Raw genomic sequence first — 115,343 nt, 5'->3', positions numbered from 1 at the left:
TTCATCTTCTCAATTTTTGTAATCGCTGCTGTATTAAGCACCCAACGGGCTTTTTTACGAACAACTTTTGGCACACTATTTTTCATTGAAACAAGTTGATCATATAATTCAACATCTTCTGCTGTCGGTTTATATTCTACTGCTTTTTTAGCTAGTGCCCCTGGATTGACATTATCAGTTTCGTCGCCATGAACCATATAACGGACTTCTTTACGAACATAAGCTTTCTTTAATTCATCCATGACAATTTGTTCAATTGGTAAACCTGATTGTTTTAATAATTTTTTCGTTACAGTTGCTAATGCATCAAATTCTGTAGGTTCAAGGTATACTTCATCGAATTCAATGTCTGTTTCAGGGATTGGATTTGAACCTGTACGTTCTTTCTTATGACCTTGCGCTGTAGCCTTCTTAACTAGAATTGGATATTTCATATTACCAGTTGTTTTTACACCTTGGCCAAGTCGACGCAAGAAGTTTTCTTCTTGAGCATAAGTAATAATTTCACTAGCAATGACTTCTGGAACTGTAACTGAGCCATTACCTGCTTCGATACCTAATGCACGTGCTTCCATTTCTGAAATATTACCAACAACAAAGTTAGCAAAAGCTGAACGTATTTCTTTTTCCTTCGCTTTATTTGATTTTGCATTACGAGTAGATAATGCCGATTTAATAGCTGCCATTGCTGCTTGACGTTGTTCCGGACTTACACCTGCATTCCCTTCTGGGTTTCCAGATCTTCCTTCTCCACCTTCTCCAGATCCGGATGAGCCCTCATCTCCAGAAGAACCATCTTCATCACCTTCACCAGAACCATCATCTTCAAGGTTAGCTAAAGCATCAGCAACTTCTTGTAATTGCTTGTTAATTTCATCGATTTCTTCTTGAATTGCTGGTAAGTCTTCAGCACGTAATTCAGGATTCTCAACCTGTGTACGTAATTCCACTAATCTTTCATTGCTTCGTTTTTGTAATGCTAATAATAATTGTTTGTTCATTTTACTTTTCCCCCAAGATTTGATTTATTTGTTTAATCATTTTCATTCGTTGTTCTATTTCTTTACCAATCTCTTTACTGCGAACTAAAGATACCTCCGTATCATCATAAGCAGGTATTGAAACAACCGATATTTCATAAAGTTCTACTTCTTTAATGGTCCTTAATGCTGGTTCAACACTGTAATCCCAATTCTCTTCTGTTATCCAAAATCCAAATGAGCACTGGTTAATATCTCCCCTAGACATACTTTCAGCTAAATCTCGACCAACAGATGTATTAGGTAATTCAATTTCGAATTTAAGTCCTTTTTCATCCTCTTCTAGTCTCAATGTGCCGCTTTTTGTTCTACCCAGGACATTATCCCAATTGTGATTGAATAACGCTCTAATATCACTATTCTCAGAAAGAGAACGAGCAAATGCACCAGGTTCAATAACTTCATCAAACCAGCCACCAATAGTTGTCTTTGAATTAAATACGGCTGCATAACCAGTTATCTTGGAAGGTTGTTCTTCCGTAGCATCCCTGGTACTTAATTTGGTGATGTCAAATGTCCGTGTTTCCTTTGTCTTTGCCATTTCCATCACCTCCCTTCAGTGAATCATCTGTAGCTTGTTTCTCACCAATTTTTGATAAGTCGTTTGAAATATAAATCGCTTGTGACTCAGGTGTATTTTGCATAGGGAATCCAAGCATATCCGCAACATTATCTGGTGAAGTAATACCAGTTCGAACAATATTGTAAGCAATGTTTGTTTTCATGCTATAAGTAACAAAATCAAGGATATTTATCTTGAATTTAATACGTTTATCCGAATTTTTCCCGAAAAAAAGAAGACTCAAATGGTCTTCAAAGTTTTTCATTATCGGTCTAACTGCCTTGTTATGCAAATACATCATTGCTTGCTCAAGGTCTTCCTTAATCAAGGCCGTATATGTGTCCACATTTACGCCTAAAAACTTACCTAAATCCTTTTTGTATACATTTAGATATGCTAAGGTCTTTTCATCGTCTAGCGGGCTTTTAAGCGTCTCTATTGAATATCCTTTTCCGAGTGGAATCATTTTAACTGACCTTGCATCATCGATGGATTCCAGTTGGTCTAAAATCTTTTTAATTAATTTGGACTGTGTACCGTTCTGTGGATTAATATGCGCATCTAACTTAAGTAAAAATGCTAGTAATCCACCTTTTTTATACTTGTCAGTTAAAGTTTTCTCGGCTGACATAACACCTTCGAGTGTATCTTTACCCAGATCAAGAATACCTTTTCCTTTTAGATGATCAGCACCAATATTTTTCACATGACGAATCATGAATGATGGAATTTCTTCTCCGTTTACTTTAAAATGTTCTATCAATTTATCATCCAATTCTGTATAAACATTAGATGCTAAATGTAATCGATCACCATCCAACACTGGGAAGACCTCACCTTGAAGCAAATAAGTATTAGTCATTAATTTAATGAACTCAGACTGTGTAAGATAATTGTTTGGATTTTTTAAAACTTTAAGAGCTGAATCATTTTTAATTTCCTTACCGTCTTTGTCTTCCACAATAATCTCAGCCAACATCATCTGATTACTTATATCTTGTAGCAATTCATAAACATCACTAGATTCCAAGATATGATCATCACCTGCATATCTACCACCATAACGAACAACGTTATTGAAAATATCTTCAAACAAACCGCGCTTTTCAGCCTGTCTAATTAAAAAATTTGAAAACCTATCCCTTAAACCCAATTTCTCACCGCCTTTCAATTAACGAACGTTAAAAGGATCCTAAACAAGTTTTCGTTCGCATTTTAACTCCATTTTTTCTTTGGCCAAAATTTTATAGTTCGTATTTATCTATAAATATCATCTAAATATTCATCGTACTCTTCATCTGGAATAGTATCTTCCATCATATTCAATGTTTCTTTATGACCAATCAACATGGCCACAAACCCATCTATATGCTCCGGTGATTTACGTTTAGATGGTGTTTTTAAATTATTAATGTTTGTAATTATTTTCGCATTACTTGCACAAAAAATAAGTAAAGGATTATCTGTTTTAATTCGATCCTGAAGTAATAATATTTCAAAGTCATCAAACGGTTCATTCATATGAGTTGGATACTGTGGAACTTCTACACATTGAATCCCTAGCATTTCCCACTTTTCAACGAGTTTTTCAGCAAGTGCTGGGTCATAGTTTATTTGACGTAAATCAAATTTCTCGAATACCCATTCCACATACTGATTTACCATTTCTTCATCAACTGTTTTTCCAGGACAAATTGTCACAAATTCTTTTTCAGCTAACGCCCGATAAGGAACATTTCTCTGCTGCTCTTTATCTTCAATTCCAAACTCCGGAATAAAGTACATTTGCTTAACGATTAATATCGTATTTCCTTCATCATCGTATGTTGGAATATTTATTGATACACAAGTTAAATCCGTGCGTCTTGATAAGTCCACACCGACAACACAAGTTAATCCTTCAATATCACCTAAATAGTCCACAAGCATTTTATCCAGTTGGTCTTTATCGAAATATGTTTCGGCATAATTAACGAATACATCCAAATGCTTTGATAAGAATTCCGCCTTATTAAAGCTATTGTTTTGAGCTTCTTTAAATGCATTCTCAAGAAACTCCATGTTAACCGATACATCCATATTTGGATTAACCATTCGCCAAACGTCACGGTCTGTCCAATCAAACTTTTTGTTCGGCTCATAGATCATCATGAACCAGGAATCATCTTTATCATCCTTCAAAACTTCTTTTGCATAGGTATAAATTTGGGTTCCAAGTGAACCTGTATTCTTTCCTGCTGTGGAAGTGATGATGTTGAGTGGTTCTTCTTGAGCAATTTGTGCTGAACGTAAGTTATCGTATTGTTCACGGTCCATTTGAGCATGAACTTCATCAAAATAATTAATATATGGGTTTTTACCTTCGTTCCCAGCGTTATCTTTTGTAAGAACCTTAATTACATTTGCATATTTAATATCATCTTCCACAAATGTATATTTAATTGACTTAATCGTATCCTCTTTACCTTTGTAGATACGTGTATCTGGACGTAAATCAGGACTATTTTCAATCGTTAAAGCAATTGGCCCTGCTGCATTTTGACATTGTTCAAAAGTATTAGCGGAAATATAACAATCAGCACCTTTTACACCTTCTCCGTACATCGCATAAATGACTGGTGAACCGCCCATAATTGTTTTTCCGTTTTTCTTTGGAACCTGCAAATAAGCCGTACGAATTACTCGCACCGCTTTACCATCTTCATTATATTTTTGCCATCCATAAATGTTAGCAAAGTAAAACTTTTGCCAGGACTCTAAAATTAATGGCTGCCCTGCCCATTTTCCTTTTGCATGTTTTAAGAATGTTTCAGTGAAATAAATCATTGCATTTGCTTTTTCAACATCAAACCAAATATCTTTTCGCTTCTTCCATTTCTTATATCGTTTGATTGCTAATTTAATAGAATCAGGATATAAGTGTGGGGCTGCATCTACTTCCGAAACGAATATATCAGCATAATTTGTTTCAAAATCAATCATCTGTTTAACCTCTGCCTAAATTGCAATAATTTGTTGTTATCAGTAGGCTCGGTGGATTCTTTCTCCGCTTTTCCTTTTTCGAGAAGAACCCCACTTTTTTTAAGTAATTCTTTGTTCTTTCCGTCCAGTCCTAATTGCCCCAAATACTTCGCTTTTTGTTTGGACCAAACTTCTACTTGCTGAGCTAACGGATGCTTTGATTCCTTCACATCACCATTTACATTCTTTGTTTTTTGGACTGTTGGAAAGTTTGAATTCTTCCACAATCCATATTTGACGCTGTATATCTCAACTGCATCAAGATAAACTTCAATCAATGGATCAAGCGCTGGCGAATAAGTTCCGGCTTCAACCAAAACATTCATAATACGCTGCGCTTCTAATTCTTTTTTCTTTTCAGCTTCAATTACGACCTTCGATTTTCTGGCCATTCCTTAAATCACCACCTAAAAAAACGAATTTTTTTCAAAAAACCATTTTGAGGTGCGCGTTTGCACCCCCACTCCCTATCCCCCCATAAGGCCAGCTTTTCTTTTTTTGATAGGGGGGCTTAAAGTTTCCAGTCGAACTTTTTCTTTTCCTGGTATTTTTCATTTGTTTCTCTTTCTACAATTGGATGACACTTAGAACAAAGTGTATCGATATTATCTGGATCTAATCTTAATGAAGGATTGATTTTAATTGGAACAACATGATGATGATGTGCTTGCTTACCAAACACGAACCTTCCACACCGTTGACACAATCCTTTGTCCCTTTGATAACAGAATGACTTTAAATCTTGCCAGGCTTTTGTACGATAGAATGATCTGTTCTTTGAATACACAACTGTCTTCTTCTGTTTACGTTTATGATTGAGACAGTATCGTCCTTTATCAATTAATGTCTTGCAGCCTTGCTCAGCACAGTACTTCATGATAGTAACTTAATAATGTCTTCTTTCTTTTTAACATCCGCTGGAATCTCAACGTTAATCGATGTAGCATGATCACGTAATTCTTTTACTGTCATATCATCTAATTCAATTACTTTAACATCAATCACTTTATCGTCAGCAAACTTAGCAATCATACTCTTTGGATTTTTAGTTACTTCGAATCCTGGTTCTTCACCAGTTGGAACAAATAGACTTCGCTTTTCTTTGTTATCCCAATACTCTGTACCTGATATTGTTTTTCTAATTTCAGTAATCATTTCCCCCACACCACCTATATAATTTTACATGATAAAAGAGCAACCGTGCACCAGTTGCCCTTTCGTCAAAATCTTATGTTATTACTATAATCGATATTTTCAAGAGTTAACATTCATAAAACTGGGTGTCAGTAAAGTGCAAGTTCTTCAGCGAACTTTATTCTCCTTATTATTTCAGCATGTTTCTTATAAATATAACTAGAACTGTAATTCATATCCTCGGCTATTTCTTCTAATGTCATTCCGTCCACATACTTCATTTTTAATAACTTATTTTCTAATCCTTTGAACTTACTAATCAATTTCAATAAATCACACATTGCATTCATCTTATGAGCTAACTCATATTCGATTGCTTCTATACGCTCTTCTACCTTTGCACCTTCAGATTCAGCAGTTAAACGCACTTCTCGCAAATCACCACTGACCCAGCGTTTTAATTCAGCTTTTGTTTTATCTAAGTTGTAATCTAAGTAATCAATATCTTCTTCTAATTTCTGATAGTCTTTCAGCCAGTCAAACAAATGATGATTCACCTACTTTCTATTAAAAACAACAAATCTCTTAAAACACGTTTATTTTCCTTTCTAAGACGTTTTAATGCTTGTACATCTATTTGTATTCAGAAAGAAATAAAACTTCAAATCACTACGATTCTGACATTCATTTCTATGTCGAAACTCGTCGAACACATTGGATTCTCCTAATGAGTTAAGCCTGGTTCACCTTTTGTCACTAAATCCAGTAATTCATTCAGATTGATACCTGTTTGCACTTCTATTGCAGTTTGATATAAAGCGAATATTGCTGTATTAAAAGCATTGTCGTCCACATCTAAAGCAGCCATAATTAATACAATCAATTTCGCTAAATCCTCTGAATCATATTGAGTGCCAACGAATTGTTTTACAGCTTCTATAAATTTTGTTCCTTCTTCCGTTAATTCACTATCATTCGTAATTGCTTCAAAGTCCTTATCAAATTTGTTAGACATTCGTTAATCTCCCTTTCGATTTATATGTGATATCCTGAGCCGAAGCCCAGGACAAATATTTATTCAGCAACGCTTTCTTCATCAACAATTTTTAATTGACCAGGTGCAACATCAGTTGTTCCATCAGGATTAACGTTATACTCGACACCTTCATGTTGTTCTTCGTAAAACTCATCAATCGACATTTGCGAAGGTTCTAGAGTAATAGAAACATTTTCACCAGCGAATGGATAAAGTTTATTAATTTTATCTTTCGTATCGCCTTTTACATTGAATTTAAGAACTGTTTTCTTGCTATCACGTTGAATAGAAACAAATTCAGCACCAATTGCTTCAACATCGCTTTTCTCCACAGTTAGATAGACAATTGTACCTGGCATTTTTAATAGATCATCAGCATGTGGAAGTTCATCACTTAATACATGAAACATTAAAACTTCCTTTTTATCGTCCTTTTGCATTTTCTTGAATAATACGTTCAAATTTACTTTTGTCATGGTTCTGGCTCCTTTTATATTAGATTGATATTACAACTAAAGTTTCTCTGTTATTTCTGTACGTTTCTGACCTTAGAAAGCTCCTGTTTTCAAGTAATGTTTTGCATGGTAATAAAGGACATGATATATCCAATTGCCAACAAACTTTTTATCTAAAAAGACAATTTCAAAGTCATATTTCACTTTAAAAGTATTGAGCCTACCGAGTAATGCTTTCGGGTTATATCTTGATTTATAATCACCTGTAAGTATTTTTTCATAACCACGTTGGTCCTCCACAATTAAAGTAAATGGAATGTCCTTGGAACGGATCAATTCATTTTCAAATCTTGTTTGTGTATCTTTTTGTAGGTTACTTGTAATTTCATCTATACTCGACTTTCTTTCTATCCGACGATCTAAATAGATATCACGAGGTATTCCAATCTCTTCATTTTTTGGAATCATACAGCCGTAATCACCCGTATCTAATTTTTGAACTTTTACTGGTATATCTTTTTGATGTAAGTAATCACGAATATGTTGGTTTTGTTGTTCTCTTGTATCAATCACGATTGTGAGTGTTTTAAGTATTTTATCTATTTCTTTATCCGTGTAATGGAAACGAATCATTTTGATTCCTCCAGTAACTCTGGGTTTTCGTATATGTTTCCGACTACTTCATGATTCGGGTAATCGTATTTCAATTTCCATAGTTCAGGTCCTTCTTTTAAAGCGAAGCAACCATTCTCAAAATCAACTTCCATTTGCCATCGGGTATCTCCTCGGACTGTAGTGACCTTCAAAATATCCCCTTCATAAATCTCCTTGCCATTCTTGTCTTTTAGACCTGTATATTGCTGTGGATCTAAACACGTCAACCAATTATCATCTTCATTATTTAATATCCACCAATTGATGCCATCTTTTGATATACACTCGCTATAAACCCAATCCGTTCCATCCCAAGCACGGAATTTTATCTCTCTCATTTTCATGCCCCTCTCTTCGCATATAAAACCGCACGTTCATATATCTTTCTTGCCATTGCATTTGATTCATCATTTTCAAATGATCGATAATCCTCATACATGTCTGTCCATCCGTTCTTTGCAAGAATGATTGTCCAGTCATAAAACATTTGTAATGAATCCTCATCAGCAAGCAGCCATTCATTTAATTTTTGATTATGCTGCCATCCGCAAAACTGATGAAAAGTCTTCATGATCGTAATCTTTTCATTACTCGCATCGTCCCAAGATTTAAACCACTCATAAATAGCTTGATAGTTTTGTTCAGCAGCCTTCATAACTTCCGTTGGAATTAAATTTTGTTTTTTTATCGCAACTTGATTATCTTTTTCATCAAGATAGATATTTGCACCTGATTTCCATATTTGGCTCAGGATCATTAATACTTGCATGGAAGTAATCTCACTCCCCATCTTCCAACTTTTCCTTCTCGAACTTTTCTTCTTCTTTTATCGTAAATACCTACATTAAATTTCTTTAATTGATTTCCGAATTTCAATCGAGTTAATGATTCTATTTTGTAAAAGCTGCAATACTTTAAATATCTTTTATATAAATCATCAGTTAATTCGAAACTATTAATATCTCGTTCGATATTTTCTGCTATGAATTTTCCCAACAGGTCCACCACCTTTACTAAACTTGTTACTAAAATGACTGTTTTTTAACTAAAAAAACACCAAAAATTACTCTTTTTTTCATTTAGTAACCCATCTTGAGCCTTACAGCACCAAGGGATTAACCTATATGGTGTTACTTTTGTTACCTAAAAAGTTCAAAGGGACTCCTAATAGAATACTTATATATATATTTATTTTTTGTTTATAGTATTTTTTAATAACAAAAGTAACAAAAAGAATATAAAAAGTACCTTGACCCCTTATGTACCAAGGGTTTCAGGACATTTTAAATGGGTTACTTTTAGTAACACTTTTGCTATTTTCATCGAAATTCAGTAACTTTTGCTGCTTAAAAGTATTTTTTCGGTCGGTTAAAGTAACACCTTTGATGTAATACTTGTTTTTACTGCCACGTTCTCTTTTGAATCCTTGGGATTCTAAAATTCGGTAAAAGGCTCTATTTTTTAATTGATGTTCACCATTTCTAAAACACCAATTCGCATAAACTTCATATAATTCTTTCGCTTCAATTTGGACATCTTCTCTTTTAAAACAACATTCGAACATGAATGGGCCGAGAATATCCATTTCTTCTTTATAATCACCTGTTGCCTTCATAACAATTGCTGGATCGTTTAGTCCCGACTTCTGCCACTTCAAGCAACCCTCAATCGCCCAATTTAGGATTCCTGGCATTTCCAAACTTATTTTTTCTGGTAATTTCTTATCACGTTTCTCTTTTGGTAGTTGTAGGTTAAATGGAACTAAACGGATACGTCTCCAAATCCCTTCATCGACACCTTTGATTACCGGCTTATGGTTTGTAGTAAAGAAAACCTTGAACTCAGGTATGAACTCAAAATATTCTTGTCTAAGGAAACGGGCCAACACTGGTTCTCCACCCGTTATTTGTTTTACAAAAGCTTCTGAGAGTTGTTCACCCTCTTCACTTTCAATTGCAGATACAAAGCGAGCTCCCACTAACCTAGCGATATCGTTATTGGCTCCTGTTTCTTTTTTCTTAATGAAAGTATCTGATTTTGCTTGTTTACCGTATTCCCCCATCAGGTCCTTGATTGTGTTAATAAAGGTCGATTTTCCGTTGGAACCTCCACCAATTAGGAAGACCATTATTTGCTCCGTAATTTCTCCTGTTAGTGAGTAACCAATTAACCGCTGCATGTATTCAGTTAGTTCCTTATCACCTTGGAAAATTTGATCTAAAAAATTAAGCCATTCAGGACACTTTGCATTTTCATCAAAAGCAATATTAGTAATTTTAGTTAAACCAAGTTCCCGATCATGTTGCTGCAGCTTCCCTGTTTTTAAATCAACAATGCCATTTTCAACATTGAACAAGTATTTATACTTATCAAAGTCCTCACGCTCACCTGGAACCAATGGCATAAGATCCTTAATGCTATTCATACGAATATTTCTCCGTTCACACATTCGAGCCCATTTTGTTTCTAATTCATCTTCTGATTTATAAAGACTTCTAAGTACTTTTGCTGTAATTCTTTCAATCTCTTTTTTCGTGTCCAACTTCCAGCGTTTACCGTCCCATATGTACCAGCCAATATCGCTAACATATTTGATTACATGGCCATATTCATATGCGATACGTTCAGCGTTTCCTAATTCAGTTAAACGGAATTTCTTTTTTGGCTTGTCCTCCACAACTTCAACCGCATCTTCATTCATGAAATCAAAAGAAAATTCTTCGAATTGCTGTTTGTTATCTAAAATAGTTGTGGAAGTAGATGAAATGGCTGTTGCTATCGTTCTTTCACCGTATGTTTCATTTGTATCGCTAAAATGAATAACGTCCCATTTATCACGTATAAGGCTTGACTCACGGAACATTGAGTCCATTCGAATTGCTGATTTCCCTGTCCAAAATGCTAAATGATTACATAGAGAAAGGTCACTTGCTGAATGATCATCATTTATTAAGCTGCCATTGTATAACGAGCGAATTTCATCACCATTCTTACTTCTAAACATTCTTTCCCATAGAGCATCATTTGAAATTTTGATTTCGTCTTTTTCAAATTCCGCTAGATTCACACGTCCCTGAATGTCGCTATCGTCAAAATATTTTTCGAATACCTCAGCTAGTTCATCCGTGCGCTCATATACATCATTAGAATTTTCACGGTTTCCAGTGAAGGTAAAGAAACGGCCGTATGAGTAAATTTCCAAACCATGCTTTGTATTTTTCCGTCCAGTACCTAACACAGATTGTGGAAGACCACCTCTAATAATGATGTGAATCCCATTTCCTGATGGCGAAAATTCTGTATAGCTATCTAATGTATCAATAATTTCCGTTGCAAAAACATTTGTTTTTCCGTCCGTGACACACTTATCAATATCGATTCCGATGTAATTGTCTTGCCTACTAAATACAAATCCTATTCCATCATAGTCACCTTCTAAATAGAATTTGACTGCTGTTGCAAACGTGGACCATGTACGTCTGTTATTTGCTTGCGCCATTTCTCCATCTACTTGATACGGTACTTTTGTTGGTTTGCCGTTTCTTTTTTCCTTACGCCATAATATCCATTGCGGAAGGGCCTTTAACTCAGTAGGAATTTCATTAAAATTGTATGGATTTTCTTTCATTGCACCCTCCGTTTATTTTTTATTCTTGTAAATAATCATCAATATCTGCACCTAATGAATTACAAGCTCTTCCGAGCGCTTCACGAAGCTTTTGATTTTCATTAACCAATTGAATAATGTCAGTGTCATCTAAAATTCCGGCTGATTTGTATAAATAAAGTTTTGAAACTCCCAAGCAACTCGATATTTTTGAAAGAGTTTCTGCTGATGGATTTCTTCTTCCCATTTCAACATGTGATAAATACGGTTGTGAAACATCAGTTATCTCTGCAACTTGCATCAAAGTTAATCCTTTGGATTTCCGTAAATTTTTAATTTCTTCACCAATATTTTCATTTTGCAATTTATTAATCTCTGAATATCTATACATTTCATTAATGATTTTCAATCTACGTGGACTCGGTTTTGTTTCGTCACGTTCCCACTTTGAGACAATTGATTTGTTAGCACCATCAATTTTTTCTCCGAACTCTTCTAAAGTAAGCCCTAAAGATAAACGGATTTCCTTTATTTCTTTTCCAGTCAGATCCATATTTTCACCTCATTCACTGTTTTTGAGTATAAAAAAGAGAAGTCGACAAAACCGACCTCTCTATTTAGTTATTTAGAATGGTAAATCATCATCGCCAATAGTAATTGGTTCACCTGTTTGCATTGGGGGATTCACCTTTGAAGTACTATAACTTGATACTTTAGGGAATACACGCCCATCATCTTTTTTATCGTGTGTAATATAGACATTTAAGTGTTTATTGAAAACATCTTTCGCCATTTGTGCAGGACCTTGCGGATTATAATTTTCAGGCATACCACAAGCTAATAAGAATGACTTAGCAATCCCCCTAGCTGTTGGATGCTCAAATGTAAATGTTGTATATTGGACCTTTTGACCTTGATGATCTTGCGGGACATCCGAACGAATTTCAAAATCCACTGTTAATTTGGCTTTTTTATTTTGCGTTAAACCCTCGACAGCATTTAATACAACCACTTCATAATTTCCTACTTCAATTAATGAAAATCCTTTTACTTCTTCTACTTCATCCATTTTGAAAAATGACATTATAATCTCTCCCTTGTATTCGTTATATTTAATTTTTGGATGGTGCTATTAATTCTTCTTGTATGCAACCGAGACGCGTATCTAAATGGTTCTTAGCAAACACGCTTTGATTGCCTTCTAACATAAATCCTCTTGTTCCATCAGCCTTTTTAACTAATTGACCGACAACATGAACGATTCCCATAATGTGATTAACAATCTTATCTCGAATGTCAGGAATGAATTGGTTATACTGTTGACCATCATCATGAGTGATGTTTCTTGTTGTCTCCCAAGCTGTGAAAATAACATTTGCATCTAATGAATTAAATGTTTCTACTAGCTTCAAAAGATGATTATCTAGCAAGCCATAGTCCTTTAATTCCGGCATACCACTTTTAGTCTTTTCAGCTTTTTTTAGTAGCCATAACTTTTGATAATGCGTTAGATTATCGATAAAGATGTTATCGTATTTACTGATGTTGGCTTTTGCGTGTGCGTAGAACTTTAGGATGCTATCATGTGGATTTTCACCATCAATTTTGGCTACGTCTACATTTTCATAACCGGATAACACTTGGCTTGTCCCATCGATATCCAGGACTAATGTTTTACCTGGCAATAATCCAGCAACCGTTGTTTTTCCGTTACCTGGCTTTGAATAGATAATGATTTTTGCTTTTTTACTTTTTGTAATTTGAGAACCATTTGTGATTTCCAATTAATTCACTCCTTCACCATATTTTTCAGAACAAAAATTGAAGCTTCAATGTCCTGGATCTTAATCTCAGTATCTTGAATATTTTGTTCAACGATTGGTTTCTTTTCTATTAACCTTTCTAAATTCCGTTTATAATCATTTAGCCTTTTTTGCTCCACGTCTAAAGTTTTTTCTAATTCTTCAATAGCGGCATTCATTCTACTCACCCGCAACTTTCTTTATGGAATGAGACTCTATATATTGTTTGATGCAATCTGTTTCATCGTGTATGTAATCACCATCAATATCCCGGTACTCTTCACCAAAATAGATTTCTTTCCCACAACTTTTACAATCACTCATAACATCACTTACAACTGAATCATGACAATTTCCAAGTACCATTGAGTTTTCTACTATTGGGTATCCCTCCAATTTTTTCTTCCATTCTTTCTAGAGTATAGAGAGAGTAATAGACAACATTTTCACTTATAAATGCCACTTCATATGGAACTTCTTCTGATTCACGACTCGCTATGATTGGTTTAATCCTGTTTTCACCTAAAATTGCTTCGAATGCTTCATTACTAAGGCGTACTTCATTACCACGAATACTAATGATTCCATCTTCATTTCTACCTTCTCGTATAGCTTGTACAGCTTTAGCAACTGATTTAATATCCATTACTGCCATTCCTCCCCTACAGCTTTTAATGCAGCTTTGCAAATAGCTAAAGGAGCCGATCTTTCATATCCCTGATATTTATCTTTTAGATGTCCACTTGGGAAATGTTCAGTTATAATCACATTTGTCATTCTGTCTTCAATAAATATTTCCACTGATTTAAATGAATCTTGTAATTTATCAACAACTAACCATGCATCTTCCATATTCATACTAAATTTAGGTAATTCACGATGAACCATACCTATTGGCTTAGAAACCCACATTGATTTAAGGATTGATGTTTCAGGTGGTTTAATCCATCCCATAACCTTTTCCGCGACTAATTCATCTATTGGTTTGTCGTTCATTTTTTAGCCTCCTTCTTCAATTCTGCTAACGCATGGAAACAATTATTTCCTGTGTAACGAGCGATACTTAATGCTTCATGTGGTGTATATCCCTCTTCCTCTACTAAGTGAGCAAGACCAGTAACAATTAGCTGTATGCCAAAACTTTTATCTGTTATATCAGCAACTAATTTAGGCGTGATTTCATTAGCCATTTATATCTTTCTCCTAATCTATAAATTTGGAATTATACGAGTTACACCAGTAGTCCGATGGACCAAATGCAATTCCTTATTTACTTTCTTAAAAATCAACCAATCATGTGGATTTAAATTATGTGATTGAATATGAATCTTTTCACGTTTGTTCGGCTTTTTACCGTTCTTCAAGATATAGTCTCTCCTTTACACGAAATCAATTCATGCTATAATAACTGTGAATATTTTTACTTAGATCACCTGTTGGCGCAGGTGGTTTTTTAATGTCCTTTTACCCCTGAAAAATGATGTTTGCTTCATCGGTTTATAATCAGGATTAATTTTTAGAAATGCTTTGTTTTTCTTTCCATTCACTGTGGATTGTCCCATCTCAAATTTCATTGCAATTTCTGCTGTGGTATACCCCTCACCGATGTGCAGAATGATTGACTTTTCTTTTTCTTCCAGCACACTCGTTACTTCTTCAAACTCAATGGATGATATTACTTCTTCTTCCACATCAATTGGAGACACTGCGTAGAATTCGTTTACTGTTTCCTCATCTCGATGTAAATCAATCGAATGAAAATTAATTTGGTTCCTTTCCTCATGACTAACTTTTCTACTTATCTTAAAAGGCATTCCTTTCATGTGAATTTCATCGCTCATTGCCCATTTCATACCTTTCATGACATATGCATTGAATGTTTTCACTCTCTCTGCATCATATTTCACGCAGCACTGCCATAAATGCATACGACCTACTTGAATTAAATCGTCCAACTCCATATTGTTCATTTCTGCAATTTGTGTAGCTCTTGCCATACTTCCAAACCTTTGTTTAATCGCCGCTATCACTAAATGTTGTTTCTCTTCAAACAACTCTTCAGGTGTCATTTTCTTTTACCATCCTTTCTTTAATTATTGAGCTTGATAGCATTGAACTTCGTATTCTTCTGTCAAATATTGTTTTAAATTCTGTTCAAGTACAACATCGCAATCAAACACAAAGTAAGTTTCATCTTTCATAATTTCATTACCATAAAAATCTTCAATTGGATGATCAGGTTCCTTAATGGATTCCTTTTCATCAATGTCTTCCACAAATATTGCATCGATATTGCTCACACTAATGTGGAAGGGAACCTTCGTAGCCGCACCTTCATATTCAATCCCCGATAAAAAACCAAAGCTATTTTTAAATGTTTTAAATTGCTCTACCGTAAAACTTGCTGTTCTACCTGATTTAAAAACTAAAGTTACTTCTTTCATTTAACTCAACTCCCTTTATTAATCTTGATACTTTTTACGACCAGTAATTACATTCGCAAGACCATCTTGATAAGGTACATTTCTTTCTTTTAATCTTCGAGATGCTTCGTTCCTTACTGCCGTCAACAGTTCTGAATGTTGTATCTCGTTTACATTGCATTCACGCATGCTATTTACCACTGCATATTGAACGGCTTCTTCAAAAGCTTGCTTTAAATTTGTAAATACATCGTTTCCATCCTTCAATTAACTCACCTCCTTCATTTTCTTTTCCATTTCAACCCACTCTTGCGGAAATACAATCTTTCCATCGAGTGCATGAACTACAGTAAAATCATCTTCATCGCAAATTCGAACTTCTGGAAAAATTCGTTTTTGTAAAATTACGTAGTTCCAAGTTTCTTGTGCATTCGCAAGATTAACCGCTGGACAAAATTCTCCGTCTTTTTCAATAAAGCAATAACCTTTGAACAATTAACTCACCTCCCTTCGATTTGACACCTTACGGTTCATTTCCCTTAACTGACACTTTGCTTCTAATTCAGTAATAAGTAATAGCGCGGGACTATGTCTCATTTCAGCGCATCTTTTTACAACTTCTGATGCTTTCATTAATTTACTTGCGGATAGTACTCCGTTCATGCGGATTTTCCCCCTTCTTGTTCAACATATGGGTACTTTTCATGGAAAAAGGAAACTGGTACTTTCCCACGTTCAATCCAGTATCCTCTTTCTTTTAATTCATCATTCATGGCTTTAATTCTTATTTGAGCGGTTCTTATACAACCAAGTCCCAGCATTGATTTAACTTCCTTTGAATTATAGAAAAGTTTTTTGTCCATCGTTTAACACCTCCGTTTTAGTACCTTTAAACGGTACTTTGTTTCAAAAAAAATTCATCATCATAAATACCATCATCCACTTGTGGTAATCGAATCATATCTGACGGTATGCCGTATACTAAAGATGCTTTTTTTAACACAGTACCAGGAATAGCAGTAACTCCTCGTTCATAATTACTAAGTGTTTTTGCAGTAACACCAATCTTTTCGGCTGCTGGCTCTTGCTTAAATCCAGCATTAACTCTTGCGGCAGCTAAGGTAATTTGAAACATCTTTTTCAACTCCTTTCGACAAGTTCTGAATTTAATTTACTACCGTTTTACCGAATTGTCAACGGTAATTACACAAAAAAATTCCTTTTAAAAGTAGTTTTACCATTTACAACACTACCGATTTTCGGTATCATAGTATTAGAAAGTGAGGTGAGCAAAGGAATATGAACGCTAATACTTTAAAAATAATTTTTTCAAATAACTTAAAAAAATATTTAAGTCGCAATGGAATTTCTCAAACCGATCTGGCTAACGAACTGAATATACCAGAAACTACTTTTTCTAATTGGATGCAAGCAAAAACTTATCCTAGACCAGATAAAATTCAGATGTTGGCAGATTACTTCAAAGTCACTCGATCTGACTTAACGGAAGAGGAGCAAAGTTACGAATCAGAATGTCCAACAAGTGTTAGAATCCCTGTGTTAGGTGCAATAGCTTGTGGTGTTCCTATACTAGCAGAACATAATTACGAAGAATACAGATGTGAAGCAACAGATCATCTTCCAGGTGGGAATTTAGTTTATCTTAAAGCTAAAGGTAATTCAATGGAACCGACAATACCTGACGGTGCCTATGTAATGGTCCGTGAGCAACCAGATGTAGAATCTGGTGAAATAGCTGCTGTTCTTGTAAACGGAGATACAGAAGCCACTTTAAAAAGGATTAAAAAGCAAGGAGATATAATTATGCTTATGCCAGATAACCCAACGCACAATCCAATGATTATAGATGAAAATAACCCAGCTAAGATAATCGGCAAAGCAATCAGATTTACTCAAGATTTGTAATTCTTTTGCGCAAGAGAATTAAACAGAAGGAGCAGCTAATCTATATACGTTTGCTGCTCTTAACTATATATAAAAGGAGTAACCTTAATGCCTGTTTATAAAGATAAAGAAAGAAAAACCTGGTATTTTAAAGTTAGATATAAAGATATGTACGGTAGAAATAAACAAAAATTAAAAAGAGGTTTTAAAAAACGCGGAGATGCTATTCTGGCTGAAGCTGAATTTGTTGCAAGTATTAAAGATGCATTCACAGATGAAGTGACCTTTGATGAAGTATTTGAACATAATATCAATTTCAAAACTTATAAGCCTAAGACTATTCGTCGTCGTACTAACGAGTATAATCTACATATCAAACCACGTTTTGGTCACATTAAAGTTAAAGATATTAGTACCCAACAAGTTCTAGATTTCCAAAAGTATTTAAGTAGTTCATTAAGTTCTCCTGAAAGCGCAAGAACAGTCTATAGCAATTTCAAAGTATTAATGAATCATGCTAAAAGATTCTATAACCTTCGGTATGATCCGACATTGCAAGTACCAACTATGCCTAGAGGTAAAAAACGAATTGATTTTATTAAAAGAGAAGAGTTTGATAAACGCGTACAAAAATTTAATATGCATTACTATAAAGAGTTAACGATCCTCATGTTTTATACAGGATTACGTGTAGGAGAAGCACTTGCTTTAAAGTGGAGTAATATTGAATTAGCTGAACATCAAATTAACGTTAATAAATCTTGGAGTTTAAATGAGAGAGTTTTAACATCAGTAAAAACAGCTGCAAGTGAAGCAATTGTTCCAATCCCCAAATTATTAGTAGGAATGTTAGGTGAGATAAAAAAAGAATCCGCAGAAAAAACATACGGATTCGATGAAAATCATTTTGTATTTGGTGGTATTACTCCATATCACTATAACCACTATCATAAAAAGTATAAGGAAGTGTTCCCAGAATTACGTATCCATTCATTACGTCACAGTTATGCAGCATATCTTATAAATAAAGGTGTAGATATTTATCTCGTTAAAGAATTAATGCGTCACGAAAATATCAAAGAAACTGCTGATACTTATGGACATTTGTATATTGAACGGAAACAAAAAGCTATGAGCGTATTCGACGACTAATCGGTATCATATCGGTATCATAAAAATAACGATTTGCAATTAGCCGTTGATACACTTATAATCTCTTTATCCTATAGAACCTTCCATCTCAAACTTGATTAGGCGGTTCATTTCAACTGCGTATTCCATTGGAAGTTCGCGAGTGAATGGTTCAATGAAGCCCATTACGATCATTTCTGTAGCTTCTTGCTCAGAAATACCACGGCTCATTAGGTAGAATAATTGTTCTTCTGATACTTTAGATACTTTCGCTTCGTGCTCAAGTGAAACGTAATCGTTTTTGATTTCGTTGTAAGGAATTGTATCAGATGTAGATTGGTTATCCATGATTAACGTGTCACACTCGATGTTAGAGCGAGAGTTTTTCGCTTTTGGTCCGAAGTGTACGATACCACGGTAAGTTACTTTACCACCATGCTTCGCAATCGATTTAGAAACGATTGTTGAAGACGTGTTTGGTGCTAAGTGAATCATTTTCGCACCAGCATCTTGGTGTTGGCCTTTACCAGCAATCGCGATAGATAATGTTAAACCACGAGCGCCTTCGCCTTTTAAGATAACTGCTGGGTATTTCATCGTTAATTTAGATCCGATGTTACCGTCAATCCATTCCATCGTTGCGTTTTCTTCACAAACCGCACGTTTTGTAACTAGGTTGTATACGTTGTTCGCCCAGTTTTGGATTGTTGTATAACGGCAATAAGCATCTTTTTTAATGATGATTTCTACTACCGCACTGTGAAGTGAGTTAGTAGTGTAAACAGGTGCTGTACAACCTTCTACGTAGTGTACGTGTGCGCCTTCGTCTACAATGATAAGCGTACGTTCGAATTGTCCCATATTTTCAGAGTTAATACGGAAATACGCTTGAAGTGGTGTATCAACTTTAACACCTTTTGGAACGTAGATGAATGATCCACCAGACCAAACTGCAGAGTTTAATGCAGAGAATTTGTTGTCTGTTGGTGGGATTACTTTTCCGAAATGTTCACGGAAAATATCTTCGTTCTCTTTTAATGCGCTATCTGTATCTTTGAAGACGATTCCTAGAGCTTCTAGGTCTTCTTTCATGTTGTGGTATACAACTTCAGATTCGTACTGTGCAGATACACCAGCTAAATATTTTTGCTCAGCTTCTGGAATACCTAATTTATCAAATGTTGCTTTAATTTCATCAGGTACTTCATCCCAAGACTTCTCAGATTTCTCAGATGGTTTTACGTAGTACGTAATTTCATCGAAATCTAAGTCGTTTAAGTCGCCGCCCCATTGTGGCATTGGCATTTCGTAGAACTTATCCAGTGATTTTAAACGGAAGTCTAACATCCACTGTGGTTCTTCTTTCATACGTGAAATTTCTTCAACGATTTCTTTTGTTAAACCGCGTCCAGCACGGAAAATCGAAACGTCTTTGTCTTTGAAACCATATTTATAATCGCCGATATCTGGCAGTTGCTTCGCCATGTTGGTGTGTCCCTCCTTAGATAACCTCGTTTTTAGGAACCTTTAACATTACTTATCTTCGTTTAAGCCCTTTTCTAACGCTTTCCACGCTAATGTTGCACATTTAATACGTGCAGGGAACTTGCATACGCCTTGTAATGCTTCAATATCTCCTAAATCGATGCTGTCATCGTACTCTTTTCCTAGCATCATGTCAGAGAAAATTTTCGAAAGCTGAAGTGCTTCTTCAATTTTCTTACCTTTTACTGCTTGTGTCATCATTGAAGCTGAAGACATTGAGATTGAACATCCTTCGCCTTCAAACTTCGCCTCTTGCACAATACCTTCTTCTACTTTCATCGTAAGTTGAATACGATCGCCGCAAGTTGGATTGTTCAAGTTAACGGTAACACTATCTTCTAATACGCCATGGTTACGAGGATTTTTATAATGATCCATAATAACTTGACGATATAACGTATCTAAATTATTAAATGACATTTGTGAAATACTCCTTTGTCTTGATTAGCGAGTCAACAAATGTATCAATTTCTTCTTTTGTATTATATAAATAGAAGCTCGCACGTGCTGTTGAAGAAGCTTTTAGCCACTTCATAAGCGGTTGTGCACAGTGATGTCCTGCGCGAACTGCAATGCCTTCTACATCTAATACAGTCGCTACATCGTGAGGATGTACGTCTTCAATATTAAATGTAACAAGACCAGCGCGATGCTTTGGACCATAAATTATAACGCCATCTACTTCTGATAGTCTTTCTAAAGCGTATTGCGCTAATTCATGCTCATGCTTTTCAATATTATCAAGACCGATTTCTTCTAGGAAATCAATTGCCGCACCAAGTCCGATTGCATTACCGATAATCGGTGTACCTGCTTCAAACTTCCACGGAAGCTCTTTCCAAGTAGATTCTTGTAAATCTACGAAATCAATCATTTCACCACCAAATTCAATTGGCTCCATATTGTTTAGCAATTCTTTTTTACCATATAATACGCCGATACCTGTAGGGCCACACATCTTATGAGCAGATAATGCGTAGAAATCACAGTTTAAATCTTGTACATCTACTTTCATGTGAGGTGTACTTTGTGCACCGTCAACGACCATAATTGCGCCATTTTCGTGTGCAATTGCTCCGATTTCTTTTACAGGGTTAATCGTTCCAAGTACGTTAGAAACATACATGATAGAAACGATTTTTGTATTCGGTGTAATTGTTTGACGAGCATCTTCTATTGAAATTGTCCCATCTGGTTGAAGCGGAAGATATTTTAAAGTTGCACCAGTTTTCTTCGCAACTTGTTGCCACGGAATGATATTACTATGGTGCTCCATGTAAGAAATAACGATTTCATCGCCCTCTTTTACATTTTCAAGACCATAGCTAGCCGCTACTGTATTTAATGCAGTTGTCGTTCCGCGCGTGAAAATAATCTCTTCCATTGATTTCGCATTGATAAACTTGCGAACTTTCTCACGTGCACCTTCATACGCGTCGGTAGCTTTCGTACCGAGCGTATGAACACCGCGATGCACGTTAGAATTATATTCTTTATAGTAACGTTCTAACGTTTCAATGACTTGAATTGGTTTTTGAGAAGTTGCTGCACTATCGAAATAAACAAGTTGTTTGCCGTTCACTTTTTGATCAAGAATTGGAAACTGTTTGCGTATTTCATGAATATTCATTAGCGAACTTTCCTTTCAATTACCTCAACAAGCTGTGCCTTTACTCCTTCAATTGGAAGCTCATTAACTACAGGTGCTAAGAATCCATGGATGACTAAACGTTCTGCTTCGCGTTTTGGAATACCACGGCTCATCAAGTAGTATAGTTGGACTGGATCTACGCGACCTACTGAAGCTGCGTGACCTGCCATTACATCATCTTCGTCGATTAAAAGAATTGGGTTTGCATCACCGCGAGCTTTTTCATCTAACATAAGAACGCGAGAAGATTGTTGTGCATTTGATTTAGATGCACCGTGTTCAATCTTACCAATTCCGTTAAAGATAGATGTTGCACTATCTTTTTGTACACCGTGTTTTAAAATCCAACCTTCAGAATGTTTACCGAAGTGAACAACTTTAGTTGTAAAGTTTTGTGTTTGGTTGCCACGGCCAATTGTTACTGTTTTCGTATCAGCATATGAACCGTCGCCCATTAAGTTCGTAACGTTCTCTGAAATTGTGTTTCCGTCATTCATAAGGCCTAGAGCCCAATCAATACGGCCGTCGCGTCCTACAACGCCGCGGCGGTTAACGTAAGTTGTTACGTCTTTTGCTAATAGATCAACTGCACCGAATTTCACTTGTGCGCCTTGTTCCACGATTACTTCTGCTACGATATTTGCAATACCTTTAGCATTTTCATTTGCAACATAGTTTTCTACATAAGTTGCAGTACTGTTCGCATCAGCTACGAATAGTACGTGGTTATATACGTTAGCTTCTTCGCCGTCTACTAAGAATACAGCTTGAAGTGGAGTTTCAAGAACAACGTTTTTCGGAACATATACGAATGCACCACCGTTGATTAATGCAGCATGAAGTGCAGTTAGACGATGCTCGTCTACTTTCACGCCGTCTTTCATTAAGTACTTTTGTACTAGTTCAGCATGCTCAGTTGCTGCTGTTACGATGTCTGTAAAAATAACACCTTTTTCTTTTGCTTCGTCTGCTAAAGAAACGAATGCAGTTGTACCAGTGCGTTGTACTAATACGCTGTTATTTTCATCGATTAAGTTTTTCACTGCTTCTGGAAGTTCAGTTAAAGAACTTACAGGCTCTTGCTTAGCAGCGTCGCCTTTTCCGATAAAGTCCCATTTGTCAATTTTCGTTTTATCAGGCGTTGGCATTGGAAGTTCAGTTGCTTGTGCAAGAGCTTGTAAGCGGAACTCAGTCAACCAAGCAGCTTCGTTTACTTCGCTTGCGCGTTGACGGATTGTTTCTTGATCGAAAGGTAATGTACCGATTGTCATGTTTATGCTCCTCTCTTACGCTTCTTGCTCTGTTGTTTCGTCTTCAATACCTAATTCTTTTTTAATCCAGTCGTAACCTTCAGCTTCTAGACGTTGTGCAAGCTCAGGGCCACCAGATTTAACGATACGACCGTTCATCATAACGTGAACGAAGTCTGGAGTGATGTAGTTTAATAAACGTTGATAATGCGTAATCATTAGGCAACCGAACTCTTCGCCGCGCATTTCGTTAATACCTTTAGATACAACTTTTAATGCATCGATATCAAGACCTGAGTCGATTTCATCTAAGATTGCGATTTTTGGCTCAATCATCATTAATTGAAGGATTTCATTACGTTTTTTCTCTCCACCAGAGAAACCTTCGTTTAAGTAACGTTGTGCCATTTCTGGATCCATTTCTAGGAATTCCATGTTTTTATCTAATGTACGGATAAATTTCATAAGAGAAATTTCATCGCCTTCTTCACGACGTGCGTTAATTGCAGAACGTAAGAAGTCAGCGTTTGTTACTCCGCTAATTTCACTTGGATATTGCATTGCTAGGAATAGACCTGCTTGTGCGCGCTCGTCTACTTCCATTTCTAATACATCTTCACCGTCGATGATGATGCTACCTTCTGTTACTTCATACTTTGGGTGACCCATAATTGCAGAAGATAAAGTTGATTTACCTGTTCCGTTAGGTCCCATAATTGCGTGGATTTCTCCACCTTTTACTTCAAGGTTTACACCCTTTAAAATTTCTTTGCCATCAATTGATACGTGTAAGTCTTTAACCGTTAATGTAGAACCAGCCATCTCAATACCTCCATTAATCCTATATATACATTTTAAAAATTCCTAAAACGTTCATATTCTCATTTTATTCTCATTCTAATTTTATATCAAATAAAATGATATCGCAAACGACGAAAAAAAGTAACCGTTTTTTCACAAATGTATATAAGTATTTCCTTCACATCTTTCTATGATACACCTTTCTTCTTATTTATATAAAGAAAAAAGGACTGATAATTTTCCAGCCCTTTCCTTATATTTATTCACTTACCGGAAGTACAGCACCTTTATATTCTTTATTAATAAAATCTTGAATTTCTTTTGAATGTAGCACTTCTACTAGCTCTTTAATTTCTTTTTTCTTCTCATCACCTTTACGAACTGCAATGATGTTTGCATACGGAGAGTCCGCTCCTTCAATCGCAATTGCATCCTTTGTTGGATTTAATTTTGCATCAATTGCATAGTTTGAATTAATAAATAAAGCATCACCTTCATTATTTTCATACAGCTTTGGTGACAATCCAGGCTCTACATCTGTTTTAAACTTTAAGTTTTTCGGATTTTCGACTACATCTTTTACTGTTGCCTTAACAACATCTACTCCGTCTTTTAATTTAATAACGCCGCCTTTTTGTAACAGTGCTAGCATACGGCCACGCTCCGCTACGTTATTACTCATAATCACTGTCCCGCCATCTGGTAAGTCTTTTAAGCTTTTATACTTCTTAGAATAAATACCCATCGGCTCTAAATGGATTTTTCCTGCGTTTACAATTTTATATCCCTTTTCTTGAATTTCTTTATCTAAGTACGGAATATGCTGGAAGTAGTTCGCATCAATTTCTTTATCCGCTAACGCTTTATTTGGCAGTACATAATCCTGAAACTTTTTAATCTCTAACTTAATGCCTTTTTTCTCTAATATCGGCTGTGCCTTTTCTAAAATAACAGCGTGCGGCACGTTAGAAGCTCCCACAACAAGCTTATTCTCTTCCTTCCCTCCGCAAGCAGCTAATGTAAATACAGATAATGCTGTAACAACTGACAATAGAATCTTTTTCATATGACGTCCCCTTCTCCCTATAGTTATGTAGTAAAAAAGGACCGGCATACACCAGCCCTTTTTCAGCAATTATTCTTTTACAGGAACAACTGCACCTTTATATTCTTTAGTAATAAAGTCTTCAATTTCTTTAGAATGTAATACTTCTACAAGCTCTTTAATCGCTTTTTTATCTTTATCACCTTTACGAACCACTAGTACGTTTGCGTATGGAGAATCATCGCCTTCAATTGCAATTGCATCTTTTTCTGGGTTTAATTTCGCATCAATTGCATAGTTCGAGTTAATTAAAACAGCGTCGCCTTCTTTATTGTTATACACTTGTGGCAACAAACCAGGCTCAATATCCGTTTTGAATTTTAAGTGTTTCGGATTATCTGCAATATCTTTTGGAGTTGCACTAACTGGATCTACTCCGTCTTTAATTTTTAAAATGCCTTCTTTTTGTAAAATTGCTAAACCACGTCCATGGTCAGTAACGGAATTACTCATAATAATTGTCGCCCCGTCTGGAAGTTCTTTTAAACTCTTATATTTTTGAGAATATACACCAATTGGTTCAATATGAATTTTCCCTGCTATTTCAAAATCATATTTTTTATCTTTAATTTCTTTTTCTAAATATGGAATGTGCTGGAAATAGTTTGCATCTAATTCCTTATCCGCTAACGATTTATTTGGCAACACGTAATCTTGGAATTTTTTCACTTCTAATTCAATTCCTTTTTTCTCAAGTAACGGTTTTGCTTTTTCTAAAATTTCAGCATGCGGTACGTTAGAAGCACCAACAACAAGTTTCTTTTCATCTTTATCTTTCCCGCCACAAGCAGCTAACCCAAAAATTGAAGTTGAAATAAGTGCCGTAAGTAATAATTTTTTCATTTAAAATATCCTCCCGTTTTTATTATCGTTTATCTATTCGAGTCGTTAAACTATCACCAATCCACTGGATTAAAAATACAACTAGTAATACACAAATTGTCGCAACGATTGTTACATCGTTATTCCCTCTCTGGAATCCTTCTAAGTAAGCAAGTGTTCCAAGGCCACCAGCACCAACAACTCCCGCCATTGCTGTATAGCCTACTAAAGCAATTGTCGTAACCGTAATACCAGATACTAATGCTGGTAATGATTCTGGAATTAACACTTTCAAAATAATTGTGCTTGTTTTTGCTCCCATTGCTTTTGAAGCTTCAATTACACCTTTATCAATTTCGCGAAGTGCAATTTCGACCATTCTCGCGTAGAATGGTGCGGCTCCAATAATTAAAGCCGGCAGAGCTGCACTTGCTCCAAGAATTGTTCCAAGAAGAATCTTTGTAAATGGGATTAATAAAATAATTAAAATGATGAACGGTATAGAGCGGAATATATTTACGAATGCTCCAATCACCGTATTAATTGATTTGTTTTCCCATAAATTATCTTTTGCTGTCATGAAGAGTAACAATCCTAAAATTAGTCCTAAAACAAATGTCGCAAGGGCTGCGATTGCCGTCATATATAACGTTTCACCAGTTGCTTCTAACATTTGATTCCAATCAACATTTGCGAGTAACTTATCCATGTGCAATCACCTCCAGCTCTACTTGATCTTGATGAATTCCTTCTATTGCTTGCTGGATCGCTGTTTCCTCACCATTTAAATGAACAACTAAACTACCGTAAGAACCGTTATTCGTTTGTGCAATATTTCCTTGCAAAATGCTAACTTCTATATCACTGCGTTGCATTAATCGTTGAAGCACTGGTCTTTCTACAGCCTCACCGATAAACTGCAAACGAATTACTTTTCCATCTGGATATTTTTCAATTAAATTTTCAATTGTTTCATTTGTATCTTCAGAATCTGTTAACTGCTGTACAAATCGTTTCGTAATATCTTGCTTCGGATTACGGAATACATCAAGTACTGGACCTGTTTCTACAATCTTTCCTCTCTCCATTACCGCCACTCGGTTACAAATCTTTCGAATCACGTGCATTTCATGTGTAATGAGTACAATTGTTAAACCAAGACGCTTATTAATGTCTAATAGTAAATCTAAAATTTGATCTGTCGTTTCCGGATCAAGAGCTGACGTTGCTTCATCACATAAAAGCACTTGTGGATTGTTAGCTAATGCTCTTGCAATCCCGACGCGTTGCTTTTGTCCTCCACTCAGCTGAGATGGGTACGCGTCTCCTCTTCCTTCTAATCCAACAAGATGAATTAATTCATCAACACGTTTTCTTCTCTTCGCTTTATCAACACCTGCAATTTCAAGTGGAAACTCAATATTTTCACGTACAGTTCGTGACCAAAGTAAGTTGAAGTGTTGAAAAATCATTCCGATTTCTTGTCTTGCCTTACGAAGTTCACTTCCTGTAATTGCTGATATAACACGATTCGCAATTGTAATTTGGCCAGAAGTCGGTTTCTCTAACTGATTAAACAATCTGATTAACGAACTTTTTCCAGCGCCGCTATATCCAATAACACCAAATATTTCGCCTTTTTCTATTTTTAAATTGGCGTTATCTACAGCAGTGACATCACCGCTTTTCGCCTTATATATTTTCTTTACGTTCTCTAATAGAATCATGATGTTCACCCCTTTTTTGTTTGGATCGACTCCGCAATTTTTTATTTTTAATGCGTGTAGTCCAATGTTATCATTACTTTTATTATTTGAATGTCCTCCACATTCAAACAATAAAAAAACCTTTCTGCTTTAGAGAAGCAGAAAGGTTTATATGCGTATATAACAACATTATCCCTCTCTCTCATCTCTCAAAGCATTCGCTTTGCAGGAATTGGCACCATTTCAACATAAGTTGACGGTTGCCGGGCTTCACAGGGCACAGTCCCTCCACCTCTCTTGATAAGAGAAATCAGATTCAATTTTCGTCTGAATTTTCGTCTGATTTGAAATTTATGAAATTGTCTATATTTTATGACTTGAATTGTATCAATATACACTCACCATGTCAACAGAAATTTTCGCAAAAAATGAAACTTCAGAATTTTAAGCACCTACTGACATCGGTTTACATATATGAAACATCGATTCCACTAATAACATCGTTCGGTACGTTCCTGAATATTGTACACGTCCATCGTTCATTAACATTTGCAATCGTACATTTCCATTCACCAATTGTTCTATATCCTTTTCATCTAAGCAAATGATTTGTTCCGTTCCTCTTTCCTCATGTACCAGCTCTATATAATCTCTTGAAATTTGTAACGAACAACTTTCATCTCCAAAGCGAAAATTAACAGTTTTTTCTTCTTGTCTTAAAAGCGGTTCTAAATGATATTGACCATTAGCGTAATTTACAAATGATTGAAGCAAAGAATATAATCTCACCCTAAATCACATCCTTCATATCACTTTCTATTACATACCATTCCCTCTCACTAAAGAGCAATCCTGTTATTTTCGCTCGACAAATACTGTATCCACCCTGCATCTCGACATATTTCCCAAGAAATATGTCGAGGCGGCAAAAATTTTGCCGCCTACTTTAATTCCGTATATAAATATTCAACCGAATGAAATGCGTATATCTTCTTCATCAGTGTCCCATTTTCAAAAACAAGTAAACAAGGTACACTTTCAATCCCATACTCTTTCGCTAAATACGGAGCATAATTTAAATCTAACATCCCAATTTTGAGGCCTTCAATTGTCATCTCAACAACTGTTAACATCTTTTTTGCTAATTGGCATGTTCCACACATTGGAGTATATACATATAATACTGTTTTTTCTTCGTTCTCTATTAGGGCTGTAGCTTCGGCTCCTGTCCAATCAATCACTTCTATCATTCCTTACCGTAAATATTCTGTATAAACGTCAATGTCGGCTCCCCATAATACATTTGCTAAGTGTGTAGATGGCGCAGTTGCCACTTCTCGGTACGAGCGATCAATATAGATATGCTCGGCTTGCGGAAATTCTTTTCGAAATTGTTTCCTTAACTTTTCTCCAGCATCATCAGCATCCACTAGCACATACACTTCCTTATCAAAAAACTGATCAACGAGCTCATCCATTTTCGACAAACCAATTGTACCATTTGTACAAACAATTTCCACCGGTTCACGAATAATAGATTCAATCTTTCTTCTATCTGATGTACCTTCTACAATAATGACTTTTTCTACATAAATCATATGTCATCACCCGATCACCATATACTATATAACCTTGAACTTAGTATATAGTATATTCGTTATTTTCATGTTGTTTCCTGTTTATTTTTGCAAAAGAAAAGCGGAAGCGGCTCGTTTAGAACAGGAGGGCATTGGAACTCCTGAACTAGAGGCGCCTTTTGCCTCAAGTGAAGGAGTGAAATGACCGACTGTTCTAGCCGCTGGAGCTAGACAACGAAAAGCGGAACCGACTGTTTAGCCCTGTTGGCTAAGGTTCTTTCGTACAGAAGACGCTTTTTGTCTTCTCGTACGGAAGGTTCTTAGACATGAAGGGCTAGGAGGTGGAGCTGGACAATGAAAAGCGCAAGCGGCTCGTTTAGATTGTGAAGACTTATGAAACCTTACCACAAAACAGTTTTTCTCATAATAGCTTATTTATTTACATATAACTTGAATTTCATTATTTCACACAAAATAAAAAAGGACAGCACAAAGGCTGTCCTTTAGTCGACTACAATTAGTCTTGGTTTGTCATTTCTGCATATTTTTCTGCAGTTAATAACTTCTCAACTTGGCTTGCATCAGAAAGTTCAACTTTAACCATCCATGCACCCTCGTATGGAGATTCGTTAACAAGTTCTGGTTGGTCACTTAATTCTTCGTTTACTGCTACAACTTTACCGCTTACAGGTGCGTATAACTCAGAAACTGTTTTAACAGATTCTACGCTTCCGAATGGCTCGTCAGCTTCGATTGTTGCACCTACTTCAGGAAGTTCAACGAATACGATATCGCCTAGCTCACCTTGTGCAAAGTGAGTGATACCGATAACAACTTCATTACCTTCAGTTTTTACCCATTCGTGTTCTTCAGAGTAACGTAAATTATTTGGAATGCTCATGACTGTACCTCCAGTGAATGTATTAATTATGTAAAAATACCTTATTGGTACTTTTTCCACACACTTTCAAACTGCTCTTCGTTAAAACCAAGTGTTACATTCGTTCCATCTGTTACAATTGGACGTTTAATCAACATGCCATCAGATGCTAAAAGCTCATACATTTCGTCTTCGCTTGCATCTTTCAACTTATCTTTTAGACCAAGTTCACGGTAACGTATTCCACTTGTATTAAAGAATTTTTTTAATGGTAATTCACTTTTTTCATGTAAATTACGTAAATCTTCTTTTGATGGTGGATTTTCAACAATATGAATCATCTCATATGCTACATCGTTTGCCTCAAACCATTTCTTTGCCTTTTGACATGTGCCACACTTTGGATATGAATAAAATGTTACTGTCATAAATTCACCTACTTTTTTACTAACCTTTACCTTTACCTTTACCTTTATCATATAGAAAACGTTTTGTTATTTCAAACCATTATTCGCTAAACTTTTACTTATTTCGTGATAATTTTTAATAATCCTGCGAATTTTTCTTATTTTTCCGCCATTTGTTAAGAAAAAATAAATATATAAATTTTTTAGATTCTGCACCAAACATATATCTTAAACAAGCGTTTGATTAATTCTCCATTTTTCTTTCTTAACCTTTGAACTACAGGAGTTTCTTCCTACCGAACATACAGCTTAAACAAACGTTTGATTAAAAAATAAGAAGCCTCGTTTACAGGCTCCCTCATCATCTATTCAAATAATCTGCGATGGTTTGAAATACGACGATATACATATTATGAATACTTTCTTCTGTATTTCCACCATTAGATAAACCAATTGCCCATTGTTGCCCTTCACCACTTCCGATATTTGCAAAGCCTTGCGTATACATAGCATTTACATCTTTTCGTGCACTGTTATACTCTATTCCTTTTGTAATAAAAATTGAATATGATTTATCTTGTAAACCGATAAAAAACACTGGTTTCTTTAGCGATGAAAATACATTTTTATACTGCTCTGTTGAGGCTTCTTGAAAGTGATCTTTCATTATTAGAAAACCATCCACTTCCTTAGATTTCTTTTCCAGTTCCTCTAACTTCATTTCTTCAAACTTTACATTCCTAAACGTATCTTTCGGCTTTTCTCCAACAACTCCAATTACGAGTGCTCTTCCGTTATATTCTAATTTCTCTCCTGCTTTATCCTTTGCACACCCAGCACCTACTAGGCATATCAATATAAAAAATAAGAAATACGATAAACGCTTCATTTAGCACCCTCTCCTTCTTTTTAGTCAAGTGACAAAAACGTAAGGTTAATTCAAGAAAATGTAAGTAAAATCGATAGCCCAATTCACGTTTCTATATTATAATCAATTGAATTTACTTACATTACTAAACATAGGAGATCAACATGAAGAAATTTAAACTTTCATCTTTTCTTCCGTTAAGTTATATACTTCTACTCGTGCTCGTAAGTCCCCTTTACGACGTATTAAATAAATCGACTGTTCACGCAGTAGACGTTACAACTGTAGTAGATGATTGGATTCCATTTGTAAAAGCATTTATTATTCCTTATTTACTTTGGTTTCCATACTTATACGGCGCACTTATTTATTACTGCTTTGCTGACCGAAAGCAATATTATGTCACTTTAAGTAGTGTTATTTTTGGAAAGCTTGCTTGTTTTTCTATTTATTATTTTTGGCAAACAACTGTACCGCGTCCGACTGTCGTTGGAACAGATGTATTTTCTGAACTAGTTCGCTATATTTATAGTATCGATCAACCTGTAAACTGTTTCCCTAGCATTCACGTTCTTACTACATTCGTAATTATGTTAGCTGCCTTTAAGCGTAGAGAACAGCATGCTTTTGAATATTACATCCTTACTTTCTTCGGTACACTTATTATTTTATCAACGCTATTTACGAAGCAGCATGCCTTTGTAGATGCCGTTTCTGGAATGACGCTTGCAAGCATACTTTACTTCGGCGTTCAGCTCTTATTGGCCAAAGAACCGATAAGAGTTCCAGTAAAACAAAATCATAGAATGTAGCATGACAAAAAAGCAGACTGTGGCTTCTCAGTCTGCTTTTATCTATTAGTAAGGAGATTTTCAACTTAATATTGCGGTACAGTCATATCACCAGAGTGAATACGACCTGCTTTTTTAAGAGCAATGTAAAGTATATAAGAAACAGCTACTGGAATGACGATATAAGTAATTACCATCGCCGGGAGAACTTCCCATCCTTGGCTGGAAATTAAATTAATTGGTGCGATAAGAGAACTTAATCCAAGACCTGCAATTTCCTTTCCTGCTTCCAGTTGGAAAATTAATGCGGATACTGGACCGACTATAGCACTGGCAACGACAGTTGGGACGAGAATCATTGGATTTTTAGTGATATTTGGTAACTGTACTTTCGGAGTACAAAGTGCTTGAGCTAATATGCCACCTAAATTATTTTCTTTCGCTGAGATGACAGAGAATCCGATAAACTGAGCGACGCATCCGGCAAGAGCAGCACCACCTGCAACACCGTCTAAGCTAAGTGCAATTGCTAACGCAGCTGATGAAGCTGGAGAGATAAGTAATAGTCCCCAAACGACTGCAATGACGATAGAAGCGATGAATGGGCTACCAGCTGAGCTATCTTTAATAAACGCTCCAACTGTATTTAAAACAGGAGTAATATTATGAGATAACCAAATACCAACTAAACCAGAACCTAATATGGCCGCAAATGGAACGAGCATCATATCTAACGCAGTTTTTCCACTTAAACGTTTACCAATATATACAGCTAAAGTTGCTGTTAATAATGCACCGATTGGCTCACCTGTTTTAATAATTAGACCAGCTTCAGTAATTGAAATGGATCCGGCACCAATTGCTCCGGCTACCATCGCTGAGAAGATTACAAGACCGTTTGCACCGAGCATAAAAGCAATTCCGGCACCAATTGCCGGTGCCATTAGTGATTTTGCAACAACTCCGATTGTAATAAGTAATGGTATATCAACAATTCTTCCTATATTTTCGATCAGTAAACCAATTCCGAGGGATACGAAAATACCTTGTGCGATTCCAGCAGATGCTTTAAATACACGAGACATTATATATTCCTTCATTTGTTTCACCTTCTTCTATAAGTTAGTAACCAATTGTTTTCATATAATCACGTAAAATATCGTTTGATTTTGCGAATCGAGATTCTTCATCCTCTGTTAAATTGAGTTCTACAACTTCTCTTATACCGTCTCTAGTAATAATAGCTGGTACTCCTGTACAAATATCATATTCACCATACTCACCATCTAAAATGGCTGATACAGCAATGACACGGTGATCATCATTAAAGATTGAACTCGCAATATATGCTAGAGAATTTCCAATTCCGTAATAAGTAGTTCCTTTACGTTTATAAATTTCCCAACCAGCTTTTGCAGTCTTCTCAACAATTTCATCTAAATCTATTTCACCAAATCGTTCTTTTTGTTCTTCTAAAATTTGCAGAATTGGCTTTCCACCAACAGTTACATGAGACCAAGCAACCATTTGAGAATCACCATGTTCTCCTAATGAATACCCATGAATACTACGAGGGTCTACATGTAGCATTTCAGATAAAATTGTTCTTAAGCGAGAAGAATCTAGTGATGTACCAGTACCGATTACGCGATTTCTAGGTAATCCAGATAATTTCCACACTTCATATGTAATAATATCAACTGGGTTCGATGCAAGTAAGAAAATACCATCAAATCCACTTTCCATTACGCCGCCAACAACACTTTCCATAATCTTCGCACTCGCTCCTAAAGTATCTAAGCGACTTTGCCCTGGTTTTGGTGCTGGCCCTGCTGTAATAATAACAATGTCCATATCTTTGCAGTCTTCATAGCTTCCTGCATATACTTTTGTTCTTGTATTTGTAAAGTTAATGCAATGTGATAAATCCATTGCTTCCCCAACTGCACGTTCATGATTTATATCAATTAATAATAGCTCTTCACAAATCCCTTGATTTACAATGGAATACGCACAACTTGATCCAACTAATCCAGTACCGATAATTGCAATTTTTCTTGTATGTCTTTTCATAGCAATCTCTCCTAATTGATCATATAATCTATTTCTTTTGCTCTTTACACTCCTAATTATAAAGGTTCTCACGATAGAAACCATGGATACTTTGTGAAATATTGAGCAAATCGTTTGTCCTTTTTGTGAATTGTTATATTCCATTTTCGTCATATTTGTTACAGCTGGAAAAATATTTATTATGTATTTATTGACATATAAAAAAGAAGACGAGCGAATAAATTCGCTCGTCTTCTTTTTCCTGTTATTCCGCACTTAATTGACTTTTTAATTGCTGCACAATCATCGGATTCGCAGGTGCTGCCGGTTTGTAATAACTTTTTTGCTTTGCGTACTCATACATATTACGTTGGCGCATTTCATCTTGATTACGAATTTGAATTAACGTTTGGTGTAACTGTTCATTATCAGACTGAGCAATATAATTTGCATAACTTGTTAAACTTGCATTTAATCCTGCTAAATAATCATTTACCATATCTTTTTCATTCATGTTCCGCTTCCTCCTATCCTAGGAAAGTCATTAATTGCTGTTTCGTATTTCGTGCATCTTGCGCATCCTTTTGTAACATTTGTTTCAATTGTGGATCTGTACACGTCTGTGCATACTGCTCCAACTTGTTAATAATTGTTGCGTGTCCACCAATTAAATGACGTAAGTTTTCTACTTCAAGCTCTGTTAAATTTTGCATGGAATACTCCTACCTTTCTTCTTTCATTCTCCTTTAGTATTCTGTTCTTTTTAAATCGTATTCATGAAAAAGCTTTCTTACATTTCAAATCAATCACATCTATTTATAAATACAAAAAAATGTTATAATTACAGAAAAATACAAATATTCAAAAGCTAACCTTATAATAACAGTATAATCCTCAAACAAACCATGGTAGGAAGGTGTGCTCATGCAAAAATATGTTAAAGTTATCTTCTTTATCATTTACGCAATCCTCTATGTAAAACTGTTGATTGATATATTAAATTTAAAGCCGTTATTCACTTCTATAGCTTTACATATGTTATTTCTCATTTGCTTTCTATTTATAGCACTTAACAATTATAAAAATCGTAACACTACATTTTTCCTATTGTTTATTAGTGCAACTCTATTAGTAAGTATTAGCTTCATTAAAAGTATTCTTATATAAAGGAGCAATAAACATGAAAACACATGACTTCCTTACAGAAATCCAGAAGGGCTCTGAGCCTAGTCCCTATCAAGACCCCATCGTATTCAGTTTCGTTTGCTTTTTCTTAGCGATATATACATTTTTCAAACCTGCAAAATAATATCATTTCATAAGAAAAAGCCTACCATTCTTTTCGAATCATATGCACAAAAAAACCTTAGAATCACTTCTAAGGTTTTTGTTTGCTTTGCTTCTTATTCACGTAATCCTTTAATAAACGTTTCCAACAATACATGTAAACTCGTATCTAAATCTAGCGGCAAACCAAATCCCCCTTGCTGTTCAATCGACGCAAATCCATGACAAATACTTCTGAATCCGCGTGTCGCATGAAGTGCATTCTCTCCTTCTAAGCCATACTGTTGTAATACTTGAAGACAAAGCTTTACAATTCCGTCACCTGCTTTTCTTACTTCTTCATCTCGTAAAAAAGTTGCTTCATATAGTCCAGGATGTTTTCGGACAAATGCTACATACGCTTCTCCTAATGCATGAATTGCTTCGTCCGTATATTTACCCTCAGTAGCTTCTTCTAGTCTGTTATGCAGCTGTTTGATTCCGTAAATACCAAGATTTTTCCGTACATCTTGTAACCCTTTTACATGATTATATAGTGAGGGCGAACGTATCCCTAACCTTTGCGCTAATGAAGCTAACGTTACTTCTTGTATTCCATTTGTATCTGCAATTTCTGCCGCTGTTTCTACAATTTTTTGTAATGTAAGTCCGATTCTCGGTGACATAAATTACCCCTCTTTCTTACTTTCTATATTCCGCTTAGCTTCCTTAATAGCAAGTTTTATGACAGTGTCTGGATTCTTTATCATTTTCCCATGTCCTGCCGCAAGTAAGGAAGGCTCATATTCGCTTAACTTCTCTGCACTTTGTAATGATATTTCTTTGCTCCACGTTGCCATCGCAGGAAACGGAAACCAAAATTTCATTTGTCCCGAAACAGCCATACCTCCTCTTGTTTGGAATGCATCCCCAACAATAAGAGCTTTATTCCGTACATCAAGAAACGACATGGATCCTGGTGTATGTCCCGGTGTCATAATTGCAAGAAGCGATCCAACTCGGTCGCCATCTTCTAATAAAACATCAGGTACCGTTTTTACTTTTTTAGGTACACCGCCTTTTATCGGTATATTCGGTTCATCCTTTTGTAACGTCGTATCTCCTTCTAACAGCTTTGCGTCCCGCTTAGAAATATAGACTGGAACATGAGGAAGTACTTCCTTTAATGCATCTAATGCACCGATGTGATCATCATGCGCATGTGTTAATACAATTTTAGTAATTGGTTTTCCTATTTTCTCAGCCGCCTGTAAAATACCTTTTGCGCTATATGGCAAAGCCGCATCAATTAAAGTTAAACCATCTTCTTCCTCTACAAAGTAACAATTTACAGGAAACGCTCTTGGCAAAAATGACAATTGATATAACGTTTTTTCATGTATCATCCTCATAGTCCCATCTCCCTTTTCACGAAAATTAATGCCATTAGTTTTATTATACTAATAGCATTAGTTTTATACCACTAAAAAATTTCTTTTTTTCAAAAAAAAGAACAGTAGCCGTATAAACGACTACTGTTCTTTAAAGATATTAAACTGTATAACGCTCATCTTCTAAAATTTTCGCAGCGATTTCACGTTTCTTCGGAATTACGTTAAGTGGTGTGTGGCGAGTTAATTTACGTAATGATGATAACATCATGCGCAGCATGTCGCCATTTTCAACTGCGATAAGTGTTTCTTTCGCATCTGCTTCGATTTCGTTGAATGCTTCTTGGCAGAATACTTCAGTGTATAACACTTTTTGTTTATTCTTTTCAAGACCAGTTGTTTTAATTGCTTTTTCTGTACGAAGAACAGCTGACTCCATTGCGTATAGGTTGCTTACGATGTCAGCGATATTCACAAGAATTTCTTGCTCTTTATCTAATGCTTTACCGTATTTTTGAGCCGCTAATCCAGCTACCATTAAGCCGATTTTCTTCGCATTAGTTACTAAATACTTTTGAAGTGCTAATGGCTCATCGCCTACTTCTTCTGGCATCATCATCATTAACTCTTCTTGTAATTTTTGTGCTTTTTGAAGAAGTGGTAATTCACCTTTCATCGCTTTACGTAAGAACGTACCTGGTACAATTAGGCGGTTAATTTCGTTCGTTCCTTCGAAAATACGGTTAATACGAGAATCACGGTACATTCTTTCAATCTCGTATTCTGCCATAAATCCGTAACCACCGTGAATTTGAACACCTTCATCTACTGTATAGTCTAATACTTCAGAACCAAATACTTTGTTTAAAGAGCACTCGATTGCATATTCAGCGATAGAAGCTGCTACTGCTTTACCATCTTTTACTTCTTCTTCAGATAATGTGCTCATGCGGCTTTCGAATAAACCTACTGTACGATATACAGAGCTTTCAGCTGCATATGTTTTTGCTGCCATATTCGCAAGTTTCTCTTGAATTAATGGGAAGCGAGCGATTTGTTGTTTGAACTGTTGACGTTGGTTTGCATATTGTGCTGAAATTTCTACTGCACGTTTCGCAGATCCAACTGTACCAACACCTAATTTATAACGACCGATATTTAAAATGTTGAATGCGATAATATGACCTTTACCGATTTCGCCAAGTAAGTTTTCTTTCGGTACTAACGCATCTTCTAAAATTAACGTACGAGTTGAAGAACATTTAATACCCATTTTCTTTTCTTCTGGGCTTGTAGATACGCCAGCGTAGTCTTTCTCTACGATAAATGCTGAGAAGTGCTCGCCATCTATTTTTGCATATACAACGAATACGTCAGCGAATGCAGAGTTTGTAATCCACTGTTTTTCACCGTTTAATACATAATGTGTACCTTCTGCATTTAAACGTGCAGTTGTTTTTGCGCCTAATGCGTCAGATCCTGAACCTGGCTCTGTTAATGCGTATGCAGCTAATTTTTCACCAGTTGCAAGTAATGGTAAATACTTTTTCTTTTGCTCTTCGTTACCGAATAATACGATTGGTAAAGATCCGATACCTACGTGAGCACCGTGAGTAATTGCAAAACCACCAGCGCGAGAGAATTTCTCTGCGATTAACGCTGAGCTTACTTTATCAAGACCAATTCCGCCGTACTCTTCTGGTACGTCAGCGCCTAATAAACCAAGTTCTCCAGCTTCTTTTAAAAGACGAACTGAACGATCAAACTCATGTTGCTCTAAATATTCAAGCTCTGGAAGAACTTCATTTACGATAAAGTCCTCTGTCGTTTTAGCAATCATTTTATGCTCAGATGAAAAATCTTCTGGCGTAAACACTTGATCAATCGTAATCTCATCTACTAAAAAGCTACCGCCTTTAACCGCATTTCCTACTGTTTTTTCCATGAAAATTTCCTCCTTCATATTTTCATGAGCCGCTTCTCTCTTTTTGAAAGAAGCTGGCTCTCCCTTTTGTTTTTATAAACCTTTGTTGCTTCCATTTTTTTTATAATCCAGTTCCAGCGGCTAGAATGTTCGGTGGCTTCGCTTCTTCCTACGAGGCAAAGAGCGCCTCTACGTCTGAAGCTCCATCCCCCTCACATTCTGAACAAGCCGCTTCCACTTTTTTTCATAATCCAGTTCCAGTGGCTAAAACAGTCGGTCGTTTCACCCCTTCCTGTGAGGCAAAAAGCGCCTCTTCGTCAAGGCTTCCAACGCCCTCCTGTTCTAAACGAGCCACCTGCACTTTTTAAAGTAATTCAAATACTCCCGCTGCTCCCATTCCGCCGCCGATACACATTGTTACGATACCAAATTGTTCGTTGCGGCGTTTCATTTCGTGAATAAGAGATAGTGTTAGTTTTGCTCCTGTACAGCCAAGTGGATGTCCAAGTGCGATTGCACCACCGTTTACGTTTACTTTTTCTTCATCTAAACCAAGTTCACGAATAACTTGAATGGATTGAGAAGCAAATGCTTCATTTAGTTCGAATAAGCCAATATCAGATAACTCTAAGCCAGCTAGTTTTAACGCTTTTGGAATTGCAGCGATTGGGCCGATTCCCATTACTTCTGGTGGTACGCCAGCTACTGCAAATGAACGGAATTTCGCAAGTGGCTTCATGCCATCGCTCACTGCTTTTTCGCGATCCATTAATAATACAGATGCTGCACCATCACTCATTTGTGAAGAGTTACCAGCCGTTACAGAACCGCGAACGTTAAATGCTGGACGTAATTTTCCTAAAATGTCTAGTGTCGTCTCTGCTCTTACACCTTCGTCTTGTGCGAAAGTGATTGTTTCTTCTTGAAGTTTATTGTTTGATCCAACCGAGCGTAACGTCACATCTACAGGTACTGTTTCATCAGCAAAGTTTCCTGCAGCTAATGCTTTCGCAGCACGTTGATGACTTCTTACTGCAAATGCATCTTGCTCTTCACGAGAAATTCCATATTTCACAGCAACTTGCTCTGCTGTATGTCCCATACCCATATAATATTCTGGAGCCGCTTCTACAAGGCGACTATTCGGACGAACAACGTGTCCCATCATTGGAACTAAACTCATTGATTCTGCTCCGCCTGATAATACAGCTTCAGAGTGACCAAGCATAATACGCTCAGCTCCGTAAGCGATACTTTGTAAACCTGAAGAACAGTAACGGTTAATCGTAATAGCTGGAACATCGTAAGAAAGTCCTGCTAATCCGCCGATATTACGAGCCATATTTAAACCTTGCTCTGCTTCTGGCATCGCACAACCGAAAATTAAATCATCGATTGGTCCTTCATAATTCGCACGCTTTAACGTTTCCTTTACTACTAACGCCCCTAGATCGTCAGGACGAACTGTTTTTAATGAACCCCTCTTTGCTTTTCCAATTGGTGTTCTTGCTCCCGCAACAATGACAGCTTCTCTCATGAACGATATCTCCCCTCGTTATTAGTTACGTAATGGCTTTCCTTTTACAAGCATGTGCTGCATTCTTGCTTGTGATTTCATCTCACTTACTAAGCTAATAAATGCTTCACGTTCTACATCTAATAAATATTGCTCATCAACCTCTGTTCCGTACGGCACTTTTCCGCCCGCAATGACATATGCAAGTTTCTTAGCAATGTGAAGATCGTACTCTGAAATGTAACCAGATAAATGCATTGCTTCCGCACCAAGTGCAAGAGTTGCATATCCTGTTTCCCCAACAACTGGTATCTTTTTACGGATCGGCGCTTTATAACCAGCTTCATATAAAGCAAGTGCTTTCTGTTTCGCATCGTATAGTAAGTGATCACCATTCACACTAATACCATCTTTATCACCTAAGAAGTTATGAGAAACTGCTTCTTGTCCTGAAGTTGAAACTTTCGCCATTGCGACTGTTTCGAACACTTTATTTGCAACTTTTTGCAGATCAAACTCTACACCGTTTGCCATTTTGTTTAAGTGTTTAATGTATAGCTCTTTATTACCGCCTCCGCCAGGGATTAAGCCAACACCAACTTCTACTAAGCCCATATACGTTTCACTAGAAGCTTGAATGCTCGCTGCTGGTAAGCAAACTTCTGTACCTCCGCCAAGCGTCATACCATATGGTGCTGCTACAACTGGCTTAGAAGAGTACTTAATTTTCGTCATTGCATCTTGGAAGTTTTTCACAACCCACTCAATTTCAAAGTAGTTGTCGTCTTGTGCTTCCATTAAGATCATTGCTAGGTTCGCACCAACGCAGAAGTTCTTCGATTGGTTACCGATAACAAGACCTTTATAATTCTTTTCTACTTCATCAACAGCGTAGTTAATCATTTGCGTAATATCCATACCGATTGCATTGCTCTTCGAATGGAACTCTAAGCAAAGGATGCCGTCGCCTAAATCAATTAAGCTCGCTCCGCTATTTTTCTTTAATACACCATTTTTTGCTTTTAATTGCTTAAGAGAAATTGCTTTTTTATTACGCTCGATTAGCTTATATTCGCCATTATCGTAATAGTAGCTATCGCCGTTATCATGTTTATAGAAAGTAGTGAAACCTTTCTCTAACATTTCTTTCACCCAAGTAGGAACAACTACGCCGTTTTCTTCCATCTTTTGAACAGATTTTTCAACGCCGATTGCATCCCACACTTCAAATGGCCCTTGCTCCCAGCCGAAGCCCCACTTCATCGCTTGGTCAATTGCAACGATATCGTCAGCAATTTCTTTATGAAGTTTTGCAGAGTATAAAAGAGTTGGTGTAATGATGTTCCATAATAACTCTCCTGCACGGTCTTTCGCGTATACAAGCGCTTTCAATTTATTCGCTAATCCTTTTTCTTGTTTACTTAACTCTACGGATGCAGCTTTTAATTTTTTACGCGCTTCGTATTCCATCGTTTCAGGATTTAATTCTAAAATTTCTTTTCCTTGTTTTAAGAAGAAGCCTTGCCCCGTTTTACTTCCAAGCCATTTTTTCTCAAGCATGTCATGCATGAAAGCTGGTACTTTAAATACATCACGCTCTTCTTCTTGCACATTTTCATATACGTTATTTGCAACGTGTACGAATGTATCTAAACCGACAACATCTAATGTGCGGAACGTTGCGCTCTTCGGACGACCAATAAGTGGGCCTGTTACAGAATCAACTTCCCCAATGCTATAGCCGCGTTTTACCATCTCTTGAAGAGTAACAAGTAAACCATACGTACCGATGCGGTTTCCAATAAAGTTTGGTGTATCTTTTGCGATAACAACGCCTTTTCCAAGAACGTCTTCGCCAAATAGTTTCATGAAGCTTAATACTTGTGGATCTGTTTCTTTCGTCGGTATTACCTCTAGAAGTTTTAAATATCGTGGTGGGTTAAAAAAGTGTGTGCCTAAGAAGTGTTTCTGGAAGTCGTCTGAACGACCTTCTGCCATTTTTTCAACTGAAATGCCTGACGTATTCGAGCTTACAATTGAGCCCGGTTTACGAACAGCGTCTACTTTTTCAAATAATTTCTTTTTAATATCTAAGTTTTCAACTACTACTTCAATAATCCAATCTACATCAGCTAGACGCTCAAGATCATCTTCTAAGTTACCTGCTTCAATCAGTGCTAGATTTCCTTTCACTGTCAGAGGAGCTGGTTTTTGCTTTAATAGTTTTTGCACAGCCGTATTACTAAAACGATTTCTCACACTTTTATGTTCTAATGTAAGTCCCTTCGCTTCTTCTTCTTTTGTAAGCGCAGGTGGTACAATATCAAGCAATAATGTCGGAATACCAATATTAGCTAAGTGTGCCGCAATTCCCGAACCCATTACGCCTGAACCTAGAACAGCAGCCTTTTTAATTTGGAACATCCAATTCTCCCCCTATTCTTGAATGAATGCTCATTCAATTTTTCGACATAAGTCGCAATCAATGAGTGAGCCTCTACTAATAAATATATGATACTGTTTAAATTTTCGCAATATATTTATTGATAAAATTTTCTGAAATAAATATTTTTCTTTCATTTGGCCATGCTATATATGTATTTTCTTCACTAAAATACACTTTCCCTTTTTATAATCTGACGAAACTGGAGGAATATATATGGCAAAACTTAAGAAGAACCCTTCAAAGGCTGGAATTAGTGCAGCTAGTGTAACTGGAAATGCAGGTCCGCATAACCACGGCGTGGAAAAAGGACGTCAAGGTAATAACCAACAATATAAAAAGCATAATATGGGCGAAAAATAACGCTATATTTTTGGGCAGAGAACGTGGCATAATGATTAATGGCTGCTTTTTCTGCCCAATTTATTTGTAACAAATGAGGGAATTATAATGAAACGAACAATAGTTATGATTGTAATGATTGCTACACTATTTACAGGGATGATTTTCTTCTCTTATGCACAAAGACAACAAGCTGTAAGAGCTGATCAACCCAACATTACTGGGCAATACGGAGTTACAATCGATGCAGACACAGGTGAAATTTTGTATGGGAAACGTGAAGACGAACGCTCTTATCCGGCTAGTATAGCCAAAATGATGACAACCCTTCTTTTACTAGAGAATGTAAAAGAAGATGAAGAAATTACAGTTACAGAAAACGCAATTAAAACAGAAAGTCAAAGCAAGAAAATTAAACTTCGTGCTGGAGAAAAATTAAAGCGTGATGAGGCATTAAAACTTATGCTTATCATTAGTGCAGATCCAATAGCTGAATCCATCGCAGAACATATTGCAGGATCAAAAAATGAATTTGTAAAAATGATGAATGCTAGAGCGAAGGAACTTGGTACAAAGCATGCGACTTTCAAAAACGCAAGTGGTGCTGATGCACTTGGAAATAAAGTATCGCCATATGACATTGCTATTATTACGAAAGAAGCATTAAAGTATCCAGTTGTTTTAGAATATATGAATTCAACGCGTACAACTCTACATACTTCAGAACGCTCTCCAAACATCGCAAACTACGGACGAGAAGAACTATATGACGATCCATATGCGATTGGAAGTAAAAGCGGTCTATCAGCACTTGGCAAATATACAGTCGTAACAGTGGATGAAAAAGACGGTAAACGTGTCATTAATGTTGTATTATCTTCTACCCGCAAGCAACTGTATCCTGATACGAAGAAAATGGCACATTATGCATTTCAGCAATTAAAATAACCAAGGAGTATTTTCTCCTTGGTTATTTTTTAACCATACCTTTTAATACGAACGCAACGTTTGCTGGACGCTCTGCTAGACGACGCATGAAATATCCATACCAGTCGTTTCCATAAGGTACGTAAACACGCATTTTGTAGCCTTCTTTTACTAGCTCAAGTTGACGCTCATTACGAATACCATATAACATTTGGAATTCAAATTGATCCCTTGGAATGTTGTGTTCTTCAGCAAGTTTTTTTGTATATTCAATAATCGCTTCGTCATGTGAAGCAATTGCAGTATAATTTCCATTTAATAAGTGCATTTTAATAATTTTTTTATAATTGTCATCTACATCTTTCTTGTCTGGGAACGCCACTTCTTCAGGTTCTTTATAAGCACCTTTTACAAGACGTAAATTCGGATTATAAGCATTTAAATCTTCAATATCTTTTTCTGTACGATATAGGTAAGCTTGAATAACAGTACCAATATTATCGTATTCAGATTTTAATTGTTTAAAGATATCAATTGTTTTACCACAGCGTGTATAGTCTTCCATATCAATGGTAACGAACACACCATTTTCTTTCGCCGCTTCTAAAATACGGCGCATATTGTTCATTACGATTTCATCAGAGATATCTAATCCCATAGAAGTCATCTTTAAAGAAAGCTGCGAATCAAGACCTTCTCTTCCAATTGCACGGATCGCTTCAATCGATTGGTTAGCCATTTCATTTGCTTCCGCTTCATTATCAACGAATTCCCCTAAATAATCGATTGTTACACAAAGTCCTTGCTTGTTCAATTGTTTAATAGCTGCTGTCGCTAATTCAATTGTCTCCCCTGCGACAAAGCGACCTGCACCAAAGCGTAAACCGTACTTTTTAGCCAGTTTTGTTAGCGCTTTATTTTTTGACAAGAAAAGAAACGAATTTCGCATTAATTGTTCCATGTAATTCACCCCTATGACTGTAATTTATCTGTTTTTTACCCCTCTTCAAAATTATATCATTATTTAAAATTATTGGATACAAATAATTATTTAGATAATTTATAAAATACTATAAAAACATTTAAAACCCTATATTTTCGCTTATAAATATAACTGAAATATTTTTCGACATTTAGAAAAGTGGAGTTTAATAGGCATAAAATAGGCATGTCGAAAATATTCGACATGCCTATAAAACCCTTTATATTCCATGTAAATTATATAAGGATATTAATACAGAAAACTTACGATTATATTTCCCTCAAGTTTTTTTATTGCTCATTTCGCTTCTCTTCATTCAGCCTTTTAATATCTGTAATTAACTGCACCATCTCTTCTTTCGCATCTGGATAAGTTTCATTCCAATGCTTTACTAAAGCTGGCATCGTCTTAGCTATGTAAGAATACAGTGCCCACTTCTGTACCTGTTCTTTTCTCTCTTCATTGCTCTCTCCAAGTAACAGCTCAGTGTATTTCTCCAGTAAACCATCAAACTGCTCGTTAAACTTTTCACTCATTTTATTTACCCCCTATATGAAAAAAGCAGCGAAAATCGCTGCTTTTCTTTATAATTTTGATCGAACAGAGTTTAATTTTTTCTCCATTGTGCTTACTTTATCACGACGATCATCAATACGAATAGTTGTTGCAACACGCTGTGCACCTTTCGTATATGGAACTTCATGCATTTGTTGAATTACTTCTAGAATGACAGGAAGATCTCCTTCAATAATTGTATTCATCGGTGTTAATTGATACTTCACGCGATCCGCATTTTTCTCTAGCACCTTTTGTACTTCTGCTACATATTCACTAACACTTGGATTACCTGTTCCTACTGGAATAATCGATACATCAACAATTGCCATAGTAGTCTTCCTCCTATAATCGTTTCTTATATATCCATTGTCTATTTTACCGAAATCCTCATCATTTTACTAATATGTTACTCTTCCACTTTAAACTGCTCGACTAATCTTTCTAAATCTCTCATATGTTCTGTCAAACTTTCCATCGTGTGAGCTACCTTTTCTAAATGATTCACCTGTGATTCCGTTGCAGCATGTACCTCTTCAGAAACAGCTGCACTTTCTTGACTCGTACCAGCAATTGTATGCATTACCGCTGTAATTTCCCCTTGCTCGTAACCTATGTTATGTACCTCTTCTACAATTTTTTCAACTGAAGTACTAATCGTATTTACAACTGACATAATTGTGCGGAACTCCATTTCCGCCTCTGTCGTCACTTTATTTTGTACATCTGCAATGTCTTTCAATTTACTTACAACTTCTACAACCCTTTTTACTTCTAATTGTACATCACCAATCATCGTTGTGATTTCTCCGGTTGCCTCTTTTGATTGTTCCGCTAATTTCCGAACCTCTTCAGCAACAACCGCAAATCCCTTACCTTGCTCACCTGCACGGGCAGCTTCAATCGATGCATTTAAAGCAAGTAAATTTGTTTGATCCGAAATGCCTTTTATAAGCTCAACAACATTTTGAATCGATCCAACTCTTTGTTCTAACTTATCCGATGCTTCTTCTGTATGAACAACAATCGAAGATGATTGTCCCCTCGTACGGATTAAATTCCTCATTGTATTTAATCCTTGCTTAGATGCCTCTTCCGCTTTGCCAGCTACTCCTTTTATTTCACCAACGGAGCTATTCATTTGTTCCACTGACTCCGCCATATTCTCGAGCTGAGCTGAAACTTCATCCACACCATTCGCAAGAGTAGAGGCTCCTCCACTCACATCATCCATTGCTCCTGAAACTTCTCTACTAGCCGCTACTGTTTCATTCGTTAAGTAATGTAAACTATTCGTTGATTGTTGCACCGTTGATACGCTGTTTTTAATTTTACTTACCATTTCATTCATTTGTTCAACCATATCATTAAAGTGCTTAGTCAACTCTCCAACTTCATCTTTACTTGTCACTTTCATTCGCAACGTTAAATCGCCTTCTGCTACTTTTTGCACGTGATTCTTTAATAGTTGCAGTGGTCTTGCTAATCTTCTTGAGAACAAGTAGGAAGCTACGATTCCAACTAATAAACTAATACATGCCATTATAATAACTGTATTTCTCGTACTATTTAATAGCCCATCGATTGTTTCTTTCGGATAAAAGATTCCTATCGTCCATTTCATCGTATCAAATGATTGACTGTAAACAACTACATCTTCACCTTTTATTGTACTGACCGCATATTTTGTTACCTCTTTATTTAAGCTCTTTATAAGCGGCTCTTTAGAAACATCTTTCCCTATCTTTTCTGGATAAACAAGAGCCATATTTTTATCATTTATAATAAACATTTCTCCGTCATTATTGTATTGAATATTGTGAAGCAACTTCTGAATCGTCCCAAGCGATACATCCATCGCAACAACGCCTAATACAGATCCATCTTGAGCTGTAATTGCTTTAGAAACACCTACACTTAACTTTCCTGTTGCAATTTCATAAGAAGGTTGTCCCCAGTGGACCTTTTTTACATCAGCCTCTGAATCTTTATACCATGGTCTTGTCGTTGGATCGTATCCTTCTGGCACTTGCCCACCTTCAGCAAGATTGGCACTTAATGTTTTTTTATCTTTCGTACCAATATATAAATCTAAAATACCAGGATGATTCTTTTTATACTCTGCAAACTCTTTCGTTAAAAACGCTTCCTCTTCTGGAGTAACCCCACCTTGAAGTATATTACGAATCATCTCACTGTTCGCGTAATACCCCATATCTTCATCCGTTCTTTGAACAAATGTCGTAAGTTGCTCTGTCACAAGATCCATCGCATTTTGAGAATACTCGTCTAAGGAACGCACTTCCTTTTCTTTCTGTAATTGATACACAGCTGTACCCAATATTACGAACATCATAGAAATAAGTACTGAAAACACTACCGCAATTTTTAAACGTAAACTTCTTAACATCTTCCCCCCAGCATCCCCTTCGCATTAAATTAAAATCTTATTAATCATTATATTAAGTATAATAGATAAAATTAAAAAATTGAAATTAATTCTCACCTTAATACAATTAGAAAACGGACTACCACTTGTGCAAAAACAAATAGTTCATTATCCTTAAAATATAATCTCATTCGTTCGGAGGGAACTATGTTACAAAAATTCGGTTTCTCACAATATGAAAGCCAAGCTTATGAAGTTGTCGTATCAAGCAATGAACCATTAGATGCTACAACGATTGTGAAGCATTCAGGTGTTCCAAAAGCAAAAATATATGAAGTGCTAGCACGCCTAATCGATAAAGGAATGGTAATGGATTCTGTTTCAGAAAAGAAAAAACTGTATACAGCATTACCACTAAAGCTAGCAATTGAAAAATTAACGACAGAATTCCAATCAAATATTAAAGAACTGGAAACAAATATATCAAAAAAATCATTTACAGATGACCGTGTGTGGAGCTTAAAAATGCAATCTTCTATTCGAGTTCAAAGTAAGGAACTCATTGAAAGTGCAAAAGAATCAATCCGTATTTCAGCTTGGAATGATACTCTTTTAGAATATCTTCCTTTACTAGAACAAAAAGCAAAACAAGGTGTTCAAATTGAATCCCTTATTGTTGGAGAAGTAGAAACAGACTTAGAAAACATGCATTTTCTAATCCCAGCTGAAGAACCTAATGCATTAGAGCGCTACTTGCTACTCATCGTTGACGATCGTGAAATTTTATTTGCTGGCGTAGAACAAGAGTCATGGCAAGCAATGAAAACAATGTCACAACCATTCGTAAAGTTCTTTACAGAATTTTTCTATCATGACGTTGCACTTGCAAAGATTACCCAGAAACACCATGACCTCTTTATGGAAGATGAGGAAATTAAGAGTTTGTTAATGAAATTAAGATACTAATTAAATAATAAAAAGGAGTCTAGTTTTTCACTTAGACTCCTTTTCGTTTTGTTCCTTTATCTCCATCAACAGCTCAATGATTTTCTCATTTTGCTCTACTTGTTTCTCTGAATTTTTATAGATGAAACGAACCCATCTAAGTGCAAGAATAATAAGAAACAAAGGGAGCATTGAAATTAGAAGACCAATAATTGAAAAATTCGTATACATATACATCACCTCGCTACATACAAATTCTCCACCTTTCTACTAAAACCTGCAATTTTTTACAAATAAAAAAAGAACCTATCAAACGATAGATTCTTCTTTCACGAACTGAGTAGAGCGTCCTCTCGTAATCGAGAAAATCGCGCAAAGCAGTGCTAATACAATAAAGCCACCGCCTACCCAAGCATTATATATAACAGATGATTTTTCGATAACAACTCCGCCTACTGTTGAACCAAGTGCAATTCCTAAGTGAAGGGCAGAGTTATTTAAACTTTGCTGAATACCAGCTGATTCTGGTGCAATTTCAATTAAATAGTTTTGTTGCGCTGGTGAAATCGCCCAGCTCAGCATACTCCAAAGTCCCATCATAATGATGAAGAGTGGGAATGAGAATGTCATTAATGGCAGTATGAAGATTGCACACGCAAATACGATAATGATGGAAATAATACTTTTCTTCGATCCCCATTTATCAGCAAGCCAGCCACCGAATCCGCCACCAATTACTGCTGCGATTCCGAAAATAAAGTAAAACACACTAATCCAGTTTGCTTCAACATACATGACATCTTTTAAAAACGGTGTTAAATATGCATACAATGTTAAATGCCCTGTTAAAAACAAAAATGATGTTAACTGTGCACTTACAATTTTTTTATCTTTTAAAGTAGCAAGTTGTTCTTTTATTGATAATACCGATGTCGGTGGTACTTTCGTTAAGAATAATGAAATACAAGCAATTGCCATAACTGTTAATACCGCAATTAATACAAATGGTGCACGCCATCCGTATGCATTTCCGAGCACAAGACCGAGCGGTACTCCAAGTACGAGTGATCCGCTAATTCCCATGAAAATGATTCCAATTGCACGCGCACGAAAATGCGGTTCTACAACACTAGAAGCAAGTGTTACCGATAGTGCAATAATTAATGAACCACTCGCCGCACAAATAACCCTTGAGAACATTAGCATTCCGTAATTCACACTAAATGCCGAAATAATATTTCCGATTAAGAAAATCGATAATGCTCCAACATACAATGTTTTTCTTTCAAACTTCCCTGTCAAAGCTAATAAAACTGGACCTGACAAAGCAAATACTACCGAAAATATTGTTATAAGCTGACCAGCTGCGCTAATAGATACTCCTAAATCATTGGCAACTAAATCGAGCGTTCCTCCTATAATTAGCTCAACCGTTCCGACTACAAAAGCCGCGATAGCTAAAATATAAACACGAAAATTCAAGTCTTTCCCCACGCTTTCTATTTTGGTTACTACGACTATAGTAACCAAAATAGAAAATGGAAGCAAGTACAATTTTTTTACAGTAAAAAAGGTAGGCGTATAATACGCCTACCTTTTCATCATTCTGTTTCTTTCTTCTTATTTAAATACCAATACACCGGAAGTCCCGTAAATACAATTCCAATCGATAAGAAACAACTTACTGGATCGTTAATAATCGCACTACCAATTACAAAAAACGAACCTAAAATCGCTACGATTGGTACGATTGGGAATAACGGTACACTATATGCACGCTCTTTATTCTTATTACGTTTTCTTAAAATGAAGACACCAATAAACGTCATTACATAGAAAATATAAATAATGAATACGGAAATCTCAGATAGCTTATTTGGATCACTAATAATCATTAAAATAATTCCTAAAATGATTTCAACAGTAATCGCATTTGCTGGTGTTTTAAATCTCGGACTTTCCTTTGCAATAAACTTAGAAAATGGAAGTTGTCCACGCTCTGCCATAGACATTGGGATACGTGGGAACGTTAAAATCTTTCCATTTAAACAGCCGAAAATAGAAACGATAATACCGATACTAATAATTTTTCCGCCATATTCTCCAAGTAACATGCCTGCAGCTGTCGCTGTTGCATTTTCTCCAAGGTCTACAATTTTCGCTGCTGGTAATACATTTAATAATGCCAAGTTAATTAATACGTAAGCAGCCGTTACGATTAAAATCCCTACTGTCATTGCTTTCGGTAATAACTTTGTTGGATTCTTCATTTCTCCACCAATCGAAGCAAGTAAAATCCAGCCGTCATAAGCAAATAACGTTGCTAAAATTGCCATACCGATACTTTGATTTTCCGATATCGGCACAACTACGTTAAAAATATCGCTATTCCCTTTCCAGAAACCTAGCACAACAATTAACACAATCGGAATCATCTTCCCAATTGTCGTGATTGTTTGAACGATACCTCCGTATTTTGTTCCCATACTATTTACAACGCCAAGGAACACAACCGTTCCAATTGCGATTGGTAAATTCCACACTTTATCTAAATAGAAAAAATTAATCACTAAAGAACTAAAGTATAAACCTAATGTTCCGATAATAGCAGGTCCATAAACAATTGTTTGCATCCAACCTGATAAATATCCCCAAAAACTTCCGTAAATCTCCTCTAAATACGTATACAACCCACCATTTTTCGGGATTTGCGCTCCAATTTCAGCTACTGTTAAACCACTTGCTAGCGTCAACAGACCACCAATTACCCAAGCAAAAATGGCCATATTAGAACTCCCCGAGTAATCTAATACGCTCCCTGGTTTCATAAACACACCAGATCCAATAATCGTTCCTACTACGATAGAAAGTGCTACTGTTAAACCAATTTTGTTCTTCTCATCATGATGCATGCTGCGTATCCTCCTTCCAATCCTAGTGTGATGCAAAAATGAAATAAAAAAACACTCCTCCCTAAAAAAGGGACGAGTGTTGTATTCGTGGTTCCACCCTTGTTTCAATTCGTAAAGTAACACACTTCACCAATTTCTCAAGTCTAAATAACGGTTTTTGCCGGCAAGCAATTACTAGATGCTCGTTCACTGCTGCAGTTCAGAGGTGGTAATCTATTTTTCCATATTAGGAAGCTCACAGCCAAAGGCTTCCCTCTCTGAGAATCGTAAAAAATTGATCGTGTCCTCATCATCACTTCTTGATGTCGAATTTTGTAGTTATTGTTCATTATATTGAATTGTTAGAAAAAATCAATATATTTTTTATATAACATAGGAAATATTTATCTTCTTATATTATAACAGAAGCTGTAATATTTCTCTAATTCCCTCGTATCTTTGGAGCAGTGTAGCTGTAAAAATTATATCAGCGATTTTTCAAATATATCGATTTACCAACAAAAAACGCCAACAATAAAAGGAGGTCTTTCAAAAGAAAGCCCCCACACGAAAGATACGACTTCATTCAATTATTTCTCATCTTTTTTCATAAAAAACTTATGGTGCGGTAAATCAACATTCAATGCCTCTAATTGTTTCTTTTCATTGTCTAAAATCGCTTTTGCTTTTGTTTTTGTTGCTTCATCTAATCCTGCAAAGATGTCTTCATGCTTCTCTTTCTCTGGAAGTTTCACACCTAATTTTGTTAATTCTTCTTTTGCTTGCTCATGCGTTAATTTTCCAGATTTCTTTTGCTCTAAAATTGACTTTGCTTTTGCTTTTGCCTGTTCATCTAAGTTAGCAAACATGTCTCCATGTTTACCTTTCTCCGGCATTTTCACGCCTAGCTTTGTTAATTCCTCTTTTGCTTGCTCATGCGTTAATTTTCCAGATTTCTTTTGCTCTAAAATCGACTTCGCTTTCTCTTTCGCCTGCTCATCTAAGTTAGCAAACATGTCTCCACGCTTACCTTTCTCCGGCATTTTTACGCCTAACTTTGTTAATTCCTCTTTTGCTTGTTCACGTGTTAGTTTTCCGGATTTCTCTTGCTCTAAAATTGACTTCGCTTTTTCTTTCGCCTGTTCATCTAATCCTGCAAACATGTCTTTACGCTTCTCTTTCTCCGGAAGCTTTACACCTAGTTCCTGTAACTGTTTCTTTGTATCGTCCATAATCGTTTTTACTTTTTGTTTTGTAGCGTCATCTAAATCTTTTTTCACTGTTTTTGTCGCTTGCTCAGCTGTTGGAGTATTTGTTGCCGCGAATGCCGGAACACCGACTCCTCCAATGATTCCGAATGATAAAGCACCTGCAATCGCTAAATAACCAACTGTTTTCTTCTTCATAGGAAATTTCCTCCTTCATATTTCTAAAGCATGTACACTTTCGTATACAACGCCAATAGTAATATTGGTTTCTTAAAATTTCCTTAACGATTCAAATAAAAAACACCGCTCGTAATGAGCGGTGTTTCTCTATGCTTTTTGTAATTGTAACTCTTCACGTTCCATTATTTTTCTTAATACAATTGTTTGTGTCATTGTAAATAAGTTACCTGTTATCCAGTACAACACAAGTCCTGATGGCGCCGCAAACCCCATAAATAGAATCATTGCTGGCATCATAATTTGCTGCATCTTTAGCATCTGTACTTGTTCTCCAGGTGTAATATTCGATTGGAAAACTTTCATCTGAATAAATGTCGTTAACGCTGCAATAATCGGTAATATATGATATGGATCTGCATGTCCTAGGTTCACCCATAAAAACGAAGATGTGCGAATCTCTTCCGTTCTGCTAATCGCATAATACAAAGCAGAGAAAATCGGCATTTGTATAAAAATTGGCCAGCAACCAGCAAGTGGATTCCAACCGCCTGATTTCATTAGTTCTGACATTTCTTTTTGATACTGCTTTTGTTTTTCAAGGTCTTTGCTTACATCACCGTATTTTTTCTTTAGCTTCTGCAATTCAGGTTGCATTTTCTTCATTTTCGCTTGGCTGCGATATTGCGAAACAGCTAATGGAATCATGGCTGAACGAATAACGAGCGTCATAATAATGATAGCAACCCCGAAGCTAGCTCCCGGTATATGATGAGCAACAAATTGAATCATATACGAGATTGGATATACGAAATAATGGTTCCATATTCCCGTACTATGTGAATCAATTGTGCCTGCATTACTGCAGCCGGATAAAACAAAAACAAGTACTACTGATAAACTAATGAGCGCAGCTCGGTATGATTTTAACATGTTCATTCCTCCAATGTTTCGTAATTATTTAGCGAAACATTGGTGTATACGGACCAACCTCATCATTCTCTTCACTTGATTCTTGTCTGCGTACGGAACGAATCATTCCATATTTATAAAAAATTGAAAATAGCGGTACATTTCCCGCACTATCTTCACATGTATCAACTAACGCAAAAGCTCTTTGTCTACCGCTTGATGCTTGTTGACGCACAAAGCGAGAAACATTAGCAAGGAAGAAAACTTCTAATAAGCAAAGTGCTGTCGTTACAAACGATATATATAGAATTGCATCCTGCAATAAAAATTCCATCGCTTCACATCCTTAATAAGGTCATTTTAGCACATCGGGCAAATATTCTCTATTTCCTTTTATTTTCAAAAAAAGTATTTTGCATATTTTCTCAAGAAAACAATAATTAAGAAACGTTGTATTCGCTTTCTTTAGCATATTCACACACATCAATGAATAGGCTTGATTTATTAGAAATTTATAAAATTTTTGCATTATAATAAAACTATTGCCAGTTTTTGAAAAAACCTTTATTCTCTTCTTGTAATCAAAAATGAATATGGAGATGAAACATACTATGGGTCAACTAGGAGACGCCGATTACGTTCCCGACACCGCCTTTTTATCCTTCCCAGCAGCTAAAACATTTCACTTAGAATTTATGATACAGTTGGTTGTTATTTTTATAGCTTCTATTTTGTATGCAATTTCTATGAATATGTTTTTTATCCCGCATAATATGATTAGCGGTGGATTCGCTGGTGTAGGGATGATTATCGGTTATTTAATGCACTACAATATCGGTGCACTTATCTTTTTACTAAACATTCCTCTTCTTATTTTAAGTCACTTTTACTTAGGAAAGAAGACAACCTTTTTAACAGCGTACTTTGTAGCTGTGTCATCGTTAGCGATGAACATTATCCCGGTACACCAAGTTTCAGACGATATTTTACTTTCTTCTGTATTCGGTGGTGTTATCTGCGGAGCAGCTTCAGGAATTATATTCCGATTTGCTTCTTCAACAGGTGGTTTTGATGTTGTCGGATTGATTGTAGCGAAATATCGAGATGTTTCAATTGGAGCAATCATATTTGTATTCAACTTAATCTTACTTGTAGCAGCAGGTTTTATTTTCGGATGGGATATTACACTTTATACGTTAATTAGTCGATTTGTAGTCAGCAAAGTTATCGACGCTGTGCATACGAAACATATTAAATTAACGATAATGACTATTACAGAAAAAGGCGAGGAAATAAAAAGCGCACTACTACATCACGGCATACGCGGGGTGACAATGGTAGACGCTGTCGGCGGCTATACAAACCATAAGAAAAAAATGATTTACACTGTCGTGACTCGCTATGAGTTAGGCGAAATGAAACGTATTATCCGTCAAGTGGATAACAAAGCATTTATGAACATTACTGAAACAGTTGAAATTGTCGGCCGTTTCAAACGCATATAAAACAGGTTAATAAATTAAAGGGCATAACATATTAGTCATATATAATATGTTATGCCCTTTGTTATTCAACTAACGTACCTTTTAGCATAATAAAATCACTAAGTTTATTACTACAAATCGGAGGATAGCATTCCATATACAATACTATCTGTCCATTCCTCTTTATTCCAAAAATCTTGTATGAAATGGGCTTCCTTTCTCATGCCTATTCGTTCACACAATTTTTGTGAAGCTGTATTACGTGCATCAAGATTAGCCTGTATACGATGTACATTACATTCATTAAATAATTTCAATACCAAACTACTTACTGCTTCTGTTGCCAAACCTCTCCCAGCTACTTCCTTTGCAAAACTATAACCAATCTCAACAGTGTCTTTCATATTTGTGTACCATACGGATAAATCACCAACTACTTTAGTTTTGTATATAACTGCCAAACTTAATATTGTTTCTTTAGTAAGTACATTATTTGCTAGCTTCTTATTAAATCTTTTCTGCATGTCTTCATGAGTCCACTTATTATGTAATAGGAACTTACATGTATCATCACTATTATAAATAGCAAATACATCCTGTAAATCAGTACTCTTAAAAGGTCTAATTATTAATCTTTCTGTTGTGAACTCCAAGTTAGCTCTCCTCCCTTACATTCATGCTATAAAACATTTTTTATAGTATTTAAGCCTCATTCTTAGATCTCACCTTGATTACATATTTCATCATAATAAATTAAAATCCTTCTTCCACTAAACTGCACCGTTAATGGTATTTCCTTACGCTTTTTATTTTTTACACTTATTACAAAATCAGATAATTCTATTATTATGTCCCTAAATGTGTTATAATGAAAGCAGACTCACAAAAAAAAGAGTATATAGACTTGGAAGTTTCTCTTATTTTACAAGCAAAAAGAAACGAGCAGTCGGGTATATTTCAGACACCATACACGTAACGGTTTAAACAACCGATCATCTTAGTTACTCTTCAATGATCTTTTTATAAAAAGATACGTACAATTAAAACTCACTTCAATATACTATACCTACCTTTTTGACTTCCAAATCATCGTATTACATAGGGAGATGAACATATGAATCAATATATACGATATACAATAGCTGTCCTGTTTGCTATTATCGGCGGAACAATCTGCTTCTGGACAAACACTCAGCTTGGAGAGAATATCATCTTTAATGGAATCGAAACGCTTGTAAGCGCTTCAATTTTAGGCGGATACATTTACTTCCTCTTCAATCCAGAAGAAAATGCTCAAAAAACAATGTTATTAACAATGATCGGAATCGTTGGTGGATGTATTTCCTACTCAATGACAAACTATACATTACCACTTCAATTAAGCTCAGCTTTCTTCCACGGTCTATGGACTTGGTTCATTGCATTCTGCCTAGCAGACGTATTCAACCTATTACAAGACACTGAAGAAGATAGCGGTCGTCAAATTGAAAGTAACTCTTAAGCTGGAAGATACTCTTCCAGCTTTTTTATGTTGGTTTGCATACCCCGCATCACGATAAAAAGAAGTTGCCCTCACGGCAACTTCTTTCTCACATACCCCATCCAGTACCAACCGGATTATATCAGCGATTCTCCATATATATCGGCGATTTCTCCACTTATATCAGCGATTTTTTCATTATATCGACCGTTCGACACAGGCTATCGACTTACCGGCAATTTTCGGCAACCTATTTATGCTCTATACCCTGCCACTACAATAAAAAGAAGCTACCCAACGGCAACTTCTTTTCCACATACCCCACTTCGTATTCACTAAAATATATCAACGATTTTTCAAATATATCGATCATTTCTCCACTTATATCAACGATTTTTTCATTATATCAACGGTTCAACACAAGATATCGATTTAACGACAACCTTCGACACTCGAAACGCACAACATACCCTATCCCCCAAGCAACTTACTGCCGAACTCTACGATTAAAAAGATAATTAATAGGATCGCGAGTATCTTTAATGCTACATATGCCACTTTAAAAACAACATAAATGAGCAAGACTATCAAAATAATTGATAAAATTTCCATATTTACTTCCTCCAAGCTTTGCTCTTCTTATCTCATTTTACTCGCCCCGGACTATTTATGGAACGGCATAAGATGACATAGAAAAAAGAGGATACCTCACCCATCGTAAGATACCCTCACCTTCAACTGCTCAAACCATTCTCTTTCTAATTGTAAATATCCCATCTCACTCTTCTCGGCGCTCTTTAATTCTTTATCAGCTTTCTTCATATAAGTATGGGAAGCTTCTAGATCATTCTCTAAATATTTGATAATTCCTTGTGTACGATAATATCCGTTTAAGTCCATTTTTGTAATAGCCTTTGCATGTTCCTTTGCTTCTTGCAAAGAAAGACTATCCATCTGATAAAGGGCTTTATATAAAAGATACCAACTATGAAAACTGCTAACGAAAAACTTATTTTCTTTCGTTACAGGTAGTTGAACAATTCTTTCTATATACGGTATCGCTCTTTCCATTCCCTCTTGATCTGCACGAGCAAAAAAGACAAGCATAAGTCTACTCATTATCTCTCTTATCCCTTTATTGTCTTTTATTTTCTCCTCACTCAATTCTACTAATCTTTCATCCCAATCTTTCGGTCTTTTATAACTAAATAACTCACTCGATATTTGAATCTCATATAAATGATTTCTAGCTCTTTCATCATCTTTAATTAAAATAAGAAATTGCATCCCATCACTCATAAGCGTTCCTTTTATCGGCACAATTGTAACCGCAAAGATTGCAAAATGGAAAAAGGAAAAATATAAAAGATATTGATAATAACTCACCATGTATATGTAACCGGAAGTAATACCAAACAGTAAACTCGTAATTGGTCCACCTAAAGTGAGCCACGCCCATTTTTTCGAAAGATTCGGTGTCTCTATAGAAGGTGGTACTAGTGTTGCAACGCCTCCAAAGTAAGCCCATAATTTATTTGCTCGAATGCGTAATTTTCCCTTTTCTTTTTGAATAGTAATGGGTCCTACTGTCATAAATTTAAATGTTAAACCACCTATTACACCAAATACTACATGTCCTAGCTCATGAATGGCTAACACTAATAATGAAATTCCAACTATTGCCCATAGGTTCAAAATTACTTCTAATTTCCCAGTTCGGATTACTCCGTATAAAATGGACAGCATTAACGCCACTGTCATTGAACCAGCTGGCCTTCTTAAAATATCCACCTTTTTCTCCCCTTAATAAATCATTTTCCTTTGCATTTCGTACATGAACTTCCCAAGATGCAATATCCAAATAAATGAGATTAAGCCAATTAATACAAAATCGATATTACTAGCAGCTGTATATATAACGGCAGCCCACCATACATATGCCAATATTGTATTCTTAAATTCATATGCTTTATATCCAGCCTCATGCACAATGTGCTTTAATCCTTCATCTGCGTTTTTCGTCCACATTTTCATAGATTCCATATACGTTACACCTTGTTCAGGATATAGCTTATTATAACGATTTTTTGTTATGAGTCCGATAATTACTACAGTAGTTAAACAAACAATAGAAGCTACTAAATTCCACACCGCAAATGAAACATTTGTATCCTGCAACAGTGCACGTCTACATGTAATAACTGCATATACAAACCATGCCTGCGTCACTATATCACCTACACGTAAATATATACTTATAATGCCTAATTTTCTGCCTTGTACGCTCTCTTCTTCATCGCGTGCCTCTGCTAACATACGTGTATTCTTCCAAGTATAGTACATCATTAAAATTCCAAAAATAGTACATATACCTATAAATGTATTGGATGATAATTTTCTCGGTTCATCCGAGAGTAAATTTAAAGCTATATAAGACGTTAAAAATCCTCCTATCATACTTAATGCTATTTTCCCCACAGAATCAAATTGTTTTTTTCTCTTACTCTTCATCGTCCTCTTCCCCCTCTACTAACGTAAATATTTCCTCCACCGGTACATTGAAAATTTGTGCGATTTTTAACGACAATACGATAGATGGTGCATAATCCCCACGCTCAATTAAACTAATCGTTTGCCGTGATGATCCAATCGCTTTCCCTAAATCCCCTTGTGATAAACGATGCTTTGCTCGCAATTCCCTCACTCGATTTTGAAGCTTCATGTCTTCCCTCTTTTTCATTTATTTAATTACAATTGTAAATAATATCCTTATATTTGTCAATTATAATTGTCATTACGACTATAATAATTGACAAAATACTTATTTCTTATCCTGTATCAAATTCCTATAAAGAATGTAAAATGTGCATTAAACATAGTCTTAAAAATAAAATAAAAAAGGCAGTGCTTTTGCACTGCCTTCCTAAATTCTGACATAGAATGGATTTCATATTAACTTGCGTTTTGTAGTAATACTCGTTTTAACTGCTTACGGAAACGAATACCCAACGTAACCGCTACAATCACAATAACTCCAAAAATGATTTTACCGATATGATCTTCTAGCACTCCAAAGATATCATGTAAGTTTCCACCTAACCAGTAACCACCGATTAAGAAGAATGATACCCAAAATAGAGCGCCTGAATAAATTGTAATGGCAAAACGACGGAATGGTAAATTAATAATTCCTGCAAAGTATCCTGTGAAATGACGTACACCAGGAATAAAGAAACCAATAAAAATTAGGAAGTACCCATACTTATCAAACCACATTCTCGTTAAGTCAATTTTTCTTTGTGTTAAAAATACGTATTTCCCATACTTTTGAATGAAAGGCATACCTAATTTATTTCCTAAAAAGTATTGAATCGTCATTCCTACACTTGTCCCAATAAAGGATAGAATAATTAAAATCGGTAAACTTAAATCACCCTTATGTGCTAAAAATCCCGCATATGCTAATGTTGGCTCTCCCGGAAACGGAAGTGCAATATATTCTAACAGCAAGCCGACAAGTACAACATAATACCCGTATTGCTGAAATAATTCATGAATCCATTCCATGTCATCTCTCCTTTCAATCACGTACAACTTCTTACTATTATTGTATAAAAAAATTGTCGAAATAACTATCACAATAGCTTACATTTTTATTACATTTTTGTAAGGGTCACACTAATGATTTTCGTTCTTTATTAAATAGTAAAAATTATTTTCCAAGTCGAAATAGCGAAAAGACGCATTAATAACATGCAGATTTTATCCATTTTTTAGCACTAAAAAAGCTTTCTTATTTTGTTCTCAATAAAAAACCATCACAAACTCATGCTAACTTCATATTAGCTTCATATACGTATTGTAAGATTATATCGGAATTTGTTGAAAAATTTAACCAATATATGACTAAGCATTAATTTGAATAAATATAAGTCGTTTTTCGAAATTGAAAAAAGGGTGAATACGAAATGGAAGCATATAAAATGCACGATTTTATTAATACAAATGTTGAATCTCATCAAAATGAAACCGTTTTTAATTTACAAATATGTGAAACAAGTGAATTTGACGTAAGTTTAACAAAATCTACAACACTATCTTTTATCGTTTCAAAAAAGAATATTAAAATTGTCACGAAAAAATGGATTAATTCAAATCAAGAAAGCATGATTGGCAAAAGCTACATCATTCCAACAAAAGCTTTTCACTATTTCTTACCAATCATTTCTGAAAATGAAGATGAGCTAAATATTCAAGTTCAAAGTTTTGGACTACGTGGTGAGCTTTTATTAAATGAAAGATTACTTATTGATAACAACAAACACAACAGCAAAATCACTACATTCTTTGAAACATTAGATGAAAATGTAAATAAAGCATTACGAGGATTACAACTTCATTGTATGTAAGACTATTACGATAGTAAAAGGAGAATAACAATGAAAAAATTATTATTAAGCGCACTATTATCATTAGGATTTTTAACTCTTCCATTCGCTAGTGCAGAGGCAGCTACAACGAAAGATCAATTAATCGTAGACACTCAGTTAAATAAAATGGATTATTATCAGGATGGAAAATTTATAAAAAGTTTTACTGTCGCTACTGGAAAAGCTGCAACACCTACACCTAAAGGCACTTTTCAAATCGTAAATAAAATTAAAAACCGCCCTTATTATACAGGAAAAATTAAAGGCGGCGATCCACGTAATCCACTTGGTGACCGTTGGCTCGGATTAAATATGGCAGGAACTTACGGAACAACTTATGCGATTCACGGAACTAACAATAATCAAGCAATCGGCAAATGGACAACACTTGGTTGTATTCGTATGTATAACAATGATATACACTGGTTATTTGAGCGCGTTCAGCAGCAAGCTACTGTCACTGTAAAATAGCCTAAAAACAAGACTTATGTGTAGCCAAGAATTTTATGTCTTGGCTTATTTTATTTATTCATTTACAGTAGCAAAACAACTGTATTTACATATATAATAGGAATAGATTTGATTAGCTAATATCTAAACATTGATAAACGTAGATATTAAAATTATACAGTTATAATATTTTATAAATTTTATAATACATACTATAATAGAACTACTGTAATTCTGAATTATTCAGTAACACTAAACTATTCCCCTTGCTACCTTCATGATTATTTTATAGCGGGGGCTTATTATATGTATAAACAATCTGAGTCACTCGAAAAATGATGAATTCGAATATTGCAGTAAAAAGCGTTATTTAGGAGGTGTTACTATGACGCATATACTGGTGATTGAAGACAACCCAGATATACAAGAACTGATTCGTGAATTTCTAATGGCACAAAACTTTACCGTTGATGTAGTTGGTGCCGGAACAGAAGGTATTCTTCTTTTCCAAAAAAATTCATACGATCTTGTCCTCCTCGATGTAATGTTACCAGATATAGATGGCTATAGTATTTGTAAAATTATGCGAGGACAATCTGATGTACCAATCATTATGTTAACAGGCTTACATAATGAAGAAAGTGAAATTAAAGGATTTGAGTTAGGTATTGATGACTATATTACGAAACCGTTCCATTACACTGTATTTATTAAGCGTGTAGAGGCTGTATTAAGAAGGGCAGCAACGAAGGAAGCAGAAGCTGCAACTATACTACAATTCCATGAATTGATGTTAAACTCTACAGCATATGCAGCTTATGTTCATGGTAATCAAATTGAATTGACAACAAAAGAATTTGAAATTATTTATACTTTACTGCAAAATCGAGGAAAAGTATTATCAAGAAGTGATTTGTTGAATAAGGTATGGGGCTATGAACATTATGGTGATGTAAGAGTTATAGATACACATATTAAAAACTTAAGAAAAAAATTAGGAATTCCTTATATTAAAACGGTGAAAGGCATTGGCTACAAAATCGAATCGTAGCAAAGACAACATCACCAAAAATATTTTCATCAAAACCTTATTATTTTGTATTCTTTTATCACTTTGTCTTTATCAAATTATTTACTTTCTAGCTTCAAACTACGATAAAGAACGTTTTGCGAAAGAAAATGGAACGCCGACTACAGAACAGGCCGATTCAGATAAGCAAAACGACGGAAGTAAAACGAAGCAAAATAAAGCTGTGTCAAAGGGGAGTATTTCTAATTTCCAATCTTCTATTATAGATTATAAATCTCTTTCTACAGCTATCAATCACCTTTTGCAGCCTAGCCAAACTGCAAAGGCAAAAGAACATACACAAAATCTTTCGGGGAAAAATAGCACTTCTAATCCGCCTACAGAAGCAGAAAAGAAAGCCGCTAATAATGATGCCTTACATACACAAAATGCAGCAAGTAAAACAAATGATACAAATGATAATCCAAAGTTAGCAGATGCGTTGCAGCAATTAGCTCCACATATTGGCGCGACAATGCTTGCATTATCACTACTCGGATCATTAATTTATACAAAACTAATTGCCAAACCTTTTCAATATATGAGTGATGCTTTAAAAGATATTATGAATCTTGATTTCTCCGATAAAAAGCTACTTAACAAAAATGCAGATCAAACAGATTTTAATTTGCAAGTAGCCGCTTCGCAAGTACCAAATATTGTAAAGAATTTACATGCAAGCAATCAAGATTTAAGAAACGAGCTCAAGAAGGAACAACAATTAGAACAATCTCGTAAAGAATTTATGTCTATGGTGTCCCATGAATTAAAAACACCAATCGCAGCCGTCATGGGACAACTAGATGGCATGATTCACGGAATTGGAGCTTATAAAGATAGAGATAAGTATTTGAAACGTTCCTACGAGATGATGCAAGACATTAACATATTAACGGAAAAAATGTCGGAATTATCCAAAATACAAAACCCTCAATTTAAACCGAATTTAGAAGTCATTTCTTTATCTAATATTATTGAGGATGTTATGAAGAAAGTAGATTACTTTGTATCTGTAAAACAATTAAATGTACAATCTAATATTAAACACGACGTACAAATTTTAGCTGATCCTAAATTTATTCAAACTGCTATTTTTAACATTATTTCAAATGCAATTCATTATACAATTGACCATCAGCACGTATATATAAAGCTTTATGAAAAACCAAATGGTTACGCATTAGAAGTATTAAATACAGGTTCACAAATTGATGAAGATAAACTTGCTCATTTATTTGAGCCTTTCTATCGCGCAAATCCTGATAAACACGGGTTAGTACAAGGTAGTGGTCTTGGATTATATATCGTGAAACAAATATTAGATAAACATCAGTTTCCTTACGGGATACAAAACACAGCTCAAGGTGTAAAATGCTCCATTGTATTCCCAAAAGCAATGTAACATTCACTATAATTACATACCCCAAACTCATACTTCATGTGTGAGTGGCGGAATTTTGTAGAGTGTCTTACTCTGTTTCGTTCGCCCGTTATCCTTATTTGGATAGCGGGCGTTTTTTATTACTTAAAAGGAGGATTTTTTATGGAAAAGTTTAAATATTCATTGCTCGTTTTATTCGGTGCTTGCAGCTACGGCATACTTTCAACTATTTTCAAACTCGGATTCATAAATGGATTTTCAGCACATCAACTCCTAGGGGGACAATATGTCTTCGGATGGATTGGACTATTTCTACTCGTTCTTTTCTTTTCACATCATAAAGTAACAAAAAAACAATTTTTTTCATTACTAACCGTCGGAACAACAATGAGTATGACTGGGATTTTTTACGCTATTTCTGTAGAAGAACTACCCGCATCTATCGCTGTCGTCCTACTCTTTCAGTTCACTTGGATTGGTGTCATTATCGAAGCCATTGCAAATCGAACATTTCCAAGCCACGATAAGATCATATCTATCCTTATTTTATTTGCTGGTACATTGTTTGCAGGTGGTGTATTTGAAGGCCTCGGACAAAGTTTTTCTACGAAAGGGATTATCTTTGGGCTATTAGCTGCTGTCTCTTTTTCATTCTATGTTTTTGCAAGCGGGCGCGTCGCTACGGATGTTCCGCCTTATACGAAAAGCTTTCTTATGACAACAAGTGCTACTCTTATCGTATGCCTATTCTTTCCGCCAACCTTTTTAACAGACGGTGCTTTGCAAGCTGGCCTATGGAAATATACTTTCTTCCTCGGCTTGTTCGGTGTTGTCGTACCTGTCATTTGTTTTTCAATCGGTGTACCAAAGGTTGGAACAGGGCTTAGTACGATATTAGGTGCAGCTGAATTACCAACTGCTATTATTGCTTCAATTACACTTGTACATGAAGTCGTAACGTTCATGCAGTGGATTGGAATTATTTTTATATTGGTTGGGATCTTCACTCCTCAGCTGCTTACGGCTAGGAAAGAAAGGAAACACAATCGCGTGCACAGCGCTTGAAAAAATACAGAATTTATATAAAAGATATAACTGCAATTAAAATAAGTAAATTTATCTGGAGGTATAAATGACTATTTTAAGCATCGTATTTTTTGCTATTATGTGTATCTTCTTCCTAATAAGATATATGAAAGAAAAGAAATTTTACGATTTACTTCTCGTTCCCGTTTGTATATATGCAGGAGCAGTGAAAACTCCTTTCGTAGAGTACTTAAACTTTAATACTACATTTAAAATAACGTATGATATTGCAGCTATTATTCTTGTAATCCTTGCTGTACTTTTCTTTTTGAAAGATAAGAAAGAGAATCATACTGCATAACAAAAGACCTTTCATTTACTTGAAAGGTCTTTTTCTCTATCTCATTTTACCGCTCCATACAGCTTCTCTATCTCATGCTCAATTTGTTTTACATCGATTCGCTCAAATAATGGCTGTACGCTATCAATTCTACTTGGCAACGTATTTTGCGGTTCCCAATTTCGGTTCACAATCGACAATGTGTTTCGAACTCTTTCACTTGAAAATGGTAAAAATGGTTCAAGGAGATGGGCAAAATTAGCGATAAGATACACACAGTTATAAATCGTTTCTTCACATGAAACTGGATCATCTTCTCTTTGTTTCCAAGGCTGCTTTTCATCAAAATATTTATTTGCAAAACGTACTGTATCAAATATTGTTTCTAGCGCCACCTTAAATTTAGTTTGCTCAATCGCCTCTCCTACACGCTTATATAATCCTTCTACTTTATCTTTCAGCTCTACCTCAATACTTCCCTTCGTCACGATACCACCATAATATTTTTCGATAAACTTTAATGTCCGGTTCACAAAGTTCCCGTATGCACCTAATAATTCACTATTATGACTGTAAATAAATTCCCGCCATGAAAAATCAGTATCGCGATTTTCTGGTGCGTTGACGGTTAAAAAGTAACGAATAGAATCTGGATCATAGCGTTCTAATATGTCAGGCACCCATACTGCCCAGTTTTTACTTGTAGATAATTTTCTTTTTTCAACTGTTAAATATTCATTCGAAACGATATGACGCGGGATTGCTTCCTCCCCTATTCCAAGTAATACCGCTGGCCAAATGACGGAATGAAACGGAATATTATCCTTTCCGTGCACATAATATGTTTTCGCTTCGCTATCCCAAAACTCTTGATCATCTTTCCCTGTTTCTTCAGCCCAATGTTTACTCGCTGAATAATAGCCTGTCACTGCTTCAATCCATACGTAAATTTTCTTATCTTCATACCCTTCTACTGGAATTGGTACCCCAATTGGTAAATCACGTGATACGGCCCTATCTATTAATCCTTCCTTTACATATCTCTCTGTTAGTTGAATCGCATTGTCGCGCCATGTCCCTGTTTGTTTGGCAATTTCTACAGCTCTTTTAATTTGCTGCTGAAATGTATGCAATGCAAAATAGAAATGCTCTGTTTCCTCTACAGATGGCGTACTACCACATAACTTACATTTCTTTTCTAACAAATCGAGAGGATCTAAAATAGCAGAACAAGCATCGCATTGATCTCCTCTTGCTGCTTCATGGCAATGTGGACATATTCCTTCTACATAACGATCCGGTAAAAACTGTGTACACGTTTCACAATACGCTTGTTCCACTGTTTTTTTATAAATATGTCCTTCTTCTAATAAACGTAAAAAAACATTTTGAACCGTTTCATGATGGTGCTCACTATCTGTACGTGTATAACAATCATAAGTAAAACCAAGGCTACGAAAACATCGCTGGAACTCTTCATGATACTTATCAGCAATTTCTTTCGCTGTCACACCTTCTTGTTTTGCTCTAATTGCAATCGGTGTTCCATTACAATCACTCCCTGAAACATACAGCACATTCTCACCTTTTGCCCTGTAATAACGCGCTAAAATATCTCCAGGTAACAAACTCGCAATATGGCCAAGGTGTAACGAACCATTTGCATACGGCCAAGCGCCTCCAATAAAAATACTCATCTTACATTCCTCCTTTTAAATATAAAAAGCCCCGCCCTTATCTTAAAAAAGATAAGGGCGGGGCTGTATAAACAGTCGCGGTACCACCTTATTTCGCTAATTACTCACATAATTAGCCTTAACAAGTACGGAGCAATATGCTCTTATACTGTGGTTTTGATAACGAGTACCAACTCTCGTCGCCGCCTACTATTATCATTTGATAAGTTCAGGACGAAGCTCAAAGGCCATTGTTCAAATGAATATTCTTGCTTCTTCTCAGCTACCGAAGCTCTCTGGAAAGAATGTGTTCATCCTACTTTTCCTTTTCAACGCTTTTACGTATAAAAAGTATTGTACGACTTAATCACGGAAAAATCAAACTTTTATCCAGAAAGAAAAGGAAATCCCATCCCCCTGCCGAATAACTATACGTTCACAAAAGGAGTGATAACATTGAATCAAAAACAACTAAGCACTATAAATGAAAAAAGCTGGAATGCAGCTGCTTATGAAGCTTGGACGAATCGCCACGGGGCACCAGCTGATTATGCGAAAAAAATCATGAAAGATCCCACGCGCGAAGTAGCACATTATTTACCTTACATAAAATCCCCAAAAGGAAAATGTATTATTAATTTACTCGGCTCAAAAGGAAATAAAGCTGTCGCACTCGCCCTTTTAGGCTCTGACGTAACAGTTGTTGATATTTCAGCAAGTAATGCAAAATATGCAAATGAACTTGCTGATGCCGCAGGCGTCTCTATTCATTACATCGTTTCTGATGTACTAGATGTAAATCTCTCCAAATCATTTGATATCGTATTACTGGAACTTGGTGTACTTCATTACTTTCTAGATTTAAAACCACTTTTCACAACAATCTCTCAACTACTAAAGCCCGGTGGAATACTTATCCTTCGCAATTACCATCCAATATACACAAAGCTATTAGGAGTAGACCATCCATCATTTCGAGCAAGTGGAAATTATTTCGATGAAGAATTAATTGAAGATGATGTTGCTTATAGCATCCTTCTTACAGAAGCACAGAAAGAATCGCTACCTAAAACAACCATCCGTCGCTGGACGTTAGGAGAAATCATTACAACACTCGCGGAAGAACATTTTAAAATTGAAAAACTAGTTGAAGAACACGGACCTCATCAAAGATGGCTCTTCCCTTCTACTGCACCGGAAAGAATCGAAGAACGTATCCCTGGTCTATATACAATAATTGCGACAGCATGCAAAAAAGGATCCCTTCACGGATAGGATCCTTTTTGCATGCTCACGCATATAAGTTGAGGTTGGAGATTACCATAATTCTGTAGAATAGGACACAAGATATTTCAACATTTCGTCTCTGACTTACGTCGTCAAAAAGGGGTATGACCAACATAACGAAGAGTAATGTTTTAGTTGATACTGATAATCGTTATCAACTAATTAGAAGTATACATGATGTCATTTCAAATTTCAATAGCATTTCTAATATTTATTTATGAATTTTATGATATGCAAATGTATACATTTTAAGAACTTTTTCTAATATCAATCTGACTCCTTCCATTATCTGCTATAATTTTCATTGAACAGATTAATAACTTCATAATAATGTTTTTATTAATTTCGTTTTAAATATCTATAAATCATAATAAACAGTTTAAACGAGGGTAGGGGTAACGATGAAATATGTTAGTATTCGAAAAAAACTACTGTTCACACTCTTAAGCATTTCTTCTTTATTTAGCATTGCTCTTATTGTTATTCTTTCATTCGCCATGAATCAAGCAAGTGAAATCGAAACGTTAAAAAATGATGTATCAAAAAGAGCGACGATTTTAAAAGAACGTGGCGATTGGTTCCAAGCACAAGTTGCTGGTTTACAAGAATATTTACTATCACATGATCAAAAAGGATTAGATAAGTTCAACCGAGAAGGGAAAAAATTAGCTGATACTAGAGAGAAAGTAACAAGTGACAAGAAGCTCCCAGAAGGAATGAAAGAAGCTATTTTAATGGGGGGAAAATGGCGTAGCGTCATAGATAATGAGGTACTACCTCTTGCTCGTGAAGGAAAATGGGACGAAGCATCCAAAATTGCTTTAGCACAAACAGATTATGTAAATGATCTTTTAGGTCGTTTTAATAAATATACAAATGAAGAGAATGAGAAACGTGACGCATTAATTGCTGACGTCGAGTCTTCTTCATCACTTATTCAATATATTATTTTCTTCTCACTCATTACATGTACATTAACGTCTATTTTATTAGCATGGTGGTTCTCTGGTAAACTCGTTAAACCAATTCGACAAATTGATGAGAAGTTAAAAGAATTAGCTTCTCAAGATGGAGATTTAACGGCTAGATTACACGTAACAAGTAAAGATGAAATAGGTGACATTGCAAATTCCTTTAATCAAATGCTCACTAACTTACAGCTTATAATAAAACAAGTTCAACAAACATCAACAAGTGTAAAAGAAGCTTCCGAAAATGTATTTATCGAAACGACTGCTTCTATGGAAAATACCGCAAGGACCCAAGAAACTATGAATGCTCTTGAACACAATATTCGTTCACAAGTTTCTAGCATTGAAGAAAGTTCAACTGCAATGGATGACATGGCAACGAGTGTTCAGCGTATCGCTGAGTCCGCCTCTTCTGTTACTAGTTTAGCTGTTACAACTTCAGAAAAAGCAGATGATGGGAATAAAGTCATTGAGAAATCTATTACACAAATGCACACAATTAACGAAGCTGTTAACGCTACATCACAAGTAGTTGAGCGACTCATTACACATACAAATCATATCGATACTGCACTTCAATCTATTTCGAATATCGCCGAGCAAACAAATTTACTCGCTTTAAATGCTTCTATTGAAGCAGCTCGTGCTGGTGAACATGGCAAAGGATTCGCTGTTGTTGCTGATGAAGTTCGAAAACTTGCTGAACAATCTCAACTAGCCGCAACTGACATTAACCATTTACTGCATCAAATTCAAGCCGATACTAAAATAGCAAATGACATGATGACACAAGGTCAAGCAGAAGCTTCTGAAGGAATTACTGTTATTCGTACTGCCGGATCTTCATTCTCAGAAATTGTTAACCACATTAACAAAGTCTCTACGCAAATGCAAGAAATGTCTGCAACTGCTGAAGAGATGGCTGCAAGCTCTGAAGAAATGAACGCAGCTTTAAATAATATCGCCTCTATTTCAAATGAAGTTGCTGCAGAAACATTACAAACAGCACATTCAGCTGGTGATCAAGTAAACAAAATGAGTATCGTGGCTAACAAATCATCTGAAATGAAAACAATCGTACAAGAACTTGAAGTTCTCGTCTCTCATTTCAAAACAAACGCTTAAAGTGAACCTTTCGCTTGTAATGACACAAGCCCAAAGGTATAGGAAAGAATATTTTACAGTCTCTCTTTTTTCAATTTAAAATATCTCTTTCTATCTCTCATTCCGTCTGCTATAATTCCTAAAGGAAATAAGAAAGCTTTATTCCAACTGGAGTAAAGCTTTCTTTCAATTTTTTACATTTATTAATTCTAATACTAAGATTTCACAAAGGAGGCTTTTAATCATATGAATTTTGTAAGTATCAGAAAAAAACTTATGTTCATGATGGGAACGATTTGCGCTTTATTTGGCATCGCCTTAGCTTTTATTTTATTTTTTGCTATTGACCAATCTCGTAAAGCTGAAACATTACAAAAAGAAATTTCTCCACTGGCAACAGAATTGAAAGAACGTGGAGACGCTTATCAAGTACAGCTATCTGCTTTAAGGGGTTATTTACTACAACATGATCAAGTCGAATTAGACAAGTTTAATGAGATGAGTAAACGTCTTGAGGATTCAAAAGATAAACTTCTTTCTAATCCAAATCTTTCTTCGTCCGTAAAAAGTACAATGGAATTAGGGTCTACTTGGAGAAAGTTCGTTGAAGAAAAAGTATTCACTCTTGCAAAAGAACAAAAATGGGAAGAAGCTTTACAAGTAGCTTCTTCAGAAAACGGAACGGTCTATAAAGTAATTGGTGACTTCACAAAGTACAGTAATGAACAAGCTAAATTACGTGAACAATCTATTGAACAAATTGATCAATCTTCACTAGGAATTGAATATGCAGTCTTTCTATCACTTGTTATTTGTATTGTCGTTGCAATTATTCTTGCATGGTGGTTCTCTGGTAAACTGGTGAAACCAATTCAACAAATTGACACGAAACTAAAAGAATTGGCCTCTCAAGAAGGTGACTTAACGGCACGTCTACAAGTAAATAGCAACGATGAAATAGGTGCTATCGCAACATCATTTAATAAAATGTTAGAAAACCTACAACATATCATTAATCGTGTTCAAAAAACATCAGTGGAAGTGCAAACCGCTTCTGAAAATATGCTAGAAAAAACAAATACATCACGTGAGGCGACATTAAGAGTCCAAAGCTCGATGTCCAACTTAAATGCAAGTATTCAATCACAAACTTCTAGTATGGAAGAAAGTTCAACTGCAATGGATGATATGGCAGTAAGTGTTCAGCGCATCGCTGAATCTGCTTCATCTGTAGCGGAACTTGCTGTTGCCACATCTGAACATGCTAGCGATGGAAGTACGGTTATCCAAAAATCTGTTTCACAAATGACAACAATACACGAAGCTGTAAATGCTACGTCAGAAGTGGTTGAACGTCTAATCACTCATACGAAATATATTGATACTGCTGTACAATCTATTTCTAATATTGCTGAGCAAACAAACTTACTTGCTTTAAATGCTTCTATTGAGGCTGCTCGTGCTGGCGAGCAAGGAAAAGGATTTGCTGTCGTAGCTGACGAAGTTCGAAAACTTGCTGAACAATCTAAAACAGCTGCAACAGACATTAATCAATTACTACATCAAATTCAAAATGATACAGAAACTGCTAGCTCTATGATGTCTCAAGGCCGTTCTGAAGCATTTGAAGGTATCAATGTTATTCGTGAAGCTGGTACTTCTTTCACAACAATTGTGGAACAAGTAAATAAAGTATCTACTCAAATGCAAGATATATCAGCAACTGCTGAAGAAATGGCTGCAAGTGCTGAAGAAATGAATGCTTCACTTAATAACATCGCTTCTATCTCTACTGAAGTATCCAGCGAAACTGCCGCAACGGCACAATCTGCTGAACAGAAAGTTATCGTTATGAATGAAATGACAGTAACTGCTAGAAAAATGAAACAAACAGTTGAAGAGTTAGATCAGCTCGTATCTCATTTTAAAACAGAATAGATGTTCAAAAAATATCCCTCTTGCGAAGAGGGATATTTTTTCGAGCTCATTTCCTGCACATTATGCTCATTTCCGTTATAATGAGAATCGATATCATTAAAGTGTAGGAGGGGCTGCTTATGTCACAAGAAGCATTTGAAAATAAATTACTTGCCAATTTAGAAGCTGTTATTGACCCTGAACTAGGTGTTGATATCGTTAATCTTGGATTAGTTTATGATGTTACAGCAGATGAAAATAATAATGCTGTCATTACGATGACTATGACTTCTATCGGTTGTCCAATGGCTGGGCAAATCGTATCAGACGTTAAAAAAGTATTATCAACAAACGTACCTGAAGTTAATGAAATAGAAGTAAATGTCGTTTGGAATCCACCGTGGTCGAAAGAACGTATGTCACGTATGGCGAAAATCGCATTAGGTATTCGCGACTAAATAAAGTGGAAATTTCATCATTTGCGGATAGCGGGATAAAGAAAAGACCTGACTAGGATTTTTACTGAAAGATAAGAAAAGTGAACTTTGAGGTTTGAATTAGCAATAAAGGTATGTTGTTAAACAATTGTAGGGAATAAAAAGAGGAGTGGGGGTGGTCATCACCCTGTCAAGTAGACAGAAATAAAAAGAGTATTATGCCACGGCCTTTTCCCGATATTCTATCGGGGAAAGGCCGTGAAGTTTTTCTTGGAATCTTTCTGTATTATAAAACTGAATATATTCTTGAATTGCTCGGTAGGCCATTTCATATGTTTTTGGGCACACTAAATACAACTTCTCTGTTTTTAAATGTGAGAAGAATGATTCGATACACGCATTATCAAAACAGTTTCCACGTCTAGAATGACTACCGACAAATCCTAATTTCTCTAACTGTTTTGCGTAGGATTTAGATGTATATTGAAACCCTTGATCTGAATGGAAAAGGGGCTTAGTAGTTAATGACTTCCCTTCTAATTGACGTAATGTAGTTAAAACCAAATCTAAATCATTTCTTGAAGATAGCTTCCAGGCAACAATTTCATTGTTGTATAAATCTAACACAGCTGACAAATAGGCAAATTGTTCTCCGATTCGTACATAAGTAATATCTGTTACGAATTTTTGATTTTGCTTTTCAGCTTGAAACTCTCGATTCAAATGATTTTTAAATACCACAGATGTTTTTCTTCCATAAAACGGACGTTTTTTTCGAATGATAGATTGAATACCCAGCTCTCTCATAAGACGACGAACACGTTTATGATTCATTACCATTCCTTCTCGAGCCAAAGCACGAGTCATACGTTTATACCCATAGTAAGGATGCTGACGATGAATAGATAAAATATGTTCTTTATGCCACATATCCCTTTTCTGACGTAAACGCTGCACGTTATGATATTTCCGCCATTTATAGTAGCCAGCCTTAGAAACTTCCGCGATTTGAAGCAACCATCGGAGTGGATAGGCTTGGCGTAATGAATCGATAAGAGAAAATCGTTCTTTCTTTAGGACCATTCCTTCCCGTGTAGATTTGGATTGCGCTTTTTTAAATACTCAACCTGTGCCTTCAAATAAGCATTTTCTTCTTCTAGACTATTAAAATTCTTTCGATTCCAGACACCACGTTGATCATCAAAGGACTCCCCTTGTTGCGCACGTTTTACCCACTCAATAATCTGGGCATCGCTCTTCACACCGAGTTGTTCACGAATTTCTCGCAATGATTTTCTCTCTTCTAATCGAAGACGAACTGCTTCTCGCTTTAGTTCTTCTGTATATTTTTGAAATGATTGTCCTTTTCTTGCCATAAAAAAATCCCCTCCAGATAAAACAGTATTGAGTCCATCATATCAGATGGACTCTTTTTTTACTGTCTACCTATAGGGGATAATACCAGGGAATCCACTCCTTTTATCACGACAATTTGTGGTTTAAATTCAGTTTTTATCCCTCATACGTCTCAAATAACTTTTTCAAATACTCCTGTTTTCCTTCTGCTATGTACTGCTCAGCTTCTATCAAACGAGTCGCTAATTCATTCTTTGTTAGACGCATATATTGTCTATAAACATTCTTTAAACTTCTGTCAAGTTTTAATTGCCCAAACTCATGAAAGGAATATTTTTTATTTTTACGATAAGGAAGATGCTTTTCCAGCTCTTTTTGCTTTTTCTTATAACTCTTACTTTTTTCTTTATAATATGCATAGAGTTCTTCATGATTTCTAATGGTGTTAAAATGAATCCCTTTGCCTTGTTCATCAAGTTCTTTTGTCTTTTTAGATACATTGTGTAAGGTAACTTCTTTGCCCTCCGTAAGGAGGACATCTATTGCTTTTTTACCTAGTTTAAAGGAGTTAACCCTTCGTTTTTCATAATCGTTCTCTAAACCGCTTTTATGTCTTTTTAATGATAAGTTTTGGCTCATTCTCCTTATCTCTCCTATACTCCTCAATTAATGCTATTTCTTTCAATTCAACTTTCGCATCGTGTATCGTTTTTTTAAATTTTGTTACTTCCAATTTGAACCCTTTTTCTTGGTGATACTCCATTGATTTTTGTGCCCATTCTAAATAAGAAATTAACTCGTGCTTTTGTTCTGGTTCAGGTATTTTAGTACCACATCCTACACATGCAAACTTTATTGGACAAATCTTATTAGTGACACATGTACCCCCAACAGTTTTACTAAAAGGTCCACTAATTTCTCTCTGACGTTTAAAAATTTCTTGTAGCTCTTTTGGGTTTCTTAATACTTCCTTCATAATGTCAATTTTAGTAGTCATAGAAGTATGAAAGTCGAACACCAAACCTGTTACTTGGCTTTGGGTAGGTTGAGAATAATATCCTGTAACTGATACATCCTTTTGGTTAAGAATCATTGCTACGACATCAATCGGGAGTTCCTCTGCCTGTACCGCATGTGTCGCAAAACTGTGGCGTAATAAGTGTGGTTTCAGCTTTACTAATTTCTTGTCTTGTGTCTCATAAACCAATCCGAAACAGATGAAGTTTAAAACACATGCAAAAGTTATATGTCCAAAATGCTTACCGTAAAACTGAAATAAATAGGGTTGGTCTGGGCGCGATACACCCGTACTTTTACGATATCTAAATTCCACAGTTGGAAGTGAACCTTTATAATGTACATCTCTAAGGTAAAAACCAATTTCCTTTATTAAATCAAAAGTATCTTTGACGACATAAAAGATTGCAGGCTCATCTCTTCCTTTCGGAATAGCTCTAAACATGTACGCTGTTATCTCTTGATTTGTTTCTGAATCGATGACAATTCCCTGATCTAAACACCCTGTGCCAAAATGAATTTGCACCATTTCCCCTAACCTTGAACCTGAAGACGTAAATATATCTAGTGCTGTCGCACCGAATAGAGCTGTAATGTACAATACCTCAATGTTCATTAAAATGCCATCGGCATGATTCTGGTTTTCAGATACAAAAATACCTTGTGATAGAATGCCTTTGTGATTAGAATAGAAAGGCGTAGTAAGACCCTCAGAACCTAGTTCGCTATATCCGTACATCTCAAGTATTTTCAATTTTCTTTTTATTTTCTCTTCGCTTAAAGATTGATGCCAAATTCCGATTAATTGATGTTCCAAAATGGGTAAAAACCAAAAACCTTCAGTTTCTTCTACTGGTTTACCAGTTTCATCATCTAATACTTCTGCTTTTAAAAACTCGACGAAGTATTCATTGTTTTTATCTGAATAAGTCAATTTTTGTGCTTTTGCATTACCAATGGTTACTGAAGAATAATTGTCACTATGATGAAGTACGAAAGACGGTTTATCCCATAATCGAAAGGAAAAAAGCTCCTTTGATACATCTCCACGTTCTCCGTTTTCAATATAAGAAAATTCAAAAGGAAGAGGATAACCGTGATCTTTTACTAATTTCACAACCTCAAGGTATTTCTGTCGCAAACGCCTAACTTGATTCAAACGGAATCCACCTTCAGCACGAATTTTTAAAAAGTCTTTCGAAATTGCGTCTGTTTCGGACTTCCGTTTATTCTTTGCATTTTCAATTGCAGATTTTGTAACTTTAAAATCCCTGGGCTCCAAGTATGTTTGAGGGAATAAAAAAGGGGCAAACACTTCTTGTTGCTCCTTTTTTAATTTAGTCTCGTACCATTTTTGTACATGTTTGACTTCACTTTTATAGAACCTAAAGAATTCACTTCTCTTATGATCTGAATGGGCGGGGAGAATCTCCCCGCGTAAATAATTGGACAGATGTATATCCACATCAAAATCATTAACACTCGCTAGTTTTAGTTCTTGAAAGAGGTTCTTGAGACCGATACTTACTGCTATATTTACCCCGTAAATAGTCATGGGGTCTAAATTTTCATTGGACATTACCATCAAACCTAATGCTAAGTGGTTTGTAAAAGGGTGATTACAACAGTTGCTTTTGAAGTAACGCAAATGCTCGGGATTAACCTTATCCCAAAAGTAGCCTCGTTTATCTTGATAGGCAAGAATGTTGTCATCAACCTTGCCTTTTAATTCTTGATACCATAGTTTACTTTCTAATTTATTAATCACATTCCCACATCCTTAGATTAATGGATTAACTATTCAATTCATTAATAAAGTCCATTAATTCATGTCGTTTTTCAGGAATTTGAACAACCTTATTTCTAGGTTCAACCGAAGGTTGTTTAGCCTTCTTACGAGGCTTTAACGGATTTAAATACTCCTCCTGATCCTGTTTCATCTTTTTCAATAATTTATCATGCACCTTTGCCACATAATCTCTTTCATCAATATAGTGCTCATAGATTTTCATGGTGTCTGCTTTTTCGCTCCAATTTATATAAATTCTTAATTGTTCGATTGCATTATCCTGTTCTACCTTTGTCTTGTAGTTTTCACGAATTTCACGAATGTTTCGGGTTACGAACCAATGACGAGTTTTATGAATGTTGATTTTAATTTCTGCTTTTCCCATGATAGTTAACCAATTTTTTAGAAAGGCATCATACGTGTAGGGATTTCCATATTGATTAAGAAATATTGGAGTTTCATCAGGTGTGTCATTCATGTTTAAAGCACTTTTATTAACTTTCTTTCTCTCACCATGGATATATTTATCAAGTAATTTTAATGTGTCATTATCTACTCTCAAAAACTTTGTCCTTTTTCCATTGCTTCCTTTGTTAAAGGTGGCAAACTCATTCTTGTCATTCCTAGAACGATAGTCACCAAATGTAAGTTCAATAACCTCTCTTGCTCTTGCTCCGGTTTGAAATAACATTCGTGTAATAATTTCGTCTCTAAGTTTCCATTTACTTTTCGCTCCAGCCTTATCAATCATAGCAGGGAGATGAGGAGTATCAATAATCTGAGGTTTCCACTCGCCATTTATGACCTTAAAAAAAGAGTCGGTTAACCTTCTGAATCTTTTTGGTAAAGGTTCTTCTGTCCCTGCCTCATTGGGCATTCTGGGTTTTCCCTCCCTAATACCCTCTTTTAGGGTTTGGTGCTCTTCTAAAATAGCGTGCGTATCAATTAAGGGATTGGGATAAAAATACATCCTTACATGAATCATGATTTTGTAAAAAGATTTTAAAGCACTTAACAATCGACTAACAGTATTAGGGCTTTTATTTGTTAACTTTACATTGTAATGTGTTTTGCTATCGTTAGTTGAAATCTTACAATGAGCTTCATACATCAAATAGTCCTCTATGGATGCCCGTACAATGTGAGGTTCATCATTCCAATTTACAATTCTCCCCTGATAATTACTACCGGTACGAAGCCATGTAAAGAAGGTATAGAGGGTTTTAAGGTAGGATTCCGCACTGCTGTCTGAAACCCTACCCAATGCCTCCTTATAAAAAACCGTGAGAGGTAAGAAAGGAGTATGATGTTTGTCCATTACGATTAATTTAAACTTTTTAGGTTTTACCCCTTCAGGGCATTTAATATGGTAGTAATAATTGCTTTTCATCTCACATTAACCACCTTTATTCCTACTCCAACCAATTGTACAAAGGGATTTTCCCCATGCTTTGTTCCTTCAATCCCCCTCCCTCAAAATCACGTTGTGTGAAATCGACTAAACTTTTTTTCTTCTCATCTGTAATCGGATCTGGTGTCCACTTCTTCGTTATCGCTGCTTTGACAAACTTGAATGGAGCATCAATTGGTCTACTTTGTTGCCGTAAAATTAGACAAATTTTAAGTGCTTGTTCTAATGGTAAAGAAGTGAGAGCTTTATGTACTCCTTCCGGAGGGGAAGTAAGGGTTGCTATTTGATATGCTAATTTGACCAGCTCAAATTTGTTGTAATCAGTAGACGATGATTTTTTGCTTTGGATTTTTTTTAGAGAAGAGCCAGCTAGAGTTGCTACATCGCTTGCTGGTATCTTCCAACCTTCTTTGCGGCTGTTTTGGAATGCATTTGGAAAAAGCCCATCTTTTAGTTTTCTTTTTATGGTTTCTTCGTTTTTATAGCCCAGAAGGGCTGCTACTTCTTTAACTGAAAACCATTTTTCCATATAAACTCCTCCTTAAAGTGTTATTTCCATTATGTTGTTAAACAGATTGTACGTTCTGCTATGATGCCCCGATAGGAGAGAATTTAAGCAATAATGGTTGTATTTGTTACTTCGATGGATGTGGTAATAAGTCGACTGTACAATTAATTTACCTTCTCTTGAACCGAAAGAAATAGCAAAAATGGTGATAAAAGTGAATGACCACGCCACAAACAAGTTTTATATGTGGGTTTGAAATAAAGTAGCGATCTTTCTATATAATAAGTGACTGAATCAGATTCAATAACACTTGACTGAATCGAATTCAGTCGTTTATGATTGAATCAGATTCAGTCGTAAAAATAATACGGTAGGAGATAAATTATGAAAAGAATATCAAAAGAACCTGATATAAGGCGTCAAGAGTTAATGGATATAGGTTTTGAACTTTATATGAAAAACGGTATGGGAGGATTTAGCATAAAGGATGTCGTTAATCATGCAGGTGTAGCGACAGGTTTATTTTATTATTACTTTAAATCTAAAGAAGATTTTGTTGATGAGATTTTAAATGATTTTATTGTGAAAAATATAGAAATAATTCAGCAAATACTTACTTCGAATGAATTGCTCGTTATGCAAAAAATGAAAAATTCTCTAGATATATTTTGGACATTTATTGAAAAACTAGCACCATACAAAGATTCGAGTTCATTTCAGACAGAACAACATTACCTACTTGAGCAGAAATTATTTATGCAATTACAACCACTCATTCAACAAGTGATTGAGGATGGAGTAAAAATAGGAGTATTCCATACTGACAACTTATCTTTAACTTCTGGATTTATTTTATATGGTCTTAGCAGTATTGCCCATTCGGAGCTAAATTTAAATCTTGATACGAAGAAAGAGATGATTAATCTCATATTCACCACATTAAAGTACGATCAAAAAGAAGATATCTAAAATAGCACTATGGAATTTCTATTCCTAGATATGTTTTTAAAAAATACTTTGGTTTTACTCAGTAAACTGACTAACAATAATTTAAAAAAACGATTGTTGGAATAATAATTGATGAAGAGTAAAGGAGAATTAATATGAAAATTTATATTGAAGGAAAAAACATTTCACAAGAAGAACTTACAAAATGGAAAAAAGAACGTATTAAGAAAGTTTTCAATACATTAGGACATAAAGAGCCTCAAATACATGATACAGATGACATGATAAAAAAACTAACGGAACTAAAGTTAAGATATTCATACAATGAAATGTACGATAAGTTGAGATTTAAACTTAGACTGAGTGAGATGGGCATGCGTATTGGTACGGCTTTATCTGGTGAGAGACGGAAATTTTCAAAAACAAGTATTTATTTAGATGGGATTACAGCAGAAGAAGCGATAAATGGAATTGATAGTCTTATGCTTGAACAATCACGCGAGAATAATCAAGTGAATTTATCAGCTTGTCCTGATCACTATGTACTAAGACCTTTTGGAGAAAATCAATTAGAAGTTATAGAAACTACTGGTAATTCTCCATTTCCAGTTCAATTCTTTATTGTTTTTGGTGACGAAACTAGATTGCAAACACCTAGAGATAAGTCTTATCAATACCAATCAACAGGTGTAGCACGTATGAAAGACGGTACTATTATTGGTGGAGTTCGACATCAATTTAAAGATACTGATACTGGGATAGAAGTAAGTCTAGTTGTTGAGTTCCCTGCACTTTGTCCTAACAGCCTTATTAAATCGCATCAAATGCATTTAGCATGTGAGTTTTCTTACTGGTTACAGTGGATAAAAAATCAAAAAAATTAATAATGCAGAGCCTTCTTGAAATAAAAAACATAAGTTTTTTAATGTAATTAATCCTGAATTTATTGTATTCATTACACCTGACGACGACTTTGATATAATCAATGCCGTCGTTTTAATTTTTTATTTTTTAGAAAGAGAATATTCCGGTGGAATAGACTGGATTTTAATTTGATAAAACGGGGGGAAATTTCTATGTTTGCAATACTTCTAGCTATAAGTTTTGGAGCTGTTTTTGCTGTGCAAACAGCCATTAATGCTCAATTAAGAAAATTTGTGATTTCTCCTTTTTTAGCTTCAATGATCTCATTTGCTGTAGGGGTAATCTTCTTAACTATTACAATATTAATTAGTGGTTCACCATTAGGTATTCCACTAGACTTATTCTTGAACCAACCTATCTTTATATGGCTGGGGGGGATTGGTGGAGCAATTGCTTTAACCACCAATATACTTTTGTTTCCTAAATTGGGTAGTGTACAAACAGCAATAATGCCAATCTTGGGAATGACTCTGATGAGTATGCTAATAGATAATTACGGTTGGTTTAATTCAGTACAGTATCCTTTGGGATTAAGCCGAATCTTCGGCGTATTACTAGTCTTAATAGGTGTCTTTTTAGCTATAGCTAAACAAGAGAAAAGTGAAAAATATTCTTCTCAAACAGACAAGGAGAGCATGTTAAATCAATGGATTTGGCGTATAGTAGGCATAATGGCTGGTATGTTAATGGCTATACAAATTGCTATCAATGGTCAATTAGGAAAGGTTCTTCATTCATCTTCGCACGCAGCCCTTGTTTCATTCTTTGTAGGTACTATTATCTTAATTATAATTGTCGGAATAATAGACCGTTCTTACACAAATATTAAAGAACCTATTAAGCAATCAGCCCCATGGTGGATATGGCTTGGAGGGATATTAGGTGGGTCTTATGTTCTAATAAATGTATACCTCGTTGATCAAATTGGAAATGGACAAACTGTAATCCTTACTTTATTCGGTCAAATCATTGGTAGTTTGATGGTAGAACAATTTGGATTGCTTAACTCTTTGAAAAATCGAGTCAAGCCCATACAAATTTTCGGTTTAATTGTTATGATAGCTGGTGTTTTTTTAATCAGGGTATTTTAAATTGTTCATCAATATGTTTTTTGGGATAACAAATAGATCGTTACTTTATTTTTACAAGCACAATTAAACATCTTTATTCTTTTTACACAAAAGTAGTAATAAAGAGATTGAATGTAGTGATAAATGGGCGATAAAAGCATAAAAAAATAGGTGTATCAACCAAATTGTTGATACACCTTTAAATTACGTTGTTAAACAACATACGTCGTCGTGTATTAATACTATATAATTAATAACAATCATTCATTCAGTATTACATATTAGTCAGGTCTTTTCTCTTATTATTTTACACCTACTGCATCATAAGCTTTCGTTACAGCTTGTACAGCTTTAGAGTTTTTACCGTATAAATCTTCAGCTGACTGAAGTGCCGCTTGACGCATCATTTTGAAGTCAGAGTTTGCAGTTAAATATTTCGTAAGAGCACGGTAGTAAATTTTTTCTGTCGCTTCACGGCCCACTCCAGTTACTTTCACACCGTAATGATCCCCGCCTTCAGATACTAAGTATGCAGCTTTATTGTTAATACTGCTGTTAATATGAACGCCGCCATTATCAGCTGTTCCAGTGTAACGTTTACTATAGTGATCTGGGTAACCTTCACTTGGTTTTAATGGGTTTGGAATAGACGCTGGGTCTTTAAGAGAGCGAAGCGCATCACCAGGTTTATCAGGTGTATAAATATCAGCACCTAAATCCCAGCTCTTCTTCTCAACCATAACACCCATAATATCAGATAACGATTCATTTAACGCCCCTGACTCATTTTTGTAAACAAGGTTTGCTGTATGTTCAGTTACAGCATGCGTTAATTCGTGACCGATAACATCAAGTCCAGCAGATAATGGAATGAAAGTTTTTCCATCTCCATCACCATACATCATTTGCACACCATTCCAAGCTGCGTTATTCCAAGCTGTACCTACGTGAACAGTTGAAATAAGCTTCGCACCTTTATCATCGAAAGAGTTACGATTAAATGTCTTTTTGTAGTAATCATATACTTTCCCTGCATTTACATGCGCATCAACTGCAGCTTTATCTTCGAAGAACTTAGATTTACTTTCAACTTCTTCTCCTGTATATCCAAGCCATTGTGAGAATAAATTAAACCAGTTCTCGTCCATATTTTCTGCATCAAATGTATGAATGCCTTGTCCTCGTTTACCATCAAACAAGTTGAATTGTCCTGTTTTCGTATCTTGAGCAATTTCAAATGATTGTCTAGCACCTAATACTCCGTAACCAAATCCAGTAATGTTATCTACAGCGTTATATTTCTCAATAACATTTCCATTCGTTGCATCAACAAAATAATGCCAATATCCTGGAGCTGGTTTTGAAATCGATGCCTTAACTAAGTATGCAAGGTAGTAATTACCGTCCTTTTCATATACAAACAAATCTTTTTTCACACCGTCATAACTCTTTACTTTACCAATTTCTTTCTCAATATCTGCCTTTGCAATCGTTTCTGCTTGTTCCGCAGTAATGCTTGCAGCTGCAGGAATATTTTTATCATCTAAATTCGGAATAACTTGTCCGAAGAATGCTTTTACATTATTCTCTTTATCAAGTGTAACAGTTTGATCAGAACCGTACACAGGAATGTTATTATGTTTCTCAACTAGCTTCACATGTGTCGTATCAGATTCAGCGTCTTTTTCTTCTCCAACGATATTAAAATGCTTTTCAATATTTCCTGCTAATTTAAACATATCTTTCTTACTCTCTAAGTATTGAAAGACCGTCTCTTTTTTATCTAGTCCTTCCGGTGCTTTCCATTCTTCACCTATGTATGCAGGTGTTTTAAATTCTTGATGATATTGAATTTTTTGTTCTTCCGCTTTCGTTGTCGTTGCCCCAAACGCTCCAAATCCCCCGACGATAACAGTTAACGCTAATGCTGATGAAATAACTTGCTTTTTCACTATAACATTCCCCATTCCCATAAAGATTTTTGACACTTTTATACAATTCTTATTTTCCCAGCCGATACCTCTACCGAAAATTTGAGAAACATTTTTCAGATAATTCCAATCCAAAAAAGAGGACATCTATCGGATGTCCTCTTTTCTATAAACCTTTTATTGTTTTTTCAATTCAATTGCTAAATAGTGTGATTGCTCTTTCGCTTGAATGTGAATATCTTCTTCTACAGATTCTGCCGCATCCCGCATAACAAACGTTTCACCATTGATTACACTGCTTCCTTCAATTTGTACAAGATACAATTGACGGCCTTCTTTCACTGGAAAATGAATTTTTTTCCAGCCTCTAATGATAAGGAATATAAATTCGCATCTTGGTGAATTTGAATTGGTGCATTTCCTTCTACTGAAGATACCATATGGAACCATTCATTTTCACGCTTGCTCCAATCAAATTTAAACTCACCATAGTTTGGTTTATGATCTGCACGGTCTGGTAAAATCCAAATTTGTAATAAACGCAGCGTTTCATCGCCTAAATTATGCTCGCTATGAAATACACCCGTGCCAGCACTCATATATTGAACATGTCCACGCTCAATCGTTCCGCGATTTCCCATGCTGTCTTCATGTGTTAAAGCACCATCTACAACGTAAGAAATAATCTCCATATCACGATGTGGATGCATATCAAAACCAGTTTGCGCCGCTACTAGATCATCATTAATAACACGTAACGCTCCGAAGTTCATGTTATTTGGATTGTAGTAATTGGCAAAAGAAAAATGAAAATGTGTATTTAACCAACCATGATTTGCTCTGCCCATATTTTTATGATCAACTTTTCTAAACATATCCTTCACCTCATACTATCTCGAATTCGAGATTTATTTTAAAATTTTTTCTTACTGTAACTTTTTTAATAGTGTTAATAACTGCTTTTGTTCCTCTATATTTAAATTATGAAACTTCTCTGCTTGGAACGTTTCTTGAGGTGGGACGATTTCCTCATATAAAGCTCTTCCCTTTTCTGTTAAAGAAATATATTTCGTAGTACCCTCTTGTTCACGCAAAATCCACTCAAGCTGCTCCATTTTATTTAAAAGCTGCGTTACATTTCCTTTCGTAACAAATAGCTTATTTCCAAGTTCTTGCTGCGTTAAACGATTATATCCTCCAACTTGAGCTAACACATCAAACTGGGCGGCAGATATATTCCATTTTTTCAAATGCTGATTCGTCTCACGAATACTCTTATTATAAAAGCGTGACAAACGAAACCATAATAGTAGCCCTAGTCTATCTTCTGTTTTCATTTCATCACCTCGCTCGTTTCATATCATTAGTTTAGAACTAAACTTAATAAAAGTCAAATACTTATTTTTAATAAGCATAAAAAGCACAGCGCTATTTCTCCACTATGCTTTACATTAACTTTCTACTCTTATATTCATCCAATTTCCTCTCCGCGAACTTCCTCGCATCTTTTTCAATCCACCGCTCTTCGTACCGTTCACTTCCCACATACAATATATCTCTCTTATGCTGCATCGCATGGCGGAATTCATGCAGTAGCGTTTTGAGAACTTGATCATACTCTTCCCACATACAAACGAAAATTAATTGCTTTTCTTTATGATAAAAACCACCTACTGGGAATAGGAACTCTTCTTCCTCTTCCCCTAATGATAGAAGCACATCATTTGCATCACACGTATCACAAAAAATAACGGGCGTTTTACATACTTCAATAAGAGAAAACAAATCCTCTCTCAACTTTTTGACATCCCAAGGAAGCTCCGAATCCAACACATACCAATTCTCTACCTGTTGATATACATTTTGAAACTGGAGTTCCATTTCTCTTTATTCCCCTTTCCAAGCACCCTTTTTCTATATGTATGCCACAATATAGTAAATATTAAACGTATTCTTTCATCCTTGAAAAAATGCCAATAAAAAAGGAATCTACGTCGACATAGATTCCTTTTCTGTAATCACTTTTTTTTCATCATTTTTTTTAATACAAAATAACCAATTGCACTAACAATAGCAACAAGTGCAAAGTATTTCACATATGGCCCCGCAACTTTATTAATACTTTCCCACTCTGTTCCTAATTTAAAACCTAAATATACAAACACAATTGACCACGGAATAACAGCTAATGTAGTTAGCGTAATAAACTTAGCATGTGACATTTTCGCAATACCCGCTGGTATCGAAATAGCATGACGCACAACCGGAATAAAACGTGCGGTAAAGATAACGCCAGTTCCATAACGATTAAACCAATCTTCAGCATAATCAATATGTTTCTTCTGAATTAAAATATATTTTCCATATCGCTCAAGAACAGGTCTTCCTCCATATCGACCAATCCAATAAATGAATAGTTGTGCAATTACACCACCAATTGTACCGAACGCGACAGCGCCCCAAAATGTAATGCTTCCTGTTGATACTAAATAGCCTGCATAAGACAATACGATTTCACTTGGAATAACCTCTAGCATTAATCCAAGCATAATTCCCCAATAACCAAGTCCTTCTAAAAAAACTAAAACCGAATGAATCAACTCTCCTAACATCATGTACCTCTCTTTACTGTTTTCATCACCAAAATAAAAGTACAAGCAGGAAATATCTTGTACTTTTATTTTTTTAATTTAGTTAGTCTTCGTATCCCACTTAAAGATTTTATTTAAGAATTTATATACATTCTTCGACTCTTTTGTCAGAAGTGGGCCTAAAATGGATAGTATAAGCACGTATAGTGCTGAGAATGGTTTCAGTACTGACATTAAACCACCGGCGATACCGATATTAGCCATAATGATGGAGAACTCTCCTCTGGAAACGATTGTTAATCCGATATTTGTTGATGCTTTATGAGATAATCCAGCTTGTCTTCCTGCAATCATTCCTGCTACAAAGTTACCGATTATCGTAAGAAGGACAGCACCTAACGTTAACCATATCGCTCCGCCTAATGAGAACGGATCAATACTTAACCCGAAGCTGAAGAAGAAAATAGCTCCGAAAAAGTCTCTAAATGGAACAACAAGATGTTCAATTCGGTCACTATGCTCTGTCTCAGAGAAAACTAATCCTAGAAGAAGTGCTCCAATTGCTTCTGCAACGTGAATTGTTTCTGAAAAACCAGCAATGAAGAATAACGAAGCAAATACTACAATAATAAAGATTTCATCTGAGCTAATATTGAGCAATTTATTTAATAACGGCGTAGCCTTTCTAGCTACTATAAAGAATAGAAGCATATATCCTAAAGCAATTCCAATTGAAGTAAGGGCACCTAAGAAGGAAGCGTGATCTCCAAGTACTAAACCAGAAACAACTGATAAATATACAGCAAGGAATATATCTTCAAACATAATAATTCCTAAAATTAATTCGGTTTCATTATTACCAGTTCTTCTTAAGTCCACTAACACTTTAGCAACGATAGCGCTAGAAGAAATCGTAATAATACCCGCAATAATTAAGATTTCTAGTAATGGGAATCCCATTATAAATCCGTATAACAAACCAAGTGAAAAGTTAATTAAAATATAAATCGTTCCGCCAATCGCAATAGAGCGTCCAGATTTAATTAGTTTTTTCATTGAAAATTCTAATCCTAGATAGAATAGAAGGAATAGAACCCCAATTCGTCCAAGGAAGGAAATTACACTTGCACTTTCAATAAATTTGAGATCGATAACACCTATTGTCGGTGCATGCGGTCCTACTAACATTCCAAGAACGATTAGAAAAGGAATTACTGAGAATTTAAATTTCCCAGCAATTACTGCTGCAATTGCCACTAAAACTAAAGCTGTACCAACTTCAAAAATTAACGTATCCATCTAATCAGTCCCCCCTATTTGAAAGTAATTCATTAATGATTTTTTTAATTTCTTCTCTCTCACCTGAAACTACAAGCATATCTCCTTCTTCAATTACTGTTTCTGGTCCTGGATTAAATAGCTTCTTCATGTTCTTCTTCATAACCGCGATTATTGTTACGCTATATGTTTTTCTTATTTCAAGATCGCCAATTGTTTTTCCGATTGCTGGAGCTGTATTCTCCACTTTGAACCACTCAATCGCTAAACCTTCAAAAACCATCTCAACATTTTCTAACGCCCTAGGCTTATATACCATTCCACCTAATATTGCAGCGATTTGTCTTGCCTCTGAGTCACGTAGTGAAATACTTGAGATGCTTTCTTCATGGTCTGAATCAAAATGATACATTTCTCTACGACCATCATCATGAATGACAATTACCATCTTTTCATTACCTTTCGTAACGATTTGAAACTTATAACCAATACCCGGAAGTTCACTTTCTCTAATATTCATTTTTAGCTCCTCCATAACTTGTTTATTTTAATTTTCTGTTTTTCTGTCTTTTATTCATCCAATCAACTTTAGAAATTCTAACCACTCAGGATATTTGTGATTTGGAAATCTTTTATTGTAATAATAAGTGGACCCTAAAAAGATACTTAAAGATGTAATGATAAAAAATATATTACTTCTCATTTTCAAACTCTCAAGGCTTACTTTCCATAAAGAATCTTCTTTCAAATTATCCCCACTTTCTCGCTTTAAATTTAGTTTTTTAAAATGTAAATAATTCTAAAAATATTACGATGTAACATAATCATAACACAAAAATGTTTTAAGTAACATAATTTTTTAGAAAAATTGATTCTCGTATATTTTTTGCATATAATTTTCTTATTACGAAAAAAAGGAAGTGTATTATATGGTTGATATCTTTAGCAGATTCCTTGAGGTAACGAATAATATTTTATGGTCATATATTCTTATTGCAATGCTAATCGGCTTCGGTCTTTACTTCTCTTTTAAATTAAAATTTGTCCAAATTACTCATTTCAGTGAGATGGTCAGCTTAATTAGTAAAGGGTTTAATCGAAAAGAAAAAAAGAAAGATAGCATCTCACCATTCCAAGCATTTTGCTTAAGTGCAGCAGCACGTATCGGTATCGGAAACTTAGCTGGTGTAGCATTAGCAATTTCAATGGGTGGACCTGGCGCAATATTTTGGATGTGGTTTATCGCAATTATCGGAGCAGCTACTAGTTTTGTAGAATGTACACTTGCGCAAATTTATAAAGTAAAAGATGGAAGTAGGTTCCGTGGTGGACCAGCATATTACATGGAAAAAGGGTTAAACAAACGCTGGATGGGCGTCTGGTTTTCACTTCTTATTACAGTTGCGTATGGATTAATTTTCAATTCAGTGCAAGCAAATACAGTAACAATAGCGTTTGAAAATGCTTTTGGACTAGAGCGAACAATCGTAGGAGCTCTATTAGCCTTATTAGTTGCAGTTATTATTTTTGGTGGCATTAAGAGCATTTCACGTATTACAGAAATGATTGTTCCGCCAATGGCAATCGTTTATATCGGCGTGGCTATTTTTGTCGTTATTAACAACTTCAGTATGTTACCAAGCATTTTCATGGAAATCTTTAACGGTGCATTCGGTTTAGACCAAGCCATCGCTGGTGGTATTGGAGCAGCAATCAAGTTCGGAATTCAGCGCGGTTTATTCGCTACAGAAGCGGGAATGGGTAGTTCTCCTAATGCAGCCGCAACATCTGATGTATCTCACCCTGTAAAACAAGGGCTTGTTCAAGCGTTAGGCGTTTTCGTAGATACATTCTTAGTATGTACATCAACAGCATTTATCGTATTATGTTCTGGACTTTACAAAGGATCAAATTTAGAAGGTATCGAATTAACACAAAACGCATTAAGTTCACAAATTGGACCGTGGGCAAGCACTTTCTTAGCGATTATTATTTTCCTATTCGCTTTCAGTTCACTTCTAGGAAACTACTATTATGGTGAAACAAATATCGCATTCATTAAAGAAAGTAAAACATGGTTAATGATTTATCGTGTTGCAGTTGTCGGAATGGTATTCTTCGGATCAATCGCTGCTCTTAAAACAGTTTGGAGTTTAGCTGATTTATTCATGGGACTAATGGTATTCACAAACTTAATTGCCATCTCATTCCTTAGCAAATTTGCTTACGCTGCATTAGTAGACTATTTGAAGCAAAAGAAACAAGGAAAAGATCCTGTCTTCGTTGCAAACTCTATCCCTGGCTTAAAGAATACAGAGTGCTGGGATGGGCAAGATGTAGAAGAAAAACAAAAGGCTGTTTAACAAATAAAAGCGGAAGCGGCTCGTTCAGAATCGCAGGACACTTCAAGCTCTCGACCTTGAAGCGCTTTTTGCTTCGAGCGAGAGAGCGAAATGACCGGAGATTCTAGCCGCTGGAGCTGGATATCAATTAAAAGCGGAGGTGACTTGCTCAGAACAGGAGGGCATTGGAGCTCCTGACGAAGAGGCGTTCTTTGCCTCACAGGAAGGCGCGAAATGACCGGAGATTCTAGTCACCGGAGCTGGATATCATTAAAAGCACAAGCGGCTCGTTCAGAACAAGAGCCATATCTCAAACAAAGGCCCTATTACTTCACCGTAATAGGGCCTTTTATTTACAACAGTTCATAATTTGTTCAAATTAATTCCAGCAAAAGGGTTGATTTATAGAGATTACTAGATTATAATTATTATAAATTAGTAATTGGTATCACATAACAACTCAAAAGGAGATTGATCATAATGAACAAACAAGTAATCGAAGTATTAAACAAACAAGTAGCAGACTGGAGCGTTTTATTCACAAAACTTCACAACTTCCATTGGTACGTAAAAGGACCTCAATTCTTCACATTACACGAGAAATTCGAAGAACTTTACACAGAATCAGCTACTCACATCGATGAAATTGCAGAACGTATTTTAGCAATTGGCGGCAAACCAGTAGCAACAATGAAAGAATACTTAGAACTATCTTCTATTCAAGAAGCAGCATACGGAGAAACTGCAGAAGGGATGGTCGAAGCAATCATGAAAGACTACGAAATGATGCTAGTCGAACTGAAAAAAGGCATGGAAATCGCTCAAGACTCTGACGATGAAATGACATCTGACCTACTACTAGGCATCTACACAGAACTAGAAAAACACGCTTGGATGCTACGTGCGTTCTTGAATCAATAATAGATTTAAAAGCGGAAGCGGCTTGCTCAAAATCGCAGGGCATTGGAGCTCTCGACCTTGAAGCGCTTTTTGCTTCGAGCGAGAGAGTGAAATGACCGGAGATTCTAGCCGCTGGAGCTGGATATCACCTAAAAGCGGAGGTAGCTTGCTCAGAATGTGAGGGAGATGGAGCTTTTGACGTAGAGGCGCTCTTTGCCTCGCAGGAAAAAGCGAAGCCACCGAACATTCTAGCTACCGGAGCTGAATATTACTTTAAAGCGGAAGCGGCTCGTTCAGAGTCGCTTTTTTCTATAGATTGATCGCGCATGCTGGTACATGAAATTTATATCAGCGATTTTTCCAACATATCGGCGATTCTCCCCAATATATCAGCGATTATCCAATTATATCGGCGATTCCATCCAATATATCAGCGATTTTTCAATTATATCGACTTATCGACAAATCACGACAATATTAACACGCCTCTCTCCCCTACTTTTATCAATATATTACAATCTCATCTATGTTAAAATATAGGAAACACCCTTTAGCTTTTCCAAATTCATCATTTACTACTTAAATGACGGGAGTGGTTCAGTTGAAAGACTACTTAATTAGAGCATTTTTTGCGTTAATAACAGTTGGGATTCTCTTACTTATAGCTAATATTTTCAATATACGTGTCGAGGTTAAGGACTATGCTTTCCTCGTTGTCGTAGCAATTGGTGGCGGCTGGGGTGGCTGGTACCTGTATAAAAAGCAAAGCAATCAAAATAATAAAGGCATTCCAAAGTAATACGGAATGCCTCTTTTTATTGCCTTCTGTAATAAATAATGAAATTCAGACCACTAATACAACCAATCGCAATAAACATACAAAACGATTGTGGATCTCCACCTAGATTATACTCATCAACGATAAACCCAGACATAAACAACGTTATCGCGGAAACACCGATACACAATACCGAGATAAACCAAAGCGAAAATTCATTAATCAACTCTTTCTTCTGTCTCAAAACAATTAGCATAACAAGAATAGATGCTGCTAAAATACTTTTAAAGACCGGTCTTAAATACACAAACTCCTCCATCTCTTTCTCCTTTTCCAAAAACATTACATCTAAAAATTAACATATTTAACCAAATTAAAAACACATGCCATCTTAAATTAAAACGACATGTGTTTCCGTATTTGCTATGATAGTTGCTTCCACTTCGTTCCCAAAACAGGACGCTCATAATTTTGGATTGCATGAATCAGTTTATCTGCTGTCTCTGCTGAAACGATCAATTCTTTATTTGATGGATTCATAAATCCTTCTTCTGCTGCACGTTCAACCATTTGCAAAATTGGTCCGTAAAAACCTTTTATGTTTAATAAACCAACCGGCTTATTATGTATACCAATTTGTGACCAACATACAACTTCAAATAGTTCTTCAAACGTTCCGTATCCGCCTGGAAGCGCAATAAAAGCATCTGCAAGCTCTGCCATTTTAGCTTTACGTTCGTGCATCGTCTCTACTTCAATTAATTCTGTTAATCCTGTATGCACAATTTCTCCTCGGAATAGACCGCGCGGCATAACACCTGTTACACGTCCACCTAAACGAAGAACTTCGTTTGCTACTTCTCCCATTAATCCGACACATGAACCACCGTATACGAGCTCATAGTCGTTCTCAACAAACATTTTACCTAACTGAATTGCCTGCTCTTTAAATTCTGGTCTCTCTCCTAAATTAGAACCTGCAAACACACAAATCTTTCTCATCCCTACACCCCGAAACTATATATTGTTATGATACAATGAACATTGTACAACATATTGAGGAGATGAGGAAGAAATGGATATCGTTGCATTTCAAAGATGGGTTGAGGAATTTTACGAAAAACGAAGCTGGTCACAGTATAATGCCTTTATTCGCTTAAATTTCTTAACCGAGGAAGTTGGGGAAGTTTCACGAGTCGTTCGTGCTATTGAAATTGGCCGCGATCGCCCTGATGAAGATGCGAAAACAGAAGAAGAGCTAAAACAAGAACTAAAAGAAGAACTTGGCGATGTACTATCTAACCTTATTATTCTTTCGCAAAAATATGATTTAGACTTACAAGACATTATGGATGCACACGTCACAAAGCTTTCGAAAAGGTTCGAAGTATCTAAATGAGAATATTATCAATTATGGTATAATATTATTGTCACAATACTAAGGGGGATTTTATGTTATCAAAAAAATTGCACGACGCATTAAATGAACAAATGAACTTTGAATTTTACTCTGCCCATGCTTATATGGCAATGGCTGCTTACTGTACAGCTGAGAGCTATGATGGATTCGCTAACTTTTTCCTTGTACAAGCTGAAGAAGAACGTTTCCACGCAATGAAGCTTTACAACTATATTAATGACCGCGGAGAACGCGCTATTATTACTGGATTTGATAATCCGAATAACGAATACAAATCTGTATTAAACGCTTTTGAAGTCGCACTTGAGCACGAGCGTGAAGTAACGAAACGTATTTACAACTTATCTGATATCGCTTGGGACGAGCGTGAACATGCAACAATTACATTCTTAAAATGGTTCGTTGACGAACAAGTTGAAGAAGAAGCTTCATTCGATAGCATCATTCAAAAATTAAAACGTATTACAAGCGATTCAAACGCACTGTTTATGCTAGATGCTGAATTAGAGAAACGTACATTTACGCCTCCAGCTGAATAATATTTCAATCACCTTAATACATGAATTAAGGTGATTTTTTTGTTTGCTCTCTATCTTAAAATCACCTTAAATTTCCTCATATTTGACATAGTGCCAGCTATAAAATGGTATTATTTTCAATATAAAAACGAATATACGAGGAGAGGAAAAATGAATCAACGTGTAGAAGCTGTTGATGCAATTCGTGGTTTCGCTTTGTTTGGCATTTTACTAGTCAATATGACATTAATTCAATTCGGGTTCTTCACCAGTGAAAAACCAACTTATCTATTCGGCGATCTTGATAAAGGCGCTAATTGGTTTATTCAATTCTTCGGCACACATAACTTTATATCCCTATTTTCTTTTCTATTTGGACTTAGCATTATTTTGTTACAAAAAAGTATTATCGCAAAAGGAAAAAAATTCTTCCCCACATACATAAGACGTATTATCATTCTTTTACTACTCGGCTACATTCACGGCACTTTTGTTTGGGAGGGAGATATTTTATTTGCATACGGAATAATTGGGATTTTCTTAATGATGTTCATCAATCGAAAACCGAAAACTTTGCTCATTTGGGCGATTATTCTACTCGCACTTATTACACTTATGTCTTATCAAACTGATCCATCTACAAATATAAATGATTTTGCACCTTATACTGAAAAAGAACATAAAGTCCATCAAACTGGAAGCTATATGGATCACGTCAACTTTAGATTGACTGAAAATCCTTTTGATTACATGGGAATTGACGGTGCATTCGGATTATTTTTCATATCAGTTTTCGCAATAATTTTTATGTCTCCACTGTTCCTACTCGGAATGTATGTAGGGAAAAAAGGCTGGCTATTTGAGGTCAATAAACATATACCTGGTGTCAAAAAAATATGGTTTGCCACCGGTCTCTTCTCTTTTACAATTAAAATCTTAGCTATGTTCGTAAAGCACCCGCTTTTAATTATGTTACAAGATGGCCTTACACCAGTAACTATGACCTTCTTTTACGGAAGCACAATCATTTTATTATTCCATTACAAAAAAGCAACCCGTCTACTAACATACATGGCGAACATGGGGAAAATGTCCGTTAGTAATTACTTAGCGCAATCTATTATCGCAACAACTATTTTTTACGCATATGGATTTGGCTTATACGGGAAAATCGGCTATTTCTTCGGTATTCTTTTAACCATCGGAATTTATACGATTCAATTATTCGTTAGCACCTATTGGCTCCAGAAATACCGAATGGGGCCAGTGGAATATGTGTGGAGACTGGGAACTTATTTAGAGAAACCACGTTTTAAAAGAAACTTGGATAAAGCAAGTTAAACAAAAAAAGCAATGAGCCTACGCTCATTGCTTTTCTTAATTTATTAAAGCATAACCCCAACGATAATCGCTGATAATATACTTACTAACGTTGCACCGTATACAAGTTTTAAACCGAATGATGATACAACGTTTGCTTGTTTGCCATCGATACTCTTCGTTGCACCTGCGATAATTCCAATAGATGAGAAGTTCGCAAATGATACAAGGAAGATAGATAAAATACCTACTGTACGAGCTGATAAATCACCAGCTACTTTACCAAGGTCAAGCATTGCAACGAATTCGTTCGTTACTAATTTTGTTGCCATAATTTGTCCTGCTTGTAGCATCTCTGATGTTGGAATACCCATTACGAATGCTAATGGTGAGAAGATATATCCTAAAATGCTTTGGAATGTGATTCCGAAAATTGAATCGAATACACCGTTAATTGCTGTAATTAATGCTACGAAACCGATTAACATCGCCGCTACTGTTACAGCGATTGAGAAACCAAGCATAATATATTCGCCTAACATTTCAAAGAATGTTTGTTTCTTGTCTTCTTGTAATTCTAAAATATCGTCTTCTTCTTTTACTTCATATGGATTAATGATATGAACGATAATGAATCCACTGAATAAGTTTAATACTAGTGCTGTTACTACATATTTTGGATCAATCATTTTCATATAAGAACCGACGATTGACATCGATACTGTAGACATTGAAGATGCACAAAGTGTGTATAAACGATTTTTCGGTAATTTGCTTAGTTGATCTTTTACTGTAATGAATACTTCCCCTTGACCAACGATTGCAGCTGCTACCGCATTATATGATTCTAGTTTTCCTAAACCGTTAACTTTACTTAATAGGAAACCGACTGCACGAATGATAATCGGTAAAACTTTAATATGTTGCAGAATCCCGATTAATACTGCTAAGAAAATAATCGGTAATAATACTGTTAAGAAGAATGGTGCTTGTCCATCGTTTGCTAGACCACCAAATACGAAATTAACCCCAGCTTCCGCAAATTTTAAAATAGCGCCAAATCCATCTGCGATCCCTTTTACTAATACGAATCCGACCTTTGTATTTAGTAAGAAATACGCAAGTACCAATTGAATGACAAGCATAAGTGCAATTGGTTTATATTTAATTTTCTTACGATCTGAACTGATAAGGAAACCTAGTACAAACACTACAAGTAAACCGACTAGAAACATTACGAACTTCATATGTGAATCCTCCACTTCTCCCACGAGTTATTGGTCGTATAACGTATAACGAATGACGTCTGACCATTGTTGTTAAAAAATTTAAAACCCCTAAAACTATTCAACTGTCATCTAAAATCAGTAAGCGTTTACATAAATTGCAATTTATAAAAGGTAGCTTCTTCTCTCCTACCATAATTGAAAGTCTGAAATTGATACCACCTACAAATCAAATTGTAAGCGTTATCTAGACGAAATGCAATATAAATTTTAAAAGATTTTTATATGTTAATATATTCCTAATTAATTGGTTTTTTCATGCAAATTTACCATAAAAATAGCCCTAGCTATGAGCTAGGACCATCTTTTTTTATAACATAACACCAACGATAATCGCTGATAGAATACTTACTAATGTCGCACCGTACACAAGGCGTAGACCAAATGATGATACAACATTTGATTGATTTTCATCGATACCTTTCGTTGCACCTGCGATAATTCCGATAGATGAGAAGTTCGCAAATGATACAAGGAATACAGAAAGGATACCAACTGTACGAGCCGATAAATCACCAGCTACTTTTCCAAGATCAAGCATCGCAACAAACTCGTTTGATACTAATTTTGTTGCCATAATTTGTCCCGCTGTTACCATCTCAGCTTGCGGGATACCCATTACGAATGCTAATGGTGAGAAAATATATCCTAAAATAGCTTGGAATGTAATACCGAACATTGAATCAAACAAGCTATTAATTGCTGTAATTAATGCTACAAAACCAAGTAACATAGCTGCTACTGTAATCGCAATCGTGAAACCAAGCATAATGTACTCGCTTAGCATTTCAAAGAATGATTGTTTTTTCTTATTTTCTAATTTCAGTGTATCTTCTTCTTCTGTAATATCGTACGGGTTAATAATATGAATGATAATGAAACCACTAAATAAATTTAATACAAGTGCTGTTACTACATATTTCGGTTCGATCATTTTCATATAAGAACCAACGATTGACATCGACACTGTCGACATAGAAGATGCACATAATGTATATAAACGATGTTTTGGGATTTTACTTAATTGATCTTTTACTGTAATAAATACTTCTGCTTGTCCAACAATGGCAGCTGCTACTGCATTATATGATTCTAGTTTTCCTAGACCATTTACTTTACTTAACAACGTACCAATAGCACGAATAAATATCGGTAAAATTTTAAAGTGTTGCAGAATTCCGATTAAAACCGCAAAGAATACGATTGGTAATAGCGCTGTTAAGAAGAATGAAACCTCTCCTTTATTAACAAGACCACCAAATACGAAAACGATTCCAGCTTCCGCATATCCAAGAAGTGCGCCAAATCCATCTGAAATTCCTTTTACTAAAATATAACCAACTTGCGTATTTAATAAGAAATAAGATAATGCTAGCTGAATAATAAGCATAATTGCGATTGGTTTATACTTAATCTTCTTTCGATCGGCACTTATAAGAAAACCGAGTACAAATACAACGAGTAATCCTACAAGGAACATAACAAACTTCATTAATAAAATCCTCCATTTAACTCTTCATTAACGTTGAACGTCTGACCATTCAAAACAAGAAATAATCCGAACTTTCCATTTCTCCTCCGTAACCTTCGATTGGATAGGAAATGTCATAAAAACTCTTGTTTCAAAGGCATTTTCCATTCTAACATAAATCACAACTCATATCCGCACTTTTCTTTAAAAAATTACATTTAATTATTAAATGCTCATAAATGTTCGTCTTTTACCATCTATAAACAACTGGATAAAACAAAAAATGAGCATCAAGTTTCACTTGATGCTCACCTCATTATACTGCTTTTTCTTTATCAGCTACTGCTGACTTATCCCAGCACTCTGTATTTTTCAAACCTGGAATAGAATCCGCATAGAATACCGGATCTTTCCCTTGTTTCTTTTGATTTACGTAATCTGATAATGCCGCAAAAGCATACTTAGAGAGGAATACAATCGCCACTAAGTTAATAACAGCCATAATACCCATGAATAAATCTGCTACATCCCAAACGATTTGAATTGTCGCTACAGATCCTAACATAACCATACCAAGTACAGCAATGCGGTACGCTGTTAATAGCACTTTACTTCCATTTAAGAATTCAATATTTGTTTCACCATAGTAGTAGTTACCTACTAATGAACTGAATGCAAACAAGAAGATTGCAACTGCTACAAATATAGAAGCCCATGGACCGATATGTTGACTTAACGCCTGCTGCGTTAATTGAATTCCATTTAAATCAGCTGCATTATGCACATCTGATAAAAGAATAATAAATGCTGTACAACTACAAATTAATAATGTATCTGTAAATACCCCTAAAGTTTGAATAAAACCTTGTTTAACTGGGTGCGTTACGTTCGCAGTCGCTGCTGCGTTCGGCGCACTCCCCATACCTGCTTCATTTGAGAATAATCCGCGTTTTACCCCTAGTAAAATCGCGGCTCCTAGTCCCCCACCTACTACTTCTTTAATTCCGAAAGCATGTAAGAAAATCTCTTTAAATACATACGGAATTGCCGTAATGTTTGTTACGACAACGAATAATGCCACTGCTACATAAATAATTGCCATTACTGGAACAATCATTTCAACCGCGCGTGCAATTCGTTTTACTCCACCGAAAATAATAACTGCAAGTAAACCAGCCATAACAAGACCGACTAATCTACTATCTGTTTTGAATGCCCCATCAAAAGCTGCCGCTACAGTATTAGACTGTACAGCATTAAAAATCAATCCGAAACTTACTGTTATTAGAACAGAGAACACAACACCTAACCAGCGTTTATTTAAACCCTTTTCCATATAATACGCTGGGCCCCCACGGAATGCATTCCCATCTTTCACTTTATAAATTTGCGCTAATGTGCTCTCTACAAATGCAGAAGCACCCCCAATTACCGCGATTAACCACATCCAAAATACTGCTCCTGGACCACCCGCTGAAATTGCGATAGCTACACCAGCTAAGTTACCAGTACCTACACGAGAAGCTGTACTCATACAAAATGCTTGGAATGATGATACGCCACTCTTCTCTTTTTGCGCTTTTCTCGTTTTCGAGCTTGCTCCATCCCCAAGTAATCGAATCATTTCACCGAAGTAACGAACTTGGACAAATTTCACACGAAATGAAAAATAGAGCCCTAACCCAATTAACATCGCAATAATGACATATGACCAAAGGATATTATTTACATCCCCAATTACCCTAGCTAAAAAATCCATATTTGCATTGCCCCCTCTTCCTAACAATAAGAAAATTATATTCTAAAAACTTTTAGTAATCAAGAACTTTATGTTAGGTTTCATGACATGAATACGTTAACTATATTAACATACTTGTTTTTTTCATAAAAATATAGCTATTACATGCATTTATCCAATACTCAATCTCTTATCCTCTTCGCCCAGCCATACTTTTAAAACAGTACGTTCCCCACAAATAACGAGAGGAACAAACAAAAAAGTTATATTAATAATTACCCCTCACCCTTTTCATCATTTACTACAACAAAAAAGGCGAGCATCAAATTTACCTCGATGCTCGCCTTTTCAATTACACTGCTTTTTCTTTATCTGTTACCACTGGCTTATCCCAGCACTCTGTATTCGTTAAACCAGGAATAGAATCTGCACTGAAGACTGGATCTTTCCCTTGTTTCTTTTGCCTTACATAGTCTGTTAATGCCGCGTACGCAAATCGGCCAAGAAGTGTAATCGCAATTAAGTTCGTTATTACCATTAGACCCATAAATAAGTCTGCCATATTCCATACAACTTGAAGCGTCGCAACAGAACCGAATAATACCATTCCAACTACCGCAATACGGTAAATTGTTAACCACGTTTTGCTTTGCTTAATAAATTCAATATTTGTTTCACCATAGTAGTAGTTTCCTAGAAGTGAACTGAAAGCGAATAAGAAAATAATAATCGCTAAGAAACTGCTCGCCCATGGGCCAATTTGTGAGCTTAATGCATTTTGTGTTAGTTCAATACCTTCTAAATTCGTTGCTTTATATGCACCAGAACATAGTACGATAAATGCTGTTGATGTACATACTAAGAATGTATCTACTAAAACCCCGATTGTTTGAATAAAACCTTGTTTGGCTGGATGCGTTACATCAGCTGTTGCTGCCGCGTTCGGCGCACTACCCATACCTGCTTCGTTCGCAAATAATCCGCGCTGAATACCATATTTCATCGCAGCACCGATACCACCGCCTACAGCTGAATCTAAACCAAATGCACCTTTAAAGATTTCTGTAAACACATCTGGTAGTAAATAGAAGTTTTTAATAACAACGAAAATCGCTACCGCAATATAAAGAATTGCCATTGGCGGAACAATCATTTCCGACATACGTGCAATACTTTTTACACCACCAAAAATAATAACCGCAACTAATACTGCTAATACAATCCCAACAACGTAACGCTCAATACCAAATGCATTTTTAAACGCTAATGTAACTGTGTTTGCTTGTACTGAGTTGAAAATTAAACCGTAACTAATTGTAATCAGAATAGAGAACCAAATCCCCATCCAACGTTTATTTAAACCTTTTTCCATATAATAAGCAGGACCACCACGGAAGCCACTGCCATCTTTTATTTTATAAATTTGTGCAAGCGTACTTTCTACGAAACTTGAAGAAGCCCCGATAATCGCAATAACCCACATCCAAAATACAGCTCCAGGTCCTCCCATAGAAATAGCTAACGCTACACCAGCTAAGTTCCCGATACCAATACGAGCTGCAGAACTCATACAAAATGCTTGGAACGATGACACGCTACCCTTTTTACGTGTCTTTCCAGTTAGTCCATCACTCATTAAACGAACCATTTCCCCTAAATGAGTAATTTGTACGAATTTCAATTTAATAGAAAAATAAAGACCTAAACCAATTAACATTGCAATAAGAATATATGACCAAAGAATTGTATTTGTTGATGAAATAAATTGCTCTAAAATATTCATACAATTAACCCCTCCTTTTCTCCATAAAACGAATTATATTTAAAAAACATTCAAAAATCAACATTTTTCGACAATTTGCAATTTCCAAATATTAGCCAGGTTCACAGTAACAATATCTTTATGACTGACTACCCTCCCTCTAACTGTACATACTAAAACAAAAAATAAATTCACAAACAACCCTATTGACAAAAATACCAACCCGTAACTATAATGATTACAACAGTTTGTAACAAACCTAATTACAACAAATTCATTTACTTTCAGATATACACTTTAACAAAACACTTTGGAGGGATTTATTATGAAAATCGGAATTATCGGAGCAACTGGTAAAGCAGGAAGTCGTATTTTAAAAGAAGCATTGAATCGCGGACATGAAGTAACTGCAATCGTAAGAAACGCTGCAAAAATTACAGAAGAAAACGTAAAAGTTTTAGAGAAAGATGTATTCTCTCTTACATCTAACGACCTGCAGGCATTTGACGTAGTTGTAAATGCATTCGGTGCTCCAGCAGGCGAAGAACACCTTCACGTAGATGCAGGAAACGTACTTATTGAAGCTATGAAAGGTGCACCAAATACAAAATTACTTGTAGTTGGAGGCGCTGGAAGCTTATTTGTAGACAAAGAGAAAACAACACGTGTATTTGAGACACCAGGTTTCCCGAAAGAATATCTTGCAACAGCTCAAAACCAAGGTAAAAACTTAGAAATTTTACAACAAACAAATGATATCACTTGGACATTCATCAGCCCTTCTGCACTATTCGCATTAGGAAAACGCACTGGTTCTTACAAAGCTGGCAAAGACAATCTTCTTGTTAACTCAAAAGGTGATAGCTACGTAAGTTACGAAGACTTCGCAGTTGCAGCACTTGATGAGATTGAAAACCCAAAACATGTAAACGAACGCTTCACAGTAGTTTCTGAAGCTGAATAATAAAAAAAGCTCGTAAAACATAATGTTTTACGAGCTTTTTCTTATTATTGCACTTGCTCTAAACCATTTGGAGTAATCTTAAAGGAAATTTCTTTAAACTTTTTCTTATCTCCTTTTCCAACTAACTCACTCTTTTTATACCAACTTAAACGATCTGACTCGGCATGATACACTTTCAATACGTCACCATACTCGAACGCCATACCATTTACTTGTTCTGCAAAATTCTGCGAAGTTTCTTGTCCTTCTGCGGTTACATGCTTTTTCTCAGTTCCATTTTGATCATAAATCGTAAGGCCTATATACTGTTCATTTACAAAGCGATAATGAATCTCATCATTTGTAAATGTTGCATGTAATTTCTTTTCAGCGTGGTTTAACGTAATAATTGAACGTGTAACATCGGACACACCTTGATAGACTAGACTATCCCCATATGTCACCTCTACAGGAACTTCCGTCACTTTCTTATTTCCAAATCGATCTTTCGTTTCTACTTTTACTGTTTGCTGACCAATTTTTGTCGTATCTATTTTCCCTACAAAACCTACTACTTCTCCACCCTGTACTTCAACAAAGTTCTTCGCGTCTAGCGTTTCGCTATTTGTTCCGATTACTACTTGCTGCGGATTTGCTTTTACTGTTTGCTCACCGTCTAATCTTTCAAATCCATTTTCAGTTATTTTGAAGACTAATTCCTTTATCTCTTTACTTTTTCCTTCGCCCACATATACATCTTTTTGATACCAATGTAAACGAGAAGATTCCGCATGATATACTTTCACTACATCTCCATACTCAAATGCAATTCCATTTACCTCCTTAGCAAATTCTTGCGTATTCTCTAAACCTTTTACTGCTATATTTTTCTTCACTCTTCCTTCTTTATCGTACAATGTGAATTCAAAATACTTTTCATCTTTAAAGTAATCATGAATTAGGTTCTTTGTATCTGTCGCACTCAGTTTTTTCGTATCATGATGTAAAGTTACAATTGATTTTAAGTCACCATCTCTATAGCTCAGCCCATATACAAGTAGGCTATCTCCATATGTTACTGTTAGAGGAACTTCTGTCACTTTCTTATTTCCAAATCGATCTTTCGTTTCTACTTTTACTTTTTGTTCTCCGATTTTTGATGTATTTGGTTTTTCTGCAAAACCAACCACTTCTCCATCTTTTACTTGTACAAATTCTTTCGGATCTAGTTTGTCTACATCCATTCCGACTACTACTTTTTGCGGTTTCGCCGTCACTTCTTGTAAACTCTCTTTTAATTCGAACCCTTGCTCAGTGATTTGGAATAATTTCTCTTTTTTATTTTTAGCCTTCCCTTGATCTACAAGTGTATTATTTTGGTACAACTTCAGACGATCCGGTTCTGCATGGAATACTTTTACTACATCACCATATTCAAAATCCAATTCATTTAGTTCCATCGCAAATCTTTTTCCCGTTTCTTGTCCTTCTGCAGATACACGTTTCTTTTCAATCCCATTTCGATCATATAGCGTTAAGCCCATATATTCTTCTTTTTCAAAACGGTAATGTATTTCATTATTAGTAAAGTTTACATTTAATTTCTTCTTATTGTGGTGAAGTGTCACTGTCGACATTACATCATCTGAAAGTCCTTGAAAAACTATACTGTCATCATAAAATCCGTTAACTTGGACAGGAATTGAATTTTTATTTCCTTTCTCATCCCCAATTTCTACTAACACTTCCTGTTTACCATTCTCTAGTTTAGGCCATACAATCTTTCCTGTTACTTTTACATTCTCACCTAAATTTCGAACAAGTTTACTTGCTTCATTCTCGTCAGAATCTGTACCAACTAAAAGATTTTGTACTTCATTAGCAGGTTCACCATATGGAACCTTATACGGTTCAACTTGCTTCTCACGAATATCATTACTATCTGTAGCTTTCCAGATTTCCTTTTCTAATTTAGGTAACTTTGATTTTTCTATTTTCTCTCTAATATCATCATTTGGTGTTAATCCCCATTCCTCAAAGAAAGGAATTAAATTTTGCCCTGCCACTTGCGATGTCATATAAATAAATAGCTGCTTTTTCTCTTCATCAGAATGAGGCATTTCACTCTGAGGTAACAAACGATAAGCTTGATGTAACCTAGGATAAAAATGTTCTCCATACACTACATTTAATTGCCAAAACATTGTAAGAGGATTAATGTCATCAATGAATCTTTCTGCTTTAGGCTTCTCTAAATACTCAAATGAGTTTTTATAGTGCTCATCCATTTCTAATTGATTCCCTAACGCCTTTTGAACAGCTAATGAGTAAATATTTACTGTTACTTCCCTTACTTTAGACCACTTCCACGGTTCTTGCTGATGTAAATGACCAACTTCATGCCACGGTCCCCATCCATCCTTCTCAAGTACCTCTATATCTAAAACTCTATTCATTGCAGTTGGAATATATCCTGTATGATAATGTTTTGCAAACATAAAGTCCCCTTTAGCAGGCTTCCGTTTTTCAACAAACTGAACATAATGAGTTGGAGATTTTGCAAACCCAACACTGTCCTCAGATAATCCTGCCACTGCGTTTTCTAAACGGATAATCTTATCATGCAATTTCATTAAATCTGTTGGATCCGTATTCTTCATATATTTCTGCACAGAATCGTAAGTAGTAGTAATTAAGCTTCTCTCACCTTTTAATTCAACTGCATAAGGATCCTTATATTTTTTTAACATTTCATCCCAATCTTTTTTTGTATGCTTACCTAAAATAAATAAAGGAAAGTGACTACCACCATTTGTAACGGAAGCTGTTACTTCTCCTTCGTTATTCATATTATAAAAATATAAAATACCGCCTCTTGAAGATGAAATAACATTTTTCCCTGGTTTTAAATTAAACTCCTCTGGGTCCTTTTCATCATAAGATCTCGTTCCAATAAAAGCTTGGATAGACTGCGTTCCTTTTATGTCAATTGTAATCTCTTCATTTGGCTCTGCATAAATTCCAGTCGGTTCATTAGCGGAAAGTTTCCAAGTAACTCTTAAACGATTATTTTCTTCTACGCTACCTTTCCCCGGCAACTGAAATACTCTCTGCTCAAACTTATTCTCTTTTACCTCTTCTAATTTCCCACCTTTATTTTCTTCCAAAGGTGCTGCATATCCTTTCGATGCTTCGAAAGCTACTGGCGATAATAATGTAGATATACATATTCCAGCTACTAATACCCTACTCGTCTTTTTCTTCGACATAATCTGTGTCCCCTGTTCCTTTATTTAGATAAACTACCCTATATATTCATCTAATAAGTAATCCTATTATTCCTATAAAAACATTTGATGAATGGACTAACACCTCGCGCACCTGTATATATTACTACCGCATTTCTCTCCATGCATTCGCTTTCTTACATTGTAAAATTTATATGTAATATGCCCTCCTCACTTCTCTCTATTTGTGATGAGTTCTCTTGCTACATAAAAAAGAGAATAGTAAAAGATATTTTTCAGTATTGTCATCTATACATCTAAAAATAACAATAAAAACTTACATTTTCTTCATATATGACCATCTATAGGTAGTTTTTCCAAATGAATTTTACACGCTTTACACTTTGTTTGATAGCCTCTCTAATTAGAATAATGTTACAATTTCGTGAATAAAATCTATTTATTGCAACGTTTAGATTTTGTCACATTTTATTATTTTTAAATACTTTTTAAAACGTTAAAATAGTGTTTCACTCGATTAATTATTATCTTGATATACCTTTAAAGAATTCATATAAAAAAGCATTGGCATACGCCAATGCTTTTTCATTATCTCTTTTGATTCGGTTTATGCGGTTCATTTGGAGTATATGGCTTATTTGGTTTATTTGGAGCCTCAGCCTTTTTCCAACTTACCGCTAACTCTGGACTTGTTTTTTCTTCACTACGCTCAAGTAATACTACTGCATTTTGAATAGTCGATGTACCTTTATGCGCAATCCCTTGTAATTTCGTTAAATTTCCTGATACTTTAAAGCTAAATCCACCAGCTGGTGTTTGTTTTGGAATTAAAATGCGGAACTTTTCTCCTACATTAAATTCTGTTTTTGTTTCGCCTTTTTCATTTGCAAATTTTACGCCCGCTGGTGCACCTGTTGCTTGTACTTTATACGTTCCGCTTTTTGCATTTGTTTCTACTGTATATAAACCTGTTTCAAAGAAATCATTTTTTAATACTGCTTCTTGTTCTTCTGTAGGAGTTACACTCATCGTAATTTCTTGTAACTCTTCACTAGCGCTTGCTTTTGCAACGATGTCTTTCGTTACTTTCTCTACATTTTTATTGCGGAAATCTAAATCATTAATATCGATTTGTTTTAACGCATTCCACACTGCAAGCTGCGTTGCGTAATGTGCTTCTCTCCAATCAGAAACACCTAATTCTTGTGGACTCTTTTGTGGATATCCATTCAATAGTACACGGTATACGTTAATATCCACTTTCCCCATTTCCGGTAAATCTTGACCGCTTGGAGATTTCAAATCTACATTTAAGCAAAAAGCAATTTTGCCATCTGCGGTTTTAATAAGCTCTGTTCGAATTGGTTTCTTCTTTGACTTACTATAACTCCAATTCATTTCATACTTTGTATGGTCCATAACTTCTGCAAATGCTTTTTGAAGCGGGAATAACACAAATAAAACACTTAAAAACATAGCTAAAATCTTGAACGATTGCTTTATATTCATGTTTACAGCCCCTTATCACAAACTTAATACTAAGTAGTATTTATTTAGAAACTATTTTTATGCACAAAAAAAGAGTGCTTTTACGCACTCTTCTTTCTTACTTTAATCTTAGAAATCGAAGTTATCAGGATCTGGACCAACGCGGTGATTTTGATTTAACGCATCGATTTTTTCCATATCTTCTTTCGTTAATTCGAAATTAAATATATCGGCATTTGCAATAATGCGGTGTTCTTTCGTTGATTTTGGAATAGTGATTACTCCATTTTGAAGATCCCAACGTAAAATAACTTGCGCTGTTGTTTTACCGTGTTTCTCAGCAATTTCTTGTAATTTTTCGTTATCTAATAATTGACCTTGCATAAGTGGTGACCATGCTTCCATTTGAATACCTTGTTCTTTACAGAAAGCTTGTAATTCTTTTTGTGTTAAACGAGGGTGGTATTCTACTTGGTTAATCATTGGTTTAATTTCTGCATCTTTCATTACATCTTGTAAGTGATGAATTTGGAAATTACTTACCCCAATTGCACGTACGCGTTTTTCGTTATAAAGTGTTTCTAACGCTCTCCACGTATCTTTATATTTCCCTTCTACAGGCCAATGAACAAGGTATAAATCTAAATAATCCAGCTCTAATTTTTTTAAGCTTTCTTCATATGCAGCAAGTGTCGTTTCATATCCTTGATCCGAATTCCACACTTTTGAAGTAATGAATAAATCTTCACGAGAAATGCCTGCTTCTTTTATACCCGCGCGAATTCCTTCACCTACAGCTTTTTCATTTCCGTAAATTGCAGCTGTATCAATGCTGCGGTATCCTGCTTTAATCGCCGATTTCACTGCTTCTACAAGTTCTGGTCCATCCTCTACTTTAAATACACCTAAACCGAACCAAGGCATTTCTACACCATTATTTAATACTGTTTTACTTTGTAAGTTTTTCATTTTATTTTCTCTCCTTTTATTTTACTTGATCTCTTTTTTCTAATGTCATACTCCACGCAGTTAAAACAACAGCACCTACTACCATAATTCCACCTACCCAAGCCGTATGAATTAATCCTAACGAGTTCGTTACAATACCGCCCAAGTAAGCACCAAGAGCAATTCCTGCGTTAAATGCTGCAATGTTAATCGCCGATGCTACATCAACAGCGCTAGGTACAAACCTCTCAGCTAATATAACAACATACACTTGTAGCCCTGGAACATTCATAAATGCGAATAGTCCCATGAAAATAATTGTGATGAATCCAGCGACTTTAAATGGCGCTGTAAATGTTAAAACAAATAATATAATCGCTTGAATAAAGAACATGTAAAATAACGCTCGAATCGGATTATGATTTGATAATTTTCCCCCGACCATATTCCCAATCGCAATTGCAATTCCGTATACTAACAAAATAATTGTAACGGTACTTGCTTTAAATCCTGTTACTTCTTGTAATAACGGAGATAAATACGTAAATGTTACGAACGTTCCCCCGTATCCTAATGCAGTAATAATAAATACAAGTAACAGTCTTCCATTCGTAATCAGCTTAAATTGATCGCGAAATGATACAGACGTACCTTTTTTTAAATTAGAAGGAATTAGCATACTATTGGCGATTAAAGCAACGATTCCAATGGCCACAATAACAATAAACGAGGCCCTCCAGCCAAATTGTTGACCGATAAATGTTCCAATTGGTACACCTGTAATAGTCGCAACAGTTAAACCAGTAAACATAAATGCTATTGCACTTGCACGTTTATTCTCAGGTACAAGCGCAGCCGCAATTGTAGATCCAATTGACATAAAAATACCATGCGCAAATGCAGATACAACCCTCGCAATAAGTAACACAGTAAAACTTGTTGCTACCGCCGCAATTCCATTACCAATAATGAAAATAATCATAATCCACATTAATAACGTCTTTCGCGACATACTAGCTGTTAATGACGTTAATACTGGAGCACCAAACGCTACTCCTAATGCATATAAAGAAACAGTTAACCCCGCTGTTGTAACAGAAACATGTAAATCCTCTGAGATAGATGGTAATAAGCCGACACTAATAAATTCAGTTGTACCAATTCCAAACGCACTAATTGCTAGTGCTAATAAAGCAAACATACTTCTCCGATTCGTCTGCATAACCGAAGAAGATACTGTATATGAATTCAATTGAACTCCTCCTTAATGCGAGAAATCCAATCATAATAGTATGATAAAAAGGCCTTTTTATCTTCTACAAAAATAACTTTACTGTTGATATACGCTATTATGAATGGCTTTACTCTTTTTTTGAAGAACGCACTTAAAAGTACGATAGGTACCTAAAAGTAACATAGGCACTTTTTAGTACCGTACTACTCATTTCCCTCTTACGTATGCTATTATGGAACATATTCAACATGATAAAAAGTACGTACTTTAAAGTGCTATAGGCACTTTTTAGTAACATTTAATTATTTAGCTTCTTTTGTTGGAGAACTTAAATCTACATTCATCAAAGGAGATTTTTATATGAAGAAATATAATATTCCCGTTGAAGCGACTTTAGAGGTTATCGGTGGAAAATGGAAGGTTGTTATCCTTTGTCATCTAACGAAAGGCACAAAAAGAACGAGTGAACTAAAACGTTTAATGCCTGGGATTACACAAAAAATGTTAACTCAGCAATTACGTGAATTAGAAGACGATGGGGTTATTCAAAGAAAGGTATACAATCAAGTACCACCAAAAGTAGAATATTCACTTACAGAATACGGTTGGTCTTTAGAGTCCATTCTTGATTCTCTTTGTACTTGGGGCGAATGCCATCTTGAAAAAAGCGGTAACACATCGATGCTAATTGTAGAAGGTGAATAATAGGAAAAAGGAAAAAACGAACATGAATTTGTTCATTTTTTCCTTTTTTTCTTTATATGTATATACATTTCTAACTGGAACAAAATATTTTATACGCTTTCATACCTTGTCAGCACTACGTTATACACTCAATATCAAATAATTAGGAATCATTTTTATGTTAACATAGGTGTATATAGTATATAATATAGGATATATATTATATACACTTTCCGGTAACGGAGCTTTTCCATTATGCGGACAAGCCATGTATCGGACAGTTCATAAATAATAAGTAAGACGTTATGGTTTTAGATTTATGTTTGCAGCTTACTTGCTGTCATAAATTTAAAGGCATTTTATTGTGTTTTGTGAAACTTTGTATAAAGTTTCGTAAACGTTTACTATCTTACTTATAAAAAATAAGAGTATTGCTATCGTAAAGGAGAATTGGAGATGCCAGAAACTATGACTCAAACAAAGCCAGAACAAGAAACTGTACAAATTTCTGCTAGCCAAGGACAACTTGATGTACTTGATCAGTTGTTAAAACCTGAGGTACAAGAATCATTAACAACACTAGTAGAACAGCTTCCAAAATTAACTGAGCTTGTTAACATTTTAACTAAGTCTTATGACTTCGCTCAAACTGTTGCTACTGATGAAGTATTAAAAAGCGACACTGTTGGTGCAATTACAGAGCTTGTAGAACCTGTAAAAGATACAGTGAAAAGCATGGCTGCAACTGCAATCGAAGCGAAAGATCGTGCTGAAGAAAGCAACGAAGTTATCGGCCTATTCGGCCTGTTAAAATTACTAAAAGATCCACAAGCACAAAAAATGTTCCGCTTTGTGAACGCATATCTTCAAATTAGTGCAGAACGTAACAATAAATAATTTAACTTATAACAACAATTAGTAAAGACGGGGGATATCATACTATGTCAAAACAAATTGTCATCTTAGGCGCTGGTTATGGCGGTCTTCTTGCCGCTTTAAACGTACGTAAATATTACAGCAAATCAGAAGCACAAGTTACAGTGATTAACCAATACCCAACACACCAAATCATCACTGAACTACACCGCCTTGCAGCTGGTAACGTGTCTGAGCAAGCAGTTGCAATGCCACTTACAAAGCTTTTCAAAGGGAAAGACATCGATCTTAAAATCGCAACAGTTGAGTCATTCTCAGTTGATAGCAAAGAAATCAAACTAGCTGGTGGCACTACTTTATCTTACGATGCACTTGTAGTTGCTTTAGGAAGTAAAACTGCTTACTTCGGTATTCCAGGACTAGAAGAAAACAGCATGGTATTAAAATCGGCTGCTGATGCAAACAAAATCTACAAACACGTTGAAGACCGTATTCGTGAATACGCGAAAACGAAAAACGAAGCTGATGCTACAATCGTAATCGGTGGTGGCGGATTAACTGGCGTTGAGCTAGTTGGTGAGCTTGCTGACATTATGCCTAAACTTGCAAAAAGCCACGGCGTAAATCCAAAAGAAGTGAAACTTCTTCTTGTTGAAGCAGGTCCAAAAATCCTTCCAGTATTACCAGACCACTTAATCGAACGTGCAACTACTAGCCTAGAAGCACGCGGTGTTACATTCTTAACTGGTCTTCCTGTAACAAACGTTGCTGGCAATGAAATCGACTTAAAAGACGGTCAAAAACTTGTTGCTAACACATTCGTTTGGACAGGCGGCGTACAAGGTAACCCATTAATCGGTGAATCAGGTCTTGAAGTTAACCGTGGACGTGCAACAGTTGATGCATACCTACAATCTACTTCTCACAAAGACGTATTCGTTGCTGGAGACAGCGCTGTTGTCTTCGCTCCAGACGGACGTCCATACCCACCAACTGCACAAATCGCTTGGCAAATGGGTGAGTTAATTGGATACAACTTATACGCAGCACTAGAAGGCAAAGCATTGGAAGAGTTCGCACCTGTAAACTCTGGAACACTTGCTAGTCTAGGACGTAAAGATGCGGTTGCTACAATTGGAGCAAGTAATACTCCACTTAAAGGCTTACCAGCATCATTAATGAAAGAAGCAAGTAACGTTCGTTACTTATCACACATTAAAGGTCTATTCAGCTTAGCTTACTAATCTGAATATAAGCCCGAATCATGCCCTGCATGGTTCGGGCTATTTTTTATCCGTAATTTTCTCTAACTTATTTATTCGTCAAAAAAATTATATACCCTTTAAATTTATCTAAATATACTGACTTTTTATAATGAAAGCTGTCCCGTTCGGAACAGTTCTTATTGTCGCTTTTTGTCGGTAAATCGATATATTGGGAAAATCGCTGATATATTCGGATTTGCGCTGATATATTTCGAAAATCGCCGATATAATTTGAGTTACGGTCGATATATTCGAAAAATCGCCGATATATTTTCCAGCCTTACTTATTATCCTAATTTCACAAGACTGTAGTTCTTCTTCCCTTTACGAATAATAATAAATCTTCCATCAAATGAATTTTCTACAGTAACATCTGTACCCACATCTGTTACTTTCTCACCATTCATAGAAATCGCACCATTATTAATGTCCTCGCGTGCTTGTCGTCTAGATGGTTCAATCCCTAAATCGACTAGCCACTCTACGATGTTTTTCGTCTCTTTTGAAGACTGGAATGTTGGCATTTCTTTAAAGCCTTGTTCAATTTCATCAGCTGTTAACGATTTAATATCTCCGCTAAATAACGCTGCTGTAATTTTCTCAGCTTGCAGGAACGCCTCTTCTCCATGAACAAATTTCGTCATTTCTTCCGCTAACACTTTTTGCGCTTCACGTTTATGAGGCTCTGTTTCTACCTTCGTTGCTAATTCATCAATACGCTCTTTCGTTAAGAACGTAAAGTATTTCAAGTATTTAATTACGTCACGGTCATCTGTATTTACCCAGAACTGGTAAAATTCAAACGGTGTCGTTTTTTCAGGATCAAGCCAAACCGCACCACCCGCTGATTTACCAAACTTCGTACCGTCCGATTTTAATAATAACGGAATCGTTAATCCGAATACTTTCGCCTCATGACCTTCTAACTTACGAATTAAATCTAAACCACTCGTAATATTTCCCCATTGGTCACTGCCACCAATTTGAAGTTGAACATCCTCTTTCGTGTATAAATGGTGGAAGTCCATCGCTTGCAAAATTTGGTACGTGAATTCTGTGAAAGAAATACCTGTATCTAAACGGCTTGCTACAATATCCTTCGCTAACATGCTATTGATGCTAAAGTTTTTCCCGTAATCACGTAAAAACTCAATAATATTTATTTCATGTGTCCAATCATAGTTATTTACCATCTTCACTTCGCTATTTCCACCAAAATCAAATAGCTTTTTCATTTGTGCTGTTAACGCATCTACATTATGCTGAACCACTTCTAACGTTTGAAGCTGACGCTCTGATTGTCGTCCACTCGGATCACCAATTGTTCCTGTTGCCCCGCCAATTAAAATAACAGGATGATGGCCAGCTAATTGGAATCTCTTCATCATCATAAACGGAATCAAATGTCCGATATGCATACTATCACCAGTTGGATCAACTCCGCAGTATAGTGAAATCTTTTTCTCTTCTACTAGCTTACGTAAGCCTTCTTCGTCAGTCTGCTGATTAACGGCGCCGCGCCATTCTAATTCATCAATAATATTCATCTTTTGTCATCCCCTTTATTTTTTAAAAACAAAAAAGCCCCTATGTCTACGATAGACATAGGGACGATTATTCACCGTGTTACCACCCAGTTTGCATAAATAGCATAGCTACTCATACCACTCTTAGCAATAATATCGATTGCTAGTCCGCTTAGCATTACCTAAGATACTCCAGAGTGTAATTCGCAAGTTTGTTTGTGCTAGGTTCCAGCAACCCCTAGCTCTCTCGTTAACAGTGACAAACTGCTACTGGGCTCTTTCAACGTATGTTACTTGTTAAATTATTAGCCATTATATTGAATTGAAAACAAATTGTCAACAATACCCAAATGTTATTTTAAAATAATTCATATCTTCATACGTATTTCGTTATTCTTTATCCTCTCCAATAATCCTTACTTCTCGCTCCAACTTCACGCCAAATTTCTCTTCAACTGTCTTTTGTACGAAGTGAATTAAATCGATGTAATCTTGTGCTGTTCCGTTATCAACATTCACCATAAATCCAGCGTGTTTTAAAGAAACTTCTACTCCACCAATTCGCTTACCTTGTAGTCCTGAGTCTTGAATTAACTTACCAGCAAAGTTATTTGGTGGGCGCTTAAATACGCTACCACATGAAGGATATTCTAGAGGCTGTTTTGACTCACGTTTAAACGTTAAATCATCCATTTTGGCTTTAATTTCTTCATGTACACCTTCTTCAAGTTCAAATCTCGCTTCAAGAATAATGTAATGGTTGTTCGCAAATACACTCTTACGATATCCAAATTCAAATGCTTCTTTCGTCAAAGTACGTAGCTCTCCATCACCTGTCATTACGACAGCTTCTGTTAATACAAACGAAATTTCACCGCCGTATGCACCAGCATTCATATATAATGCTCCGCCAACTGAACCTGGAATACCACAAGCAAACTCAAGACCCGTTAAGTTATGGTCTAAGGCAATACGTGATACGTCAATAATTGCTGCACCACACTGTGCTACAATCGTCGTTCCTGTTACAGTAACACCTGTAATATGAATTAAACTTACTGTAATCCCGCGAATTCCACCATCTTTAATAATGACATTCGATCCATTTCCTAAAAACGTAACTGGAATATTATATTCGTTCGCATATTTAATAACTTCTTGAATTTCATCATAATTTGTAGGCGCAACAAAAACATCTGCTTTTCCGCCAACTTTAATATGCGTATGATTCTTTAACATTTCATCTTGTTTAACATGTCCTTCAGGCAATACCGTACTTAAATATTTATAAACCTCTTGCATATTCATTTTACGATTCCTCTATTTCTATATTCATTTTATCCCGTTATACGGGCCCATAATATCCCCACGTACATGAAAAAACCTAAAGTGGTGGATACAGTGTACCCAAAATCAATTCGAGACACCTATAAACCTCTTAATTTATAAGAGGTGCCACTCATATTAAAATATATATTGCATAATAAAGCAACCCAAATGGACTACTAAACTTGACATGTCATCAGAAAGACAACAATTTGTAAAATATATGACTTTTTCAAAACACTATCCCTCAGTATCTTACTATACCACACAAAAAGAAAGTGGTATTTTTTTGTACTTTTTAC

The 115,343-nt window shown here is 35.7% G+C and carries 126 protein-coding genes, 1 pseudogene, 1 riboswitch and 3 other annotated features (1 of these 131 cut by a window edge); of the genes and pseudogenes, 31 read left to right on the top strand and 96 right to left on the bottom strand.

Annotated features, from left to right (window positions below; all coding sequences use genetic code 11):
* The 31 genes from QCI79_RS16345 to QCI79_RS16195 all read right to left on the bottom strand — a co-directional run.
* Window positions 1–1,001: the 5' portion of a phage major capsid protein gene (locus QCI79_RS16345; RefSeq protein WP_021727767.1), read on the bottom strand. Its footprint begins 328 nt before the window's first position; only the first 1,001 of its 1,329 coding nucleotides appear in the window; its start codon is at window positions 999–1,001; its stop codon lies off the left edge, out of view.
* Window position 1,002: 1 nt separating this feature from the next.
* The gene (locus tag QCI79_RS16340) at window positions 1,003–1,581 is read right to left on the bottom strand and encodes an HK97 family phage prohead protease (protein ID WP_001140506.1); all 579 of its coding nucleotides are present in this window, start codon (window positions 1,579–1,581) and stop codon (window positions 1,003–1,005) included.
* Window positions 1,550–2,755: a phage portal protein gene (locus QCI79_RS16335; RefSeq protein ID WP_021727766.1), complete on the bottom strand. Its 1,206-nt coding sequence runs from the start codon at window positions 2,753–2,755 to the stop codon at window positions 1,550–1,552. The genes QCI79_RS16340 and QCI79_RS16335 overlap by 32 nt, the downstream gene beginning before the upstream one ends.
* A 104-nt stretch (window positions 2,756–2,859) precedes the next feature.
* On the bottom strand, window positions 2,860–4,584 hold the full coding sequence (locus tag QCI79_RS16330) for a terminase large subunit (RefSeq protein WP_021727765.1): 1,725 nt from the start codon (window positions 4,582–4,584) through the stop codon (window positions 2,860–2,862).
* Complete coding sequence (locus QCI79_RS16325; protein ID WP_021727764.1) at window positions 4,581–5,015, bottom strand: P27 family phage terminase small subunit; 435 nt, start codon at window positions 5,013–5,015, stop codon at window positions 4,581–4,583. Before QCI79_RS16325 ends, QCI79_RS16330 begins: the two co-directional genes overlap by 4 nt.
* A 119-nt stretch (window positions 5,016–5,134) precedes the next feature.
* On the bottom strand, window positions 5,135–5,500 hold the full coding sequence (locus QCI79_RS16320; RefSeq protein ID WP_021727763.1) for an HNH endonuclease: 366 nt from the start codon (window positions 5,498–5,500) through the stop codon (window positions 5,135–5,137).
* Window positions 5,497–5,778, bottom strand: a complete 282-nt coding sequence (locus QCI79_RS16315) for a hypothetical protein (RefSeq protein ID WP_021727762.1) — start codon at window positions 5,776–5,778, stop codon at window positions 5,497–5,499. Before QCI79_RS16315 ends, QCI79_RS16320 begins: the two co-directional genes overlap by 4 nt.
* Before the next feature lie 128 nt (window positions 5,779–5,906).
* Entirely contained in the window at window positions 5,907–6,302 is a 396-nt protein-coding gene (locus QCI79_RS16310) for a DUF1492 domain-containing protein (protein ID WP_000460730.1), read from the bottom strand.
* A gap of 179 nt (window positions 6,303–6,481) precedes the next feature.
* Window positions 6,482–6,772, bottom strand: coding sequence for a hypothetical protein (locus QCI79_RS16305; protein WP_021727761.1), 291 nt, complete (start codon window positions 6,770–6,772; stop codon window positions 6,482–6,484).
* A 59-nt stretch (window positions 6,773–6,831) separates the two neighbouring features.
* Complete coding sequence (locus QCI79_RS16300; RefSeq protein WP_021727760.1) at window positions 6,832–7,269, bottom strand: hypothetical protein; 438 nt, start codon at window positions 7,267–7,269, stop codon at window positions 6,832–6,834.
* A 72-nt stretch (window positions 7,270–7,341) separates the two neighbouring features.
* Window positions 7,342–7,881 (bottom strand): ERCC4 domain-containing protein, encoded by a 540-nt coding sequence (locus QCI79_RS16295; protein ID WP_021727759.1) that lies wholly within the window; start codon window positions 7,879–7,881, stop codon window positions 7,342–7,344.
* On the bottom strand, window positions 7,878–8,240 hold the full coding sequence (locus QCI79_RS16290) for a YopX family protein (protein WP_023901218.1): 363 nt from the start codon (window positions 8,238–8,240) through the stop codon (window positions 7,878–7,880). The genes QCI79_RS16295 and QCI79_RS16290 overlap by 4 nt, the downstream gene beginning before the upstream one ends.
* Before the next feature lie 2 nt (window positions 8,241–8,242).
* On the bottom strand, window positions 8,243–8,671 hold the full coding sequence (locus tag QCI79_RS16285; RefSeq protein WP_021727757.1) for a hypothetical protein: 429 nt from the start codon (window positions 8,669–8,671) through the stop codon (window positions 8,243–8,245).
* Entirely contained in the window at window positions 8,659–8,898 is a 240-nt protein-coding gene (locus QCI79_RS16280) for a primase-like DNA-binding domain-containing protein (protein ID WP_021727756.1), read from the bottom strand. Before QCI79_RS16280 ends, QCI79_RS16285 begins: the two co-directional genes overlap by 13 nt.
* Before the next feature lie 277 nt (window positions 8,899–9,175).
* A complete protein-coding gene (locus QCI79_RS16275; RefSeq protein ID WP_021727755.1) occupies window positions 9,176–11,530 on the bottom strand; it encodes a phage/plasmid primase, P4 family in 2,355 nt (784 codons plus the stop codon).
* Between the two features lie 19 nt (window positions 11,531–11,549).
* The gene (locus tag QCI79_RS16270) at window positions 11,550–12,062 is read right to left on the bottom strand and encodes a helix-turn-helix domain-containing protein (protein WP_021727754.1); all 513 of its coding nucleotides are present in this window, start codon (window positions 12,060–12,062) and stop codon (window positions 11,550–11,552) included.
* Window positions 12,063–12,134: 72 nt separating this feature from the next.
* Window positions 12,135–12,593, bottom strand: coding sequence for a DUF669 domain-containing protein (locus tag QCI79_RS16265; protein WP_021727753.1), 459 nt, complete (start codon window positions 12,591–12,593; stop codon window positions 12,135–12,137).
* Between the two features lie 28 nt (window positions 12,594–12,621).
* Window positions 12,622–13,293, bottom strand: a complete 672-nt coding sequence (locus tag QCI79_RS16260; protein ID WP_021727752.1) for an AAA family ATPase — start codon at window positions 13,291–13,293, stop codon at window positions 12,622–12,624.
* A gap of 5 nt (window positions 13,294–13,298) precedes the next feature.
* Window positions 13,299–13,490, bottom strand: a complete 192-nt coding sequence (locus tag QCI79_RS16255) for a hypothetical protein (RefSeq protein WP_021727751.1) — start codon at window positions 13,488–13,490, stop codon at window positions 13,299–13,301.
* A gap of 1 nt (window position 13,491) precedes the next feature.
* Entirely contained in the window at window positions 13,492–13,677 is a 186-nt protein-coding gene (locus QCI79_RS16250) for a hypothetical protein (RefSeq protein WP_021727750.1), read from the bottom strand.
* Window positions 13,655–13,957, bottom strand: coding sequence for a hypothetical protein (locus tag QCI79_RS16245; protein WP_021727749.1), 303 nt, complete (start codon window positions 13,955–13,957; stop codon window positions 13,655–13,657). The genes QCI79_RS16250 and QCI79_RS16245 overlap by 23 nt, the downstream gene beginning before the upstream one ends.
* Window positions 13,957–14,307 carry a BC1872 family protein gene (locus tag QCI79_RS16240; protein WP_021727748.1) on the bottom strand — a complete coding sequence of 117 codons (351 nt, stop codon included), beginning with the start codon at window positions 14,305–14,307 and terminating at the stop codon, window positions 13,957–13,959. Before QCI79_RS16240 ends, QCI79_RS16245 begins: the two co-directional genes overlap by 1 nt.
* Window positions 14,304–14,501 carry a hypothetical protein gene (locus QCI79_RS16235; protein ID WP_001262629.1) on the bottom strand — a complete coding sequence of 66 codons (198 nt, stop codon included), beginning with the start codon at window positions 14,499–14,501 and terminating at the stop codon, window positions 14,304–14,306. The genes QCI79_RS16240 and QCI79_RS16235 overlap by 4 nt, the downstream gene beginning before the upstream one ends.
* Before the next feature lie 18 nt (window positions 14,502–14,519).
* Complete coding sequence (locus QCI79_RS16230; protein ID WP_021727747.1) at window positions 14,520–14,675, bottom strand: DUF6906 family protein; 156 nt, start codon at window positions 14,673–14,675, stop codon at window positions 14,520–14,522.
* Window positions 14,676–14,735: 60 nt separating this feature from the next.
* Complete coding sequence (locus tag QCI79_RS16225; protein WP_016097904.1) at window positions 14,736–15,380, bottom strand: sigma-70 family RNA polymerase sigma factor; 645 nt, start codon at window positions 15,378–15,380, stop codon at window positions 14,736–14,738.
* A gap of 24 nt (window positions 15,381–15,404) precedes the next feature.
* On the bottom strand, window positions 15,405–15,755 hold the full coding sequence (locus QCI79_RS16220) for a YqaI family protein (RefSeq protein WP_021727746.1): 351 nt from the start codon (window positions 15,753–15,755) through the stop codon (window positions 15,405–15,407).
* Window positions 15,756–15,773: 18 nt separating this feature from the next.
* Window positions 15,774–16,001: a hypothetical protein gene (locus tag QCI79_RS16215; protein WP_021727745.1), complete on the bottom strand. Its 228-nt coding sequence runs from the start codon at window positions 15,999–16,001 to the stop codon at window positions 15,774–15,776.
* Window positions 16,002–16,229, bottom strand: coding sequence for a hypothetical protein (locus tag QCI79_RS16210; protein WP_021727744.1), 228 nt, complete (start codon window positions 16,227–16,229; stop codon window positions 16,002–16,004).
* Complete coding sequence (locus QCI79_RS16205) at window positions 16,230–16,397, bottom strand: hypothetical protein (protein WP_023901215.1); 168 nt, start codon at window positions 16,395–16,397, stop codon at window positions 16,230–16,232.
* Window positions 16,394–16,597 (bottom strand): hypothetical protein, encoded by a 204-nt coding sequence (locus QCI79_RS16200; protein ID WP_021727743.1) that lies wholly within the window; start codon window positions 16,595–16,597, stop codon window positions 16,394–16,396. Before QCI79_RS16200 ends, QCI79_RS16205 begins: the two co-directional genes overlap by 4 nt.
* 26 nt (window positions 16,598–16,623) lie before the next feature.
* On the bottom strand, window positions 16,624–16,869 hold the full coding sequence (locus QCI79_RS16195; RefSeq protein ID WP_021727742.1) for a helix-turn-helix domain-containing protein: 246 nt from the start codon (window positions 16,867–16,869) through the stop codon (window positions 16,624–16,626).
* A gap of 164 nt (window positions 16,870–17,033) precedes the next feature.
* Here QCI79_RS16195 and QCI79_RS16190 point away from each other — a divergent pair, with 164 nt between their 5' ends.
* Window positions 17,034–17,660, top strand: a complete 627-nt coding sequence (locus QCI79_RS16190; protein WP_021727741.1) for a LexA family protein — start codon at window positions 17,034–17,036, stop codon at window positions 17,658–17,660.
* An 87-nt stretch (window positions 17,661–17,747) separates the two neighbouring features.
* Complete coding sequence (locus tag QCI79_RS16185) at window positions 17,748–18,791, top strand: site-specific integrase (protein ID WP_021727740.1); 1,044 nt, start codon at window positions 17,748–17,750, stop codon at window positions 18,789–18,791.
* 66 nt (window positions 18,792–18,857) lie between these two features.
* Here the strand turns inward: QCI79_RS16185 and sufB are convergent, their stop codons facing one another.
* The 15 genes from sufB to QCI79_RS16110 all read right to left on the bottom strand — a co-directional run bounded on the left by sufB (window position 18,858) and on the right by QCI79_RS16110 (window position 31,403).
* Window positions 18,858–20,255 carry a Fe-S cluster assembly protein SufB gene (gene sufB / locus QCI79_RS16180; RefSeq protein ID WP_001118827.1) on the bottom strand — a complete coding sequence of 466 codons (1,398 nt, stop codon included), beginning with the start codon at window positions 20,253–20,255 and terminating at the stop codon, window positions 18,858–18,860.
* A gap of 48 nt (window positions 20,256–20,303) precedes the next feature.
* On the bottom strand, window positions 20,304–20,735 hold the full coding sequence (sufU, locus tag QCI79_RS16175) for a Fe-S cluster assembly sulfur transfer protein SufU (protein ID WP_000009523.1): 432 nt from the start codon (window positions 20,733–20,735) through the stop codon (window positions 20,304–20,306).
* Complete coding sequence (sufS, locus tag QCI79_RS16170) at window positions 20,725–21,945, bottom strand: cysteine desulfurase SufS (RefSeq protein WP_021727830.1); 1,221 nt, start codon at window positions 21,943–21,945, stop codon at window positions 20,725–20,727. Before sufS ends, sufU begins: the two co-directional genes overlap by 11 nt.
* Window positions 21,945–23,237, bottom strand: coding sequence for a Fe-S cluster assembly protein SufD (sufD, locus tag QCI79_RS16165; protein WP_000152167.1), 1,293 nt, complete (start codon window positions 23,235–23,237; stop codon window positions 21,945–21,947). Before sufD ends, sufS begins: the two co-directional genes overlap by 1 nt.
* Window positions 23,238–23,252: 15 nt before the next feature.
* The gene (sufC, locus tag QCI79_RS16160; protein WP_000929160.1) at window positions 23,253–24,038 is read right to left on the bottom strand and encodes a Fe-S cluster assembly ATPase SufC; all 786 of its coding nucleotides are present in this window, start codon (window positions 24,036–24,038) and stop codon (window positions 23,253–23,255) included.
* A gap of 238 nt (window positions 24,039–24,276) precedes the next feature.
* Window positions 24,277–25,083, bottom strand: a complete 807-nt coding sequence (gene metQ / locus QCI79_RS16155) for a methionine ABC transporter substrate-binding lipoprotein MetQ (RefSeq protein WP_000722399.1) — start codon at window positions 25,081–25,083, stop codon at window positions 24,277–24,279.
* Between the two features lie 69 nt (window positions 25,084–25,152).
* Window positions 25,153–25,965: a methionine ABC transporter substrate-binding lipoprotein MetQ gene (gene metQ, locus QCI79_RS16150; RefSeq protein ID WP_000735096.1), complete on the bottom strand. Its 813-nt coding sequence runs from the start codon at window positions 25,963–25,965 to the stop codon at window positions 25,153–25,155.
* A 22-nt stretch (window positions 25,966–25,987) separates the two neighbouring features.
* Window positions 25,988–26,653 (bottom strand): methionine ABC transporter permease, encoded by a 666-nt coding sequence (locus QCI79_RS16145; RefSeq protein ID WP_000359401.1) that lies wholly within the window; start codon window positions 26,651–26,653, stop codon window positions 25,988–25,990.
* A complete protein-coding gene (locus tag QCI79_RS16140; protein WP_000601778.1) occupies window positions 26,646–27,671 on the bottom strand; it encodes a methionine ABC transporter ATP-binding protein in 1,026 nt (341 codons plus the stop codon). Before QCI79_RS16140 ends, QCI79_RS16145 begins: the two co-directional genes overlap by 8 nt.
* A 178-nt stretch (window positions 27,672–27,849) precedes the next feature.
* A riboswitch (SAM riboswitch) is annotated at window positions 27,850–27,957 on the bottom strand.
* A 137-nt stretch (window positions 27,958–28,094) separates the two neighbouring features.
* Complete coding sequence (locus QCI79_RS16135; protein WP_001242139.1) at window positions 28,095–28,439, bottom strand: hypothetical protein; 345 nt, start codon at window positions 28,437–28,439, stop codon at window positions 28,095–28,097.
* A gap of 152 nt (window positions 28,440–28,591) precedes the next feature.
* Window positions 28,592–28,900 (bottom strand): thioredoxin family protein, encoded by a 309-nt coding sequence (locus tag QCI79_RS16130; RefSeq protein WP_002062684.1) that lies wholly within the window; start codon window positions 28,898–28,900, stop codon window positions 28,592–28,594.
* 3 nt (window positions 28,901–28,903) lie between these two features.
* Entirely contained in the window at window positions 28,904–29,248 is a 345-nt protein-coding gene (locus QCI79_RS16125) for a toprim domain-containing protein (protein ID WP_000640870.1), read from the bottom strand.
* A gap of 496 nt (window positions 29,249–29,744) precedes the next feature.
* Window positions 29,745–30,128, bottom strand: a complete 384-nt coding sequence (gene gcvH, locus QCI79_RS16120) for a glycine cleavage system protein GcvH (protein ID WP_000026896.1) — start codon at window positions 30,126–30,128, stop codon at window positions 29,745–29,747.
* A gap of 41 nt (window positions 30,129–30,169) precedes the next feature.
* Complete coding sequence (locus QCI79_RS16115) at window positions 30,170–30,535, bottom strand: arsenate reductase family protein (RefSeq protein WP_021727545.1); 366 nt, start codon at window positions 30,533–30,535, stop codon at window positions 30,170–30,172.
* Between the two features lie 340 nt (window positions 30,536–30,875).
* Window positions 30,876–31,403 (bottom strand): hypothetical protein, encoded by a 528-nt coding sequence (locus QCI79_RS16110; RefSeq protein ID WP_000826869.1) that lies wholly within the window; start codon window positions 31,401–31,403, stop codon window positions 30,876–30,878.
* Window positions 31,404–31,546: 143 nt separating this feature from the next.
* On the opposite strand from QCI79_RS16110, the gene QCI79_RS16105 reads away from it, so the two are divergent.
* Window positions 31,547–32,194: a phosphatase PAP2 family protein gene (locus tag QCI79_RS16105; protein ID WP_000713772.1), complete on the top strand. Its 648-nt coding sequence runs from the start codon at window positions 31,547–31,549 to the stop codon at window positions 32,192–32,194.
* 65 nt (window positions 32,195–32,259) lie between these two features.
* Here QCI79_RS16105 and QCI79_RS16100 read toward each other — a convergent pair whose 3' ends face one another.
* The 9 genes from QCI79_RS16100 to QCI79_RS16060 all read right to left on the bottom strand — a co-directional run bounded on the left by QCI79_RS16100 (window position 32,260) and on the right by QCI79_RS16060 (window position 42,746).
* Window positions 32,260–33,273, bottom strand: coding sequence for a PTS sugar transporter subunit IIC (locus tag QCI79_RS16100; protein ID WP_021727546.1), 1,014 nt, complete (start codon window positions 33,271–33,273; stop codon window positions 32,260–32,262).
* 22 nt (window positions 33,274–33,295) lie between these two features.
* Entirely contained in the window at window positions 33,296–34,246 is a 951-nt protein-coding gene (locus tag QCI79_RS16095) for an L-lactate dehydrogenase (protein WP_000820650.1), read from the bottom strand.
* 244 nt (window positions 34,247–34,490) lie between these two features.
* Complete coding sequence (locus QCI79_RS16090) at window positions 34,491–34,739, bottom strand: spore coat protein (RefSeq protein ID WP_001002987.1); 249 nt, start codon at window positions 34,737–34,739, stop codon at window positions 34,491–34,493.
* Window positions 34,740–34,752: 13 nt separating this feature from the next.
* On the bottom strand, window positions 34,753–34,938 hold the full coding sequence (locus tag QCI79_RS16085) for a hypothetical protein (RefSeq protein ID WP_001180555.1): 186 nt from the start codon (window positions 34,936–34,938) through the stop codon (window positions 34,753–34,755).
* Between the two features lie 690 nt (window positions 34,939–35,628).
* Window positions 35,629–36,177 (bottom strand): TetR/AcrR family transcriptional regulator, encoded by a 549-nt coding sequence (locus tag QCI79_RS16080; RefSeq protein ID WP_000074939.1) that lies wholly within the window; start codon window positions 36,175–36,177, stop codon window positions 35,629–35,631.
* A 3-nt stretch (window positions 36,178–36,180) separates the two neighbouring features.
* Entirely contained in the window at window positions 36,181–36,903 is a 723-nt protein-coding gene (locus QCI79_RS16075; protein WP_001242325.1) for an MBL fold metallo-hydrolase, read from the bottom strand.
* 139 nt (window positions 36,904–37,042) lie between these two features.
* Entirely contained in the window at window positions 37,043–38,827 is a 1,785-nt protein-coding gene (locus QCI79_RS16070; RefSeq protein WP_021727547.1) for an acyl-CoA dehydrogenase family protein, read from the bottom strand.
* A 343-nt stretch (window positions 38,828–39,170) separates the two neighbouring features.
* Entirely contained in the window at window positions 39,171–40,343 is a 1,173-nt protein-coding gene (locus QCI79_RS16065) for an acetyl-CoA C-acetyltransferase (protein ID WP_001206324.1), read from the bottom strand.
* Window positions 40,344–40,364: 21 nt separating this feature from the next.
* Window positions 40,365–42,746 (bottom strand): 3-hydroxyacyl-CoA dehydrogenase/enoyl-CoA hydratase family protein, encoded by a 2,382-nt coding sequence (locus QCI79_RS16060; protein ID WP_000486378.1) that lies wholly within the window; start codon window positions 42,744–42,746, stop codon window positions 40,365–40,367.
* 235 nt (window positions 42,747–42,981) lie between these two features.
* Between QCI79_RS16060 and QCI79_RS16055 the strand changes: the two genes are divergently transcribed.
* Both QCI79_RS16055 and QCI79_RS16050 read left to right on the top strand, forming a co-directional pair.
* On the top strand, window positions 42,982–43,128 hold the full coding sequence (locus QCI79_RS16055; RefSeq protein ID WP_001096344.1) for a YuzL family protein: 147 nt from the start codon (window positions 42,982–42,984) through the stop codon (window positions 43,126–43,128).
* 87 nt (window positions 43,129–43,215) lie between these two features.
* Window positions 43,216–44,055 carry a D-alanyl-D-alanine carboxypeptidase family protein gene (locus QCI79_RS16050; protein ID WP_000831461.1) on the top strand — a complete coding sequence of 280 codons (840 nt, stop codon included), beginning with the start codon at window positions 43,216–43,218 and terminating at the stop codon, window positions 44,053–44,055.
* A gap of 22 nt (window positions 44,056–44,077) precedes the next feature.
* Here the strand turns inward: QCI79_RS16050 and QCI79_RS16045 are convergent, their stop codons facing one another.
* The 4 genes from QCI79_RS16045 to QCI79_RS16030 all read right to left on the bottom strand — a co-directional run bounded on the left by QCI79_RS16045 (window position 44,078) and on the right by QCI79_RS16030 (window position 47,981).
* Window positions 44,078–44,995, bottom strand: coding sequence for a proline dehydrogenase family protein (locus QCI79_RS16045; RefSeq protein WP_000436772.1), 918 nt, complete (start codon window positions 44,993–44,995; stop codon window positions 44,078–44,080).
* 311 nt (window positions 44,996–45,306) lie between these two features.
* The gene (locus tag QCI79_RS16040) at window positions 45,307–45,552 is read right to left on the bottom strand and encodes a YusU family protein (protein ID WP_001290594.1); all 246 of its coding nucleotides are present in this window, start codon (window positions 45,550–45,552) and stop codon (window positions 45,307–45,309) included.
* Between the two features lie 48 nt (window positions 45,553–45,600).
* On the bottom strand, window positions 45,601–45,903 hold the full coding sequence (locus tag QCI79_RS16035) for an MTH1187 family thiamine-binding protein (protein ID WP_001018860.1): 303 nt from the start codon (window positions 45,901–45,903) through the stop codon (window positions 45,601–45,603).
* Window positions 45,904–45,980: 77 nt separating this feature from the next.
* Window positions 45,981–47,981, bottom strand: coding sequence for a methyl-accepting chemotaxis protein (locus QCI79_RS16030; RefSeq protein WP_000946354.1), 2,001 nt, complete (start codon window positions 47,979–47,981; stop codon window positions 45,981–45,983).
* Between the two features lie 186 nt (window positions 47,982–48,167).
* Here QCI79_RS16030 and QCI79_RS16025 point away from each other — a divergent pair, with 186 nt between their 5' ends.
* Window positions 48,168–48,926 carry a TrmB family transcriptional regulator gene (locus QCI79_RS16025; RefSeq protein ID WP_000939479.1) on the top strand — a complete coding sequence of 253 codons (759 nt, stop codon included), beginning with the start codon at window positions 48,168–48,170 and terminating at the stop codon, window positions 48,924–48,926.
* A gap of 27 nt (window positions 48,927–48,953) precedes the next feature.
* On the opposite strand, the gene QCI79_RS16020 is transcribed toward QCI79_RS16025, so the two are convergent.
* From QCI79_RS16020 to QCI79_RS15995, 6 genes are all read right to left on the bottom strand, one after another.
* Complete coding sequence (locus QCI79_RS16020; protein ID WP_000288473.1) at window positions 48,954–49,136, bottom strand: hypothetical protein; 183 nt, start codon at window positions 49,134–49,136, stop codon at window positions 48,954–48,956.
* 78 nt (window positions 49,137–49,214) lie between these two features.
* Entirely contained in the window at window positions 49,215–50,399 is a 1,185-nt protein-coding gene (locus tag QCI79_RS16015; protein ID WP_003285707.1) for an MFS transporter, read from the bottom strand.
* A gap of 107 nt (window positions 50,400–50,506) precedes the next feature.
* Entirely contained in the window at window positions 50,507–51,817 is a 1,311-nt protein-coding gene (locus QCI79_RS16010) for an APC family permease (RefSeq protein WP_021727548.1), read from the bottom strand.
* Window positions 51,818–51,882: 65 nt separating this feature from the next.
* Window positions 51,883–52,119: a binding site (T-box leader), on the bottom strand.
* Between the two features lie 267 nt (window positions 52,120–52,386).
* A complete protein-coding gene (locus QCI79_RS16005) occupies window positions 52,387–53,202 on the bottom strand; it encodes a hypothetical protein (RefSeq protein ID WP_000730884.1) in 816 nt (271 codons plus the stop codon).
* A 129-nt stretch (window positions 53,203–53,331) separates the two neighbouring features.
* Window positions 53,332–54,114, bottom strand: a complete 783-nt coding sequence (locus QCI79_RS16000) for a membrane protein insertase YidC (RefSeq protein ID WP_000920519.1) — start codon at window positions 54,112–54,114, stop codon at window positions 53,332–53,334.
* Between the two features lie 28 nt (window positions 54,115–54,142).
* Entirely contained in the window at window positions 54,143–54,427 is a 285-nt protein-coding gene (locus QCI79_RS15995; RefSeq protein WP_000394930.1) for a hypothetical protein, read from the bottom strand.
* Between the two features lie 277 nt (window positions 54,428–54,704).
* Between QCI79_RS15995 and QCI79_RS15990 the strand changes: the two genes are divergently transcribed.
* Entirely contained in the window at window positions 54,705–55,598 is an 894-nt protein-coding gene (locus QCI79_RS15990; protein WP_000530044.1) for a YitT family protein, read from the top strand.
* Between the two features lie 110 nt (window positions 55,599–55,708).
* Here the strand turns inward: QCI79_RS15990 and QCI79_RS15985 are convergent, their stop codons facing one another.
* Window positions 55,709–56,230: a GNAT family N-acetyltransferase gene (locus QCI79_RS15985; protein ID WP_000397306.1), complete on the bottom strand. Its 522-nt coding sequence runs from the start codon at window positions 56,228–56,230 to the stop codon at window positions 55,709–55,711.
* A gap of 461 nt (window positions 56,231–56,691) precedes the next feature.
* On the opposite strand from QCI79_RS15985, the gene QCI79_RS15980 reads away from it, so the two are divergent.
* Entirely contained in the window at window positions 56,692–57,078 is a 387-nt protein-coding gene (locus QCI79_RS15980; RefSeq protein ID WP_001077776.1) for a DUF3938 domain-containing protein, read from the top strand.
* Window positions 57,079–57,528: 450 nt separating this feature from the next.
* Here QCI79_RS15980 and QCI79_RS15975 read toward each other — a convergent pair whose 3' ends face one another.
* The 5 genes from QCI79_RS15975 to QCI79_RS15955 all read right to left on the bottom strand — a co-directional run bounded on the left by QCI79_RS15975 (window position 57,529) and on the right by QCI79_RS15955 (window position 60,624).
* Complete coding sequence (locus QCI79_RS15975) at window positions 57,529–57,669, bottom strand: DUF3985 family protein (protein ID WP_000404758.1); 141 nt, start codon at window positions 57,667–57,669, stop codon at window positions 57,529–57,531.
* A gap of 96 nt (window positions 57,670–57,765) precedes the next feature.
* A complete protein-coding gene (locus QCI79_RS15970; protein ID WP_033676845.1) occupies window positions 57,766–58,818 on the bottom strand; it encodes a site-2 protease family protein in 1,053 nt (350 codons plus the stop codon).
* A 42-nt stretch (window positions 58,819–58,860) separates the two neighbouring features.
* Complete coding sequence (locus QCI79_RS15965; protein WP_000837713.1) at window positions 58,861–59,568, bottom strand: DUF3169 family protein; 708 nt, start codon at window positions 59,566–59,568, stop codon at window positions 58,861–58,863.
* Window positions 59,558–59,779 carry a helix-turn-helix transcriptional regulator gene (locus QCI79_RS15960; RefSeq protein ID WP_000776168.1) on the bottom strand — a complete coding sequence of 74 codons (222 nt, stop codon included), beginning with the start codon at window positions 59,777–59,779 and terminating at the stop codon, window positions 59,558–59,560. Before QCI79_RS15960 ends, QCI79_RS15965 begins: the two co-directional genes overlap by 11 nt.
* Window positions 59,780–60,009: 230 nt before the next feature.
* On the bottom strand, window positions 60,010–60,624 hold the full coding sequence (locus QCI79_RS15955) for a DedA family protein (RefSeq protein ID WP_000454752.1): 615 nt from the start codon (window positions 60,622–60,624) through the stop codon (window positions 60,010–60,012).
* Between the two features lie 401 nt (window positions 60,625–61,025).
* Between QCI79_RS15955 and QCI79_RS15950 the strand changes: the two genes are divergently transcribed.
* The 6 genes from QCI79_RS15950 (at window position 61,026) to QCI79_RS15925 (ending at window position 65,774) form a co-directional block, all read left to right on the top strand.
* Entirely contained in the window at window positions 61,026–61,466 is a 441-nt protein-coding gene (locus QCI79_RS15950; protein ID WP_000388768.1) for a DUF3978 family protein, read from the top strand.
* Between the two features lie 30 nt (window positions 61,467–61,496).
* A complete protein-coding gene (locus tag QCI79_RS15945) occupies window positions 61,497–61,958 on the top strand; it encodes a L,D-transpeptidase (protein WP_000735058.1) in 462 nt (153 codons plus the stop codon).
* A gap of 364 nt (window positions 61,959–62,322) precedes the next feature.
* Window positions 62,323–62,988 carry a response regulator transcription factor gene (locus QCI79_RS15940; RefSeq protein ID WP_000148833.1) on the top strand — a complete coding sequence of 222 codons (666 nt, stop codon included), beginning with the start codon at window positions 62,323–62,325 and terminating at the stop codon, window positions 62,986–62,988.
* Window positions 62,966–64,408 carry a sensor histidine kinase gene (locus QCI79_RS15935; RefSeq protein WP_000201959.1) on the top strand — a complete coding sequence of 481 codons (1,443 nt, stop codon included), beginning with the start codon at window positions 62,966–62,968 and terminating at the stop codon, window positions 64,406–64,408. Before QCI79_RS15940 ends, QCI79_RS15935 begins: the two co-directional genes overlap by 23 nt.
* Window positions 64,409–64,549: 141 nt before the next feature.
* On the top strand, window positions 64,550–65,452 hold the full coding sequence (locus QCI79_RS15930) for an EamA family transporter (RefSeq protein WP_000410476.1): 903 nt from the start codon (window positions 64,550–64,552) through the stop codon (window positions 65,450–65,452).
* Window positions 65,453–65,519: 67 nt separating this feature from the next.
* Window positions 65,520–65,774, top strand: a complete 255-nt coding sequence (locus QCI79_RS15925; protein WP_000154132.1) for a hypothetical protein — start codon at window positions 65,520–65,522, stop codon at window positions 65,772–65,774.
* Window positions 65,775–65,815: 41 nt separating this feature from the next.
* Here QCI79_RS15925 and metG read toward each other — a convergent pair whose 3' ends face one another.
* The gene (gene metG / locus QCI79_RS15920) at window positions 65,816–67,450 is read right to left on the bottom strand and encodes a methionine--tRNA ligase (RefSeq protein ID WP_000021558.1); all 1,635 of its coding nucleotides are present in this window, start codon (window positions 67,448–67,450) and stop codon (window positions 65,816–65,818) included.
* A 50-nt stretch (window positions 67,451–67,500) separates the two neighbouring features.
* Window positions 67,501–67,771: a binding site (T-box leader), on the bottom strand.
* A gap of 114 nt (window positions 67,772–67,885) precedes the next feature.
* On the opposite strand from metG, the gene QCI79_RS15915 reads away from it, so the two are divergent.
* The 4 genes from QCI79_RS15915 to QCI79_RS15900 all read left to right on the top strand — a co-directional run bounded on the left by QCI79_RS15915 (window position 67,886) and on the right by QCI79_RS15900 (window position 73,166).
* Window positions 67,886–68,704 carry a class I SAM-dependent methyltransferase gene (locus QCI79_RS15915; protein ID WP_021727549.1) on the top strand — a complete coding sequence of 273 codons (819 nt, stop codon included), beginning with the start codon at window positions 67,886–67,888 and terminating at the stop codon, window positions 68,702–68,704.
* Between the two features lie 413 nt (window positions 68,705–69,117).
* Window positions 69,118–70,812, top strand: coding sequence for a methyl-accepting chemotaxis protein (locus QCI79_RS15910; RefSeq protein WP_000878441.1), 1,695 nt, complete (start codon window positions 69,118–69,120; stop codon window positions 70,810–70,812).
* 225 nt (window positions 70,813–71,037) lie between these two features.
* Window positions 71,038–72,729 carry a methyl-accepting chemotaxis protein gene (locus tag QCI79_RS15905; RefSeq protein ID WP_001012196.1) on the top strand — a complete coding sequence of 564 codons (1,692 nt, stop codon included), beginning with the start codon at window positions 71,038–71,040 and terminating at the stop codon, window positions 72,727–72,729.
* A 119-nt stretch (window positions 72,730–72,848) separates the two neighbouring features.
* Window positions 72,849–73,166 carry a metal-sulfur cluster assembly factor gene (locus QCI79_RS15900; RefSeq protein ID WP_000076422.1) on the top strand — a complete coding sequence of 106 codons (318 nt, stop codon included), beginning with the start codon at window positions 72,849–72,851 and terminating at the stop codon, window positions 73,164–73,166.
* Window positions 73,167–73,361: 195 nt separating this feature from the next.
* Here the strand turns inward: QCI79_RS15900 and QCI79_RS15895 are convergent.
* The 5 genes from QCI79_RS15895 to QCI79_RS15875 all read right to left on the bottom strand — a co-directional run bounded on the left by QCI79_RS15895 (window position 73,362) and on the right by QCI79_RS15875 (window position 79,247).
* Window positions 73,362–74,521, bottom strand: a protein-coding gene (locus QCI79_RS15895; protein WP_087874946.1) for an IS3-like element ISBth8 family transposase whose coding sequence is annotated in 2 segments (ribosomal slippage) — window positions 73,362–74,263 and window positions 74,263–74,521 — 1,161 coding nt in all. Because the reading frame shifts where the segments join, the coding sequence is not laid out codon by codon here.
* Between the two features lie 136 nt (window positions 74,522–74,657).
* Window positions 74,658–75,140, bottom strand: coding sequence for a hypothetical protein (locus tag QCI79_RS15890; protein WP_021728027.1), 483 nt, complete (start codon window positions 75,138–75,140; stop codon window positions 74,658–74,660).
* Complete coding sequence (locus QCI79_RS15885) at window positions 75,109–77,286, bottom strand: site-specific integrase (RefSeq protein WP_021728026.1); 2,178 nt, start codon at window positions 77,284–77,286, stop codon at window positions 75,109–75,111. The genes QCI79_RS15890 and QCI79_RS15885 overlap by 32 nt, the downstream gene beginning before the upstream one ends.
* A gap of 25 nt (window positions 77,287–77,311) precedes the next feature.
* Window positions 77,312–78,697, bottom strand: a complete 1,386-nt coding sequence (locus tag QCI79_RS15880) for a tyrosine-type recombinase/integrase (RefSeq protein WP_021728025.1) — start codon at window positions 78,695–78,697, stop codon at window positions 77,312–77,314.
* A gap of 22 nt (window positions 78,698–78,719) precedes the next feature.
* Window positions 78,720–79,247 (bottom strand): helix-turn-helix transcriptional regulator, encoded by a 528-nt coding sequence (locus QCI79_RS15875; RefSeq protein ID WP_021728024.1) that lies wholly within the window; start codon window positions 79,245–79,247, stop codon window positions 78,720–78,722.
* Window positions 79,248–79,610: 363 nt separating this feature from the next.
* On the opposite strand from QCI79_RS15875, the gene QCI79_RS15870 reads away from it, so the two are divergent.
* From QCI79_RS15870 to QCI79_RS15860, 3 genes are all read left to right on the top strand, one after another.
* Window positions 79,611–80,195 (top strand): TetR/AcrR family transcriptional regulator, encoded by a 585-nt coding sequence (locus QCI79_RS15870; RefSeq protein ID WP_000822612.1) that lies wholly within the window; start codon window positions 79,611–79,613, stop codon window positions 80,193–80,195.
* Between the two features lie 134 nt (window positions 80,196–80,329).
* The gene (locus QCI79_RS15865; RefSeq protein ID WP_000708315.1) at window positions 80,330–81,058 is read left to right on the top strand and encodes a hypothetical protein; all 729 of its coding nucleotides are present in this window, start codon (window positions 80,330–80,332) and stop codon (window positions 81,056–81,058) included.
* A 192-nt stretch (window positions 81,059–81,250) separates the two neighbouring features.
* Window positions 81,251–82,189, top strand: coding sequence for a DMT family transporter (locus tag QCI79_RS15860; RefSeq protein ID WP_023901126.1), 939 nt, complete (start codon window positions 81,251–81,253; stop codon window positions 82,187–82,189).
* A gap of 281 nt (window positions 82,190–82,470) precedes the next feature.
* Here the strand turns inward: QCI79_RS15860 and QCI79_RS15855 are convergent, their stop codons facing one another.
* The 7 genes and pseudogenes from QCI79_RS15855 to QCI79_RS15825 form a co-directional block, all read right to left on the bottom strand.
* Window positions 82,471–84,120, bottom strand: coding sequence for a M4 family metallopeptidase (locus QCI79_RS15855; protein ID WP_021727967.1), 1,650 nt, complete (start codon window positions 84,118–84,120; stop codon window positions 82,471–82,473).
* A 156-nt stretch (window positions 84,121–84,276) separates the two neighbouring features.
* Window positions 84,277–84,974 (bottom strand): annotated as a pseudogene (locus QCI79_RS15850) (pirin family protein).
* 51 nt (window positions 84,975–85,025) lie between these two features.
* The gene (locus QCI79_RS15845; protein ID WP_000845468.1) at window positions 85,026–85,436 is read right to left on the bottom strand and encodes a MarR family winged helix-turn-helix transcriptional regulator; all 411 of its coding nucleotides are present in this window, start codon (window positions 85,434–85,436) and stop codon (window positions 85,026–85,028) included.
* Window positions 85,437–85,545: 109 nt separating this feature from the next.
* A complete protein-coding gene (locus QCI79_RS15840; protein ID WP_000422800.1) occupies window positions 85,546–85,980 on the bottom strand; it encodes a DUF3920 family protein in 435 nt (144 codons plus the stop codon).
* A 137-nt stretch (window positions 85,981–86,117) separates the two neighbouring features.
* A complete protein-coding gene (uptA, locus tag QCI79_RS15835) occupies window positions 86,118–86,711 on the bottom strand; it encodes an undecaprenyl phosphate transporter UptA (protein ID WP_000900222.1) in 594 nt (197 codons plus the stop codon).
* A 78-nt stretch (window positions 86,712–86,789) separates the two neighbouring features.
* The gene (locus tag QCI79_RS15830; protein ID WP_000380223.1) at window positions 86,790–87,989 is read right to left on the bottom strand and encodes a cation:proton antiporter; all 1,200 of its coding nucleotides are present in this window, start codon (window positions 87,987–87,989) and stop codon (window positions 86,790–86,792) included.
* A gap of 4 nt (window positions 87,990–87,993) precedes the next feature.
* Entirely contained in the window at window positions 87,994–88,488 is a 495-nt protein-coding gene (locus QCI79_RS15825; protein ID WP_001026075.1) for a cation:proton antiporter regulatory subunit, read from the bottom strand.
* 409 nt (window positions 88,489–88,897) lie between these two features.
* On the opposite strand from QCI79_RS15825, the gene QCI79_RS15820 reads away from it, so the two are divergent.
* The 3 genes from QCI79_RS15820 (at window position 88,898) to QCI79_RS15810 (ending at window position 92,009) form a co-directional block, all read left to right on the top strand.
* A complete protein-coding gene (locus tag QCI79_RS15820; RefSeq protein ID WP_000227591.1) occupies window positions 88,898–90,331 on the top strand; it encodes an alanine/glycine:cation symporter family protein in 1,434 nt (477 codons plus the stop codon).
* A 459-nt stretch (window positions 90,332–90,790) separates the two neighbouring features.
* Window positions 90,791–91,231, top strand: coding sequence for a Dps family protein (locus QCI79_RS15815; RefSeq protein ID WP_001041895.1), 441 nt, complete (start codon window positions 90,791–90,793; stop codon window positions 91,229–91,231).
* Window positions 91,232–91,811: 580 nt separating this feature from the next.
* A complete protein-coding gene (locus QCI79_RS15810) occupies window positions 91,812–92,009 on the top strand; it encodes a hypothetical protein (protein WP_000656313.1) in 198 nt (65 codons plus the stop codon).
* A 16-nt stretch (window positions 92,010–92,025) separates the two neighbouring features.
* Here the strand turns inward: QCI79_RS15810 and QCI79_RS15805 are convergent, their stop codons facing one another.
* Both QCI79_RS15805 and QCI79_RS15800 read right to left on the bottom strand, forming a co-directional pair.
* On the bottom strand, window positions 92,026–92,307 hold the full coding sequence (locus QCI79_RS15805) for a hypothetical protein (RefSeq protein WP_000390910.1): 282 nt from the start codon (window positions 92,305–92,307) through the stop codon (window positions 92,026–92,028).
* 104 nt (window positions 92,308–92,411) lie between these two features.
* Complete coding sequence (locus tag QCI79_RS15800) at window positions 92,412–92,990, bottom strand: LOG family protein (RefSeq protein WP_001225751.1); 579 nt, start codon at window positions 92,988–92,990, stop codon at window positions 92,412–92,414.
* A gap of 73 nt (window positions 92,991–93,063) precedes the next feature.
* Between QCI79_RS15800 and QCI79_RS15795 the strand changes: the two genes are divergently transcribed.
* The 3 genes from QCI79_RS15795 to QCI79_RS15785 all read left to right on the top strand — a co-directional run bounded on the left by QCI79_RS15795 (window position 93,064) and on the right by QCI79_RS15785 (window position 95,267).
* Entirely contained in the window at window positions 93,064–93,387 is a 324-nt protein-coding gene (locus QCI79_RS15795) for a MazG nucleotide pyrophosphohydrolase domain-containing protein (RefSeq protein WP_000355749.1), read from the top strand.
* A gap of 53 nt (window positions 93,388–93,440) precedes the next feature.
* Window positions 93,441–93,947: a ferritin gene (locus QCI79_RS15790; protein WP_000949404.1), complete on the top strand. Its 507-nt coding sequence runs from the start codon at window positions 93,441–93,443 to the stop codon at window positions 93,945–93,947.
* Window positions 93,948–94,097: 150 nt separating this feature from the next.
* Complete coding sequence (locus QCI79_RS15785) at window positions 94,098–95,267, top strand: DUF418 domain-containing protein (RefSeq protein WP_001076355.1); 1,170 nt, start codon at window positions 94,098–94,100, stop codon at window positions 95,265–95,267.
* 44 nt (window positions 95,268–95,311) lie between these two features.
* Here QCI79_RS15785 and QCI79_RS15780 read toward each other — a convergent pair whose 3' ends face one another.
* From QCI79_RS15780 to QCI79_RS15765, 4 genes are all read right to left on the bottom strand, one after another.
* Window positions 95,312–96,493 (bottom strand): NupC/NupG family nucleoside CNT transporter, encoded by a 1,182-nt coding sequence (locus QCI79_RS15780; protein WP_000673874.1) that lies wholly within the window; start codon window positions 96,491–96,493, stop codon window positions 95,312–95,314.
* Window positions 96,494–96,842: 349 nt separating this feature from the next.
* Window positions 96,843–98,024, bottom strand: coding sequence for a NupC/NupG family nucleoside CNT transporter (locus QCI79_RS15775; RefSeq protein ID WP_000673839.1), 1,182 nt, complete (start codon window positions 98,022–98,024; stop codon window positions 96,843–96,845).
* A 295-nt stretch (window positions 98,025–98,319) separates the two neighbouring features.
* On the bottom strand, window positions 98,320–99,762 hold the full coding sequence (locus tag QCI79_RS15770; protein ID WP_000346416.1) for an alanine/glycine:cation symporter family protein: 1,443 nt from the start codon (window positions 99,760–99,762) through the stop codon (window positions 98,320–98,322).
* A 331-nt stretch (window positions 99,763–100,093) separates the two neighbouring features.
* A complete protein-coding gene (locus QCI79_RS15765) occupies window positions 100,094–101,524 on the bottom strand; it encodes an alanine/glycine:cation symporter family protein (protein ID WP_001022922.1) in 1,431 nt (476 codons plus the stop codon).
* Window positions 101,525–101,828: 304 nt separating this feature from the next.
* On the opposite strand from QCI79_RS15765, the gene QCI79_RS15760 reads away from it, so the two are divergent.
* The gene (locus tag QCI79_RS15760; protein ID WP_000689925.1) at window positions 101,829–102,467 is read left to right on the top strand and encodes an NAD(P)-dependent oxidoreductase; all 639 of its coding nucleotides are present in this window, start codon (window positions 101,829–101,831) and stop codon (window positions 102,465–102,467) included.
* Window positions 102,468–102,511: 44 nt separating this feature from the next.
* Here QCI79_RS15760 and QCI79_RS15755 read toward each other — a convergent pair whose 3' ends face one another.
* The 4 genes from QCI79_RS15755 to QCI79_RS15740 form a co-directional block, all read right to left on the bottom strand.
* Window positions 102,512–105,715, bottom strand: coding sequence for a putative mucin/carbohydrate-binding domain-containing protein (locus QCI79_RS15755; protein WP_000038383.1), 3,204 nt, complete (start codon window positions 105,713–105,715; stop codon window positions 102,512–102,514).
* 567 nt (window positions 105,716–106,282) lie between these two features.
* Complete coding sequence (locus tag QCI79_RS15750) at window positions 106,283–107,203, bottom strand: thioester domain-containing protein (protein WP_001022515.1); 921 nt, start codon at window positions 107,201–107,203, stop codon at window positions 106,283–106,285.
* Between the two features lie 108 nt (window positions 107,204–107,311).
* Window positions 107,312–108,151, bottom strand: a complete 840-nt coding sequence (locus QCI79_RS15745) for an aldo/keto reductase (RefSeq protein ID WP_000793551.1) — start codon at window positions 108,149–108,151, stop codon at window positions 107,312–107,314.
* Window positions 108,152–108,167: 16 nt separating this feature from the next.
* Window positions 108,168–109,352, bottom strand: a complete 1,185-nt coding sequence (locus QCI79_RS15740) for an MFS transporter (RefSeq protein ID WP_165495913.1) — start codon at window positions 109,350–109,352, stop codon at window positions 108,168–108,170.
* Between the two features lie 372 nt (window positions 109,353–109,724).
* Here QCI79_RS15740 and QCI79_RS15735 point away from each other — a divergent pair, with 372 nt between their 5' ends.
* From QCI79_RS15735 to QCI79_RS15725, 3 genes are all read left to right on the top strand, one after another.
* Window positions 109,725–110,069, top strand: a complete 345-nt coding sequence (locus QCI79_RS15735; protein ID WP_000760475.1) for a winged helix-turn-helix transcriptional regulator — start codon at window positions 109,725–109,727, stop codon at window positions 110,067–110,069.
* Between the two features lie 435 nt (window positions 110,070–110,504).
* Window positions 110,505–110,945, top strand: coding sequence for a DUF1641 domain-containing protein (locus QCI79_RS15730; RefSeq protein WP_001115311.1), 441 nt, complete (start codon window positions 110,505–110,507; stop codon window positions 110,943–110,945).
* Between the two features lie 44 nt (window positions 110,946–110,989).
* Window positions 110,990–112,168 carry an NAD(P)/FAD-dependent oxidoreductase gene (locus tag QCI79_RS15725; RefSeq protein ID WP_000043203.1) on the top strand — a complete coding sequence of 393 codons (1,179 nt, stop codon included), beginning with the start codon at window positions 110,990–110,992 and terminating at the stop codon, window positions 112,166–112,168.
* A 308-nt stretch (window positions 112,169–112,476) separates the two neighbouring features.
* On the opposite strand, the gene tyrS is transcribed toward QCI79_RS15725, so the two are convergent.
* Both tyrS and murB read right to left on the bottom strand, forming a co-directional pair.
* Window positions 112,477–113,736 (bottom strand): tyrosine--tRNA ligase, encoded by a 1,260-nt coding sequence (gene tyrS / locus QCI79_RS15720; protein WP_001021098.1) that lies wholly within the window; start codon window positions 113,734–113,736, stop codon window positions 112,477–112,479.
* Between the two features lie 56 nt (window positions 113,737–113,792).
* Window positions 113,793–114,008, bottom strand: a binding site (T-box leader).
* 97 nt (window positions 114,009–114,105) lie between these two features.
* Entirely contained in the window at window positions 114,106–115,023 is a 918-nt protein-coding gene (gene murB, locus QCI79_RS15715) for a UDP-N-acetylmuramate dehydrogenase (RefSeq protein ID WP_001057102.1), read from the bottom strand.
* Window positions 115,024–115,343 lie beyond the last annotated feature (320 nt).

The organism is Bacillus cereus group sp. MG1 (assembly GCF_040460035.1).
Taxonomy (GTDB): domain Bacteria; phylum Bacillota; class Bacilli; order Bacillales; family Bacillaceae_G; genus Bacillus_A; species Bacillus_A cereus.
The sequence above is the reverse complement of the archived record's forward strand: the minus strand, read 5'-3'. Positions and strand labels throughout refer to the sequence as shown.

Excerpts from the sequence above, each read along its gene's own strand:
- QCI79_RS16090 (WP_001002987.1), bottom strand. The coding sequence starts at position 34,739 with ATGAATGAAAAAGATATGGTAAATGATTATTTAGCAGGATTAAATGCA.
- QCI79_RS16040 (WP_001290594.1), bottom strand. The coding sequence starts at position 45,552 with ATGAGTGAAAAGTTTAACGAGCAGTTTGATGGTTTACTGGAGAAATAC.
- QCI79_RS15825 (WP_001026075.1), bottom strand. The coding sequence starts at position 88,488 with ATGAATATTAGAGAAAGTGAACTTCCGGGTATTGGTTATAAGTTTCAA.
- QCI79_RS15730 (WP_001115311.1), top strand. The coding sequence starts at position 110,505 with ATGCCAGAAACTATGACTCAAACAAAGCCAGAACAAGAAACTGTACAA.
- QCI79_RS16035 (WP_001018860.1), bottom strand. The coding sequence starts at position 45,903 with ATGGCAATTGTTGATGTATCGATTATTCCAGTAGGAACAGGTAATCCA.
- sufB (WP_001118827.1), bottom strand. The coding sequence starts at position 20,255 with ATGGCGAAGCAACTGCCAGATATCGGCGATTATAAATATGGTTTCAAA.
- QCI79_RS15945 (WP_000735058.1), top strand. The coding sequence starts at position 61,497 with ATGAAAAAATTATTATTAAGCGCACTATTATCATTAGGATTTTTAACT.
- QCI79_RS15960 (WP_000776168.1), bottom strand. The coding sequence starts at position 59,779 with ATGAAGCTTCAAAATCGAGTGAGGGAATTGCGAGCAAAGCATCGTTTA.
- QCI79_RS16145 (WP_000359401.1), bottom strand. The coding sequence starts at position 26,653 with ATGGATAAGTTACTCGCAAATGTTGATTGGAATCAAATGTTAGAAGCA.
- QCI79_RS15980 (WP_001077776.1), top strand. The coding sequence starts at position 56,692 with ATGAATCAATATATACGATATACAATAGCTGTCCTGTTTGCTATTATC.
- QCI79_RS16095 (WP_000820650.1), bottom strand. The coding sequence starts at position 34,246 with ATGAAAAGACATACAAGAAAAATTGCAATTATCGGTACTGGATTAGTT.
- QCI79_RS16240 (WP_021727748.1), bottom strand. The coding sequence starts at position 14,307 with ATGAACGACAAACCAATAGATGAATTAGTCGCGGAAAAGGTTATGGGA.
- QCI79_RS15795 (WP_000355749.1), top strand. The coding sequence starts at position 93,064 with ATGGATATCGTTGCATTTCAAAGATGGGTTGAGGAATTTTACGAAAAA.
- QCI79_RS15875 (WP_021728024.1), bottom strand. The coding sequence starts at position 79,247 with ATGGAAAAATGGTTTTCAGTTAAAGAAGTAGCAGCCCTTCTGGGCTAT.
- sufD (WP_000152167.1), bottom strand. The coding sequence starts at position 23,237 with ATGACAATCGGTACATTACCTTTCGATCAAGAAACAATCCGTCAACGC.
- QCI79_RS15995 (WP_000394930.1), bottom strand. The coding sequence starts at position 54,427 with ATGGAATTTTTATTGCAGGATGCAATTCTATATATATCGTTTGTAACG.
- gcvH (WP_000026896.1), bottom strand. The coding sequence starts at position 30,128 with ATGAGCATTCCAAATAATTTACGTTACTCTGAAGAACACGAATGGGTA.
- QCI79_RS16195 (WP_021727742.1), bottom strand. The coding sequence starts at position 16,869 with ATGTTTCAAATTACCTTAGCTGCCGCAAGAGTTAATGCTGGATTTAAG.
- QCI79_RS15990 (WP_000530044.1), top strand. The coding sequence starts at position 54,705 with ATGGGTCAACTAGGAGACGCCGATTACGTTCCCGACACCGCCTTTTTA.
- QCI79_RS15775 (WP_000673839.1), bottom strand. The coding sequence starts at position 98,024 with ATGAAGTTTGTTATGTTCCTTGTAGGATTACTCGTTGTATTTGTACTC.
- QCI79_RS16295 (WP_021727759.1), bottom strand. The coding sequence starts at position 7,881 with ATGATTCGTTTCCATTACACGGATAAAGAAATAGATAAAATACTTAAA.
- QCI79_RS15940 (WP_000148833.1), top strand. The coding sequence starts at position 62,323 with ATGACGCATATACTGGTGATTGAAGACAACCCAGATATACAAGAACTG.
- QCI79_RS16060 (WP_000486378.1), bottom strand. The coding sequence starts at position 42,746 with ATGTTCCAAATTAAAAAGGCTGCTGTTCTAGGTTCAGGCGTAATGGGT.
- QCI79_RS15755 (WP_000038383.1), bottom strand. The coding sequence starts at position 105,715 with ATGTCGAAGAAAAAGACGAGTAGGGTATTAGTAGCTGGAATATGTATA.
- QCI79_RS16125 (WP_000640870.1), bottom strand. The coding sequence starts at position 29,248 with ATGATTTATGTAGAAAAAGTCATTATTGTAGAAGGTACATCAGATAGA.
- QCI79_RS16115 (WP_021727545.1), bottom strand. The coding sequence starts at position 30,535 with ATGACAGTAACATTTTATTCATATCCAAAGTGTGGCACATGTCAAAAG.
- sufC (WP_000929160.1), bottom strand. The coding sequence starts at position 24,038 with ATGGCTGGTTCTACATTAACGGTTAAAGACTTACACGTATCAATTGAT.
- QCI79_RS16085 (WP_001180555.1), bottom strand. The coding sequence starts at position 34,938 with ATGCAAAATTTAACAGAGCTTGAAGTAGAAAACTTACGTCATTTAATT.
- QCI79_RS16185 (WP_021727740.1), top strand. The coding sequence starts at position 17,748 with ATGCCTGTTTATAAAGATAAAGAAAGAAAAACCTGGTATTTTAAAGTT.
- QCI79_RS16105 (WP_000713772.1), top strand. The coding sequence starts at position 31,547 with ATGAAGAAATTTAAACTTTCATCTTTTCTTCCGTTAAGTTATATACTT.
- QCI79_RS15880 (WP_021728025.1), bottom strand. The coding sequence starts at position 78,697 with ATGAAAAGCAATTATTACTACCATATTAAATGCCCTGAAGGGGTAAAA.
- QCI79_RS15975 (WP_000404758.1), bottom strand. The coding sequence starts at position 57,669 with ATGGAAATTTTATCAATTATTTTGATAGTCTTGCTCATTTATGTTGTT.
- QCI79_RS16285 (WP_021727757.1), bottom strand. The coding sequence starts at position 8,671 with ATGCAAGTATTAATGATCCTGAGCCAAATATGGAAATCAGGTGCAAAT.
- QCI79_RS15770 (WP_000346416.1), bottom strand. The coding sequence starts at position 99,762 with ATGGATTTTTTAGCTAGGGTAATTGGGGATGTAAATAATATCCTTTGG.
- QCI79_RS16070 (WP_021727547.1), bottom strand. The coding sequence starts at position 38,827 with ATGGAAAAAACAGTAGGAAATGCGGTTAAAGGCGGTAGCTTTTTAGTA.
- QCI79_RS15815 (WP_001041895.1), top strand. The coding sequence starts at position 90,791 with ATGAACAAACAAGTAATCGAAGTATTAAACAAACAAGTAGCAGACTGG.
- QCI79_RS15765 (WP_001022922.1), bottom strand. The coding sequence starts at position 101,524 with ATGAATATTTTAGAGCAATTTATTTCATCAACAAATACAATTCTTTGG.
- QCI79_RS16055 (WP_001096344.1), top strand. The coding sequence starts at position 42,982 with ATGGCAAAACTTAAGAAGAACCCTTCAAAGGCTGGAATTAGTGCAGCT.
- QCI79_RS15955 (WP_000454752.1), bottom strand. The coding sequence starts at position 60,624 with ATGGAATGGATTCATGAATTATTTCAGCAATACGGGTATTATGTTGTA.
- QCI79_RS16205 (WP_023901215.1), bottom strand. The coding sequence starts at position 16,397 with ATGAACGGAGTACTATCCGCAAGTAAATTAATGAAAGCATCAGAAGTT.
- QCI79_RS16190 (WP_021727741.1), top strand. The coding sequence starts at position 17,034 with ATGAACGCTAATACTTTAAAAATAATTTTTTCAAATAACTTAAAAAAA.
- QCI79_RS16340 (WP_001140506.1), bottom strand. The coding sequence starts at position 1,581 with ATGGCAAAGACAAAGGAAACACGGACATTTGACATCACCAAATTAAGT.
- QCI79_RS16320 (WP_021727763.1), bottom strand. The coding sequence starts at position 5,500 with ATGAAGTACTGTGCTGAGCAAGGCTGCAAGACATTAATTGATAAAGGA.
- QCI79_RS15760 (WP_000689925.1), top strand. The coding sequence starts at position 101,829 with ATGAAAATCGGAATTATCGGAGCAACTGGTAAAGCAGGAAGTCGTATT.
- QCI79_RS15965 (WP_000837713.1), bottom strand. The coding sequence starts at position 59,568 with ATGAAGAGTAAGAGAAAAAAACAATTTGATTCTGTGGGGAAAATAGCA.
- QCI79_RS16030 (WP_000946354.1), bottom strand. The coding sequence starts at position 47,981 with ATGTTAAGAAGTTTACGTTTAAAAATTGCGGTAGTGTTTTCAGTACTT.
- QCI79_RS16245 (WP_021727749.1), bottom strand. The coding sequence starts at position 13,957 with ATGGATATTAAATCAGTTGCTAAAGCTGTACAAGCTATACGAGAAGGT.
- QCI79_RS15845 (WP_000845468.1), bottom strand. The coding sequence starts at position 85,436 with ATGAAAACAGAAGATAGACTAGGGCTACTATTATGGTTTCGTTTGTCA.
- QCI79_RS15870 (WP_000822612.1), top strand. The coding sequence starts at position 79,611 with ATGAAAAGAATATCAAAAGAACCTGATATAAGGCGTCAAGAGTTAATG.
- QCI79_RS16050 (WP_000831461.1), top strand. The coding sequence starts at position 43,216 with ATGAAACGAACAATAGTTATGATTGTAATGATTGCTACACTATTTACA.
- QCI79_RS16300 (WP_021727760.1), bottom strand. The coding sequence starts at position 7,269 with ATGACAAAAGTAAATTTGAACGTATTATTCAAGAAAATGCAAAAGGAC.
- QCI79_RS15950 (WP_000388768.1), top strand. The coding sequence starts at position 61,026 with ATGGAAGCATATAAAATGCACGATTTTATTAATACAAATGTTGAATCT.
- QCI79_RS16305 (WP_021727761.1), bottom strand. The coding sequence starts at position 6,772 with ATGTCTAACAAATTTGATAAGGACTTTGAAGCAATTACGAATGATAGT.
- metQ (WP_000735096.1), bottom strand. The coding sequence starts at position 25,965 with ATGAAAAAATTATTACTTACGGCACTTATTTCAACTTCAATTTTTGGG.
- QCI79_RS15805 (WP_000390910.1), bottom strand. The coding sequence starts at position 92,307 with ATGGAGGAGTTTGTGTATTTAAGACCGGTCTTTAAAAGTATTTTAGCA.
- QCI79_RS16025 (WP_000939479.1), top strand. The coding sequence starts at position 48,168 with ATGTTACAAAAATTCGGTTTCTCACAATATGAAAGCCAAGCTTATGAA.
- QCI79_RS15780 (WP_000673874.1), bottom strand. The coding sequence starts at position 96,493 with ATGAAGTTCGTAATGTTTCTAGTCGGTTTACTTGTAGTGTTTGTACTA.
- QCI79_RS16290 (WP_023901218.1), bottom strand. The coding sequence starts at position 8,240 with ATGAGAGAGATAAAATTCCGTGCTTGGGATGGAACGGATTGGGTTTAT.
- sufS (WP_021727830.1), bottom strand. The coding sequence starts at position 21,945 with ATGAATATTCATGAAATACGCAAACAGTTTCCAATTCTTGATCAAAAA.
- sufU (WP_000009523.1), bottom strand. The coding sequence starts at position 20,735 with ATGTCATTTAATAATTTAGATACGTTATATCGTCAAGTTATTATGGAT.
- QCI79_RS15890 (WP_021728027.1), bottom strand. The coding sequence starts at position 75,140 with ATGAGCCAAAACTTATCATTAAAAAGACATAAAAGCGGTTTAGAGAAC.
- uptA (WP_000900222.1), bottom strand. The coding sequence starts at position 86,711 with ATGTTAGGAGAGTTGATTCATTCGGTTTTAGTTTTTTTAGAAGGACTT.
- QCI79_RS15725 (WP_000043203.1), top strand. The coding sequence starts at position 110,990 with ATGTCAAAACAAATTGTCATCTTAGGCGCTGGTTATGGCGGTCTTCTT.
- murB (WP_001057102.1), bottom strand. The coding sequence starts at position 115,023 with ATGAATATGCAAGAGGTTTATAAATATTTAAGTACGGTATTGCCTGAA.
- QCI79_RS15840 (WP_000422800.1), bottom strand. The coding sequence starts at position 85,980 with ATGGAACTCCAGTTTCAAAATGTATATCAACAGGTAGAGAATTGGTAT.
- QCI79_RS16235 (WP_001262629.1), bottom strand. The coding sequence starts at position 14,501 with ATGGCTAATGAAATCACGCCTAAATTAGTTGCTGATATAACAGATAAA.
- QCI79_RS15785 (WP_001076355.1), top strand. The coding sequence starts at position 94,098 with ATGAATCAACGTGTAGAAGCTGTTGATGCAATTCGTGGTTTCGCTTTG.
- QCI79_RS16075 (WP_001242325.1), bottom strand. The coding sequence starts at position 36,903 with ATGAGGATGATACATGAAAAAACGTTATATCAATTGTCATTTTTGCCA.
- QCI79_RS15860 (WP_023901126.1), top strand. The coding sequence starts at position 81,251 with ATGTTTGCAATACTTCTAGCTATAAGTTTTGGAGCTGTTTTTGCTGTG.
- QCI79_RS16000 (WP_000920519.1), bottom strand. The coding sequence starts at position 54,114 with ATGTTAAAATCATACCGAGCTGCGCTCATTAGTTTATCAGTAGTACTT.
- QCI79_RS15925 (WP_000154132.1), top strand. The coding sequence starts at position 65,520 with ATGACTATTTTAAGCATCGTATTTTTTGCTATTATGTGTATCTTCTTC.
- QCI79_RS16140 (WP_000601778.1), bottom strand. The coding sequence starts at position 27,671 with ATGATTCTATTAGAGAACGTAAAGAAAATATATAAGGCGAAAAGCGGT.
- QCI79_RS16110 (WP_000826869.1), bottom strand. The coding sequence starts at position 31,403 with ATGAAGCGTTTATCGTATTTCTTATTTTTTATATTGATATGCCTAGTA.
- QCI79_RS15750 (WP_001022515.1), bottom strand. The coding sequence starts at position 107,203 with ATGAATATAAAGCAATCGTTCAAGATTTTAGCTATGTTTTTAAGTGTT.
- QCI79_RS16315 (WP_021727762.1), bottom strand. The coding sequence starts at position 5,778 with ATGATTACTGAAATTAGAAAAACAATATCAGGTACAGAGTATTGGGAT.
- QCI79_RS15800 (WP_001225751.1), bottom strand. The coding sequence starts at position 92,990 with ATGAGAAAGATTTGTGTGTTTGCAGGTTCTAATTTAGGAGAGAGACCA.
- QCI79_RS16255 (WP_021727751.1), bottom strand. The coding sequence starts at position 13,490 with ATGAATGCCGCTATTGAAGAATTAGAAAAAACTTTAGACGTGGAGCAA.
- QCI79_RS16220 (WP_021727746.1), bottom strand. The coding sequence starts at position 15,755 with ATGAAAGAAGTAACTTTAGTTTTTAAATCAGGTAGAACAGCAAGTTTT.
- QCI79_RS15910 (WP_000878441.1), top strand. The coding sequence starts at position 69,118 with ATGAAATATGTTAGTATTCGAAAAAAACTACTGTTCACACTCTTAAGC.
- QCI79_RS16200 (WP_021727743.1), bottom strand. The coding sequence starts at position 16,597 with ATGGACAAAAAACTTTTCTATAATTCAAAGGAAGTTAAATCAATGCTG.
- QCI79_RS15830 (WP_000380223.1), bottom strand. The coding sequence starts at position 87,989 with ATGGATACGTTAATTTTTGAAGTTGGTACAGCTTTAGTTTTAGTGGCA.
- metG (WP_000021558.1), bottom strand. The coding sequence starts at position 67,450 with ATGAGTATTTTTATTGGAGGCGCTTGGCCGTATGCAAATGGTTCGTTA.
- tyrS (WP_001021098.1), bottom strand. The coding sequence starts at position 113,736 with ATGAATATTATTGATGAATTAGAATGGCGCGGCGCCGTTAATCAGCAG.
- QCI79_RS16065 (WP_001206324.1), bottom strand. The coding sequence starts at position 40,343 with ATGAGAGAAGCTGTCATTGTTGCGGGAGCAAGAACACCAATTGGAAAA.
- QCI79_RS16005 (WP_000730884.1), bottom strand. The coding sequence starts at position 53,202 with ATGAAGAAGAAAACAGTTGGTTATTTAGCGATTGCAGGTGCTTTATCA.
- QCI79_RS16130 (WP_002062684.1), bottom strand. The coding sequence starts at position 28,900 with ATGATAGAAGTGATTGATTGGACAGGAGCCGAAGCTACAGCCCTAATA.
- QCI79_RS15900 (WP_000076422.1), top strand. The coding sequence starts at position 72,849 with ATGTCACAAGAAGCATTTGAAAATAAATTACTTGCCAATTTAGAAGCT.
- QCI79_RS16250 (WP_021727750.1), bottom strand. The coding sequence starts at position 13,677 with ATGGTACTTGGAAATTGTCATGATTCAGTTGTAAGTGATGTTATGAGT.
- QCI79_RS16100 (WP_021727546.1), bottom strand. The coding sequence starts at position 33,273 with ATGAAGGAATATATAATGTCTCGTGTATTTAAAGCATCTGCTGGAATC.
- QCI79_RS16325 (WP_021727764.1), bottom strand. The coding sequence starts at position 5,015 with ATGGCCAGAAAATCGAAGGTCGTAATTGAAGCTGAAAAGAAAAAAGAA.
- QCI79_RS15930 (WP_000410476.1), top strand. The coding sequence starts at position 64,550 with ATGGAAAAGTTTAAATATTCATTGCTCGTTTTATTCGGTGCTTGCAGC.
- QCI79_RS16010 (WP_021727548.1), bottom strand. The coding sequence starts at position 51,817 with ATGCATCATGATGAGAAGAACAAAATTGGTTTAACAGTAGCACTTTCT.
- QCI79_RS16080 (WP_000074939.1), bottom strand. The coding sequence starts at position 36,177 with ATGTCACCGAGAATCGGACTTACATTACAAAAAATTGTAGAAACAGCG.
- QCI79_RS15865 (WP_000708315.1), top strand. The coding sequence starts at position 80,330 with ATGAAAATTTATATTGAAGGAAAAAACATTTCACAAGAAGAACTTACA.
- QCI79_RS16045 (WP_000436772.1), bottom strand. The coding sequence starts at position 44,995 with ATGGAACAATTAATGCGAAATTCGTTTCTTTTCTTGTCAAAAAATAAA.
- QCI79_RS15745 (WP_000793551.1), bottom strand. The coding sequence starts at position 108,151 with ATGAAAAACTTACAAAGTAAAACAGTATTAAATAATGGTGTAGAAATG.
- QCI79_RS16270 (WP_021727754.1), bottom strand. The coding sequence starts at position 12,062 with ATGGATCTGACTGGAAAAGAAATAAAGGAAATCCGTTTATCTTTAGGG.
- QCI79_RS16225 (WP_016097904.1), bottom strand. The coding sequence starts at position 15,380 with ATGACACCTGAAGAGTTGTTTGAAGAGAAACAACATTTAGTGATAGCG.
- QCI79_RS16275 (WP_021727755.1), bottom strand. The coding sequence starts at position 11,530 with ATGAAAGAAAATCCATACAATTTTAATGAAATTCCTACTGAGTTAAAG.
- QCI79_RS16330 (WP_021727765.1), bottom strand. The coding sequence starts at position 4,584 with ATGATTGATTTTGAAACAAATTATGCTGATATATTCGTTTCGGAAGTA.
- QCI79_RS16265 (WP_021727753.1), bottom strand. The coding sequence starts at position 12,593 with ATGTCATTTTTCAAAATGGATGAAGTAGAAGAAGTAAAAGGATTTTCA.
- QCI79_RS15970 (WP_033676845.1), bottom strand. The coding sequence starts at position 58,818 with ATGACAGTGGCGTTAATGCTGTCCATTTTATACGGAGTAATCCGAACT.
- QCI79_RS15735 (WP_000760475.1), top strand. The coding sequence starts at position 109,725 with ATGAAGAAATATAATATTCCCGTTGAAGCGACTTTAGAGGTTATCGGT.
- QCI79_RS15740 (WP_165495913.1), bottom strand. The coding sequence starts at position 109,352 with ATGCAGACGAATCGGAGAAGTATGTTTGCTTTATTAGCACTAGCAATT.
- metQ (WP_000722399.1), bottom strand. The coding sequence starts at position 25,083 with ATGAAAAAGATTCTATTGTCAGTTGTTACAGCATTATCTGTATTTACA.
- QCI79_RS15820 (WP_000227591.1), top strand. The coding sequence starts at position 88,898 with ATGGTTGATATCTTTAGCAGATTCCTTGAGGTAACGAATAATATTTTA.
- QCI79_RS15905 (WP_001012196.1), top strand. The coding sequence starts at position 71,038 with ATGAATTTTGTAAGTATCAGAAAAAAACTTATGTTCATGATGGGAACG.
- QCI79_RS15790 (WP_000949404.1), top strand. The coding sequence starts at position 93,441 with ATGTTATCAAAAAAATTGCACGACGCATTAAATGAACAAATGAACTTT.
- QCI79_RS16020 (WP_000288473.1), bottom strand. The coding sequence starts at position 49,136 with ATGTATACGAATTTTTCAATTATTGGTCTTCTAATTTCAATGCTCCCT.